The sequence below is a fragment of the Corynebacterium haematomassiliense genome (assembly GCF_013978595.1).
Classification (GTDB): Bacteria; Actinomycetota; Actinomycetes; order Mycobacteriales; family Mycobacteriaceae; genus Corynebacterium; species Corynebacterium lehmanniae.
Genome location: NZ_JACDTZ010000001.1, coordinates 54420 through 166902 on the forward strand (window position 1 = coordinate 54420; position 112483 = coordinate 166902).

General features: G+C 65.4%; 109 protein-coding genes, 1 tRNA gene and 2 pseudogenes (1 of these 112 running past the window's edge). 52 read left to right on the plus strand and 60 right to left on the minus strand.

What is annotated here, in order from left to right:
- Together H0193_RS00305 and H0193_RS00310 are read left to right on the plus strand one after the other, a co-directional pair.
- Positions 1 to 1263, plus strand: partial view of a glyceraldehyde-3-phosphate dehydrogenase gene (locus H0193_RS00305; protein ID WP_181889542.1) — the 3' portion only. 129 nt of this gene lie to the left of the window's left edge; only the last 1263 of its 1392 coding nucleotides appear in the window; its start codon lies beyond the left edge, outside the window; the stop codon is at positions 1261 to 1263.
- An 8-nt stretch (positions 1264 to 1271) separates the two neighbouring features.
- Positions 1272 to 1712, plus strand: coding sequence for a hypothetical protein (locus tag H0193_RS00310; protein WP_181888050.1), 441 nt, complete (start codon positions 1272 to 1274; stop codon positions 1710 to 1712).
- On the opposite strand, the gene H0193_RS00315 is transcribed toward H0193_RS00310, so the two are convergent.
- Together H0193_RS00315 and H0193_RS00320 are read right to left on the minus strand one after the other, a co-directional pair.
- Positions 1690 to 2820, minus strand: coding sequence for a glycosyltransferase family 4 protein (locus tag H0193_RS00315; protein ID WP_181888051.1), 1131 nt, complete (start codon positions 2818 to 2820; stop codon positions 1690 to 1692). The two genes, H0193_RS00310 and H0193_RS00315, sit on opposite strands and share 23 nt — an antisense overlap.
- The gene (locus H0193_RS00320) at positions 2821 to 4017 is read right to left on the minus strand and encodes an NAD-dependent epimerase/dehydratase family protein (protein WP_181888052.1); all 1197 of its coding nucleotides are present in this window, start codon (positions 4015 to 4017) and stop codon (positions 2821 to 2823) included.
- 761 nt (positions 4018 to 4778) lie between these two features.
- Here H0193_RS00320 and H0193_RS12540 point away from each other — a divergent pair.
- The 3 genes and pseudogenes from H0193_RS12540 to H0193_RS00330 all read left to right on the plus strand — a co-directional run.
- Positions 4779 to 6695, plus strand: a pseudogene (locus tag H0193_RS12540) (carboxypeptidase-like regulatory domain-containing protein); the annotation flags it as partial.
- A gap of 371 nt (positions 6696 to 7066) precedes the next feature.
- Positions 7067 to 7972, plus strand: coding sequence for a Rib/alpha-like domain-containing protein (locus H0193_RS12170; RefSeq protein ID WP_202032074.1), 906 nt, complete (start codon positions 7067 to 7069; stop codon positions 7970 to 7972).
- 14 nt (positions 7973 to 7986) lie between these two features.
- On the plus strand, positions 7987 to 10374 hold the full coding sequence (locus tag H0193_RS00330) for a zinc metalloprotease (RefSeq protein WP_181888054.1): 2388 nt from the start codon (positions 7987 to 7989) through the stop codon (positions 10372 to 10374).
- Here the strand turns inward: H0193_RS00330 and H0193_RS00335 are convergent.
- Positions 10371 to 11168, minus strand: a complete 798-nt coding sequence (locus H0193_RS00335) for a hypothetical protein (RefSeq protein ID WP_181888055.1) — start codon at positions 11166 to 11168, stop codon at positions 10371 to 10373. The two genes, H0193_RS00330 and H0193_RS00335, sit on opposite strands and share 4 nt — an antisense overlap.
- A gap of 144 nt (positions 11169 to 11312) precedes the next feature.
- Here H0193_RS00335 and H0193_RS00340 point away from each other — a divergent pair, with 144 nt between their 5' ends.
- A complete protein-coding gene (locus H0193_RS00340; protein ID WP_181888056.1) occupies positions 11313 to 11672 on the plus strand; it encodes a DUF2200 family protein in 360 nt (119 codons plus the stop codon).
- Here the strand turns inward: H0193_RS00340 and H0193_RS00345 are convergent.
- From H0193_RS00345 to H0193_RS00360, 4 genes are all read right to left on the minus strand, one after another.
- Entirely contained in the window at positions 11669 to 12256 is a 588-nt protein-coding gene (locus H0193_RS00345) for a TetR/AcrR family transcriptional regulator (RefSeq protein WP_181888057.1), read from the minus strand. The genes H0193_RS00340 and H0193_RS00345 overlap by 4 nt on opposite strands.
- Before the next feature lie 2 nt (positions 12257 to 12258).
- The gene (locus H0193_RS00350) at positions 12259 to 14616 is read right to left on the minus strand and encodes an MMPL family transporter (protein WP_181888058.1); all 2358 of its coding nucleotides are present in this window, start codon (positions 14614 to 14616) and stop codon (positions 12259 to 12261) included.
- A gap of 54 nt (positions 14617 to 14670) precedes the next feature.
- Positions 14671 to 15801 carry an ATP-binding protein gene (locus tag H0193_RS00355; protein WP_181888059.1) on the minus strand — a complete coding sequence of 377 codons (1131 nt, stop codon included), beginning with the start codon at positions 15799 to 15801 and terminating at the stop codon, positions 14671 to 14673.
- Positions 15802 to 15928: 127 nt separating this feature from the next.
- Positions 15929 to 16114: a hypothetical protein gene (locus H0193_RS00360; RefSeq protein WP_181888060.1), complete on the minus strand. Its 186-nt coding sequence runs from the start codon at positions 16112 to 16114 to the stop codon at positions 15929 to 15931.
- Positions 16115 to 16226: 112 nt separating this feature from the next.
- Here H0193_RS00360 and H0193_RS00365 point away from each other — a divergent pair, with 112 nt between their 5' ends.
- On the plus strand, positions 16227 to 17741 hold the full coding sequence (locus H0193_RS00365) for a DASS family sodium-coupled anion symporter (protein WP_181888061.1): 1515 nt from the start codon (positions 16227 to 16229) through the stop codon (positions 17739 to 17741).
- Here H0193_RS00365 and H0193_RS00370 read toward each other — a convergent pair whose 3' ends face one another.
- On the minus strand, positions 17742 to 18134 hold the full coding sequence (locus H0193_RS00370) for a hypothetical protein (RefSeq protein ID WP_181888062.1): 393 nt from the start codon (positions 18132 to 18134) through the stop codon (positions 17742 to 17744).
- A gap of 27 nt (positions 18135 to 18161) precedes the next feature.
- Here H0193_RS00370 and H0193_RS00375 point away from each other — a divergent pair, with 27 nt between their 5' ends.
- Positions 18162 to 19076, plus strand: coding sequence for an ADP-ribosylglycohydrolase family protein (locus H0193_RS00375; protein ID WP_181888063.1), 915 nt, complete (start codon positions 18162 to 18164; stop codon positions 19074 to 19076).
- Here H0193_RS00375 and H0193_RS00380 read toward each other — a convergent pair.
- The gene (locus H0193_RS00380; protein WP_181888064.1) at positions 19062 to 20123 is read right to left on the minus strand and encodes an HNH endonuclease signature motif containing protein; all 1062 of its coding nucleotides are present in this window, start codon (positions 20121 to 20123) and stop codon (positions 19062 to 19064) included. The two genes, H0193_RS00375 and H0193_RS00380, sit on opposite strands and share 15 nt — an antisense overlap.
- A 153-nt stretch (positions 20124 to 20276) precedes the next feature.
- Here H0193_RS00380 and H0193_RS00385 point away from each other — a divergent pair, with 153 nt between their 5' ends.
- From H0193_RS00385 to H0193_RS00405, 5 genes are read left to right on the plus strand one after another with little or no spacing between them, the layout of a single operon-like run.
- Complete coding sequence (locus H0193_RS00385; protein ID WP_181888065.1) at positions 20277 to 21386, plus strand: YihY/virulence factor BrkB family protein; 1110 nt, start codon at positions 20277 to 20279, stop codon at positions 21384 to 21386.
- Between the two features lie 27 nt (positions 21387 to 21413).
- Positions 21414 to 22298, plus strand: coding sequence for an SDR family oxidoreductase (locus H0193_RS00390; protein ID WP_181888066.1), 885 nt, complete (start codon positions 21414 to 21416; stop codon positions 22296 to 22298).
- Positions 22299 to 22346: 48 nt separating this feature from the next.
- On the plus strand, positions 22347 to 23612 hold the full coding sequence (locus H0193_RS00395) for an adenosylmethionine--8-amino-7-oxononanoate transaminase (protein ID WP_181888067.1): 1266 nt from the start codon (positions 22347 to 22349) through the stop codon (positions 23610 to 23612).
- Positions 23609 to 24286 carry a dethiobiotin synthase gene (gene bioD, locus H0193_RS00400; protein ID WP_181888068.1) on the plus strand — a complete coding sequence of 226 codons (678 nt, stop codon included), beginning with the start codon at positions 23609 to 23611 and terminating at the stop codon, positions 24284 to 24286. The genes H0193_RS00395 and bioD overlap by 4 nt, the downstream gene beginning before the upstream one ends.
- Complete coding sequence (locus H0193_RS00405; protein ID WP_181888069.1) at positions 24283 to 25155, plus strand: patatin-like phospholipase family protein; 873 nt, start codon at positions 24283 to 24285, stop codon at positions 25153 to 25155. The genes bioD and H0193_RS00405 overlap by 4 nt, the downstream gene beginning before the upstream one ends.
- On the opposite strand, the gene H0193_RS00410 is transcribed toward H0193_RS00405, so the two are convergent.
- Positions 25152 to 26783 (minus strand): peptide chain release factor 3, encoded by a 1632-nt coding sequence (locus H0193_RS00410; protein ID WP_181888070.1) that lies wholly within the window; start codon positions 26781 to 26783, stop codon positions 25152 to 25154. The genes H0193_RS00405 and H0193_RS00410 overlap by 4 nt on opposite strands.
- Before the next feature lie 47 nt (positions 26784 to 26830).
- On the opposite strand from H0193_RS00410, the gene H0193_RS00415 reads away from it, so the two are divergent.
- Positions 26831 to 27370, plus strand: coding sequence for an NADPH-dependent FMN reductase (locus H0193_RS00415; protein WP_181888071.1), 540 nt, complete (start codon positions 26831 to 26833; stop codon positions 27368 to 27370).
- Here the strand turns inward: H0193_RS00415 and H0193_RS00420 are convergent.
- Positions 27367 to 27936: a DUF6891 domain-containing protein gene (locus H0193_RS00420; protein ID WP_181888072.1), complete on the minus strand. Its 570-nt coding sequence runs from the start codon at positions 27934 to 27936 to the stop codon at positions 27367 to 27369. The genes H0193_RS00415 and H0193_RS00420 overlap by 4 nt on opposite strands.
- A 10-nt stretch (positions 27937 to 27946) precedes the next feature.
- The gene (pth, locus tag H0193_RS00425; RefSeq protein WP_181888073.1) at positions 27947 to 28525 is read right to left on the minus strand and encodes an aminoacyl-tRNA hydrolase; all 579 of its coding nucleotides are present in this window, start codon (positions 28523 to 28525) and stop codon (positions 27947 to 27949) included.
- On the opposite strand from pth (H0193_RS00425), the gene H0193_RS00430 reads away from it, so the two are divergent.
- A complete protein-coding gene (locus H0193_RS00430; protein WP_236883384.1) occupies positions 28524 to 29414 on the plus strand; it encodes an NAD(P)H-dependent flavin oxidoreductase in 891 nt (296 codons plus the stop codon). The genes pth (H0193_RS00425) and H0193_RS00430 overlap by 2 nt on opposite strands.
- 23 nt (positions 29415 to 29437) lie before the next feature.
- Positions 29438 to 29749, plus strand: coding sequence for a hypothetical protein (locus H0193_RS00435; RefSeq protein ID WP_181888074.1), 312 nt, complete (start codon positions 29438 to 29440; stop codon positions 29747 to 29749).
- On the opposite strand, the gene H0193_RS00440 is transcribed toward H0193_RS00435, so the two are convergent.
- Both H0193_RS00440 and pth (H0193_RS00445) read right to left on the minus strand, forming a co-directional pair.
- Complete coding sequence (locus H0193_RS00440) at positions 29746 to 30540, minus strand: fumarylacetoacetate hydrolase family protein (protein WP_181888075.1); 795 nt, start codon at positions 30538 to 30540, stop codon at positions 29746 to 29748. The two genes, H0193_RS00435 and H0193_RS00440, sit on opposite strands and share 4 nt — an antisense overlap.
- 5 nt (positions 30541 to 30545) lie before the next feature.
- Entirely contained in the window at positions 30546 to 31103 is a 558-nt protein-coding gene (gene pth / locus H0193_RS00445) for an aminoacyl-tRNA hydrolase (protein ID WP_392398475.1), read from the minus strand.
- A gap of 121 nt (positions 31104 to 31224) precedes the next feature.
- Here pth (H0193_RS00445) and H0193_RS00450 point away from each other — a divergent pair, with 121 nt between their 5' ends.
- From H0193_RS00450 to H0193_RS00460, 3 genes are all read left to right on the plus strand, one after another.
- Positions 31225 to 33573: a hypothetical protein gene (locus H0193_RS00450; RefSeq protein ID WP_181888077.1), complete on the plus strand. Its 2349-nt coding sequence runs from the start codon at positions 31225 to 31227 to the stop codon at positions 33571 to 33573.
- Positions 33574 to 33800: 227 nt separating this feature from the next.
- A complete protein-coding gene (locus H0193_RS00455) occupies positions 33801 to 35006 on the plus strand; it encodes a carboxypeptidase regulatory-like domain-containing protein (protein ID WP_181888078.1) in 1206 nt (401 codons plus the stop codon).
- Positions 35006 to 38701 carry a Rib/alpha-like domain-containing protein gene (locus H0193_RS00460; protein ID WP_181888079.1) on the plus strand — a complete coding sequence of 1232 codons (3696 nt, stop codon included), beginning with the start codon at positions 35006 to 35008 and terminating at the stop codon, positions 38699 to 38701. The genes H0193_RS00455 and H0193_RS00460 overlap by 1 nt, the downstream gene beginning before the upstream one ends.
- A 70-nt stretch (positions 38702 to 38771) precedes the next feature.
- Here the strand turns inward: H0193_RS00460 and H0193_RS00465 are convergent, their stop codons facing one another.
- From H0193_RS00465 to H0193_RS00500, 8 genes are all read right to left on the minus strand, one after another.
- Complete coding sequence (locus H0193_RS00465; RefSeq protein ID WP_181888080.1) at positions 38772 to 39422, minus strand: 50S ribosomal protein L25/general stress protein Ctc; 651 nt, start codon at positions 39420 to 39422, stop codon at positions 38772 to 38774.
- Between the two features lie 132 nt (positions 39423 to 39554).
- The gene (locus H0193_RS00470) at positions 39555 to 40889 is read right to left on the minus strand and encodes an MFS transporter (protein ID WP_181888081.1); all 1335 of its coding nucleotides are present in this window, start codon (positions 40887 to 40889) and stop codon (positions 39555 to 39557) included.
- A complete protein-coding gene (gene hisC / locus H0193_RS00475) occupies positions 40879 to 41895 on the minus strand; it encodes a histidinol-phosphate transaminase (protein WP_181888082.1) in 1017 nt (338 codons plus the stop codon). Before hisC ends, H0193_RS00470 begins: the two co-directional genes overlap by 11 nt.
- Positions 41892 to 43178 carry an amino acid permease gene (locus H0193_RS00480; protein ID WP_181888083.1) on the minus strand — a complete coding sequence of 429 codons (1287 nt, stop codon included), beginning with the start codon at positions 43176 to 43178 and terminating at the stop codon, positions 41892 to 41894. Before H0193_RS00480 ends, hisC begins: the two co-directional genes overlap by 4 nt.
- A 66-nt stretch (positions 43179 to 43244) precedes the next feature.
- Positions 43245 to 43691 (minus strand): hotdog fold thioesterase, encoded by a 447-nt coding sequence (locus H0193_RS00485; RefSeq protein WP_181888084.1) that lies wholly within the window; start codon positions 43689 to 43691, stop codon positions 43245 to 43247.
- A gap of 76 nt (positions 43692 to 43767) precedes the next feature.
- A complete protein-coding gene (locus H0193_RS00490; protein ID WP_181888085.1) occupies positions 43768 to 44745 on the minus strand; it encodes a ribose-phosphate diphosphokinase in 978 nt (325 codons plus the stop codon).
- A 4-nt stretch (positions 44746 to 44749) separates the two neighbouring features.
- Positions 44750 to 46198, minus strand: coding sequence for a bifunctional UDP-N-acetylglucosamine diphosphorylase/glucosamine-1-phosphate N-acetyltransferase GlmU (gene glmU, locus H0193_RS00495; protein ID WP_420838849.1), 1449 nt, complete (start codon positions 46196 to 46198; stop codon positions 44750 to 44752).
- A 53-nt stretch (positions 46199 to 46251) separates the two neighbouring features.
- Positions 46252 to 47478, minus strand: coding sequence for an MFS transporter (locus H0193_RS00500; RefSeq protein ID WP_181888087.1), 1227 nt, complete (start codon positions 47476 to 47478; stop codon positions 46252 to 46254).
- 20 nt (positions 47479 to 47498) lie between these two features.
- Between H0193_RS00500 and H0193_RS00505 the strand changes: the two genes are divergently transcribed.
- Positions 47499 to 49025: a multicopper oxidase family protein gene (locus H0193_RS00505; RefSeq protein WP_236883385.1), complete on the plus strand. Its 1527-nt coding sequence runs from the start codon at positions 47499 to 47501 to the stop codon at positions 49023 to 49025.
- A 27-nt stretch (positions 49026 to 49052) separates the two neighbouring features.
- Here the strand turns inward: H0193_RS00505 and H0193_RS00510 are convergent, their stop codons facing one another.
- Together H0193_RS00510 and H0193_RS00515 are read right to left on the minus strand one after the other, a co-directional pair.
- Positions 49053 to 50822, minus strand: coding sequence for a hypothetical protein (locus tag H0193_RS00510; protein WP_181888088.1), 1770 nt, complete (start codon positions 50820 to 50822; stop codon positions 49053 to 49055).
- A 158-nt stretch (positions 50823 to 50980) separates the two neighbouring features.
- Entirely contained in the window at positions 50981 to 51658 is a 678-nt protein-coding gene (locus H0193_RS00515; RefSeq protein ID WP_181888089.1) for a DUF3558 family protein, read from the minus strand.
- 184 nt (positions 51659 to 51842) lie between these two features.
- Here H0193_RS00515 and H0193_RS00520 point away from each other — a divergent pair, with 184 nt between their 5' ends.
- Both H0193_RS00520 and mfd read left to right on the plus strand, forming a co-directional pair.
- A complete protein-coding gene (locus H0193_RS00520; protein ID WP_236883386.1) occupies positions 51843 to 52493 on the plus strand; it encodes a TetR/AcrR family transcriptional regulator in 651 nt (216 codons plus the stop codon).
- Between the two features lie 5 nt (positions 52494 to 52498).
- The gene (gene mfd / locus H0193_RS00525) at positions 52499 to 56143 is read left to right on the plus strand and encodes a transcription-repair coupling factor (protein WP_181888091.1); all 3645 of its coding nucleotides are present in this window, start codon (positions 52499 to 52501) and stop codon (positions 56141 to 56143) included.
- Positions 56144 to 56163: 20 nt separating this feature from the next.
- Here mfd and H0193_RS00530 read toward each other — a convergent pair whose 3' ends face one another.
- Positions 56164 to 56817, minus strand: coding sequence for a CPBP family intramembrane glutamic endopeptidase (locus H0193_RS00530; protein ID WP_239306084.1), 654 nt, complete (start codon positions 56815 to 56817; stop codon positions 56164 to 56166).
- Between the two features lie 43 nt (positions 56818 to 56860).
- Entirely contained in the window at positions 56861 to 58183 is a 1323-nt protein-coding gene (locus H0193_RS00535; RefSeq protein ID WP_181888092.1) for an esterase-like activity of phytase family protein, read from the minus strand.
- Between the two features lie 157 nt (positions 58184 to 58340).
- Between H0193_RS00535 and H0193_RS00540 the strand changes: the two genes are divergently transcribed.
- Positions 58341 to 58417 (plus strand) — tRNA-Leu (locus tag H0193_RS00540).
- Here H0193_RS00540 and H0193_RS00545 read toward each other — a convergent pair.
- The 3 genes from H0193_RS00545 to H0193_RS00555 all read right to left on the minus strand — a co-directional run bounded on the left by H0193_RS00545 (position 58418) and on the right by H0193_RS00555 (position 60510).
- Complete coding sequence (locus H0193_RS00545) at positions 58418 to 59176, minus strand: SDR family NAD(P)-dependent oxidoreductase (RefSeq protein WP_181888093.1); 759 nt, start codon at positions 59174 to 59176, stop codon at positions 58418 to 58420.
- Positions 59177 to 59263: 87 nt separating this feature from the next.
- Positions 59264 to 59617 (minus strand): DoxX family protein, encoded by a 354-nt coding sequence (locus H0193_RS00550; protein ID WP_181888094.1) that lies wholly within the window; start codon positions 59615 to 59617, stop codon positions 59264 to 59266.
- A gap of 26 nt (positions 59618 to 59643) precedes the next feature.
- Entirely contained in the window at positions 59644 to 60510 is an 867-nt protein-coding gene (locus H0193_RS00555; protein WP_181888095.1) for a GDSL-type esterase/lipase family protein, read from the minus strand.
- Positions 60511 to 60600: 90 nt separating this feature from the next.
- Between H0193_RS00555 and H0193_RS00560 the strand changes: the two genes are divergently transcribed.
- Entirely contained in the window at positions 60601 to 61068 is a 468-nt protein-coding gene (locus tag H0193_RS00560; RefSeq protein ID WP_181888096.1) for an S-ribosylhomocysteine lyase, read from the plus strand.
- Here H0193_RS00560 and H0193_RS00565 read toward each other — a convergent pair.
- Entirely contained in the window at positions 61061 to 61987 is a 927-nt protein-coding gene (locus H0193_RS00565; protein WP_181888097.1) for a suppressor of fused domain protein, read from the minus strand. The two genes, H0193_RS00560 and H0193_RS00565, sit on opposite strands and share 8 nt — an antisense overlap.
- A gap of 181 nt (positions 61988 to 62168) precedes the next feature.
- Here H0193_RS00565 and H0193_RS00570 point away from each other — a divergent pair, with 181 nt between their 5' ends.
- Complete coding sequence (locus H0193_RS00570; protein ID WP_269952525.1) at positions 62169 to 62975, plus strand: Bax inhibitor-1/YccA family protein; 807 nt, start codon at positions 62169 to 62171, stop codon at positions 62973 to 62975.
- A gap of 73 nt (positions 62976 to 63048) precedes the next feature.
- Here the strand turns inward: H0193_RS00570 and H0193_RS00575 are convergent, their stop codons facing one another.
- The 3 genes from H0193_RS00575 to H0193_RS00585 form a co-directional block, all read right to left on the minus strand.
- The gene (locus tag H0193_RS00575; RefSeq protein ID WP_181888099.1) at positions 63049 to 63576 is read right to left on the minus strand and encodes a hypothetical protein; all 528 of its coding nucleotides are present in this window, start codon (positions 63574 to 63576) and stop codon (positions 63049 to 63051) included.
- Positions 63577 to 63615: 39 nt separating this feature from the next.
- The gene (greA, locus tag H0193_RS00580; RefSeq protein WP_181888100.1) at positions 63616 to 64137 is read right to left on the minus strand and encodes a transcription elongation factor GreA; all 522 of its coding nucleotides are present in this window, start codon (positions 64135 to 64137) and stop codon (positions 63616 to 63618) included.
- Between the two features lie 106 nt (positions 64138 to 64243).
- Positions 64244 to 64702, minus strand: coding sequence for a DUF4307 domain-containing protein (locus tag H0193_RS00585; protein WP_239306060.1), 459 nt, complete (start codon positions 64700 to 64702; stop codon positions 64244 to 64246).
- Positions 64703 to 64818: 116 nt separating this feature from the next.
- Here H0193_RS00585 and mca point away from each other — a divergent pair, with 116 nt between their 5' ends.
- The 3 genes from mca to H0193_RS00600 are packed head-to-tail and all read left to right on the plus strand — an operon-like array spanning position 64819 to position 66771.
- On the plus strand, positions 64819 to 65673 hold the full coding sequence (gene mca / locus H0193_RS00590; protein ID WP_236883387.1) for a mycothiol conjugate amidase Mca: 855 nt from the start codon (positions 64819 to 64821) through the stop codon (positions 65671 to 65673).
- Entirely contained in the window at positions 65674 to 65973 is a 300-nt protein-coding gene (locus H0193_RS00595) for a hypothetical protein (protein WP_181888102.1), read from the plus strand.
- An 18-nt stretch (positions 65974 to 65991) separates the two neighbouring features.
- The gene (locus H0193_RS00600; protein WP_181888103.1) at positions 65992 to 66771 is read left to right on the plus strand and encodes an isoprenyl transferase; all 780 of its coding nucleotides are present in this window, start codon (positions 65992 to 65994) and stop codon (positions 66769 to 66771) included.
- Here the strand turns inward: H0193_RS00600 and coaA are convergent, their stop codons facing one another.
- Entirely contained in the window at positions 66772 to 67695 is a 924-nt protein-coding gene (gene coaA / locus H0193_RS00605; RefSeq protein ID WP_181888104.1) for a type I pantothenate kinase, read from the minus strand.
- 113 nt (positions 67696 to 67808) lie between these two features.
- Between coaA and glyA the strand changes: the two genes are divergently transcribed.
- On the plus strand, positions 67809 to 69101 hold the full coding sequence (gene glyA / locus H0193_RS00610; protein ID WP_392399113.1) for a serine hydroxymethyltransferase: 1293 nt from the start codon (positions 67809 to 67811) through the stop codon (positions 69099 to 69101).
- Here the strand turns inward: glyA and H0193_RS00615 are convergent.
- The gene (locus H0193_RS00615; protein ID WP_181888106.1) at positions 69098 to 69499 is read right to left on the minus strand and encodes a DUF5997 family protein; all 402 of its coding nucleotides are present in this window, start codon (positions 69497 to 69499) and stop codon (positions 69098 to 69100) included. The genes glyA and H0193_RS00615 overlap by 4 nt on opposite strands.
- A 25-nt stretch (positions 69500 to 69524) precedes the next feature.
- On the opposite strand from H0193_RS00615, the gene H0193_RS00620 reads away from it, so the two are divergent.
- The 3 genes from H0193_RS00620 to H0193_RS00630 all read left to right on the plus strand — a co-directional run bounded on the left by H0193_RS00620 (position 69525) and on the right by H0193_RS00630 (position 71383).
- Positions 69525 to 70103 (plus strand): LysR family transcriptional regulator substrate-binding protein, encoded by a 579-nt coding sequence (locus H0193_RS00620; RefSeq protein WP_181888107.1) that lies wholly within the window; start codon positions 69525 to 69527, stop codon positions 70101 to 70103.
- Between the two features lie 53 nt (positions 70104 to 70156).
- Entirely contained in the window at positions 70157 to 70738 is a 582-nt protein-coding gene (locus H0193_RS00625; RefSeq protein ID WP_181888108.1) for a hypothetical protein, read from the plus strand.
- A gap of 114 nt (positions 70739 to 70852) precedes the next feature.
- A complete protein-coding gene (locus H0193_RS00630; protein ID WP_181888109.1) occupies positions 70853 to 71383 on the plus strand; it encodes a GNAT family N-acetyltransferase in 531 nt (176 codons plus the stop codon).
- A 4-nt stretch (positions 71384 to 71387) separates the two neighbouring features.
- Here H0193_RS00630 and H0193_RS00635 read toward each other — a convergent pair whose 3' ends face one another.
- The 4 genes from H0193_RS00635 to H0193_RS00650 all read right to left on the minus strand — a co-directional run bounded on the left by H0193_RS00635 (position 71388) and on the right by H0193_RS00650 (position 75558).
- Complete coding sequence (locus H0193_RS00635; RefSeq protein ID WP_181888110.1) at positions 71388 to 72947, minus strand: MDR family MFS transporter; 1560 nt, start codon at positions 72945 to 72947, stop codon at positions 71388 to 71390.
- Positions 72941 to 73549: a TetR/AcrR family transcriptional regulator gene (locus tag H0193_RS00640; protein ID WP_311389549.1), complete on the minus strand. Its 609-nt coding sequence runs from the start codon at positions 73547 to 73549 to the stop codon at positions 72941 to 72943. Before H0193_RS00640 ends, H0193_RS00635 begins: the two co-directional genes overlap by 7 nt.
- A 27-nt stretch (positions 73550 to 73576) precedes the next feature.
- Complete coding sequence (locus tag H0193_RS00645) at positions 73577 to 74080, minus strand: hypothetical protein (protein ID WP_181888111.1); 504 nt, start codon at positions 74078 to 74080, stop codon at positions 73577 to 73579.
- 77 nt (positions 74081 to 74157) lie between these two features.
- Positions 74158 to 75558 carry a class II fumarate hydratase gene (locus H0193_RS00650; RefSeq protein WP_181888112.1) on the minus strand — a complete coding sequence of 467 codons (1401 nt, stop codon included), beginning with the start codon at positions 75556 to 75558 and terminating at the stop codon, positions 74158 to 74160.
- Positions 75559 to 75661: 103 nt separating this feature from the next.
- Between H0193_RS00650 and H0193_RS00655 the strand changes: the two genes are divergently transcribed.
- Positions 75662 to 76354, plus strand: a complete 693-nt coding sequence (locus tag H0193_RS00655; protein ID WP_181888113.1) for a CPBP family intramembrane glutamic endopeptidase — start codon at positions 75662 to 75664, stop codon at positions 76352 to 76354.
- An 8-nt stretch (positions 76355 to 76362) separates the two neighbouring features.
- Here the strand turns inward: H0193_RS00655 and glpX are convergent, their stop codons facing one another.
- Positions 76363 to 77373: a class II fructose-bisphosphatase gene (glpX, locus tag H0193_RS00660; RefSeq protein ID WP_181888114.1), complete on the minus strand. Its 1011-nt coding sequence runs from the start codon at positions 77371 to 77373 to the stop codon at positions 76363 to 76365.
- Positions 77374 to 77495: 122 nt separating this feature from the next.
- On the opposite strand from glpX, the gene H0193_RS00665 reads away from it, so the two are divergent.
- Complete coding sequence (locus tag H0193_RS00665) at positions 77496 to 78077, plus strand: DUF4245 family protein (protein ID WP_181888115.1); 582 nt, start codon at positions 77496 to 77498, stop codon at positions 78075 to 78077.
- Here H0193_RS00665 and H0193_RS00670 read toward each other — a convergent pair.
- Together H0193_RS00670 and xseA are read right to left on the minus strand one after the other, a co-directional pair.
- Positions 78043 to 78306: an exodeoxyribonuclease VII small subunit gene (locus H0193_RS00670; RefSeq protein ID WP_181888116.1), complete on the minus strand. Its 264-nt coding sequence runs from the start codon at positions 78304 to 78306 to the stop codon at positions 78043 to 78045. The genes H0193_RS00665 and H0193_RS00670 overlap by 35 nt on opposite strands.
- Before the next feature lie 13 nt (positions 78307 to 78319).
- Positions 78320 to 79561 (minus strand): exodeoxyribonuclease VII large subunit, encoded by a 1242-nt coding sequence (xseA, locus tag H0193_RS00675; RefSeq protein ID WP_181888117.1) that lies wholly within the window; start codon positions 79559 to 79561, stop codon positions 78320 to 78322.
- Between the two features lie 95 nt (positions 79562 to 79656).
- Between xseA and H0193_RS00680 the strand changes: the two genes are divergently transcribed.
- A complete protein-coding gene (locus H0193_RS00680; RefSeq protein WP_181888118.1) occupies positions 79657 to 80634 on the plus strand; it encodes a 4-hydroxy-3-methylbut-2-enyl diphosphate reductase in 978 nt (325 codons plus the stop codon).
- Between the two features lie 18 nt (positions 80635 to 80652).
- Here the strand turns inward: H0193_RS00680 and H0193_RS00685 are convergent, their stop codons facing one another.
- The 3 genes from H0193_RS00685 to H0193_RS00695 are packed head-to-tail and all read right to left on the minus strand — an operon-like array spanning position 80653 to position 83817.
- On the minus strand, positions 80653 to 81339 hold the full coding sequence (locus tag H0193_RS00685; protein ID WP_181888119.1) for a DUF6542 domain-containing protein: 687 nt from the start codon (positions 81337 to 81339) through the stop codon (positions 80653 to 80655).
- 11 nt (positions 81340 to 81350) lie between these two features.
- The gene (locus H0193_RS00690; RefSeq protein ID WP_181888120.1) at positions 81351 to 82397 is read right to left on the minus strand and encodes a DNA recombination protein RmuC; all 1047 of its coding nucleotides are present in this window, start codon (positions 82395 to 82397) and stop codon (positions 81351 to 81353) included.
- A gap of 31 nt (positions 82398 to 82428) precedes the next feature.
- On the minus strand, positions 82429 to 83817 hold the full coding sequence (locus H0193_RS00695) for an AI-2E family transporter (RefSeq protein ID WP_338026557.1): 1389 nt from the start codon (positions 83815 to 83817) through the stop codon (positions 82429 to 82431).
- A 95-nt stretch (positions 83818 to 83912) separates the two neighbouring features.
- On the opposite strand from H0193_RS00695, the gene ychF reads away from it, so the two are divergent.
- From ychF to erm, 3 genes are all read left to right on the plus strand, one after another.
- Positions 83913 to 85001 (plus strand): redox-regulated ATPase YchF, encoded by a 1089-nt coding sequence (ychF, locus tag H0193_RS00700; protein WP_181888122.1) that lies wholly within the window; start codon positions 83913 to 83915, stop codon positions 84999 to 85001.
- Between the two features lie 70 nt (positions 85002 to 85071).
- The gene (locus tag H0193_RS12615) at positions 85072 to 85338 is read left to right on the plus strand and encodes a recombinase family protein (RefSeq protein WP_101687314.1); all 267 of its coding nucleotides are present in this window, start codon (positions 85072 to 85074) and stop codon (positions 85336 to 85338) included.
- Between the two features lie 351 nt (positions 85339 to 85689).
- Entirely contained in the window at positions 85690 to 86544 is an 855-nt protein-coding gene (erm, locus tag H0193_RS00705) for a 23S ribosomal RNA methyltransferase Erm (protein ID WP_065247467.1), read from the plus strand.
- A 55-nt stretch (positions 86545 to 86599) separates the two neighbouring features.
- Here the strand turns inward: erm and H0193_RS12240 are convergent, their stop codons facing one another.
- Positions 86600 to 87085, minus strand: coding sequence for a type IIL restriction-modification enzyme MmeI (locus H0193_RS12240; protein WP_437177626.1), 486 nt, complete (start codon positions 87083 to 87085; stop codon positions 86600 to 86602).
- 377 nt (positions 87086 to 87462) lie between these two features.
- Here H0193_RS12240 and H0193_RS00715 point away from each other — a divergent pair, with 377 nt between their 5' ends.
- The 4 genes and pseudogenes from H0193_RS00715 to H0193_RS00725 all read left to right on the plus strand — a co-directional run.
- Positions 87463 to 88437 carry an NAD-dependent epimerase/dehydratase family protein gene (locus H0193_RS00715; RefSeq protein WP_005291014.1) on the plus strand — a complete coding sequence of 325 codons (975 nt, stop codon included), beginning with the start codon at positions 87463 to 87465 and terminating at the stop codon, positions 88435 to 88437.
- A 507-nt stretch (positions 88438 to 88944) separates the two neighbouring features.
- Positions 88945 to 90588, plus strand: coding sequence for an IS21 family transposase (gene istA, locus H0193_RS00720; protein WP_181888123.1), 1644 nt, complete (start codon positions 88945 to 88947; stop codon positions 90586 to 90588).
- A complete protein-coding gene (locus tag H0193_RS12245; protein WP_236883389.1) occupies positions 90585 to 90734 on the plus strand; it encodes a hypothetical protein in 150 nt (49 codons plus the stop codon). Before istA ends, H0193_RS12245 begins: the two co-directional genes overlap by 4 nt.
- A 21-nt stretch (positions 90735 to 90755) precedes the next feature.
- Positions 90756 to 91352, plus strand: a pseudogene (locus tag H0193_RS00725) (ATP-binding protein); the annotation flags it as partial.
- 275 nt (positions 91353 to 91627) lie between these two features.
- On the opposite strand, the gene H0193_RS00730 reads toward H0193_RS00725, so the two are convergent.
- The 3 genes from H0193_RS00730 to H0193_RS00740 all read right to left on the minus strand — a co-directional run bounded on the left by H0193_RS00730 (position 91628) and on the right by H0193_RS00740 (position 94443).
- The gene (locus H0193_RS00730) at positions 91628 to 93520 is read right to left on the minus strand and encodes a heavy metal translocating P-type ATPase (RefSeq protein ID WP_005291011.1); all 1893 of its coding nucleotides are present in this window, start codon (positions 93518 to 93520) and stop codon (positions 91628 to 91630) included.
- Positions 93517 to 93876 carry a Cd(II)/Pb(II)-sensing metalloregulatory transcriptional regulator CmtR gene (gene cmtR / locus H0193_RS00735; protein ID WP_005291009.1) on the minus strand — a complete coding sequence of 120 codons (360 nt, stop codon included), beginning with the start codon at positions 93874 to 93876 and terminating at the stop codon, positions 93517 to 93519. The genes H0193_RS00730 and cmtR overlap by 4 nt, the downstream gene beginning before the upstream one ends.
- A 216-nt stretch (positions 93877 to 94092) precedes the next feature.
- Entirely contained in the window at positions 94093 to 94443 is a 351-nt protein-coding gene (locus H0193_RS00740; protein WP_181888124.1) for a VOC family protein, read from the minus strand.
- 332 nt (positions 94444 to 94775) lie between these two features.
- On the opposite strand from H0193_RS00740, the gene H0193_RS00745 reads away from it, so the two are divergent.
- Both H0193_RS00745 and H0193_RS00750 read left to right on the plus strand, forming a co-directional pair.
- Positions 94776 to 95057 (plus strand): type II toxin-antitoxin system RelE/ParE family toxin, encoded by a 282-nt coding sequence (locus H0193_RS00745; RefSeq protein WP_005290974.1) that lies wholly within the window; start codon positions 94776 to 94778, stop codon positions 95055 to 95057.
- Positions 95058 to 95091: 34 nt separating this feature from the next.
- A complete protein-coding gene (locus tag H0193_RS00750) occupies positions 95092 to 95352 on the plus strand; it encodes a HigA family addiction module antitoxin (RefSeq protein WP_236883458.1) in 261 nt (86 codons plus the stop codon).
- 13 nt (positions 95353 to 95365) lie between these two features.
- On the opposite strand, the gene H0193_RS00755 is transcribed toward H0193_RS00750, so the two are convergent.
- The 3 genes from H0193_RS00755 to relB are packed head-to-tail and all read right to left on the minus strand — an operon-like array spanning position 95366 to position 96736.
- Complete coding sequence (locus H0193_RS00755) at positions 95366 to 95956, minus strand: putative glycolipid-binding domain-containing protein (protein ID WP_181888126.1); 591 nt, start codon at positions 95954 to 95956, stop codon at positions 95366 to 95368.
- A 48-nt stretch (positions 95957 to 96004) separates the two neighbouring features.
- The gene (arfB, locus tag H0193_RS00760) at positions 96005 to 96448 is read right to left on the minus strand and encodes an alternative ribosome rescue aminoacyl-tRNA hydrolase ArfB (protein ID WP_181888127.1); all 444 of its coding nucleotides are present in this window, start codon (positions 96446 to 96448) and stop codon (positions 96005 to 96007) included.
- 48 nt (positions 96449 to 96496) lie between these two features.
- Positions 96497 to 96736: a type II toxin-antitoxin system RelB family antitoxin gene (gene relB, locus H0193_RS00765; RefSeq protein WP_338026558.1), complete on the minus strand. Its 240-nt coding sequence runs from the start codon at positions 96734 to 96736 to the stop codon at positions 96497 to 96499.
- On the opposite strand from relB, the gene H0193_RS00770 reads away from it, so the two are divergent.
- On the plus strand, positions 96639 to 97064 hold the full coding sequence (locus tag H0193_RS00770) for a VOC family protein (RefSeq protein ID WP_181889679.1): 426 nt from the start codon (positions 96639 to 96641) through the stop codon (positions 97062 to 97064). The genes relB and H0193_RS00770 overlap by 98 nt on opposite strands.
- Before the next feature lie 41 nt (positions 97065 to 97105).
- On the opposite strand, the gene H0193_RS00775 is transcribed toward H0193_RS00770, so the two are convergent.
- Positions 97106 to 98164, minus strand: coding sequence for an FUSC family protein (locus H0193_RS00775; RefSeq protein ID WP_181888128.1), 1059 nt, complete (start codon positions 98162 to 98164; stop codon positions 97106 to 97108).
- 165 nt (positions 98165 to 98329) lie between these two features.
- Here H0193_RS00775 and H0193_RS12485 point away from each other — a divergent pair, with 165 nt between their 5' ends.
- The 5 genes from H0193_RS12485 to H0193_RS00800 are packed head-to-tail and all read left to right on the plus strand — an operon-like array spanning position 98330 to position 102532.
- Positions 98330 to 99145 carry a CPBP family glutamic-type intramembrane protease gene (locus H0193_RS12485; protein ID WP_181888129.1) on the plus strand — a complete coding sequence of 272 codons (816 nt, stop codon included), beginning with the start codon at positions 98330 to 98332 and terminating at the stop codon, positions 99143 to 99145.
- A 24-nt stretch (positions 99146 to 99169) separates the two neighbouring features.
- Positions 99170 to 100327 (plus strand): chromate efflux transporter, encoded by a 1158-nt coding sequence (chrA, locus tag H0193_RS00785; protein ID WP_338026559.1) that lies wholly within the window; start codon positions 99170 to 99172, stop codon positions 100325 to 100327.
- Between the two features lie 17 nt (positions 100328 to 100344).
- Positions 100345 to 100767 (plus strand): GNAT family N-acetyltransferase, encoded by a 423-nt coding sequence (locus H0193_RS00790; RefSeq protein WP_181889550.1) that lies wholly within the window; start codon positions 100345 to 100347, stop codon positions 100765 to 100767.
- Positions 100768 to 100776: 9 nt separating this feature from the next.
- A complete protein-coding gene (locus H0193_RS00795) occupies positions 100777 to 101415 on the plus strand; it encodes a Fic family protein (protein WP_181888130.1) in 639 nt (212 codons plus the stop codon).
- Between the two features lie 16 nt (positions 101416 to 101431).
- Positions 101432 to 102532 carry a Dyp-type peroxidase gene (locus tag H0193_RS00800; RefSeq protein ID WP_181888131.1) on the plus strand — a complete coding sequence of 367 codons (1101 nt, stop codon included), beginning with the start codon at positions 101432 to 101434 and terminating at the stop codon, positions 102530 to 102532.
- Here H0193_RS00800 and H0193_RS00805 read toward each other — a convergent pair.
- Positions 102515 to 103549, minus strand: a complete 1035-nt coding sequence (locus H0193_RS00805; RefSeq protein WP_181888132.1) for a sensor histidine kinase — start codon at positions 103547 to 103549, stop codon at positions 102515 to 102517. The two genes, H0193_RS00800 and H0193_RS00805, sit on opposite strands and share 18 nt — an antisense overlap.
- Complete coding sequence (locus H0193_RS00810; protein WP_181888133.1) at positions 103546 to 104220, minus strand: response regulator transcription factor; 675 nt, start codon at positions 104218 to 104220, stop codon at positions 103546 to 103548. The genes H0193_RS00805 and H0193_RS00810 overlap by 4 nt, the downstream gene beginning before the upstream one ends.
- 89 nt (positions 104221 to 104309) lie before the next feature.
- Between H0193_RS00810 and H0193_RS00815 the strand changes: the two genes are divergently transcribed.
- Both H0193_RS00815 and H0193_RS00820 read left to right on the plus strand, forming a co-directional pair.
- Positions 104310 to 105149: a DUF418 domain-containing protein gene (locus tag H0193_RS00815; RefSeq protein WP_181888134.1), complete on the plus strand. Its 840-nt coding sequence runs from the start codon at positions 104310 to 104312 to the stop codon at positions 105147 to 105149.
- Positions 105130 to 105987 (plus strand): trypsin-like serine protease, encoded by an 858-nt coding sequence (locus H0193_RS00820; RefSeq protein WP_181888135.1) that lies wholly within the window; start codon positions 105130 to 105132, stop codon positions 105985 to 105987. Before H0193_RS00815 ends, H0193_RS00820 begins: the two co-directional genes overlap by 20 nt.
- Here the strand turns inward: H0193_RS00820 and H0193_RS00825 are convergent.
- From H0193_RS00825 to H0193_RS00845, 5 genes are all read right to left on the minus strand, one after another.
- Positions 105984 to 107087 (minus strand): hypothetical protein, encoded by a 1104-nt coding sequence (locus H0193_RS00825; RefSeq protein ID WP_181888136.1) that lies wholly within the window; start codon positions 107085 to 107087, stop codon positions 105984 to 105986. The genes H0193_RS00820 and H0193_RS00825 overlap by 4 nt on opposite strands.
- Positions 107088 to 107134: 47 nt before the next feature.
- Positions 107135 to 109111 (minus strand): bifunctional metallophosphatase/5'-nucleotidase, encoded by a 1977-nt coding sequence (locus H0193_RS00830; protein ID WP_338026560.1) that lies wholly within the window; start codon positions 109109 to 109111, stop codon positions 107135 to 107137.
- 70 nt (positions 109112 to 109181) lie between these two features.
- Positions 109182 to 109724, minus strand: coding sequence for a DUF488 domain-containing protein (locus H0193_RS00835; RefSeq protein WP_181888137.1), 543 nt, complete (start codon positions 109722 to 109724; stop codon positions 109182 to 109184).
- Between the two features lie 25 nt (positions 109725 to 109749).
- Positions 109750 to 111270, minus strand: a complete 1521-nt coding sequence (locus H0193_RS00840; RefSeq protein ID WP_181888138.1) for an HNH endonuclease signature motif containing protein — start codon at positions 111268 to 111270, stop codon at positions 109750 to 109752.
- A 107-nt stretch (positions 111271 to 111377) separates the two neighbouring features.
- Positions 111378 to 112481, minus strand: a complete 1104-nt coding sequence (locus H0193_RS00845; RefSeq protein WP_181888139.1) for a hypothetical protein — start codon at positions 112479 to 112481, stop codon at positions 111378 to 111380.
- Positions 112482 to 112483 lie beyond the last annotated feature (2 nt).

Here is a 112483-nt window from a genome sequence, read left to right on the forward strand (position 1 = left end):
AAGGAGCTCGCGCTCGACGAGACGCTGCCGATCCTGCGCGAGCTCGTGGAGATGGACCTCGGCACCGCCTCCATCGACCTGGGCCGCCTGGCCAAGGAGTACAAGCACTCCGACGAGAAGGACCTGCGCTCCTTCCTCGACCGTGAGCTCGCCGACGTCATCGGCACCTCCTCCGAGCTCGAGGCCCGCGACGTCGTGCTCTACGGCTTCGGCCGCATCGGCCGCCTGCTCGCCCGCATCCTCATTGCCCGCGAGGCGATGTACGGCGGCGTGCGCCTGCGCGCGGTGGTGGTGCGCAAGAAGGGCGACATCGACATCATCAAGCGCGCGTCGCTTCTGCGCCGCGACTCCGTGCACGGCCCGTTCAACGGCACCATCACCGTGGACGAGGAGAAGGAAATCATCTGGGCCAACGGCACCCCGATCCAAATGATCTACGCTAACGACCCGGCAGAGATCGACTACACCGCCTACGGCATCGACAACGCCATCGTGGTGGACAACACCGGCGCATGGCGCGACCGCGACGGCCTGTCCAAGCACCTCGAGTCTAAGGGCGTGGATCGCGTCTTGCTCACCGCGCCGGGCAAGGGCGACATCCCGAACATCGTCTACGGCATCAACGAGGACATGATCGGCGAGGAGCGCGTCCTGTCCGCCGCGTCCTGCACCACCAACGGCATCACCCCGGTGCTGAAGGTGATCAACGACCGCTACGGCGTCAAGCACGGCCACGTCGAGACCGTCCACTCCTACACCAACGACCAGAACCTCGCGGACAACTTCCACAAGGGCAACCGCCGCGGCCGCGCCGCCGGTTTGAACATGGTGCTCACCGAGACCGGTGCCGCCAAGGCCGTGTCCAAGGCGCTTCCGGAGTTCGAGGGCAAGCTCACCGGCAACGCCATCCGCGTGCCCACCCCGGACGTGTCCATGGCCGTGCTGAACCTGGACCTGGAAAAGGACGTGGAGAAGGACGAGGTGAACAACTTCCTGCGCCGCGTGTCCACCCACTCCAACCTGCGTCAGCAGATCGACTACATCAACTCCCCGGAGGTCGTCTCCACCGATCTGCTCGGCACCACCCACGCGTCTGTGGTGGACGGCCTGGCCACCATCGCCTCCGGCAACCACCTCGTGCTCTACGTCTGGTACGACAACGAGTACGGCTACTCCCACCAGGTGGTCCGCGTCGTCGAGGACATCGCGGGCGTGCGTCCGCGCGTGTTCCCGGAGCGCAAGGACCCGGCTGAGATCCAGTAACTAGCATCATGTACCGCAAAATCGCAGCCCTAGCCAGCTTGTTCGCGCTGGCCGGCTGCGGCGCGCATGGCACCGAGCTGGGGCTTGAAGACGCCGCGCTGGCTGGCGACTTCACCGTCGCGGACGTGGCAGGGCCGGACGTGGAGCGGGCCTACGTGTTCTGCCCGTACACGGACAAGGCCGAAGCGCAGCGCCTCGGCTTCGACTCGGACAGCGTGCCCGGCATCGACGACAGCTCCCAGGCCTGGGAGACCGCCTCCGGCATCGGCGTGATCGCCGGGGGCCGCGCGGAGATCGAGTGGTTTGACCCGCGCGCGGTCGACGCCTGCGGGCCGGGGGTGGAGCCGTACCAGGAGATCGACCCGGCGGCGCCGGTGCACACGGCGACGGAATCCCGCGAGTTCGCGGACGGCGAGACCGCCGAGGTCACCGTCCTGCGGTTCGAATAACCTCGTCGTAGTAGCCCAGCACCGTCTCGGTGGAGGCGCGCCACGTCCAGCGCTCGGCCTCGGTGCGCCCGGCGGCGGACATGCGCTCGCGCAGCTGCGGCTGCGCCAAAATACGCTCGATCGGGTCGGCCCACGCTGTGTCGGGAGCCTCCGGGTCAACCAGCACGCCGGTTTCACCGTCCGCCACCACAAACGGCAGCCCGCCAGCCTTCGCCGCCACCACCGGCACGCCCGATGCGAACGCCTCCAACGCGGCAAAACCCAACGTCTCCGTGGTGGAGGGAAACAGCAGCACATCGCCGGATGCGTAGGCTGCGCTCAGGTCCGCGCCGGACAAGTATCCGGTGAAGGTGGCCCAGGCGGGCGGGTTGGCGCGGAGCTCGTCGTAAAGCGGGCCCTCGCCCACAAACGCCAGGCGCGCGTTCGGGATGCGCTTGCGCACCTCTTCGACGATGGGGATACAGCGGTCCACGGATTTCTCCGCCGAGATGCGGCCGACGAAGATGACCAGGGGGTCGTCCGGATGGCCGTCGGAAAGCACACTGCGCATCTCGCGGGTGCGCGCGGCGGGGGTGAAGCTTGCCGTATCCACCGCCTTCGGCCACAGCCGCACGTTGGAAATGCCGTAGTCGGCCGCCTTGTCCATCATCGGGCCCGAGGTGACCAGGTTCAGCCCCGCGCGGCCGTGGAAGGTGCGCAGCCCCCACTCGGCGATCGGCTTCACCCACGGAATCCCCAGCTTGAGGCAGTACTCCGGCACGTCCGTGTGAAACGACGCGATGACCGGGAAGCGGCGCGCCACCACCAGCGTGGACCAGCCCGCAGTCCAAATTGGGTTCACCGCGTGCACGATGTCCGGGTTGAACTCGCGAAGCCGCCGGTAGGTTTTCGGACCCAGCATGCCGTGCTTGACCTCCGGGTACACTTTCAGGCTGTGCGAGCGGATCGGCACCACCTCGAAGCCCGCGTACTCGGCGGGCGGGTTGCCGGGCGCGAGGATGAGTACTTCGTGGCCCAGCTCGGCCAGTTGGTCCAGGTGTCGGGTGGTGCGGGTGACCACGCCGTCGATTTTGGGCAGGAAAACCTCGGTGAGTAGCGCGATGCGCATCTACTTCTCGCCCTGCGGCACGCCGGCGGACTGCGCGGCGGTCCACAGCGAGCGCGCCGGGATCTTCGAGCGGTCCGCGCGGTCAGCGTACTTCTTCGCCACCTCCTCGACCTCCACGAGCAGGCCTTCTTCCAGCTTCGTCGGCTCCAACCCCAGGTCTAGGAATGCGTCGTTGACCACGTGGAGTTCGTTTTCGGCGGATTCCTTGCGCGGGTTCGGCACCATCTGCACCTCCGCGTTCGCAATCTTTGCGACGAGCTCCGCCAAATCCCGCACCCTGTGCGTCTCCGTCATCTGGTTGAAAATCTTCACGCGCTCACCGCGCGCCGGCGGGTTCTCCACCGCCAGCTGAATGCAGCGCGCCATGTCGCGGATGTGGATGAACGCACGCGTCTGCCCGCCGGTGCCGTGCACGGTCAGCGGGTAGCCGATCGCTGCCTGCATGAGGAAGCGGTTGAGCACGGTGCCGTAGTCGCCGTCGTAGTCGAAGCGGTTGATCAGGCGCTCGTCGCGAAGCGTCTGCGGGGTGTGGGTGCCCCAGATGATGCCCTGGTGCAGGTCCGTGATCCGCAGCTCGTCGTTCTTGGCGTAGTAGGCGAACAGGTGCTGGTCCAGCACCTTGGTCATGTGGTAGACCGAGCCCGGGTTCGTCGGGTAGAGGATCTGCTGCTCCACAATGCCGTTGTCGCCCGTGTCCACCTGCACGTCCAGGTAGCCCTCCGGGATTTTCATGCCGGCGGTGCCGTAGCCGTACACACCCATGGTGCCCAAGTGCACGACGTGGATGTCCTGACCGGATTCCACGATCGCGGCGAGCAGGTTGTGGGTGGCGTTGACGTTGTTGTCCACGGTGTAACGCTTGTTGCGCGAGGACTTCATGGAGTACGGCGCGGCGCGCTGCTCGGCGAAGTGGATCACGGTGTCCGGCTGGAATTCCTTCAGGAACGCCAACAGTGCGTCGTAGTCGTGGGCGACGTCAATGTTTTCGAAGTCGATCTGCTTGCCGGAGGCTTCCAGCCACGCGGCCAGGCGCTCGTCGATAGTCGCGATCGGCGTCAGCGACTCCGCGCCGAGCTCGCCGTCGATGCGGCGGCGCGACAGGTTGTCCACGATCGTGACCTCGTGCCCGAGGTCTGAAAGGTGCAGGGACGCGGGCCAGCCACAGAATCCGTCGCCGCCCAGAACTGCAATTTTCACTAATTCTCGCCTTTCTTTACGCACATTTCCGCACACGTTACCGCTGTCCGGGAACCTTTGCTGGGCGAACCCGAGTGCCCGCACCCCCGGCGCATTTTAATTTGGGAAGGGCATACAAATAAGTGGTAGCGTTCCCTGTGTTTTAGCGGTGTCGAAGCATTGAAAAAGTTGGGAGCAGCATGTCCCGTCAGCTCAGTTCTGATCGTGCGCACGTCAAGCGCATTACCGCGGCGGCGACGGTGCTGGCGCTCGCCGGCGGGGCCGCCACGGTGCCGCTCGGCCCGGCGCTCCCGGTGGCGCACGCGCAGGTCGCCCCGGTTCCGCAGGAGGGCCTGAGCCACGGCGCGGTGCGCCAGACGTTCGGGGTGAACCCGGACTGGGAGGCCTCGGTCTTCTTCTCCGACGCGATGACGGTGGGCACCGTCGCGGTGGACTTCGTGCCGCAGAAAACAGGCCAGAGTGCCTTGGAGCGACCCGAGCAGGCACCGAAGGACGACCCGGTGTTCAACGTCATCCCGGAGACGGCGACGTACACGGTGAAGCACTACAAGCAGGTCAACCGTAGGACCGTCGAGGCCGCAACGTACGAAGTGACCGGCCGCAGGAGCCAGGCCGAAACACCGAGCGGCAACTGGGCCATCCGCATCGCGTACGACTTGCCGGACGTCGCCGTCGAAAAGAACGACCGCCTCGCCCTGTTCGCCACCGGCATGGGGGCGAAGTACCCGAAGCCGCTCGCTGGCGGCGACATCCGCTTCACCATGCCACGCATCAACTCCGGGTTCGGCGGCACAATCCGGGTGCACAACCCCGATGCCGAGAAGGTGGAGACGCCGAAGCTGCTGCTGCAGCAAGGCACGACGACCACCGACGTGCCGGTTGCCGAGGACGGCACCTACGAACTGACCATCAACGGCGCGTCGGGCACCTACACCGCCAAGGTGGTTCCGCCGGCAGGTTTCGCCTCGCCGGAGCCGAGGACGTGGGATGTAGCCAGCGGCGCGCCGGACCGCGACTTCGATGTCTACCCGATCACTGTGAGTGGCAGGCTTCTCGACGCCTCCGGTGACCCCGTGCAAGGCGCCACCGTGGCGATCGCCGGCCGCAACGCCATCACGGATCAGGACGGCAACTTCACCGTGACCAAGGTCCCGGTGGGCACGTACGACTTGGTGTTCGGCGGGACCACAACAACCGAGACGAAAACGGTCAAAGGTGTTGTGGTGAGCGACCAGCGCGACAACTGGATCGGCGAGCAGCGGGTCAATGAAAAGCCGCAGTTCGGCACCGTGTCCGGCAAGGTGGTGGACCCGTCAGGCAAAGGTGTCGCGAAGGTGACGGTGACGGCTGGTGGGAAGTCTGCGACGACCTCTGCCGACGGCACCTACTCGATCGCTGGGGTGCCGGCTGGTTCGGTGACGGTCGAGGTAGATGCCCGCACGGTTCCGAGCGGCTATTCCGTGTCTGCCGCGCAGCAGAAGGAGCTGACGACAGCTGGCCTGTCCGGCGTGGACTTCAAAACCACACGTGACACGGGCACCGTGTCCGGCAAGGTGGTCGACCCGTCAGGCAAAGGTGTCGCGAATGTGACGGTGCAGGCAGGAAGCGAGTCGGCTCAAACCTCTGCGGACGGCACCTACTCGATTCCTGGGGTGCCGACCGGTTTGACCACCATCAAGGTCACCGTGGTACCAACCAAGTACCTCATTCCCGCGGCGCGACAGGAAAACGTGGCGGTCGGCGGTGTTTCGGGCGTGAATTTCCCACTCGCGCTGAAGCCGACGCCGACGCCGAAACCGACGTCCACAACACCGAAACCGACCACGTCGAAACCGACCACGTCGAAACCAACCCCGTCGCCCACCACGCCGAAGCTGACGACCGCGAAGCCGAAGCCGACCACGCCCAAGCCGTCGCCGACGACATCAAAACCAACGCCGACGCCCACACCCACGACGACGGCCCCGAAACCGACGCCGAAACCAACCCCCACTCCAACCCCGAAACCGACGACGACTCAGCCGCCGGCGCCGACGGTCGGCTCCGTGTCCGGCAAGGTCACTGACGCTGCCGGCAAGGTGGTGCCGGGCGCGACTGTGACGGCTCGCGACGCAGATGGCAAGGAGTACACCGTCCAAGTCGCCAAGGACGGGACTTTCCAGCTCAACAACCTGCCGCCGGGAAACTACACCGTCACCGTCGGCGTGCCTAAAGGCCACGTTGCGCCGCCGCCCGCCAACGTGACGGTGAAGGCGGGGCAGACCGTCAGGCTGCCCGGGTTCGTGGTCAACCCTGAAAAGCCGAAGGCGCGGTTCGATTGGGACCGTGTGGTGGTCAAGCCCGGTGAAACCCAGGTCAGCGCGCCGAAGCGTTCCGGCGACACCACTTCCGCACCGAGTTTCCGCACGACCGGTGTCACAAAGGTCAGCCCCGACGGCAAGACCACACAGATCCCCGCCGAGGACCGCTGGATTTCGGTGGAGAAGGACGGGACGGTCGTCGCCCGCCCGCCGCGCAACGCCGCGCCGGGCGAGTACCGCGTGGAGGCCAAGGACGCCGCGGGTCAGACGCATACCATCACCGTCGAGGTGGCGCAGCCTGCGCCGATGGCGAAGCAGCACGAGGTGCGGTTCCCGCTGATCCCGGTGCCGGCGGGGTCGACCCGCCAGGCAGGCCGCCCGCGCGCGCGAGTCACTGACGGCCCATTCGTCTACCAAGACCGCCGCGTTCCTGAGGGCGCGCGTTTCGACGTCGACCCGGCGTTCGCCAGCTGGGTGCGCGCTGACGACAACGGCCGTCTCACGTTCACCCCGCCGCGAGACGCCAAGCCCGGCATCCGCACGATCCCGGTGAAGGTGACTTTCCCCGACAACTCCGCCCGCACCTACAACGCGGAGGTGGAGATCGGGGATCCGCTGCTCGCCCTGACCACCGAGCTCGGCTACGAGGAGGGCCTGTCCGTGCGCCCCGGCGAGGGCGTCACCGTGCTGCGCACCGGTGCCACCGCGCTGCCGGAGGGCACGACCTTCAAGGTAGCGAGGGCGTCACCGTGCTGCGCACCGGTGCCACCGCGCTGCCGGAGGGCACGACCTTCAAGGTCGACCGTTCCACGCCGCTGGACGGCTGGGTCGCGATGGTGGACGCGCACTCCGGGGATCTGCGCTTGTTCGCCCCGAAGCAGGGCAGTGACGTGGAGGTTCCGGTGATCGCGTACTTCGCGGACGGGTCGTCGACAGAGCTCACCGCGGGCGTTCGCTTATCGACGAGCTCCGCCCTATCCAACAAACATTCCCCCTCGTACGCCGACGTTTCCGCCGCCCCCGGCGGGACCGCGACGGTGGGGCTGACCGGTTCCGTGCCGTCTGGCACCACGTTCGTGGTCGTGGATGGTGGGGGACTGCGCAACGTGGACGTCGATAGGCAAACTGGCTCGCTGAAGATCCAGCTGGCCCCGGACGCGCAGCGCGACACCCCGTACACGGTGACGGTGCGCGTGCGCTACGCCGACGGCAGCACCGAGGAGATCGCCGCGAAGGTCACGGCCGTCTCGGACGCGGTGCGGTTTAGCCCGCAGGTCGCCGGCGGCGATGGCGCGTCGGTGCGCACCGGCCTGCCGCGCGGCGCGAAACTCGTCGACTTCGACCACACCGGGTGGGATGTCGCCTTCGACTCCGCCACCGGCGAGCTGACCGCAACGCCGAACAGCGACGTGCCCGCGGGCACCGTGCTGAAGGTGCCGGTCAAGGCGACATTCCCGGACGGCTCCACGAAGATTGTGGAGTACCCGGTCACGGCCACCGCCGCGCCGGAAACGAAGCCGCAGCAGGGCTCGTCGGCATCCGCCGGGTGGATCGCGGTGGTCCTCGGCGCGCTGGTGGCCATCGCGGGCGTCGGCTACGCGGCGTTTCTCAACCAAGACGCCATCAGGGCGCAACTGAAGCAGTTCGGATTCTAGAAAGGGACACCGGCATGAACGTAATGAAGAAAACGATGGCAGTGTCCCTCTGCGCTGCCCTGGCCGTCACCGCGGCACCTGTGGCGGACGCGAAAGTCACGCTCGGCGCCACCCAGCCGGACGCGACCGTGAACCACTCGAACGCCTCCACGCCGTTCATCAACGGCTACATCACCCCGCGCGGTGAGGGCCGGTTCGACTACTCGCACCCTGCGTCGCAGGCAGACAACCACCAGTTCGACACCTCCATGGCAGTCCGCGCAGGCGGAGCCCTGGTGGACCCCGGCCTGCACGCCAAGCCGGAGGTGACCACCGAGGGCTCCGCCGACGTGCTCACTTACACCCAGCAGCACAACAACTTCCTCATCACCCGCACCTACCGCATCGACGGCGGACGCGTCGACGCCACCGTGACCGTGAAAAACACCGGCCGAGCGAACGGCGAAGTGGGCATCGACCTGGCCAACGCCCTGCCGTCGTCCGCGGGTATCACGGCGAAGCGCAACGGCAGCCGCGTGACCGTCCAGCCGAAGTCCGGCGGCTACATCACCGACGTGCGCTTCACCGCGCCGGACGCGGTAGCGACGGGCGAAACCAAAGCGGCGGCACTCGCGGGAGCGAACAACGGTGCCCAGCACCAGGCCGCGAGGTGGGAGCGCACGGTGGCCCCGGGGGCGTCGATAAGCGCGGGCATGTCTGTGAGCATCACAACCCAAGATTCGGCGCTGGACAGCGACGGCGACGGGCTGCGCGACTCCTGGGAAGCCGAGGGGCTCAGGCTTGCCGACGGCACGTACCTGCCCATCCAACGCTGGGGCGCAGACCCCGACCGCAAAGACCTGTTCCTGCAGGTCAACTGGATGAAATCCGAGTGGGAGACCATCGGCTGCGACCGCACCGAACGCTTCGCCGCCACCCTGGAAGATTTCGCCGAATTCGCCGCCTGCGCCACCGCGAACACGAAGAGCTACGCACCGAACCCGTCGCTGCTCAAAGAACTGGAAGACCTCTTCGACGACCACGGCATCAACCTCCACATCGACGCGGGCAAGTCCTACGTCAGCGAATCCATGGCAAGCATGACCGCCGCCGAACGCAAAGGCGGCGACACGGAGCCGTACACCGCCGAATACTTCGGCGGGCTCGACGACGACGGACGCACCGCCAAGCTGGAAGAGCAGGCAGACAGACTCCTCGGCGCGCGCCGGTCGGTGTTCCGCTCGGCGCTCATCGGCACCCGCTTCGACGAGAGCGACAAGAAGAACGTCACCGGCCTCGGCCAGGTCAACGGATCCACCTTCTTCATCTCCGGGGACGTGACCAACAGCGACGAGCTGTTGCGCAACACCATCCTCCACGAGTTCGGCCACACGCTGGGCCTTATGCACTGGGGGCGTGAAACCCGCGGCAATACCGCCCAGCGCCCAGTGCGCTTCGTGGACACCAAAGACCCGTCGATGGAGTTCGACCGCCCCGGCTACGACTGGCTGGGCGCCTACAAGTCCACCATGAGCTACGCCCACCAGTTCTCCACGTTCGGATTCTCCGACCAGGAAGTGCGCACCACCGAGGCGATCCCCAACGCCGAGGACAAGTCCCGCTACAAGCCCAAGGACGACAACTTCAACTACGCCATCCCGTCGGATTGGGACAACCTGCTGTTCAAAACCGAGTTCATCGGCAAGGGCGTGCACGACTACGACCACACCGCCGACGCCCCCGAGGTCCTCGCGGACGAGGAACGCGCCGTGGTCGACGAGCTGATCTCCGCAGCCGCCGCCACCGGCAATAACGACGGCAAGGTCGGCTTCAGCCTCGCCCGCAACCTGAACAACGACAACGGCATCATCACCCAGGCCGACACCAACATCATCAAGGGCGAGCTGCGCAACCTCGGCTCCACCGACGACACGTTCACCGTCGTCGCGGACTACGGCGTCGGCGAGTTCAGAGGCAACTACTTCGCCAAAGGCGACTCGAACTACATCACGCCCGTGGACATCGAAGTCTCCCCGGCTGCGTTCATCGACAACCCGGTCGTGCCGCTGCACATCACCGTGTCCAACTCCGAGGGCGCCCGGGTCTTCGACGACACGTTCAACGTCTCCGCGCTCGAATACTCCCGCGCCGAGATGGACAAGGTGCTCAAGGAGGTCCTCGCCTCCAACGCGGACGAGAAACTGAAGGCGTTCGCCCGCAACCGCCTCAAGGCCGCTCCGTCCGAGACCCCGACTACCACCGCGAAGCCGGCGCAGGTGCCGGGGAAGGCGGAGCCGTCGCCAAGCGAGAAGCCCTCCGGCAGCTCCGAGTCGCCGCTGGGGATCATCATCGGTGTGCTGCTGGGCCTCGTCGGCCTGGGCGCGGCCGGGTTCGGTTGGGCGCACAGCCAAGGTCTGATCTAGGACGCGCGCTCGCCCCACCACTGCTCGAGGTACTCCAGCGCCTGGTCGATGGCGTGGTGGGTGTCCACCGCCTCCATCGACGGCAGGCCCTCGGAGCGGAACTGCGGTCCCAGGTCCTTGAACGGGCTGATCGTGCGCTCTTCGCGCATGGCCGTGTGGATGGACTCCAGGATGTCGTTGAGCCTGCGCGCCACGATTTTCTTCTGTGCGCGGTTGAAGGTGGGTGGGGCGAACGGGTTGTCGTCGATGAGCATGTGCCCTGAAAGCTTGCCCACGCGCGGGTCGAACGCGAATACCGCGACCGGGAACGTGAAATCGGCGTTCATGTTTGGGCGGAACTCGATGCAAAACGTGGTGTAGAGCGCGTTGTCCTGCGAGTCCTGCAGCATCGCCACCGTGGCGGTAGTCATGTCCTCCGCCTGGAACGACGCGCGGCGCTTCAGCGCGAACGCGGGGTCTTGCGGGTCCACGATTTTCACGGTCTTGTCGTCGAGCGCGACGAGGATGCGGCCGAGCTCGGCGACCACGTTCGCGGCGTCTTCGGGCGAGTACCACTCGGGCGCCTGCGGGCTGCCGGGCTGCAGCATCGCCAGTTCAACCTCGTGGGAGTCGATGTCGTGCACGATCACGGCGACGCGCAGGCCGGTGTCGATGACGTAGTCGGCGTCTAAGTGGCGGGCGATGTCTTCGTCGAAGTACGGGTCGTCCTGCTCGAGCCCGAGGCCGTCGGCGAGGTCCGCAGCCTCTTCGTCGTAGGTGTCCAGGTAGTACAGCTCGTAGGTATCAAATCGCATGGGTCCCCCCTAGGTTTCATGCGGCAGCCCCCTGCTGCCGCCTATCGATGACACTAAAGTCCGCCACCTGCCCGCGCAAGAGATCCCGTGCTCATGAAAATGCGCACTGGCGATGGAACCGGTGCGAGCAATATGGTTGCGCGTATGGATGAGCAAGCGAAGTTGGAGCGGGTCTATAGCTACCCGTTCGGCGACATTTACCGCAACTACCTGGCCAAAGTGGAGCGAAAGGGCCACAGCCGCGACGAGCTGGATGACGTGCTCTGCTGGTTCACCGGGCTTGCGCCAGGCGAGCTGAAGGCGGCGGCGGAGTCGGATAAGACGCTGCGTGACTTCTTCGACGCGACCACGCTCAACGCGAACGCCGAGTTGATCACCGGGAAGGTGTGTGGCGTGCGCGTCGAGGAGGTCGAGCAGGAGCTCATGCGCAAGATCCGCCAGATGGACCTGCTTGTCGACGAGCTGGCCCGCGGCAAGAAGGTCACCAGCATCAAGCGCGGCTAGCGCATGTCGCGCAGCACCTCGAATGCGCGTCGGACCAGCGCGCGGCCGTGGTCAGGTGTGCGCGGCTCCGGCTGCATCAGGTAGTGCTTCACCGCGGTGGCGCCGGCGATGCCGTAGGCGTTGAGGAGCACTTCGGCATCGAACTGCGTGGCGCCAGGGGTCCGGGCCCGGATACACGCGACGAGCGGCTCCGCCATCTCCCGCATGGTCTCCTCCGCGGGTGGGGTGCTGGACTCAGCCCGGGCACGGTCGCTGAGAAGGACCAGGGTGGAGGCGGAGTAGAGCTCAAATCCGTCCTCCTCGAGTGCGTCGGTGATGATCGCCTCGACGGCTTCGGCAGCTGAGAGTTGCTCCGGCAGAGCCACGATCTGCTCGGCGATGGTAGCGAATACTTTGCGCAGGAACTCCTCCAGCGCTTCGTCGATGTCTGCGAAATAATTGTGGAAGGTCCGCGGGGACACGCCCGCACGCTCGGAGACCCGCACGACCGTTGCGGCGGCCGTGCCTTCTTCCAGCACCAGCGCCGCGGTCGCCTCCGAGATGGCGCGCCGAGTCGCGGCCTTCTTCTCCTCGAGCAGACTCATAGCTACACCGTAACCGGCTCAGCGCTCGGAGTTTCCTTGTTGTGCAGCTTCTCGCCCTCGATATCCAGATTCGGCAGCGCCTTGTCCAGCCAGCCGGGGATCTTCCAGGCGCGATTGTCCAGAATGTACATCGTGGCCGGGATCAGGGTCATGCGGACCACGAAGGCGTCGATAAGCACACCCGCGGCGAGCGCGAAGCCCATGGCCTTGATGAACGGCTCGTCGATGAGCACGAACGCCGCGAACACCGAGATCATGATCAGCGCGGCTGCGGTGACCACGCGCGCGCCGTGCTTGTATCCGTTGGCCACCGCGTTGCCGGCGGTCTTGCCGCGGGAGACGTAACCCTCGCGCATGCGGGTGACCAGGAAGACTTGGTAGTCCATGGCCAAGCCGAAGGTCAGGCCGATGAGCATGATGGGCAGGAAGGACAGCAACGGCTGCGGGTCCTCGATGAGCCCGAACATGCCTTCCTGGAAGATGGCGACGGTCACGCCGAATGTTGCGGCCATGGACAGGCCGAAGCCGAGCGCGGCGATCAGCGGGACCCAGATAGAACGGAACACCAGCATCAGCACGATGAACGCAAGCCCCAGGACGATGGCGATGTAGGGCACCAGCACGTCGGAAAGCATCTGCGAGATGTCGTCGAAGATCGGAGTGATGCCGGTGATGCCGAACGTGGCGCCGGTTTCCTCCTCGAATGGCTGCTTGAACTTGCGCAGGCGCTCCAAGGTGTCGGTCGTGGCCTGGTCGGTCGCGCCCGAGTCCGGCGTGATCAGGATTTGGGCGGCGTCGAAGTTGTCCGTGGTTTGCACGATCTGCGCGTTGACTACGCCTTCGGTACCGGAGAAATCCTGTAGGAGCGTCTGGTAGGCGCCCATGCGGTCCTGCTCAGCGACGTCGGCGGTGTCCACGTACGCGATCATGGGGGCGTTGCGGCCGTGGCCGAAGGCGTCGTCGATAAGCTCGTACGCTTCGCGCTGCGGGGAGCCGAGCTTCGCGGTGCCGTCGGTCGGCATGGCCAGGCGCAGGTTGGCGGCGGGGATAGCGAGGATGCTCAGCAGCAGCACACCGGCGATGAGGTTCAGCCAGGGGCGCTTACGGATCTGGCGGGCCCAGAGCAGGCCCATGGTCGGTTTTTCGTCCTCCGGGTCCGGCACCTTCGGGCCGGGGATGCGGATTGCGAACGCGCGGGTGCCCAAAAGACCGAGCAGCGACGGCAGGAACGTCAGCGCCACAAGGACCGCGATGGCGACGGTGGCCGCGGCGGCCAGCGCCATCGTGGTGAGGAACGGGATGCGGATGATCGACAAGGCGGCCAACGCGATGAGCACCGTCGTGCCCGCGAAGACGACGGAACCGCCCGCGGTGCCCAGCGCCATACCCATGGCGTGAGCGCGCTGGTCCTTGGGCATTTTCTTCAGCTCTTGCGCCAACTCCTTTGGCGACAAGTCGTTGAGGCCAGAGGACGAGATCAGCTCGTTGCGAAAGCGCGCGACGATGAACAGGGAGTAGTCGATGCCCACGGCAAGTCCGATCATGGACGCCAGCGTCGGAGTCATGTCGGAGATCGAGTCGGTGAACAGGGTGCCCAGCTGCACGCCGAGGATGCCCACGCCCACGCCAATGACAGCGGCGATCAGCGGCAGGCCGGCGGCTACCAGGGAGCCGAAGGTGACGAGCAGCACGATCGCGGCGACCGCCATGCCGATCAGCTCGGAGGTGCCGTCCATCTCGCCGGCGCCGCTGAACGCGTTGCCGTTGTACTTGACGGTGAGAGCGGAGTCGTCGTAACGCTCGAGAATGCTTTTGACCTCATCGAGGGTCTCAGGCGGGATATCCATGATGTTGTCGTCGGTGAACGTGACGCTCACGGTGCCGGTGGTTTCGTCCGGGCTCAGTGGCGACAGCGCGGCGAGGTCCGCCTCAATTTGCTCCTGGGGCATACCCTGGGCCGCCTTAGCTTCGCTCATCTGCTTGGCCATGCCGCCGGCGGCGAGGACCGGGTTGACAATCGCGTCTGGCTCGCGGAAATAGCCGGTGGCCTTGAGCTCGTCGAGCATTGCGTCGACCTCGGCCATCACCTCCGGGTCCTTAAGCGTCTTGCCTTCCGGCGCCTTGACCACGACGGTGCCGGAGGGCACGCTCATCGCGTCCTCGTCGGTGCCGAAGCGCTCGTTCATCTCCTCTTGCGTGACGGTGGAGTCCATGTCAGGCATGGAAAATGTCGGGCTGGGGGATTTTGCAAAGTTCACGGCGCCGAAGCCGAGGGCGCCCAAAAGGATCAGCCAAACGGCCAAAAACGGCCAGGCTTTTTTGTACGACCAGCTGCCGAGCCGGTAGAGGAATTCAGACATGTTGCACACGGTACGCAAAGTTGCGCAGTGTGTGCAACATTTGCGGTAGGGGTGCTAATCCCAGCCGGTGTCGCGCGTGCTGCGCTGGTTGAGGTGGTGGCCCATGTGGGGGATGACAAAGTTGAGCAGACCCCGGCGAGGGGAGTAGATCAGCTCACGGTCGATGAGCTTCTGCCGTACCATGGACATTTGCTGTACGCGTTTTCCCAGGTGGTGCGCGATGGCAGCGCTTGGCACCGCCTGTTGGTCCTCCTGTACTTCGGCCATCGCTTCGAGGTATTCGAGCTCGGCGGCGGGCAGGTGCAGCAGCGCTGGTTCGTGGACCAAGTCGCCCAGTGTTTTCAACACGTCTGGGGTCACTGCCGCGAGGTCGTCGTGGGAGACGGGCTGGCCCCGGCGGCTCGCACGCTCGAACAGGTGGTAGCCGAGGAGCTGGATTAAAAAGGGGTAGCCGCGTGTCAGTGCCGCGGCGTCCGTGAGTACCCCGTCGGGGATCTCGACGTCACCTTGCGCCGCGGTATCCCTCAGCACCGAAAGCGTCTCTGATGGCGTCATTGGGGCGAGCACGGCGTGCTGGGCGCGGCGCAGAAACGTGGTGCCCGGGTGTTGTAGTAGCGACTCCACGCCGTCAGGTAATCCGGCGGCGGCGAAGGCGATGTCGCGCCCGTCCCGGCGCAGATCCTGCACCGCGGCCGTGAGTTGCCACAGCTCTTTCGCGTTGACACTTTGGACTTCGTCCAGGGTGATCAGTACGCCGGATTCGGGCGGCAGCTCGTCGCAAAGAGTGTTCAGTGAACCGATCAAGGAGGGGGCCGGCTTGTCACCCGGGGCGGCGGTGGTTGAAAACCCGCCGATGCCGGAGACCGTCACGCCCGTGATGCGTCGCCGCTCTGGGTCCTGCTGTCGCACCGTGGCGAGCGCCTGCGGGATCACGGTGGCAACCAGCGGTTCGACCAGCTCGTACGGCTGAGCGCGTAGCACGATCCAGCCATGGCCGGCGGCTTCGTCTTCGAGCTCGTTGAGCGCGACCGTCTTGCCGATGCCACGCGGCCCCGAGAGAAGCAGGGTTCGCCTCGGGTCGCCGGGTCCGCCGTCCAGGCCGGCGCCGAAGCTGCGTGTGAGGCTGTCGTCGCCTCCGAGCACGACGGGTGAAACGCCGAACGTGGGGATGAAGGGATTACGCATCCGTGCCTCCTTGAGTCTTTATACTCTTTATACACGGGGATGTCTTTATACTCTTTATACTCCCGGTTCGTCGGCGATTTTCAAGGCCACGGCACGGGCGGGAAACGCTCGGTGAGACGTTGCTGCGTCACAGCAGTACGGAAACGCCGCGCACGACCGAATCCCACAGGCCGACCACCGAAAAGCTGAGGTCGCGTAGCGAAGCCTGCCAGGACTGTGGAAGGAAGTTGTTGGTGATGTCGGTGGTCAGCATGATGCGCAGATCCTCCGCGCCGTGGTGCATGTTGTAGTTCAGCTGCGAGCTCAGATTCATGGCAGCGATGCTACGCCCGCCAACGGCTAACCGTACGAACATCACATTTTGCAGGATTTATAGGAGTGACTAGCGTCAGGTATATAACAACCGAATCAAGGAGGGGCACGCAGTGACTTCAGCGACCACAGCAGTCACACCAGCAGCAAGCACAGAGCAACAACCCGCGGAAAAAGAACGCAACACCGGCAAGATCATCGCGTTCATCTTGGCGTTTGTGGCGCTCGGGGTGGTGATGATGCTGCCGATTGCGGGCCTGGCCATGCCGGCGAAAATCGCGCTCGGCATGCTCGCCTTCGCCGTGATCATGTGGGTCACCGAGGCGGTGTCCTACTCAGTTTCCGCCGTGATCATCGTCGGCCTCATTGCGATCTTGCTCACCTTCGCGACCGACCCCGAGACCGGCGAAGCAGTCGGCGCCTCGAAGGGCTTGAGCATCGCGATGAGCGGCTTCTCGTCGTCTGCGGTGGCGCTCGTCGGCGCGGCGCTTGCGCTGGCGACGGCGATGCAGGCCACGGGGCTGCACCGCAGGCTGGCGCTCTATGTGCTCAAGACTGCGGGCGAGAAGGTCTCCAACATCGTCATCGGCGCGATTGTCATCTCCATCATCCTGGCGTTCTTCGTCCCGTCCGCAACGGCGCGAGCAGGCGCCGTCGTGCCGATCCTCATGGGCATGGTCGCCGCGTTCGGCCTGGCCAAGGAGTCGAAGCTGGCGGCGCTTCTCGTTATTACCGCGACGCAGGCGGTGTCCATTTGGAACGTCGGCATCAAAACCGCCGCGGCGCAGAACCTGGTGGCCGTCGGCTTCATCGAGGACCAGCTGGGCCAGACCGTGTCCTGGGGCCAGTGGTTCCTGTGGGCCGCACCATGGTCAGTGCTGATGTCGATCGCGCTGTACTTCATCATGCGCCGGGCGATCAAGCCGGAGGCTGAAGCGATTGAGGGCGGGCGGGAGCTCGTCGAGAAGCAGCTTGCAGAGATGGGCCCGATGACCGGCGCCGAGAAGCGCCTCACCGCGATCGCCGTCGCGCTGCTGCTGTTCTGGGCGACCGAAGGTGTGCTGCACCCCATCAGCTCCGCCACCATCACCATCGTCGCGGTGGGCATCATGCTCACGCCCCGCATCGGCGTGATGGACTGGAAGTACGCCCAGGAACACATCAATTGGGGCACGCTCGTGGTCTTCGCCGCCGGCATCTCCCTGGGCAAGTTCCTGCTGGACACGGGCGCGGCGACCTGGCTGTCGGAGTCCACGTTTGGTGCCATCGGCCTGGCGTCCATGCCGATTCTGGCCACGATCGCGCTGGTGAGCCTGTTTAACATCCTCATCCACCTGGGCTTCGCCTCGGCGACCTCGCTGGCGTCCGCGCTGATCCCGGTCTTCATCGCGCTGGCGGCCACCCTGGACGTGCCCAATGACGGCATCGGGTTTGTCATCATTCAGCAGTTCGTCATCTGCTTCGGCTTCCTGCTGCCGGTCTCTGCGCCGCAGAACATGCTGGCCTACGGCACCGGCGCGTTCACCTCCAAGCAGTTCCTGCGCACCGGTATCCCGCTGACGATCGTGGGCTACCTGCTCATCCTGCTGCTGTCGGCAACCTACTGGAACTGGATCGGTCTGCTCTAACTACTCCACAATCAGGCCCAGGTGCAGCGCGGAAAGTTCGTGCTCGCCTGGGCCTTTCGGCAATTCAGCCAGCTCTTTGGCGGTCGCGGGCGTAATGGGAATGATCCACCCGAGCTTCGGGTCCAGCACCGGCACGGCCTCGCGCTCCACCGGCACGAAAGTGACGTCGCGCTCGCCTTCGCGCCGCAGCTGTACCGCTCCACCTGCGGCGATGCGGTCGAGCGCGGCCGCCGAGGTGGTCACAATGACCATCTTCTCCTCGGTGTCGGGGGAGAGTTTCGCGGTGTGCACCTCAAGCTTGTCGACGTCCAAAGGTTCAAACCGGTCCGGAAAATCCACCAGTGGAGTGTGGCCGAGGCCGAGGAGTTGGCGCGCGCGACTGAGAAGTCCCATGTTGGCTGAGTGTATAAGGTGGCGGTCATGGACATGATTTCGCGCGCCCGAGGAGTGCTCTACGGCCAGTGCATCGGCGACAACCTTGGCGCGCAGGTGGAGTTCTACAAGCCCGAAGACATCGCCGCCGAGTACCCGGACGGGGTGCGCGACATGCGCGACGGCGGTCACTGGGGTCTGAAAGCCGGCCAGGCGACCGACGACACCGAAATGGCCATCGAGCTCATCGACGCCCTGCGCCGTGCCGGCGGGTTCGACGAGTCGGAGGCACTGGCCGGCTACCAGCGGTGGATGGCAACCGACCCGTTCGACGCCGGCAATACGTGCCGCAGCGCGCTGGAGCGCGGCGAGAAAGACCACGGGTCTCAGGCGAACGGGGCCTTGATGCGCATCAGCCCGCTCGCGGTTGCTTACGCAGGCAAACCCGAGGAAGCGGAACGCTTCGCCCGCGCCGACGCCGAGCTCACCCACCCGAACCCCATGACGGTGGCCGCTAACGCGGTGTACGCAGGGGCGCTCGCGGATGTGCTCGGGGGTGCGGACCCGCTGGAAGCACTGCGAAACCGCCTCGACCGCGAAAACCTCGACCAGTACCGCGACGACCGCGCGATCGCCCGCGGCGACACCACAGCGACGTGGGAAACGCAGCTTCCCAACAATGGCGGGGGCTGGGTGTGCACCGCGCTCAACGCAGTCGTCTACCACGTCGCACAGGGCACCGACTTCGAGGAGGCGCTGGTGCAAACCATCGCGCTCGGCGGGGACACGGACACCAATGCCGCCATCGTGGGCGCATTTCTCGGTGGCGTGGTAGGGCAGCACGCCATCCCGCAGCGGTGGCACGACGTCATCGACGCTATCGAGCCGCCGCTGGCCCACAACCGCCCGGAGCGCTACGTCCCGCGCCCGCGCGAGTGGGCTGCGGCGCTACTTGCCGAATAACAATTTCATCGCCCCGAACTGGTGGTACGGGTTCGGCACCGCATAGCCCCTGGGTGAGACCCACACCGGCATCCCTCCAATGAAGCGCACCCGGCCGCGCTTGTTGATGTGCGCGTCATCGTCGTTCGTGCGGTTGTGGTACGGGCACAGCATGGCCAGGTTTTTCATTTTGGTTTCCCCGCCGTGCTTCCACGCGATGATGTGGTGGACTTCGCAGTGGTCCGCGGCGTGGCGGCAGTCCGGCACCAAGCACACCGGGGAGGTCGCCTTGGCCAGGATGCGCTGCTTGTTGTTCGCGCGACGCTGCCCCTGGTACAGGTTCACCGCTCCTTCCTCCGGGTGGAACAGCGCAACCTGGAGGGTGTCACCCACGAGGTACTGCAGGTACTCGGCGCCGGTGATGGTGGTGCCGTCGGTCAACCCCAGGATCGTCTCGTCGCCCTCTCCGGCGAGGATGCGGACATGGTCCTCGAGCGGCACCAGAATTAGTGGGGTGGGGGAGGCGGTGGGGACGCTGTAGCCGTCGCGAAGCAATGCGACAAAGCGCTCGAGCATTTGCGGACCGGCGGGTTTGGAGGTGTCGATGCCGCGGCGCAGCGCCGCCTCCAGGTCGGCGAGGAAGCGCTCGTCGAAGACGATCTGGAGCACCCGTTTGCCGTCGATGGACTTGGAAAACGAGATTGAATCCTTCCGCGGCTTCTTTACCGCCGGGATCAGCTCTTTCGCGGCGCGTTCGAGCGACTTGTACCGCTTCGACGCCTTGAGCAGCGCCAAGCGCAGCCGCCAGCGCGTGCCTTCGCACGTGATGGGCTTGAGGCGGCGTTCGATCATGGCCAGCTGCTCCACGGAAAAATTCCCTTCGCGGGCCCTGTTCAAGGCTTTGCGTTGCTGTTTCACGTGTTTAGTGCGGCCGAAGTAGACCTTTTCCAGCTTCTGCCAGGCGGTGGCGGTGGTCGGGCTCATGCCGATGGAAAGTGCGGTGTCGCGGTCGAAGTTTTCAAGGTGGTCGACGGTCGGGCGGTTTTGGACGAAGTGTTGGAAACTCATGCGGGCAAACCTAAACGAAAAAAGCAACCCCACAAGGCCCTGCAAACGAAATCTGTGGATAACCCGCGACAGCCCACCGAGTTATCCACAGATTTGGAAACGCTGGGAACCCGCGTACAGTTTCGCGACCACTCGCCGGTTACAGTGTCTGACATGGCAGAAAAGGGCACCTCTTACCGCGCTGAGCTGGTCATGCCGTACGGCACCGGCGACGTGGTCGTCTCCCCGCACGACTACGAATCACCTCTCGGGCGCGGTAACCGGCTCACTCGCGCCGGGTGGAAATCGGTGCTGCGCCGCATCGTCACCGACTTCGCCAACGACGCCATGGTGGACCGCGCCGCCGCGATGACGTACTACACGCTGCTGTCGGTTGCGCCGATGCTGCTAGCCTCGTATTCCATCTTCAGCCTGCTCATGCCACGCGAAGAGGACGCCCCGGACTCGCTGCTCGCCGAGCTGATCCGCTCGTACGTGCCCGCGGAGTTGCAGGAAGATGCGCTGGCGTTGGTGCTGTCGATTGTCGGGACGCCGTCGCAAAGCACGATTGCCCTCGTGGTCTCGGTGTTGATCTCGCTGCTGTCCGCATCGGGGTATGTGCGGTCGTTTTCGCGCAACGCGAACCTCATGTACGGCCGCACCGAAGGCCGCCCGATCGTGGTGACGTGGGCGACGATGTGGCTGGTCACGCTCGTGCTTGTCGTCGGCGCGGTGGTGATCATTTTGGGCGCGTTGCTTACCGACGGCATCGTCAACGCCGTCCTCGGACCCATCGCACGGCCTCTGCAGCTGGAAGACGAGCTGGAGTACCTCACCTCGATCTTCCTGCCCGTGTGGGACTACCTGCGCGGACCCGTGATCGCGGTGGTGGCGGTCGCGCTGGTCAGCGTGCTCTACCACTTCACGCCAAACGTGCGGCCGGGGCGGTTCCGCGTGCTCACGCTCGGCTCGGCGCTGGCGCTCACGGTGGCCAGCGCGCTGTGGGTCGGTTTTGGCTGGTACCTGAAGCTGGTCGGCGTGCGCAGCACCTACGGCGCGTTCGGAACGGTGCTTGCGGTGCTGGTGCTGGTGTGGACGGTCAACGTGGTGCTGCTGATGGGCGTGAAGATCGACGCCGAGGTGCTGCGCGCCAAGGAGCTGCAGGCGGGGATGGATTCGCGGCGCTGCATCCAGGCGCCGCCGCGCTCCAGCAGGGGTGCTGCGGGAAGGCTGCAAATGCGGCGGTGGACCGACCGGGTCGCCGACGAAATTTTGGACAGTTGAACACCGGCGCGTCGGTAGCGTGGTGGCATGACGTTGATTGATCCGCGCACAAAGTACCCGTCCGAGTTTCCCTCCGAGCCGCGCCAGGACAACCCCGGCCTGGATGTGAAGATGGCCACCGAGCCCGACCTGGGCCAGGAATCCTACGTGGGATCCGGCAAGCTCGAGGGCCGTCGCGCACTCATCACCGGCGGCGACTCCGGCATCGGCGCCGCTACCGCCATCGCGTTTGCCCGCGAGGGTGCGGACGTGGCCATTTCCTACCTGCCGGAGGAGCAGGAGGACGCAGACCGCATTGTGAAGCTCATCGAGGACGCCGGGCGCACGGCAGTGGCGATCCCGGGCGACCTGCAGGAGCTGGACAACTGCGTGGCCGCGGTGGAAAAGGCCGTCGAGGGCCTGGGCGGCATTGACATCCTGGTCAACAACGCCTCGCGCCAGGTGTGGAATGACGGCATCCTCAACATCTCCGACGATGACTTCGACGCCACCATGAAGACCAACATCTACTCCGCCTTCCGTGTGACCAAAGAAGCGGTCAAGTACATGGAGCCGGGGTCATCCATCATCTTTTCCACGTCTATTCAGGCCTACAGCCCGTCGAAAGAACTGCTGGACTACGCCATGACCAAGGCCGCCTTCAACAACCTGGCCAAAGGCCTGTCCGGTGAGCTGCTGCCGTCGAAGGGCATTCGCGTCAACGCGGTCGCGCCGGGGCCGATCTGGACCGTGATCCAGCCTGCCGAAGGCCAGCCCAAGGAGGTCGTGGACAACTTCGCGCAAGACTCCGACATCGGCCGCCCGGGGCAGCCCGCGGAGCTCGCCGGCGCGTACGTCTTCCTCGCGTCCGAGGCCGCGTCCTACATCTCCGGCGAGACACTCGCGGTGACCGGCGGTGCGCTAACTCCGTAGCGCTGAACACCGTTCAAAACAGCCGGTGAGCTGCTAGGGTTCTAGCTCATGCACGCCCATGAAATCGCCGACATCGACGCCGCCCATATCTGGCACCCCTACGCGGAACCGGGGCAGTTCACTTACCCCGTCGACAGTGCCGCAGGCGCGCGCATCACGCTTCACGACGGCCGCGTGCTCATCGACGCCATGTCCTCCTGGTGGGCCGCGATCCACGGCCACTCCAACCCGCGCCTGGTCGCGGCGGCCGAGGCGCAGATTGCCAAGATGAGCCACGTCATGTTCGGCGGGCTCACCCACGAGCCGGCGGCGACGCTGACGAAACGCCTTCTCGACCTCACTGGCGGGGTGTTTTCCCAGGTGTTCTTCTCCGACTCCGGCTCCGTGTCGGTGGAAGTGGCGATGAAGATGGCCCTGCAATACGCCATCGGGCTGGGGCATCCGGAGCGCACCACCTTCCTCACCTGGCGCTCCGGCTACCACGGCGACACGTTCGCCACCATGAGCGTGTGCGACCCGGATGGCGGAATGCATTCGATGTGGGGCGACGCGCTGAAACCGCAGGTCTTCGCGCCGGCACCGCCGGTGCGCGGGGCGTCCGCCGCCGACCGCGATGCCTACCTCGAACAGTTCGCGCGCCTGATCACGCCGGAGATCGCCGGCGTGATCGTCGAGCCGGTGGTCCAGGGAGCAGGCGGCATGCGCTTCCACGACCCCGAACTGCTTTCAGGGCTACGCACACTTTGCGACGCCTCCGGCATCCCCCTCATCGCCGACGAAATCGCTACCGGGTTCGGCCGCACCGGCCAACTGTTCACCACCCTGGACAACGGCGTGGTGCCCGACATCATGTGCGTGGGCAAGGCGATGACCGGCGGGTTCATGACACTTGCGGCCACCCTCGCCACCGAGAAGATCGCATCCGGGATGCAGCCGCGCGCGCTCATGCACGGCCCGACGTTCATGGCGAACCCGCTCGCGTGCGCGGTCGCGGCCGAGTCCGTCGCAATGGTGGCGGAGGGGCAGTGGCGCGACCAGGTCGCCCGGATCGAAGCCGGCCTCGAGCGCGGCCTGCGCCCGCTGGCGGATCTCCCGGGCGTGGCGGACGTGCGCGTGCTCGGGGCTATCGGCGTGGTCGAGCTCGAGCACGACGCGCCCATGCGCGAGACCACCGAGGCCGCGATGGCCGAGGGAGTGTGGATCCGGCCGTTCGGCCGGCTGATCTACACCATGCCGCCCTACATCTGCACAGACGAAGACATCGCCCAGATCTGCCGGGGTATCACGGCAGCAGTCAAGGAGGCCACCAAATGATCATCGCCATCACCGGCACCAACACCGACGTAGGCAAGACGGTGGCCACCGCCGCCATCGCCGCCGTGCTCAAGCGCCGCGGCGTCGACGTCGTGGCCGCCAAACCCATCCAGACGGGGGAGGCACCGGGGCAGGGGGATGCGGCAGCCGTCGAGAAGCTTGCTGGCGTTGCGACGTTTGAGCGGTGGCGCTACCCGGAGCCACTCGCGCCGAACCTCGCCGCGCGGCGGGCGGGGATCCAAACCCCGAGCCTGGACGAGGTCGCCGAATGGGTCCGCAGCCTCGATGCCCCGGGGCGCGTGGTTCTGGTGGAAGGCGCAGGCGGGCTGTTGGTGCGGCTCGCGGACGACTACACGCTCGCCGACATCGCCAAAACCGCAGGGGCCCCGCTGGGGGTGGTGACCTCGCTGGGCCTGGGCAGCCTGAACCTCGCCGAGCTGACCTGCGTCCAAGCCCGCGCCATGGGCCTGGAGGTGCTGGGGCTGATCGGCGGCAGCATGCCGGACAACCCGGACCTGCCCACGCGCCTGAACGTCGAAGAGCTGCCGGAAGTCACCGGCGCCGAGTACTGGGGCCACCTGCCGGAAGGCTGCGGGCGCCTCAGCACGGACGAATTTGCGGAGATCGCCTGGGACGCGATCGGGGAGGCCGTGCGCGTAGGCTCGCGTGCATGATTGACGCCCGCGACACCGCCCTCATCTTCGAGGGCGGAGGCACCCGCAACTCGTACACCGCCCCTGTGGTGGAAAAGCTCATCGCGGAGGAGGTCCAGGTCGGTTGGGTCGGCGGCATTTCCGCCGGTTCGGTGCACGCGTTGAACTTCGCCTCCCGCGACACGTGGCGCTCTGAGAACGCGTTCACGGAGTTCGTGGGCAACCCCAAATTCGGCGGCTGGCGCTCTGTGGTGCGGGGCAAGGGCCTGATCAACGGCGAGTGGGCGTACGAGCAATCCGAGGACGTCCTGCCGTTCGACTTCGACGCGTTTGCCCGGACCACCGAGGAGATCCACGTTGAGGCGGTGCGCGCCGACACGGGGGAGACGGTGGCGTTCAACCGCGAGGACCTGCGCACCTTGGAGGACGTCGCCCTTGCCGCGCGGACCTCGTCGACGCTGCCGATCCTGATGAAGATGCGCGAGATCGACGGCGTGCCCTACGTCGACGGCGCGCTCGGCACGTCGGGCGGTTTGCTCATCGACGCCGCCCGCGCCGCCGGCTTCACCCGTTTTCTCGCGGTGCTCACCCGCCCGCGCGATTACGTCAAGGGGCCGCAGAAACGTGAGCGCGCCGTGCGCCGCATCCTGCGCAACACGCCGAAAGTCGCCGACGCGATGGTGGCTCGGCCGGGCATCTACAACGCCGCGAAGCAATCGCTTATCGACGAAGCTGCCGCCGGCAACGCCTACCTCTTCTTCCCCGACGAGATGGGGGTCGAATCCACCGAGCTCGACGCGGAGAAACTGCGGGCGAACTACGCGGCCGGCCAGGCCCAGGTTGAGCGCGATTGGCCTGCGATGCGCGAGTTCCTCACCGCGAAGCGCTAGTCCGCGATGAGCGGCTCGATGGTCAGCTCCGGGTGCTCCTTCTCGACGAACGCGAGCTTCCACTTGTCGCCGAACAGGGCGATGAGCTCGCCGTCGGTGCGGGTGAAGATCTCCACGCCGCGCTGACGCCCCAGCTCCGGCGCGGAGTCGGCGTCGGTGCGGCGCGCTACGGAGTAGGGGATCGGCTCGGTGACGGTATCGACGTTGTACTCGTTTTCCATGCGCGCCTGCATGACCTCGAACTGCATCGGGCCGACGGCGGCCATGACGGGGGCGGCGTCGCCGCGGGCGTCGTTGCGCAGGATCTGCACCACGCCCTCGGCGTCGAGCTGGTCCAGCGCTTTACGGAACTGCTTGTACTTGCCCAGCGACTTCGCGCGCAGCGTGCGGAAGTGCTCCGGCGCGAACTGCGGCATCGGCGGGAACTGGACCTTCTTGCCAGCGTAGATCGTGTCGCCGGGCGCCAGCGCGCCGGCGTTGACTAGGCCGATGATGTCGCCGGGGTACGCCGTCTCCACGGTGTCGCGGTTGCGGCCGAACACGGTCAGCGCGTACTTCGTGGAGAAGCTGCGCCCGGACTGCGCGTGCGTGACCTGCATGCCGCGGTCGAACTCGCCGGAGACCACGCGCATGAACGCCAGGGTGTCGCGGTGGTTTTTGTCCATGCCGGCCTGGACTTTGAACACCACGCCGGAGAAGTCGTCGCCGACCTCGCGCTGCTCGTCCATCGCGGCGGTGGAGGCCTCGACGGCCTTCGGGTCGGATGCGCGGCCCTCGGGTGCCGGGGCGATGGCGCACAGCGTGTCCAGGATCTGGTGCACGCCGAAGTTCAGCATCGCGGAGGCGAAGATGATCGGCGAGGTGATGCACTGCTCGAAGAGCTGCTGGTCGTGCACGGCGCCGTCCTCAAGCAGAAGCGACGCCTCCTCGAGGGCGGTCTCCCACACGTCGCCCTCTTTCGCCAAGGCTTCGTCGGGGGAGTAGTGCTCCTCCGGGGCGATGGTGGAGCCGCCGGCGGTGCGCGTGAAATGAATGTACTCGTCGATGGAGCCTGCGACATCGACGTGCGCGAGCCCGCGGAAATCGCCCGCCTCGCCCACCGGCCAGTACAGCGGAGTCGGCTGCAGGTCGATCTCGGAGACGATCTCGTCGACAAGCTCAAGCGGCTCGCGGCCCACGCGGTCCCACTTGTTGATCACGGTGACAATCGGCAGCCCGCGGGCCTTGCACACGCGGAAGAGTTTCAGGGTTTGCGGCTCGAGGCCCTTGGCTGCGTCGATAAGCATCACTGCGGCATCGACGGCGGAAAGCACGCGGTAGGTGTCCTCGGAAAAGTCCGCGTGGCCCGGGGTGTCCACCAGGTTGACCACGTACGGCTCGCCCTCGTGGCCGTCGGGTGCGTACTCGAACTGCAGCGCCGAGGACGCGACCGAGATGCCGCGGTCTTTTTCCATCTCCATCCAGTCCGACACGGTGGACTTGCGGTTGCCCTTGCCGTGCACCGCTCCGGCCTCCGAAATCACGTGCGCGTGCAGCGCCAGCGCCTCCGTGATCGTCGACTTACCGGCGTCCGGGTGGGCGATGACGGCGAACGTGCGGCGGCGCGCGGCCTCGGAAACGGTACTCATAAGCAGCTAGCTTATCGACGCACCTCCGGCCAAGTACAGTCGTGCCCATGACAACAATCGGAGTGTTTCTTGGATCTGTACGCTCTGGCCGCATCGGCGAGCACATCGGTGCCTGGGTGATGGACGCCGCCGCCGAGCGCGACGCGGACTACCGCCTGCTCGACCTGGCCGATTTCGACGTGCCGCACCTGGTTGCGGAGGTCGTGCCTGGTGCGGCGAACAAGCAGTACGACGACCCTGCCGTCACCGCCTGGTCCGAGGCGGTGGACGCCTGCGACGGGTTCGTCTTTGTCACCCCGGAGTACAACCACTCCATCCCGGGCACGATGAAAAACGCCTTTGACTCACTGTTCGGAGAGTGGGCGGGCAAGCCGGTGGCGTTTGTGAGCTACGGCGGCGACGGCGGCGTGCGCGCGGTGGAGCACTGGCGCCAGATTGTGGCGAACCTGTCCATGCGCGGCATCCGCAACCAGGTCGCGCTGGACATTTTTGGCGAGGACGTTGAAGACGGCGAGCTCGCCCCGCGCGAGGACAAGCAGGCGGCGCTGACGCGCGCGCTGGATGACCTGGAGGCCGAGCTGGGCTAGTCCGTGAGCGGGAGCTCGAACTTCAGGCCGCTGCACTCGATGCGCGCGGTGTGCGAGCCGTTCCACTCGGGGGACAACCCGACCTCTTCGAGCGCGTCGACGACAGCCTGGCCGATCTCCGCGTCGGATTCGTCGCCGGGGTTGTCCATGGAGCTGAAGCCGAAGTAGAGCTCGCCGGTATGGATGACGTTGTCCACGTCCTGCATGGTGCAGTAGGCGTAGCCTTTATGCCCGTCTTCGCGGGCGACGTCGGCGCCGTCTTCAGCGGCCTCGCCCATGTCGTAGCCCTCGTCGAAGGAGAAGGCGAGGTCGCGCTTGGCCAGGGCGTCGCGCAGCGCTTCGATGCGCTTGGCGTCCTCGGAGGCTTCGGGGACTACGCGGGCGTATTCGTCCCGGACCTCTTCGAAGACGGACACGGGGACCCCGTCGTCTTCGAGTCCGGCGGTGATCATGTCTGCGCTCCAGCCGTGGCAGAGCTGGAGGCAGATTTCGCTGGTGGTTTCGTCGGGTTCGTAAAGGCCTTCTGCGGGTGGGTATTTGCTGTCGAACATGGCATGGCGTGTCATGCCCCACAACCTACCGTGTTGCGTGGATCACGTTCTGTGCTTTGGCTAGGCCTTCGCTGACAATCAACTGCACGGCCTTTGCGGCGAGCGCGACCTGGCCGGAGATGTCGCCGTCGATGGGGGAGAGCACCCAGTCCGGTACCGCCATGCCCTGCGGCGGGCGCCCGATGCCCATGCGCACGCGCAGGTAGTCGCGGGTGCCCAGGTGCTCAGTGATGGATTTCAGCCCGTTGTGGCCGTTTTCGTTACCGCCGAGCTTTACGCGCACTTTCCCGGCGGGCAGGTCCAGCTCGTCGTGCACCACGATGATGCGCTCCGGCGTAACCCCCAGCTCCTTCGCCAGCGGGCCGACGGCCTCGCCGGTGGTGTTCATGTACGTCGTCGAACGCGCGTAGGCCACCCCATCGCGCACCTGTACCAGCGCCTTGATCCCCGGCACCGGCGCGAGTTCGCCGGCCAACTCGTCGACCGCCATATACCCCACGTTGTGCCTGGTGGCGGTGTATTTCGCGCCCGGGTTGCCCAGTCCCACCACGAGCCACTGCGCCTCCAACTGGGGGGTGCGTCTGCGCCTGAAGAATCCGAACATGACGCATACTCTAGCCATGGAGTTTCCACGCGTGATCGCAGCACCCATGGCCGGCGGGCCGTCCACGCCCGCGCTCGTCAACGCGGTGAGCTTCGGCTTCATCGCGCTCGGCACTTGCACCGTCGCCCAGGCCCGCGAGTGGCTCGCCACGTGCGAGCCGCCGTTCGGCGCCAACCTTTTCGTGCCGCAGCGAGAGCCAAAGCTTGACGACGTCCTCACGGTCGCCCGCCGCCTCCACAAAGAAGTCCCGGAAGTTTCGTCCGACTACGCGGAGAAGTTCGCGCTCGTACTCGATGCTGCGCCGGCGGTGGTCTCGTCCACGTTCGGCTGCTTCACCGAAGACGAGATCGCCAAGCTGCACGCCGCGGGCTCGGAGGCGTGGGCGACGGTGACCAACCCCGCCGAGATCGCCGAGGCTAAGCGCCGCGGCGTCGACGGCGTGATCGTCCAGGGCCCGCGCGCCGGCGGCCACCGTGCAACCTGGGACCAGCACGAGGACCCGGACCAGCGGACGTTGGAGGAACTGCTCGCGCTGGCGGACGGTCCTTTGATCGCGGCGGGAGGGGTGCGGGGACCGGAGGACGTCGCAAAGCTTGGCGTCCCTGTCGCCTGCGGCACCGCATTTCTGCTCGCGGACGAGGCCGGCACCAGCGTGCGCAACCGCGAACTGCTGCGCACGGACGCGCCCGCGGTGGTCTCGCGCGCGTTTTCCGGGCGGTGGGCGAGCGGGGTGGAAACCGCGTTCACCCGCGAGCACCCGGACCTGCCGCCGACCTACCCGTACCTGCGCCCCATGACGAAGGGCAACGACTACTGCCTCGTCGGCGCGGACCGCGGCGAGCTCATTACCGCGCCGGCGCGTGAAATCGAGCGGATGCTAACGCCCTAGCTGGCCGGGGCGATGTTAGGGGCATGAAACTTTCCAAGATTGCCATCGCCACCGCAACCACCGGCGCCCTCGCGATGGGCGCGCTCGCCCCAGCCGCCCCCGCAACTCCTGTTTCACACGATGTCGCGTACAGCGGCAGCGCTTGGGGGCTCTACAGCTTCCTCATGACCAACATCATGAACGGGCTCGATCAGATCAACGGCGGCGCGGACAAGCACCCGACCGAGAAGTTCGGTGGGGTCATGCTCAGCGCGTTGCCGCTGGCTATCCTGCTGCTCCCGCTGCAAATGATCGCCGAGGCAGAGGTCCGCCTGCTGGACCAGCTCGGCCGCTAATACACCCGCGTGGTGTTCTCGATCGCGCCCAGGCCTTCGATCTCCACGCGCACCGTGTCGCCGTTAGCGAGGTAGCGCTTCGGGTTGCGGGCGTGTCCCACGCCGGCGGGGGTGCCGGTGGCGATGACGTCGCCCGGCTCGAGCGGGTAGAGGTGCGAGATGAACTCCACCAGCTTCGCCGGCGTGAACACGAGGTCGTCGGTGGGGGCGTGCTGCATCACTTCGCCGTTGACGGTGGTGGTAATCGCAGGCCCCGGCTGCCACTCGGTGTCTAGCCACGGGCCGAAGCCCGCGGTCTTCTCCAGCGACTTGCCCTGGTGCCACTGCTGCGTGCGCTTTTGAAAGTGACGCTGGGTGTAGTCGTTGATCACCGAGTATCCCGCGATGTGCTCGGCGCCGTTGGTTGCGTGGCGGGCGCGGGTGCCGACGATCACCGCGAGCTCGCCCTCAAAATCCAGGGTGTCGGCGTTGAAGCTGGGCACCTCGGCGTCGTCGTGGGCGCCGATGAGCGCCTCCGGGTACTTGATAAACAAAGTCGGCACGTCCGGCTGCTCGTGTCCCATCTCCGCGATGTGCTTGGCGTAGTTCAGTCCCACGCAGATGATCTTGCCGGGGCGCGGGATCACCGGCGCGAGGTCGCCCGGGGTGAAGGTGATCTCCTTGCCTTCCTCGAAGGTGTCGTCGCGCAAAAGCTTTCCGACGTCCTCCGCGCCCAACGTCACCGCCCTTCCCTCGCCGATAACGCGGGCGGCGGTGGTGGTGTCTCCGGTCCTGATCGTGGCAAGCTTCATGCGCGCTAGCCTATCGCGCGCAGGATTGCGTCCGCCGCGTCCGCCGACGCGATAGCCAAGTCCACCTGCTCCTTCGCGCTGAATGGTTTGAGCACGTAATCCGCCGGGGCCATCCGTCCGGGCGGGCGGCCGATGCCCACCGCCACCTTGTTGTATGGCTTGCCGCCGAGGGATTTCGTGATGGATTTCAGCCCGTTGTGCCCGTGGTCGCCGCCGCCGAGGCGCAGCTTCACCTCGCCGAGCTCCAGATCCAGCTCGTCGTGCACCACGTACAGGTCCTCCGGCTGCACGCTGAAGTAATCCATCAGCGCTTTGATTGGCCCGCCGGAGACGTTCATGAAGGCGCGGGTGCGTGCGAGGACCGCATGGTCGTCGTCAAGCAAACGCCCCTTCGCAAGCTCGGCGATCTCCGTGTTCGTGCGCTTGTGCACCGCAAGCTGCGCCGGCATGGGCGTGGCGCGGCCGAGCAGCTCCTCCACGACGAAGATGCCCGCGTTGTGCCGCGTGGCCGCGTACTGCGGGCCAGGGTTGCCGAGGCCGACGATCAAGATAGTCACGGCCACGAGGGTACAGATGCATATAACTTGGGAATTGAGTTGTGGGAAGCTGTGAGTGGTCGTATTTTTGTCTTGACGTTTTATCTCGGCCACCACGAAGGGCGCAACCATGCGTACACCCAGAAAAATGCTCACAATCGCGCTGTGCGCGGGACTTATCTCGGCGGGAGCGCCCGTCGCCAACGCGGCGATTGAACAACGTCCCAACGGCTTCAGCGTGACCAACCCGGTATCGGACACGGGCGGCATCGTCTCCGCATTTTTCGAACCGGGAGCCTGGTCCAACTACACATACCTTCACCCGGCCTCCGGCGTGCAGCGGCTGAGCCCGGACCTGTACTTCCTGGCCAGCATGAATAGGCAGGTCAGCTTCGACTCAGGCACCACCACCAAGTCCAAGCGCGGCGACACGATGGTGTTTGTTACCCGAGACAACCAGGCCGGCGCGGAGGTCACGCGCGAGATCACGGTCCGCGGCAACGCCGTCGACGTCGCGGTAGCCATGAAGAACACCGGCAGCTCTCCGGCGTGGGCGAACCTGGACATCATCCACCAGATCCGGAACTGGCCGGAAGAGCTTGGCGCGCGAACGGATGGCTCCGGTGCCATCACCGTCGCCCCAGCTAGCGGTCAGGGCTACGAGGTCACCGCCGAATTCCACGGTGCGCAACGCACCTCAGCCGCAGCAACGGTCGGCGATTTCGTCGCCGGTACGGATGCCACCACGAATGCCCCTGTTCAGGGCGGCGAATGGAACAACACCCGGCTCGCCCCAGGAGATACCCTCCGCGCCGCAGCCACATTCACCACCCGCATGCTCCCCGGAGCGCTGGACCGCGACGGTGACGGCTTGCTCGACGAATGGGAGACGCGCGGCTACCCGCTCCGCGACGGCACCGTGCTGCCGTTGAACCGCTGGGGCGCGGACCCGGACCGCAAAGACGTATTCCTGCAGCTGAACTGGATGAAGTCCGAGTGGGAAGACAAAGGATGCGACCGGGCGAACCGGTATGCGGCGTCAGGTCCCGAGCTGGAGAAGTTCCTCCACTGCTCTGAGCTGAACACCAACTCGTACCGTCCTACCATCGCGACGCTGACGAAACTGGAGGACCTGTTCGCCGACCACGACATCGCCCTGCACATTGACGCAGGTGAGCTGTACAAAAGCGCGGACATGATCGGCTACAGCGAAACTCACGGCGGCAAGACCGAGTCTTACAGGGAAGGGTTCTTCAACGATGGAGAGAACCGTGGCCTAGCGTTGCAGGATCTCCGCGATGAGCTGCTTGGGGACCGCGCAGGTGTGTTCTACGCCGGCCTCATCGGCGACAAGAAGGCGGAAGGAGAGCGGTCCTCCGGCGAAGGTCTGGTCAAGGACGGCGCGTTCTTCGTAGCGAAGGGCGCCGGGCTGAACTCCCAGGACCTGTTGGGTAAGACCATCCTGCACGAGTTCGGCCACAATCTGGGATTGAGCCACTACGGCATCAACGGTCGCCCGGCCGGTGTGGCGGACAATCAGTTCCTGCCGAACTACAGGTCCTCGATGAATTACCTCTACCAGTTCCGCGAGTTCAACTTCTCTGAAGGTGAGTCCCGCAACGCAGATTCGATTACTGACATCTGCCGCCCGTTCTTCTGTTTCCTGGGTGACTACTCTGTTCCCGCCGACTGGGAGAGCTTGGATTTCCGCGGCGCCAACAAGGGCGTCAACGTCGCGCGCCGTTACGTGGAGGATTCCGAGGTGCAAGCGCCGGAGCCGAAGGTCCACAACCACGACGAGACGGTGCGGGAGCTGGCAATCGCCGCAGCTGACAAAAACGAAGGCAAGGCGGGATTCGAGCTATCTACCACCGATGACAGCGGCATTGTGACTCTGCGAAATGACAACGTGCTGCACGGCAAGCTGACCAACCTCGGCCTGGACGCCGCCAAGTTCACCGTGACAACGCGATTTGAAAACGGCGGCAGCGACACGCAGACCATCGTTGCACCGGGCGTGCTCAAGGAAGGCTCGGCCACGGATGTGCGGATCCCCGTGCCCAACGCCGCCGCGCTTCGCGGCCCGAAGACCCGCGTCGCGGTGGAGATCCGGAACGACAAACGTGAGTTGGTCTACTCCGAGTACTTCGATGTGTCGGTGCTCGACTACACCAAGGCCGAGGCTGATAAGGCGTTGAAGGAACTGGAGAAGTCCAACGCTTCCAAGAAGACGAAAGACAAGGCTCGCGCTCGCTTGAGCGTCGCAGCAACCCCGAAGCCAAGCGTGACGACGAGCTCCGCCCAGCCCGCCCCAACCCAAAAACCGACCCCCTCCGCCGTGCCTGCACCGCAGAAGCAGAACGGCAATGCGAAGAGCGAGTCCGGCAGTTCCACCGGCGGCATCCTCGCGATCATCTTGGCGGTGCTCGGCCTGCTCGGCGCCGGCGCCTACGCCGTGACCCAGGGCTACGTCCAGATCCCGGGCCTGAACTTCTAGCGAGAAAAGAGAAGACTGTGATGAAGAAAAGGTATCGACGCCTCGGAGCTTCCCTCGCTGCTGTGACGTTTTCAACGGCCCTCGTTGTCGCCCCAGTGGCGGATGGCGAGGTGCCATCTGACTGTGCGACCGAACGGGAGGGAGAAGCGCCCGCCACGACTTGGGGAGGTAGCAACCTATGGGCAGTAAATGTCTACGGAGATCAATCCACCTTCGGTTCTGCGTCAGTGCCGATTAACACGGTGAAACTCACGGTACGGGGAGCGACGCAAGGCGAGTTTCCGGCTCACGCCACATACGGAGTGCGAACTAACGTCAATGCGGAGTACGTCGACGCCCCTGGTTACGGCGGTGTGGACGCAGACGGCAACCCGACACTGTACGTCTTTATCCCGGAGACCTACACCACGGATATCCAGACACTGCAGATACAGTTCGACGATCCAGGGCAAGAGCTGCCCAAGGGACGTACTGGCACCTCCGCAACCCTGTACACAGCTCCTGCATCCCAGGTGTCGTTGAAAACGTTTGATGAATTCGGTGAGCCCGCCCAGCTGATCCCAGCTTCGATCGCTTTCGAGGAGTTTACGTTTCCAGCGTCGCGCCACGACAACGCCGGCACCATCTATTTCGATCACCTACCTGCGTGCAAGCCCGTAACGGTGAAGTTTGATACGCCGAAGTTTTCCAAGTACCTCGCTCCCGTGTCCGTCTCCTCTGACGGCCTTTCCCCTGCGAATACGACAGATCTTGGTACGCACACTATTCGCTTCGAACGGGGCGAGTTCACTGCGTCCATACTGGGCACGGACGGTCAGCCGATCGCCGGACAGTCGGTGCGAGTGGAAGGACCCGGCGGGATTCAGACGCTCACCACAAACGATGCGGGGCGGTTCGACTTGACCGAGGCACAGCCTGGCGCATACACGCTCAGTGCCGAATCCAACGGCTCCACGCTGCAAAAAACTCTATTTGTGAAACCGGGTGAAAGCCGGTCGGTGTCAGCAAGATTTGCAGCAGCACCTGTCTCCGGCACTCAAGCGATAACCACCGTTACTTCGACCGTCGCAGCTGAAACGACCGTAACGCCGGCGCCCGTGACGGTGCAGAGCATGGCGACCGTGACTGAGACCGTGCTTTCTACCACCACGACGAGTCGAACTGTCCCAGCGACGGTCCACACCGGAGAGCCAGTAACTGTCACGTCGACCGCGCATGTGGCGATCACTTCAACAGCACCACGCCCGGTGGTCACACGCACCGCAAGCGCCACAACGACGACTGAAAAAGTCGTGGTCGATCCCAACGGTCGAGTGGTGCTTACTGCGCTTGCAGTGGTGGCAACTCTGGGTGGGGCAGTGGCAGCGGTGTTAGGCAGCATTCCGGGACTTGATGTCCAGCAGCTCGCAGCACGAATCGAAGGCGGAAAGTAATGACAAACCGGAATCATGTTCGCGCGCTTGCTGTAGCGCTGGCTGTGGGATTGGTTGGTTCGTCGACGAGCGTGATTGCAGCGGAAGCAGACGCGCAGGAGTACGTGAACCGGAGCGCAGACGCGGTCAAGCACATCCAACGAGGATCGACGCAGGCAGAGTCGGTCAGTGACGTAGACGATTTCTTTTCAGTCGATGCAATCGATTCGGGGGAAGTCAGCCGCATCGCAGAACTCGCCGAGTTGGACCACATAGTGCATGGGCGAATCTCCGACGTCGACGGATACTCCAGCGGAGAGTTCATCTACTTCCAATGGGTGGACCGTGACGGCCAGCTTTCACCGCTGTACACCGCGAGATCCCATGCGCTTGAAGGAATCGAAGGCTATTTCGCCATTGCAGTTCCGGATTGGGTGGATGCCACAGGTAGGATCCACCGGTTCAACGCAACCCGTGACCAGCAGGTCCAACTGGATGCGTACGTTCCGTATCGCCACCAGCAGCGCGTGCTTGCAGGTAGTCAAACAACCCCTTACGCGTTTTTCACACCGGGTTCCCGTGAAGTGAACCTCCAGATTGTGGACGGAGGGGCGTTTCATAACCGCACTGACGCTTTGATCGCGGAGTTCGACTCAACGCAGTTGCCTGCGAAAGCGGGACAAACAGCTCATGGTTTGCGATGGTGGCAAGGCAACGCACAGTCGGTTAAAGATCAAGCAGTCAACGGGGAGACCATCGGCTACCGCTGGCGCAACGAAACCACCGGCCGCACGATTTCCAGGTGCGACGAGGAGCGCACCGTCACCAACGCAGACGGGACCGAGTCCGTAGTTCAGTTGACCGACGCGGAGCGCAACAACTGCGCCACGATCCAGATCCCGAATACGGCTAAGCGCGGTGATGTGTACTCGTTCGAGTTGCTCGCCAACGGCACGGTGGTCTCCCACGAAAGCTTTATCGTCACTGGCGAGCTGAACGAACGGGACGACTTTCTGTTTGGCAGCGAACGGCTGCTTGGCAAGCAGCAACGGGTGGTCGAGTTTGGCCGGTTCCGTGACGGATTCAATCGCGCTGAGACTGTGTTTGCGCCGCGGGCTGTACCTGGCATTGACGTGTCGGTGGACAACGGAACGATCTATGTCTCCCCGAATAACGATCTCGGCAACGCCACTCCGGACGTTTTTGACGCGACCGTCGACGTTTCCTTCTACAACTCCGGTGGTTCGAGGCCAGCGAAGCAACCGATCTTGCTCGACACCGACCGCGACGGCAACGCCGACATTTACGACCCGGATGATGACGGAGATGGTGTACTCGACACCATCGAAATCGCTGATAACTCGAACAAGAAGGATGCGCTGTCCGCAAACATCGTGATCAGCGCCGATCTTCCGGAGGCGCTTCAGGGGCAGCGCTACGTCGCGCGGGTCGAAGCTGACAACGTGCCACGAGATGCTCAGCTCGAATTAGTTTCCACCATCCCCGGGGTGTCCTACAACGCCAACGCTGGCGTGCTCGAGGGCACACCGACGCAAACAGGCACTTTCCCGGTAACCTTCCGTGCGTCGTCCTACACTCAGGCGGTCACTAACGGGAGCGGCGAGCCATTCGAACAGACTGTTGGACGGCTCGTTGTCCGGCCGGCAACCACTACGGTGGCGCTGACGACCACCTCGCAGGTGACAACCACTGCGCCAACTCCGACGGAAACTGCCAGCGTAACGACCACTCGGACCACGACACACCCAGCCACGGTAACCCAGGAGGTTTCCAGCCCTGCGCTGACGTTGCGGCCAACGATGGCGCAAATTGTGACGTCGACGAGCACTACGACGGTCACTCCGGCGCCGACGATCAGCGAAGTAACGCCGGCGCCGTCGACTACTACCGTCACCTCCACCCAGACCGAGTTCGACCGCCCGGTTGTCCGCGCGGGGGAGCAGACGTCCATCGAGGTTCCGGGGACGCAGGTTGCGCCGAGCGCGAACACTCCAGACTGGGTGTCGGCGCAGCCTGACGGCCGCATTGACCTCGCTCCGCCGCGCGACACACCGGCGGGCGATTACAACGTCGAGGTCGTCACGCCTGACGGCCGCCCCGCCGTCGTGCCGGTTCGTGTGGCGCCGGCACCCACCTCGTCTGAGCGGGCGGTGGTCAGGGCAGGCGAGCAGACGTCAGTCAAGAGCGCACAAACCGCCCCAACCCAGGGCGAGGCGTTCACACCAGGCAAGAACACCCCGGAGTGGGTGACCGTGAACCCCAGCGGGCAAATCGATTTCAAGCCGCCGCGCGACGTTGAGCCGGGCGAGTACAAAGTCGAGGTCGTCGACCCCGCCGGCGAAACGTCCACCGTCACAGTCGAGGTCACCGCGGCTGTGTCCGACGCGGAGCGCTACACCGTCCGCTACGACTTCGCACTTGGACGCCGCGGGCATGAGGCGACGAGCTTCGCCCCGCTTTTCGACGTCACCGAAGGTGGTTACCGCTACCTCAACCAAATTGCGCCGGCCGGCACTACCTATGAGGTGGTGGGCGGTGACGCGACCGTCGATAGGCATGGGCGCGTGACCTTTGCAATCCCGGGCGACGCCGCTGTCGGGGACGTGATCGAGACACGGATCCGCGTCATCTTCCCGGACGGCTCCTCCGTCGAGGTCCCCGCGAAGTTCGAAGTGGCGGAGCAGACGCTTGCCGATGCCGCCTCGCCCCGCTACCTCGACGGAGTGAAGGCTGGGCCGGGCGAGCGAGTCTCGGTCCCGCAGGTGGGTGAGGCCGACGCCGCCGAGTTCTACCTCAAACCCGGGCAGGACCTCAAGGGGTGGGAGGTCATAGTCGATCCGCTGACTGGCGAGGTTCACACCACCGCGCCTGCGACGGATGCGCAGGCGTTGGATGTCGAGGTCATGGCGGTGTTCTCCGATGGCAGCCGCAAGCCCGTGAAGCTCCGCGTCGATGTCGGCGAAGCTGCGGCCGCGGAAACCGAGCCCGCGTTTGCCGAGCAAGTTGCCGGACCGGGCGAGACAGTCCGGATTCCGCAGACGAAGACCATGCCGGAGGGCACGTTCTTCGACATCGCTGACGATGGCGGCCTCGAAGCAGCGATCGATCCTGTCACCGGCGAACTCACGGTGCGCCTGCCTGACGACGCACCCGCCGACGCCACCTACGTCATCGGCGTGAAGACCACATACCCGGACGGAACGGTCGAGATAGTGCCGGTGAAAATCGGCACCGATTCCATCGGTCGCGCCGCTGCGGTGAAGTACCCGTCTGCGTCGTCGGACCAGACGAGTGGAACCGTCACCGCGACGCCGACGGGTGTGCCGGACGGAAGCACGTTCGCGCTGGATCCTGCTTTTAAGGACGCTGACTGGGTGGTGTCCGTTAATAAGAACACCGGTGAGATCACTGCGACGCTGCGAACCGGAATCGTGGGGGAGCGCTCCACCGTGGTGCCGGTGCGGGTGACATTCCCTGACGGTTCCGTTCGCGCGGTACCGGTCGAAATCACAGCGAAGCGCGTTGCGGAGCAGCCGGCGGAAGATGCGCGGTCGGCGCGGTCGTCCGAGGGACCCTGGTGGATAATCGTCCTCGTTGCTTTGCTCGGAGTGCTCGGTATCGGCTGGGCCGCGACCGAGTACCAGGACCAGATCCGTCACTACATTCCGCAGTTCCCAGTGCTGCCTCGCCTGTAACGCCAAGCGGAAAGCCCGCCACCGCGGGGAAGCGGTGGCGGGCTTAGCTGTGTGCGGAAGCGGGGAGGAGTTACTCCTCGTCGCCCTTCTCCTCGGCCGGAGCCTCGGACTCGGCGCCAGCCTCAGCGCCACCTTCCTCAGCGGCCTCGGCCTCAGCCTCGAGGTCCTCGTCAACCTGCTCGAAGGTGACGTTGACCAGCAGGGTCTCCGGGTCGGAGATGAGCTCTGCGCCCTCCGGCAGCTTCACGTCGGAAGCGTGGAGCGTGTCGCCGATCTCCTTGCCCTCGATGGAGACGGTCAGCTCGTCCGGGATGGACAGCGCGTCGATCTCGATCTCCACGTAGTCGGTCTCCTGCAGCACAACTGCGCCCGGAGCGGCCTCGCCCTCGGTGACGACCGGGACCTCGACGGTGACCTTCTCGCCGCGCTTAATGCCGAGCAGGTCGATGTGGTCGATGTCCAGGGTGATCACGTTCTGGTCGATGTGCTTGACCATGGCCAGCAGCTTCTCGCCGTCGAGCTCGAGCTCGACGATGGCGTTGGTGCCGTCGTTACGCACGACTGCGGTCATCTCGATACGGTCGACCGCGAAGTGGATGTTGTCGATGCCCTTTTCGTACAGGACGCCCGGGATCTTGCCGTCGCGGCGCAGACGGCGTGCGGAGCCCTTGCCGAACTCCTCGCGACGCTCACCCTTGATAACGGTGGGGGTAATAGCCATGTTGTACTCCTTCGTTGGGAAGGGCCACAGGCCTTGCCTGCGACCACTGAACGGATGTGTGCTCGTCGAGTGATCGCAAAAGGATCTCAAAATCGCGTCGATAACGGCCCTTGAAGGCCCTCGCCGAGACTGCTACAGGGTAGCAGCCGGTTTCTGCCACACAAAATGCCCGCTCGCCTGGGCCTCCTCGTGCTCGTGTCCGAGGGGGATGCCGCGGCGCTCGCGCATCAGCAGCGTGACGACGAATCCCGTGACCGTCGCCGCCATCAAGTACACGGTGATCGCGGCGGTGCCGCCGGTTGCCTCGCGCAGGGCGGCGGCGATGGTGGGGGCGAACGCGCCGCCCAAAATCGCGCCGAGCGCGTACGAGATGGAGGCGCCGGACGCGCGGATGGAGGCGGGGAACAGCTCAGCGTAGAACGCGCCGATCTCGCCGTAGGTCAGCCCCAACCCGACGGTGAGGAAAATCAGCGCCGCGGTGATCTTCGGCAGCGACCCGGTGTTCACCAGCGGAAACAAGGCCAGCACGCCGGCCGCCTGCACCACAAAGCCGATCGCGAGGGTGCGGCGGCGGCCGATGATGTCGGACACCCAGCCCGCGAACGCCGTGGTGCACAGCCAGGTGGCGGCGGAGGCGGTGACGGCCCACAGGATGTCGCCGCGCTCTACGGCGAGCCCTGCCGGGTCGGTGACGTAGTTCTGGATGTAGCCGCCGGTGGTCATGTAGCCCACCGTGCCGTTGGCGGCGAAGATCAACGCCGCGGCGATAACGAGCCCCGCGTGGTGCTTGAACAGGGAGCCGACCGGGTTGTGCGCGCCGACCTCGCGCATTTCCTCCACCACCGGCGATTCGTCGACGCCCGTGCGGATCCACCAGCCCAACACCGTCAACCCGACGGAAAGCAAAAACGGCACGCGCCAGCCCCACTGCATGAACGCCTCGCCGGGGGCGATGATGGTCATCAGCGCCAGCACGCCAGAGGACAGCAAGAGCCCTGCCGGCACGCCCACCTGGGGCCCGGCGCCGTAGAGTCCGCGCTTGTTGTCCGGCGCGTGCTCCACGGCCAAAAGCACTGCCGAGCCCCATTCGCCGCCGGCGGACGTGCCTTGCAGGATGCGCAGGACCACCAGCGCGGCCGGCGCGAGCCAGCCGGCGGTTGCATACGTGGGCAAAAGCCCGATCAGCGCGGTGGCGGTGCCCATGGTGAACAGCGTGACCATGAGCACGCCGCGCCTGCCCAGCCGGTCGCCGAAGTGGCCCGCCAGCACCGCCCCCAATGGGCGGAACAGAAAGGACAGGCCGACGGTGAGGAAGCTGGCGATCGTCGCCGCCGCAGGCCCGAGCGGGCCGAACATCACCTTGTTAAACACCAGCCCTGCCACGGCGGCGTAGAGGAAGTAGTCGTACCACTCGATGGCGGTGCCGATGGTCGTGGCCGCGATGACGCGGCGGCGCTCACTGCGCACGGGAAAACGCCTCCAATAGCGCGTCGGTTTCTTCCGCGTTGGTCACGGTCACACGGATGCCCTCGGGGAAGACGCGCACCAGCACGCCCTCTGCGGCGAGCCGGTCCGCCAGCTCCTGGCCAGCGCCGGGCAACCACACAAAGTTCGCTTGGCTTTCTGCGAGCCCAAGCTTTGCGACGACACGGCTCCGCTCGGCCACGGTGCCGTCGATACGCGCACGCAACTCGTCTGAAGCCGCAAGTGACGCGAGTGCCGCGACCTGCGCGACGGAGCTGACGGAAAACGGCACCGCCACCTTGTTCAGCGCCTCGATAACGACCTGCGGGCCGAAGGCGTAGCCGATGCGCGCGCCCGCCAGCCCGTACGCCTTGGAGAAGGTGCGCAGCCCCACGACGTTGGGGTAGCGGTTGATGACTTCGGTGGCGACGGGGGTGTCGGCGGCCTGGTTGTACTCGAAGTAGGCCTCATCGAGCGTGACCAGCACGTCTGCGGGGACCGCGTCCATGAACGCGGCGAACTCGGCGTCCGTGACGGTGGTGCCGGTGGGGTTGTTCGGGTTGCACACGAAGATGAGCTTCGTGCGCTCGGTGACGGCCGCGGCGAGGGCGGGCAGGTCCACCCGGTGGTCGGCGGTCAGCGGCACCGGCACAGGGGTCGCGCCGGCGATCTGGGCGAAGATGGGGTAGGCCTCGAAGCTGCGCCACGGGAAGGCCACCTCGTCGCCCGGGCCCGCGGCGGCGGTGACCAGCTGCTGGCACAGGGCGGACGAGCCGGTGCCCACCGCAACCTGCTCGGGCGCCACGCCGAGGTGCTCAGCCAGCGCCGCGCGAAGCTGCACCGCGCCCATGTCCGGGTAGCGGTTCACCTGGAACAGCGAATCCTGCATCGCTTCAAGCACGCTGGGCAGCGGACTCTCGGCGCATTCGTTGGAGGACAGCTTGATGGCGCGTTCGTCGCGCACGCCCGGAACATACGCGGGCAGCGAGTCAAGGTCGGGGCGGATCATGCGTGGCTCCTCTGCGTGGTCAGTGAGATCAGGCCCAGCACGATGATCCAGCCGGTCAGCGTGGCAAGGCCCATGCGGTATTCCGGAAGAATACCCATCAGCACGAGCACGAGGACGAAAAACACGATGCACACCCAGTTGGCCACCGGGTAGAGCGGGGCGGGGAAGGTCGCGCTCTTGGATGTCTTGCGGAAGTTCAGGGGCGAGATGCAGATGCCCACCCAGGTGATCAGCTCGGTGCCGACGATGATGGCCAGCAGCACCGCGAAGATCTTGCCTTCGAAGAAGAAGTTCAGGATGACCACGGTGCCCATCAGGGCGGCGTCGAAAAGCAGGGCTTTGGTGGGCAGCCCCTTCGCGCTGGTGGCGGCGAACGCGCGGGGCGCCTGGCCGTTGCGGGCGAGGTCGCGCAGCATGCGCGCGCCCGAGTACGTCATGGTGTTGAGCACCGAGAACACCGCCACCACAATGACCACGTTGAGCGCCGTGGCGGCGGGGCCGAAGCCGACGCCGGACAGCACGCGGATGAACGGGCTCTCGTTGGATCCCTGCTCGTTCCACGGCGCGAGCAGCAAGATGGTGCCGATGCCGCCGAGGTAGAACACCAGAATGCGCCACACCACGGAGTTCACGGCGCGCGGGATGGCCTTTTCCGGATTGTCCGCCTCGCCGGCGGCGGTGCCGATGGACATGATGCCGCCGAACGTGAACGTCACCGCCACCAGCGCGAACAGCACGCCGGAGACGCCGTTGGGCATGAACCCGCCGTGGTCGGTGATGTTGGACAATCCGATCGCCTCGTCCGGGCCGAGACCCACCACGAGCGCGAACCCGAGCACGATCATGAGCACGAGCGCCGCGACCTTGATCAAGGACAGCCAATACTCCGTCGCGGCGAACACGCGCACGTTGAACAGGTTCAGCGCCACCACCACCAGCAGCGTCACCAGCGCGGTGACCCAGTGGGGCAGTCCGGGGAACCAGTAGTCCAGGAACGTGCCCATGGCGGTCAGCTCCAGCATGCCCACCACGACGGTGGTGAACCACCAGTTCCAGCCGGTGATGAAGCCGGCCACCGGCCCGATGAACGCGCGCGAGTACGCCGCGAACGACCCGGAGACCGGGTGCTCGACCGCCATCTCGCCGAGCATGCGCATGAGGAAGTACACGATCACGCCGACAAGCGCGAACGAGATCAGCACCGCGGGCCCGGCGTACTGGATCGATCCGGCGGAGCCCAAAAACAGGCCCGTGCCTATCGACGAACCAAAGGCAATCATCATCAATTGCCTACTCTTGACGCTCCTGTTCAGCCCCTGTTCTTGCAGGCTGTCGTTCTGGCTCACGGTTTAGTTTCCTGTCGGTGGTCGGGTGGTGGTGCGGGACATGCCGCGGAATTCGGCGATGGCGGTGTCGCCGTCGTAAAGCGTGACGTCCGAAAGCCCGTTTCTGCCCCACGTGTGGCGCTCGCGCGCGACGCCGCGGATGGTGCGGCCCATCTTCGCGGGCGCGAGGTAGATCATCTCGGACTGCGCGCTGACGGTCGGGTCGGTTCGCCGCGAGTTGCACGCGCCGCCGAACAGCGCGTCGGCGAAGGTGAACAGCACGCCGCCCTGGCACACGCCGAAGCCGTTGGCGTGGCGTGCCTCCACCGTGAACTCGCCCTCGGCCACACCCGGCTCAAGCCGCGTGATGGTGGCGCCGAGGTACTCCAGGGTGGCGTCGTTGTCGAACATGGATTTCGCGTGCTCGAGGTCGGGGGTGAAATCCACCGACGGGGCGTAGCGCTCGTACATCCTTATTCCTTCCCGTATGCGTGAAGCCGGGGCAGCGCAAGTGCTGCCCCGGCTGAGTCCCGGCGAACCGCGGCGTTTACGCCTGACCCTCGAACAGGGTGGTCACGGAGCCGTTTTCAAAAATCTCGTGGATCGTCTTGGCCAGAAGCGGCGCAATGGAGAGCACCGTGAGGTTGCTCCAGCCTTCGGTGTCCTGCGGCAGGGTGTCGGTGGTGATGACTTCCTCGGCGCCGCAGTCGCTGAGGCGCTCGCGTGCCGGGTCGGAGAACACGCCGTGGGTGCAGGCGATGACCACGGACTTCGCGCCGGCCTCCTTGAGCACGCCGACGGCGCCGGCGATGGTGCCGCCGGTGTCGATCATGTCGTCCATGAGGACGCAGTCCTTGCCGTCGACGTCGCCGACGACGCGGTTGGACACGACCTTGTTCGCGGCGTCGATGTCGCGGGTCTTGTGCACGAACGCCATGGGGGCGTCGCCGAGCATGTTGGCCCACTTCTCCGCCGACTTCACGCGGCCGGCGTCGGGGGAGACCACCACGAGGTTGTCCAGCGGGTACTTGGACTTGATGTAGTCCACCAGGATCGGCTGGGCGTGCATGTGGTCCACCGGGCCGTCGAAGAAGCCCTGAATCTGGTCGGTGTGCAGGTCCACGGACACGATGCGGTCCGCGCCGGCGGCGGTGAGCAGGTCCGCGATCAGGCGGGCGGAGATCGGCTCGCGGCCGCGGTGCTTCTTGTCCTGGCGGGCGTACGGGTAGAACGGCAGGATCGCGGTGATGCGCTTAGCGGAGCCGCGCTTGAGCGCGTCGATCATGATCAGCTGCTCCATCAGCCACTTGTTCAGAGGCTGGGCGTGGGACTGCATGACAAAGCAGTCGGCCCCGCGGACGGACTCTTCGAAGCGGATGAAGATCTCGCCGTTGGCGAAGTCGCGCGCGGTGGTGGGCACCAGCTCGATGCCGAGCTCTTTGGCCACGGCTTCTGCGAGGTCCGGGTGGGCGCGTCCGGTGAAGACCTTGAGGTCCTTGTGGTTTTCGGTGGAGTAACCAGTCATGAAATTAACCCTCTCGCTTCGCGTTTTTCGCAGCCTCTGCCGCTTCGGTGCCCGGGCGGCGGTCTTCCACCCAGCCTTCGATGTTGCGCTGGCGGCCTTCCTTGATGGCGAGCGCGCCGGCGGGCACATCTTCCGTGACCACTGTACCCGCGCCGGTGTAGGCACCATCACCGATGTTCACCGGTGCGACGAACATGGTGTCGGAGCCGGTGCGGCAGTAGTCGCCGATGGTGGTGTGGTGCTTGTTCACGCCGTCGTAGTTGGCAAACACGGAGCTTGCGCCGATGTTGGAGTGCTTGCCCACGGTGGCGTCGCCGATGTAGGTCAGGTGCGGCACCTTGGAGCCTTCGCCGATCTTGGCGTTCTTGGATTCGACGAAGCCGCCGAGCTTGCCGCGGGCGCCGAGTTCGGTGCCGGGGCGGATGTAGGTGAACGGGCCGACGGTGGCTTCCTCGCCGATGACGCCGAGTTCGCCCTGGGTGCGCACGACGGTTGCGCGGGCGCCGACTTCCATGTCGGTCAGGGTGGTGTCGGGGCCGACTTCGGCGCCGTCGCCGATGACGGTGGAGCCCCACAGCTGGGTATTCGGGTGGATGACCACGTCGCGGCCGATTTCCACCTCGACGCCGATCCAGGTGGTGTCCGGGTCGATCACGGTCGCACCGTTTCGCATTGCGTTCTCGACGAGCCTGCGGTTGAGCTCCTTGCCGGCCTCCGCCAGCTGCACCCGGTCGTTCACGCCGGCGAGCTCGCGGGCGTCGGGGGCGGTAAACGCGGTGACCCGGAGGCCGTCGTTACGCGCGATGCTCAAAACATCGGTGATGTAGAACTCGCCCTGGGCGTTGTCCGGGGTGACGCGCGTGAGGGCGTCGCGAAGCACCTTGCCGTCGAAGGCGAACACGCCGGAGTTGACCTCGCGGACTTTGCGCTGCTCGTCGGTGGCGTCCTTTTCCTCCACGATCTCGAGGACGTCGCCGGCCTCGCCGCGGATGATGCGGCCGTAGCCGGTGGGGTTGTCGAACTCGAGCGAGAGCACGGTAACCGCCGCGTGCTCGGACTCATGCTTGTCGACGAGCGCCTGCAGGGTCTCCGGGGTCAGAAGCGGCACGTCGCCGTTGGTGACCACCACGGTGCCGTCGAAGTCCGGGATTGCGGAAAGGCCCACCTGCACCGCGTGGCCGGTGCCGTTTTGCTCCTCCTGGACGGCCTGGCGGATCTCCACGTGCATCTGCTCGGCGATCTGCTCCACGGCCGGGGCGACCTGGTCGCGCTGGTGGCCGACAACCGCAACCAGGTAGTTGGGGTGCACACCGGCGGCCGCGTGCAGGGAGTGAGACAGCAGGCTGCGCCCGCCGATCTCGTGCAGCGTCTTCTGGCGGTCGGACTTCATGCGGGTTCCGGCGCCGGCCGCAAGCACGACAACGGCACGTTCGAAGTGGGTAGGCACTCGAATGCTCCTTGATTTATAGGGTGTTGAGCGGTTTTTGTCGGCCCCAAGCATAACGCCTAGGCGGCGGCCGCCGAGACTTCTTTCAGGTTCCGCGCGCCGAAAACGCCGGCGTAGCCCACGACGGCCAGGAAGATGAGCGCCGCCTGCGGCCCGAGCACCGCAATCGCCGACGACATCGCGCCGACAACCAGCAGCACAATGCCCATCACGGTGTTGGAGGCGCCGGTGATCATGGTGCGCTTGTCGCCGTCGGCCATGTCCACCAGGTACGTCTTGCGGCTCACACGCACCGCGGTGTGCGCGAGGTTGACCAGGAAGAAGCCCAGCGGCATGACCCAGGCGTTCACCCCGGCCGGCGCGAGGCGGGCGCTGAGAACGAGGGCCACGATCACGGTCGAAGCGATACCCGCGGCCCAGGCCATCGTGCTTTTCGACGACCTGTCGGACAACCTGCCCGACACCCTGCCGCCCAGAAGCGACGCGCCGCCGGAGGCGATGATGAACGCGCCGAGGCCGGTCAGGTCCGCGCCCTCGTTGCCGGCCATGACCACGATGAACGGGGTGGACAGGGCGGTGACCAGCATCAGCGAGCGCACCACCAGGAACTTCTGCAGGTCCCGGTCGCTTTTGACCAGCGCCCACATCTGCCTCATGCTCTGGCCGTCCTTGGCCTCGGGTTCGGCTTCCGGCTCCTCGATCCCGCTAAAGACCAGCGACGCCAGCGCCCACGTGGAAGCGCCCACGGCGAGCAGCGCAGCGAGTGCCCACTGCGGCAGGTTGTTCGGCAAAAACGTGAGAATCAGGCCGATGGCGAGCGTGAACGCGCCGGCCAGGGCGGTGGCGCGGCCGGTGATGCCGCCGCGGCGGCCCTTGGAAATCGTGCGGCCCTGCACGTCCTTGCCCGCCAGCGAGCACAGGGAGCGGAACAGCGCATGGGCGGCAAGCAAGATCAGGATGGCGGCGCCGAGCGGAGTGCCGTCGAGAAGCAATGCACTCAACGCAATGAGCCCCGCGGCGATGGCTTGGCCCCACGAACCGATGAGCCACACGCGTTTGCGGGAGCGCTTCGAGGTGACCCACGGGCTCAAAAACGCCTGCGGCAGCATCGAGCCGGATTCGCGGATGGGCACGAGGAACGAGGTCATCACCGCCGGCACGCCCGCGGCGCCGAAGAGCCACGGCAGCACCGTCTTCGGCGCGACAACCTGATCGCCGATGTTTTGCAGGCCGTTAGACCAGATGAACCGGCGTGCGTTGCGTTCCTCGCGTTGATCGTTATGCATACAGCGGATAGTAGGGTCGAATGAGAGTATCAGCGAACCGGGAGGCGGACATGGCAATGAGCAGACGCACGTTTTTCAGGGGCACACTTTTCGCGACGGCGGCGCTGGCCGCGGCAGCGACGGGCACGGCGTGCTCGGAGTCCTCGCAAACCAAGCCGCTGGGCGCGGACGACGAGGCGCGCCCGCTGCGCATCCCGCCGCTGTACGAGGGCGAGCTCGACGGCAACGTTCGCCGCTTCGAGCTGACCGCGCAGGAAGGCGAGTTCGAGATCGTGCCCGGCACCATGACCAAAACCTGGGGCTTCAACGGCCCGTACCAGGGCCCGACGCTGTACATGCGCCGCGGCGAGGAAATCGACATGACGGTGCACAACGAACTGCCGGAGCCGACCGTCGTGCACTGGCACGGCCTGCACCTCCCGGCGACCGCCGACGGCGGGCCGGCGCTCATGTTCGATCCGGGGAAGTCCTGGTCGCCGTCGTGGACCGTGGACCAGCCGGCCGCGACCTGCTGGTACCACCCACACCCGCACGAGAAGTCCGCCGTCCATGCCTACCGTGGCCTTGCCGGGGGCCTCGTGCTTGACGACGATGACTCCGCCTTCCCCGGCCTCCCCAACGAATACGGGGTAGACGACATCCCCGTGATCATCACCGACGCCAACTTCACCGAAGACGGCCAGCTGGACGAGGACAACGGCTGGGTCGGCTCCACCGTCATGGTCAACGGCATGACCAAGCCGCGCTTCGAGGCGACCACCCGACGCGTGCGCCTGCGCGTGCTCAACGGCGCGACGATGCGTTTCCACCACCTGTCCTTGGGCAAGCCGTTCCACGTGGTGGCCACGGACCAGGGATTCCTGGACGCGCCGGTCGAGGTCGACGGCGTGCTGCTCAGCGCCGGCGAGCGCGTGGAGATCGTGGTGGACCTTGAGCCGGGCAAGGACCTGAAGCTGCGCAGCGACGGTGTCCCGGACCTGGGCGGCATGCCGGATAAAGAAACCGCGGAGATGTTCGGCTTCACCGACAAGTTCGACCTGCTGGAGATCGCTGCGCCGTCGGACGACGCACCCGAGGTGTCTGAGCTTGCGGATTCGCTGGCGCCGTTCGAGGTGCCTGACGCGGATTCTGTCGAGGTGGAGCGCGATTTCCGCATGAACGGCACCGAGATCAACGGCAAGACCATGGACATGACCCGCGTGGACTTCACTGTGGACCACAAGGGCCCAGAGATCTGGCACGTGACCAACGAGAACGACGACATGGCTCACAATTTCCACATCCACGACGCGCGCTTTGCCGTCATCGGCGTGGAAAACGGCGAGCTGGAGTTCACCACCGGCTGGCACGACACCATCACCGTCCCGCCGCTGGCCACGGTGAGCCTGCTCGTGGAGATGGGCTACTACCCGGACCCGAGCCTGGCGTACATGTACCACTGCCACATGCTCAACCATGAAGACAGCGGCATGATGGGCCAGTTCGTCATCGTCGAGCCTGGCCAGGAGGCGGACCTGGATCTGCCCGCCGGCCACGGCGGGAACTAGCGGGCAGCGGGGTTGCACGTGGCGGGGTTAGCCGCGCACGTTGTGGCCGATGACTGTTGGCAGGAGCAGGGGAGCGTCGCCAAGCAGCGCCTTGAGGTTGCCGTCGCGCTCCACCGCACTGGTGACGGTGCGGACCTTCGAACCTGACTTGTCGCGCCCGCGACCCCGGTTGGCGCCGGCCGCCATAGGCCCTGCAGCGAAGGCGCCGCCGCGTGCGCCCTGACCGTTTTGGCTCGCCGCACCGTGCGCCCCGGCGGCGTAGGACGAGCCCGCGCCGTACGCGCCGGTGCCGCCAGCGCCAGTACCACCAGCACCAGCGCCGCCGATACCGGGGCGCATGCCGTTTGCGCCTTGGCCCGCTCCGGCTCCGGCGTTCGATCCAGCTCCGGCGCCTACTCCGGCGCCAGTACCGGAGCCGGGCCCAAGTGACGCGCCGCCGCGCTGGCTACCGGCGATCCCGTTGGCGCCAGCGCCGAGACCACGACCGTTGGCGAAGCCTCCACCGACACCGGTGCCCGCGCCTGCGCCAGGGCGGGCGCTGTTGGCAAGCCCTGTGCTGGTGCTGTGGCCAGAAGCTGCGCCGCGGCCTCCCGCGACGGCGTTGCCCGGCGCGAGGCCGAATCCCGCGCGCCCGTACCGGCGCTTGCGGTGCTCGCACTGGCGTTGGTCTGAGGCGTGCCGTTGAATCCACCGATGGTGGGGGTGAGGGGATTGGTGGGGGAGCGGGGCAGCCGTCGCAGCTTCCGCTGCTGAAGGGGCAGGCGGGGCGAGAACAGCAGAGGCGGACTGGGTGGGAGCCGCGCCCGCGGCGATGCGCTCGAAGGTCTCGGGGGTGGGGCGGCCGTACTGCTGGATGACCTCTGCTGGCGACTTCGCGTGCGCGAGGTCGCCGTAGCCACGGTTGGTCAGCACCTCCCGAAGGCCCGGTGGAAGCTCAGTCGGCGTGTACGACGTTGTGGCCGGGGCGGGCACGTCGGTGCTGGCGTAGGGCGTCGACGGAAGCTTTCCCGCGTCCGGCAGCAGCCGGTTAAACGCTGGAATTGCCGGCTGGAGCCCGGAAGTGACGCGCATGGAATACGAGCTGAGGTAATCCGATTCGATCTGCGACTTAATCTTCGGATCTTCCGCCGCGGCGTAGGCGGCCGCGGCTGCGGAAGCGTACATACTCTCCGAGTCAGCGGCCATGCCAAGCGCCTCGGTGTGATTGGCGAGCGAACGCGAGTTAGCGACGTACTCCAAACCCGCATTTTGGATCTGGGTGACCTTCTTCATCGCCTCTTGGATCCAGACCGTGTCCGCGGACGAGCTCAGCGCGTGGTGGACGCCGTTGAGTTCCTCCATGGCGTTCTCGATGAGCTGGGCGTTGGAAGTCCAAAAGTCCGACGCGGAGTACGCCAGAGATGTATTGGTGAGGTTCAGATTCTTTTCCGCGCCGAGCAGCGACGACTCCGACGCGGAGGACACCGCTGCGTTATCGAACGTGTTGGTCTTCGGGTCTGCGGCCTTGAGCTGCTGGAAGCCCTGTGCATACATCGGCGTGAGTGCAGCAGCTGGGCCGCCAAGCGGTGCCAGCAGTGAGCCCATCATCCCGGAGAACGACTCATCCGTCTGCTGCGTGTTGGTCAACGCCAGCCACAGGTTGTCCGCAGTGTGCTTCAGGTACAGCGCGATGGCCTGATTCGCCTCCGGCGCGCGCTCGTCCCCGATCGGGCTGAGCCGCTCGCCCGCCTCGTCCAAGCCGCCCGCGGTGGAGAACCCGGAGAGGGATTGCGAGGTGCTTAAACTCCGACGAGCCACAATTGTCTGCGAAACCTCTCGCAAAATGTTTATCGCATCTTCAACCTGATCAACGTTCAGCTCTATTTTCATTGCTCCCCCAAAATCGATGTGTTTTCTCAAACCATAAAATTCTGGGTTTGGCAGTGGAAGAGATTGTCCACTGAAATGAGCAAAAACTATGAAAAGGTCTCTTGAGTTGCCGAGAAGATCTCTTCCAAGGCCTGAAAAGCCTTGACACAGTTCTGCTCTTGGAGGTTCTGATCCAAAGAACCAGGCGCTATCACGACAATGCCACCGCGGTGAGTGTCGAGTTGGACGTAGCAATCGTCGCCCACGCCGCCTCGGGGCCCATAGGCAAAAGCTTCCGGTAACGATTTTGAATTCGCAATCTCGATTAAGCCTGTTGAATCTTCTATGTACTGCCGATCTGCGTTGTTATTCATGAGGCTGAGTTCGATTCGACCTCGTTCATCCTTGATTTCGCACGCACTCAAACCGCGCGTAAGCCCCGCGTACTCCTCCGGGATCGGCTCGACATTGTGGAAGCCGGCGGCGGCGAATTCTTCGGGCGAGATCTCGGTGCAGGGGTCGAAGATGTCGTCGCCCAGGGTGTAGGGGTCGAAGTCGCCGATTTCGAGGGTGCCGCTTTTGAAGTGGAACGCGGCGGGAGCATCAGCAGAACTTTCGACAGAACTGTCACCAGAGTCGCCGACTTCACTACCAGCGACTTCGGCGCTGTGCTCGTTTGCCTGGTTGCTGGCGGTGGGGGCCGGAGGGGCGTCGATAGGCGAGGGCTCCGAAGCGCACCCCGCAAGTACCCCGCATGCCATGAGCCAAGCGATGTGGCGTTTCATGTACCCCTCCAATAAAAAAGCTTCCCCACCAGGACTCGAACCTAGAATGACGGTACCAAAAACCGTAGTGTTGCCGATTACACCATGGGGAATAGCACCGCTGATTGTAGACCAGACCCGCCAACTGCCAAAGACGGGGTTAACTTTACGACGCTCTAAGCTAGGGCGCATGGCTCGAAGGCGAATGACAGCACCCCAGCGCAGAGATCAGTTGATCGGAGTGGGCAGGCAAGCATTCGCTGAGCGCGGGCTCGACGGCATTTCCATGGAGGAGATCGCGGCGCGCGCCGGGGTGTCCAAGCCGGTGGTGTACGAGCATTTCGGCAGCAAGGAAGGCCTGTACCAGGAGGTTGTCCGGCTGGAAATGGCCCGGCTGGAGCACACGATTACGTCGAACATTCAGGCCGGCCCGTGGCGCGACCGCATCGAGCGCGGCGTGCTGGCACTTTTGACGTACGTGGAGGGGGAAACTGACGGGTTTGTCATCCTCGCGCACGGGCAGCTGCCGGGGGAGGGGCGGACGTATTCGACGATCCTCAACCGCGTCACCGCGGAGGTGAGCTACCTGCTGGGGGAGGCGTTTAAGCACCGCGGGCTCGACGAGTCGATGGCGGGGCTGTACGGTCAGGCGCTTGTCGGCACCGTCTCCAATTCTGCGCTGTGGTGGCTGGACGAGCGCACGCCCGACAAGCACACCGTGGCGGCGCATATTTCCAACCTGTGCTGGAACGGGTTGCGGGGGATGGAGGCGCAGCCGCGCGTGTACGGAAGCGGCGAGGCGAGCGAAAGCGCGAGCGACGAGACAAGCGGCGAAACCGCAGAGAGGGATGCGTAAGACACATGACTGACACCACCCCGCCCGTGTTGGGCGGTTTGCTCACCGCGGCGCTGACGGACCCGAAACTGAAAGGCCTGGTCACGCACGTGGGCGAGGATTTGCTGCACGTCACAGGCATTGACCAGGTGCGTTCCTGGGTGGCCGGTGCGATTGCGCGCGAGACGCCTTTGCTGCTGGTCACGGCCACCGGCCACGAGGCGGAGGATCTCGCCGCGGAGTTGAAGGCCATTTTGGGCGAGGAGAAGGTGGCGCAGTTCCCGGCGTACGAGACGCTGCCGCACGAGCGTCTCTCGCCGGCGCCGGACATTGTGGGGCGCCGTTCGAAGGTGCTGTGGGACATGCCGCGTGTGATCGTCGCGGCGGCGCGCGCGGTGTGCCAGCCGGTGCTGCCGCCGGCGGAGCCGATCAGCATCGCGGTGGACCAGGAGCGCGACTTCGAGGAGCTGACCGCGCAGCTGGTGCACTTCGCGTACAACCATGTGGACATGGTGGCCTCGCGCGGCGAGTTCGCCACCCGCGGCGGCATCATCGACGTCTTCCCGACCACCGCGCAAAACCCCGTGCGTATCGAATTCTGGGGCGACGAGGTCACGGACATCCGCTCGTTCGCAGTCGCGGACCAGCGCACCATCGAGGAGGTGCGCTCCGTCGAGCTGCACCCCGCGAGGCAATTGCTTATCGACGACACCGTGGCCGCCAAAGCCGACGACCTCGCGCGAAAATTCCCCTCGAACCCGACGCTGTCGTCGCTGCTCGCCCGCATCTCGGAGAAGCAGCCCGCGGACGGCATGGAGGCGCTCATCCCGGCGCTGACGGACAAGCAGTATTCGGTGCTGCCGGAGCTCATGCCCGCCGGTTCCGTGGTGCTGGTGACCAACCCGGAGAAGGTGCGCGCCCGCATCGCCGACTTGGAGGCGACGGACCGCGAGTTCCTCGAGGCCGGCTGGGAGGCCGCCGCCATGGGCGCCGAGGGGCCTGTGGTGGTGGAGGGCCTGGACGTGTCCGCCTCGTCGTACCGCTCCTACGAGTCGCTGGAGGTCTCCGCCTCCAAGGCCGGCAACGCCTGGTGGACGTTCGCCCCGCCCGGCATGTTCGCCGCCGACGACGCGGAGACGCTGCCTTTGGAGTTCGAGGCCGCGCCTGCACCGAAGGGCGACCCGAAGGCGATCGAGCAGCTCTACGCCACGCTCAAGCTCCACATCGGCCAAAACCACGGCAAGGTCGCGTTCGTGGCGCCGGCGAAGGGCACGATCGACCGCATGGCGGAGCGCCTGCGCGAGCACGGCGTATCCGCCCGCGTGGCCACGCCGGGCCTTGAGCCGGTCGAGGGGGCGGTGACCCTGTACCAGGCGCTGTCCCACGCTGGCCTGGTCTTCGGCGGGCCGAACCTCGTCGTGGTCACCGAAACGGACGTGACCGGCAACCGCGTCGGCGACATCGCAGGTGCTAAACGACGCGCCCCGCGCCGCCGCAACCGCGTCGACCCGCTCGCGCTGCAGCCTGGCGACTTCGTGGTGCACGATACCCACGGCATCGGCAAGTTCGTGAAGATGGCGGAGCGCACCGTCAAAGCCGGCGACGAGGACTCGCGCCGTGAATACATCGTGCTGGAGTACCAGCCCGCCAAACGCGGACAGCCCGGCGACCAGCTGTGGGTGCCAATGGAGTCTTTGGACCTGCTGAGTAAGTACACCGGGGGCGAGAAACCCAGCTTAAGCAAAATGGGCGGCTCCGACTGGAAATCCACCAAGCGCAAGGCGCGCGCCGCGGTCCGCGAGATCGCAGGCGAGCTGGTGGAGCTCTACGCCAAGCGCCAAGCCGCACCGGGCCACGCGTTCGCGCCGGACACCCCGTGGCAGCACGAGATGGAAGACGCCTTCCCGTTCGTGGAGACCGAAGACCAGCTCACCGCCATCGAGGCCGTGAAGTCGGACATGGAAAAGCCCACGCCGATGGACCGCGTCATCGTGGGCGACGTGGGCTTCGGCAAAACCGAGGTCGCCGTGCGCGCCGCGTTCAAGGCGGTGCAGGACGGCAAACAGGTCGCGGTGCTCGTGCCCACGACCCTTCTGGCCCAGCAGCACTTCTCCACGTTCAACCAGCGCATGGACGGCTTCGGTGTGACCGTGCGCGAACTGTCGCGCTTTACCACCGCTGCCGATTCGAAGAAGATCATCTCCGGGCTTGCGGACGGCTCCGTGGACATCGTCATCGGCACCCACCGACTGCTGCAAACGGGCGTGCAGTGGAAGAACCTCGGGCTGATCATCGTGGACGAGGAGCAGCGCTTCGGCGTGGAGCACAAGGAGCACATCAAGGCGCTGAAGTCGCACGTGGACGTGCTGACCATGACCGCAACGCCGATCCCGCGCACCCTGGAGATGTCGCTGACCGGCATCCGCGAGATGACCTCCATTACCACCGCGCCGGAGGACCGCCACCCGGTGCTGACCTACGTGGGCCCGCAGGAGGACAAGCAGGTCGCCGCCGCAATCCGCCGCGAGCTGCTCCGCGACGGCCAGGTCTTCTACATCCACAACAAAGTCTCCGACATTGAAAAGACCGCCCGCCAGCTGCGCGAGCTGGTCCCAGAGGCACGCATCGTGGTCGCCCACGGCCAGATGAGCGAGCAGGTGCTCGAGCAGACCGTGCAGGGTTTTTGGAACCGCGACTACGACGTCATGGTCTGCACCACCATCGTGGAAACCGGCCTGGACATCGCCAACGCCAACACCCTGATCGTGGAAAACGCCCAGAACATGGGCCTGTCCCAGCTGCACCAGCTGCGCGGGCGCGTGGGCCGTTCCCGCGAGCGCGCGTACGCCTACTTTTTGTACCCGAAGGACAAAACGCTCACGGAGACCTCCTACGACCGCCTGGCCACCATCGCCCAGAACAACGATTTGGGTTCCGGCATCGCCGTGGCGCAAAAGGACCTGGAGATGCGCGGCGCCGGCAACGTGCTGGGCGCCGAGCAGTCCGGCCACATCGCCGGCGTGGGCTTTGACATGTACGTCCGCCTAGTCAGCGAGGCCGTGGAAACCTTCAAGGGGCTCATGAGCGGCGAGCCCATCGACGCCACTGACAAGGGCCCGAAAGAGATCCGCGTGGACCTGCCCGTCGACGCCCACATCCCGGAGAGCTACATCAACTCCGAACGACTGCGCCTGGAGGTCTACCGCAACCTCGCGGAAGCGCGTGACGACGACGCCCTGACCGCCGCCGCCGACGACATGATCGACCGCTTCGGCGCCCTGCCGCCAGAGGTCGAACACCTCATGGCCGTGGCGCGGCTGCGCAACCAGGCCCGCCAGGTCGGCGTCGCGGACATCCTCACCCAGGGCAGCCGCATCAAGCTGCACCCGGTGGAGTTGCCGGACTCCAAGCAGGTGCGCCTCAAGCGCCTCTACCCGGGCGCGAACTTCCGCGCCGCGGCGAAGGCGCTGCAGGTGCCGATGCCGCGCGAAGGCGGGGCGAAGCGGGCGCTGAACGCGCCGAACCTGCGCGACCTGGAGCTTTTGCAGTGGGTCGCCGACTTCATGACGGAGATGCTCGACGCCCCGAAGATCTCCGTCGCGGGTGCTGCGGCGGATTCTGCGGCCGCAGACAAGGCGCCGAAGAAGAAGGTGTTTTCCGTCAGCGAGTAGCAGGGCTGCTGAGAGCCTGCCTAGAAAAAGTGCGGCAGGATCAGCAGCATGCCAATACTCCACGTCAGGTGCGCCGCGATAGGGGAGTAGAGCCTGCCGGTTTTCACGGACTCGTAGTAGGTCACCGCCCCCAGCACGCTGGCGGCGAAGACCAGAAGCGGCACGCCCATCACGCAGGTGACCAGGCAGTAGGCCAGCGTGGACCACACACCTGCCTGCACCACCGACTGGCCCATGCCGCGCAGCTGGCGCGGCACTGCGTCGCGGAAGACCATCTCCTCGCCGGCGCCGTTGACCACCAGCACCAGCAGGGTGAGAAAGTACCCGCCCTTGTTCGGGGTCTGCAGCAGCTCCGCCGCCGGGCCGGCCAGCAACGGGATATGCTGCACCACCAGCGCGCCGAAGACGAACACAACCGCGAGGGTGGCGCCGATGAGGGTGCCCCGGAGGACGTCGAGAAGCTTGCGGGGCCCCGCGAACGTCTGGCGGCTGCCCCACAGCCACCACGCGGCCGCGTAGACCACCGCCGTAAACGCGGTGGCCCAGTAGAAGCCGGCGGTGCCGTCGCCGGCGCGGCGCGCGAGAAACAGGCCGAGTGCGCCGAGCGCGCACGGCACCAAGAACAGCCATTGCCTGGTCACGCGGGGCCTTTGTCCGTCAACTTCCGCAAACACGGAAGCTAAGGTTACCGGCCCGCAGGCCAAGCATCCCCGGTTGCTACTTCACGGAGAAGATGATCATCTCGGTGTCGTCGGGCTTGCCGCGGTAGCGGCCGTCGTCGCCCGGGAAGTTGTTGTCCAGCGCGGTGAGGTAGCGGCCGTCCTCCAGCTGGACAATGGTTTCGACGCTGAGCAGCGCGAATTGGAACGGGTCGCCGACGCCGTAGGCGCGGGCGTCGGAAACCATGCCGATCTTGGACGGGTTGGCGATGTCGAGCAGGTCCGCCATGAGTTCCTTCTTCACCGTGGAGCCGGGCTTCGCGTCCGCGAAGTCCTTGACCTCGAAGACCTTCTTCAGCTGCGCGTCCGAGCCGCGGAAATCGTCGCGTTCGAGCATGAGCAGGCGGCCGTCCTTGGTCAAAAACGCGTCGCCGATCAGCGCGTCGTCGCCCTCGGCCAGGTAGTTCCAGGTCTTGCCGGTGTACTTGCCGGTTTCGGTGTCGAACTGGGAGATCACGCGCTCGCGCTTGTCGGTGGCGCTGTCCAGGTAGCCCTCGAAGATGGGGTACAAGTAGCGGCCGTCGGTGGCCATCGCTTCGAAGCCCTTGGAGTTGCGCAGGTTCGGCTGCTCATCAGTGCCCAGGGTCGGGTTCGACGGGCTTTTTACGCCGGGATAGGGGTACGGGGCGTCGAGAAGCGTGCCGTCCTTGTCCACGTGCAGGATGTAGGGGCCGAACTCCTCGCCGACCCAGAAGGTGCCGTCTGCCGCGCGAACGAAGGACTCCGGGTCGAAGTCGGCGCCGGTGAGCAGGCGGTCTTTGGTGTCGTTGTTGACGATCTCCCACGGGATTGTGTTGTTCGGGTCCTTCAGCGCGACGTAGTCCAGCACGTCGATTCCGCCGACGTCCTTCGGGTCCTTCGCGGTCTCTGCGGTCTCCCAGTTCGGCTTCACCGTGTAGATGCGCAGCAGGAAGTCCGACGAGTTCTGCTTCGAGCCGAAGCCGTTGTCCGGCAGGGCGTAGAACTCGCCGTCGCCCTTTTCGATCATGCCGGAAAAGCCCGGGATGACCTGGCCTTTAAACGGGTGGGTCTGGCCGTTGCCGTCGAAGGCGTCCTTGCCGGAATCCGGGCCCGGGGCCTGGTAGAGCGCCGACAGCTTCGCGCGGCCCTCAAGCACCGGCCCGTCGACCTCAGGGGCGGGCGCGGACGGGGCAGCACCGTTGCTCGAGCCGGTTGCCTCCGAGCTGCCGCCGGCGGCGGCGCCGATCGCGCCGCCGACGAGGCCGCCGACAACGAACGCGCCTGCGACAGCCGCGATGAGCTGCTCGAGATTGAGGTTCTTGATGATCTGGTCGAGCGGGGGAGGGAGCTGAATAGTCATGTGCCACTGCCTTTACTGTCGTTCAGAAGCTGAGCGCAAACTCAGGCGAAACTTAGTTTTCGCACAATGAGTGTAGGGCGGGGAGGCCGGCTCCGCTCGGTGAAAAAGCCGACCGATTCCCGCCCGGAGGCGCGGGGGAAGTACGATGTTTCCCGTCGCCCCTATAGCCCAATTGGCAGAGGCAGCGGACTTAAAATCCGCCCAGTGTCGGTTCGAGCCCGACTGGGGGCACCACTACACGGCGGTGTATCCGCCGTCGGCGAGGTGGTAGGAGCCGTTGACGAACGACGCGTCGTCGGAAAGCAAGAAGCTCACCACAGCCGCAATCTCTTCGGGTTCGCCCAGGCGGCCAGCAGGATGCTTATCGACGAGCGCTTGGCGGGCCTCGCCCTGCGCCCGCTGAATCAGCGGCGTGTCAATGTACGCCGGACCCACGCAGTTGACCCGGATGCCGGCGGCGGCGTAATCCGCTGCCAGAGACTTGGTCAGCCCCACCACACCGTGCTTCGCGGCGGTGTAGGCCTCGATGCCGCCGGCGCGGCCCACGGAGCCGTGGATGGAAGACATGTTCACAATCGCGCACTGCTCCGTGTTGCCCTGCGCGAAGAATTGCTTGAGCTGGTAGTGGCAGCCGTAGGCCACGCCGGACAGGTTGATGGAGATGACCTTGTCCCAATCGGCCAGATCCTTGTCCGCAAGCGGGGTGTGGTCGCCCACACCCGCGTTGTTCACTGCGAGGTGGAGCGCGCCGAACGTGTCCACGGCGAACTGCACGGCCGCCTCGTTGTCCTCCTTGCTGGCCACGTCCTGGTGGAACGCGGCCGCGGCGCCGCCGTCCGCCTCGATCGCGGCGGCGACGTCCTTGGCGGCGTCGTCGTTGATGTCGGCGACCACCACCTTGGCGCCCTCGCTGGCGAGACGCTTCGCAATGGCCTCACCGATGCCGGAGGCGCCGCCGGTGACCAGCGCAACTTTGTTTTCAAACTTGCTCATGACTGTTCCTTGACCTTCCGTGGGGATAAGATGCAGCCAAAGTGTAAGCAGCCGCCGACCCTCCTGGGGCCGGTTTGAGGCAGCTACTTATTTCGCCGCGCCGAGCGCAGCCTTGATCAGCGGGATCTGCAGCGGCAGGCGCCCGATGGAGATGATCTGCTTCTGCCACGGCTCGTTGCGCCACTGCCACGCCATCTGGAAGTTCGCCGGCCACACCGCCGCCAAAAGGGCGGCGGCGAACTTGCCGCCGGCCGCGCGGGTTTTTGGATTCGCCAGTAGGGCTGCAGCGGCGAGCTCGGCCACGCCGGAGACGTACGTGTAGGTGCGTGCGGAGCCGGGGAGGGCATCGGGCACGATGTCGTCGAAAGGCTGCGGCTTTGCAAAGTGCAGCACGCCCGCGCCAGTGAACAGGGGAATGAGGAACTTCTGCAACGGTGTCATTGGCCCGAGCTTACGCCTGGGCTGCGTTACAGCGCGCGGGCGACCTGGTCGGCCACGAAGGCGGACCCGGCGCGGGAGGGGTGGAAGACCATGTTGTATCCCGCCGTAGTGGTGTCGACAAGTCCTGCGACCCAGCGGTCGGCGTCGCGGGCGCAGGTGCTGTGGCCGGTGGACTGGGCGTTGATGTCCAAAAACGCCGCGCCTACTTGGCGCGCGGCTTCGCGCTGGTTGTTGCGGTGGTGCTGCTCCCAGCCGTGCACCGTCGGAGTGGGCACGCCGAGCGGGAGGTTGGGTACTACGTTGAAGGCGCAAATCGCGCCGTTTTCTCCGGTCACCGAAAGCATGCCGGGAATGATGATCTTCGCGTTCGGCGCCACGGCGCGGATTTTCGCCGCGGCGGCGCGCATGTTGGCCAAGTACTGCTCGCGGGTGCGTGCGGCGTCGTAAGTAGTGCCGGGCTTGTCCAGCAAGGGACGCCAGTGGTCGTTGAAGCCGGCGCCCAACGTCACCGCCCGGGTGCCCGCGTTCAGCGCGCCGGTGTGCACCGCATGGTCGATGCGGCCGAGCATCTGCCCGGAGGTGATGCCGGCGCACGACCAGTCTGTAACCTTCGCGCCGGTGCGCTCCCCGAGCTGGCTGGGCCAATTGCCCGGGCCGTGGAGGCAGCCTGACTCGCTCGGGTTGTTTCGGAGCACGCGCTCGGAGGAGGTGGAGGAAAGGCCTGTGCCGTCAGCGAAACGCAGCACAGTGTTGAGGTACTGGTCCGGGTTAGCGGCGAACGAGTCGTCGAAGACCACCACGTTGCCCGCGGGCTGCGCGGTAGCGGGGGAGGCGGTCGTGGCGGCAAGCAGCGCAGAGGCGGCCACTGCTGCGTGACGGATCAGGTTTCTCACGCGCCTGAGCCTACCTGCCGTGACTGTTGCCGTCGCGGAACCAAACAAGGGTGGTGGGCACGTGAGCCTCCGTTCAGTAGAGTCGAGGCCATGACTGATCGTATGAATGTGGAATCTTTCAACCTCGACCACACCAAGGTAGCCGCCCCGTTCATCCGGCTCGCGGACCGCAAGGAGCTGCCCAAAGGCGACACCTTGGTGAAGTGGGACATCCGCTTCAAGCAGCCCAACGAAGAGCACCTGGAGATGCCGGCGGTGCACTCGCTGGAGCACATGTTCGCCGAGCACGCCCGCAACCACGCGGACAACGTCATCGACTTCGGCCCGATGGGCTGCCAGACCGGCTTCTACCTCATGCTTTCCGGCGACGTCGCTGAGGAGGAGGAGGTCGCCGAGCTGGTGGAAAAGACGCTCACCGACATCACCAACGCCAACGAGGTGCCGGCCGCCAACGAGAAGCAGTGCGGCTGGGGTGCAAGCCACGACTTGGAGGCCGCCAAGCGCGAGGCGCAGGCGTTTTTGGACAAGCGCGACGAGTGGGGCACCGTCTTTAAGTAGTCGGGTCCACCACCCGAATCTCCAGCGGCGCGGTGCGCAGGCGGTAGAGGCCTGGCACCGCGTCGAACACTGCGAGCAGCTCGTGGGCGAGCGCCGTGGTGGCCGGGACTGCGATGTGGTCGTCGGTGAGCTCCGCCGCCGACAATTGCGGGTCCAGCAGGAACCAAATGTCGCCGTTGAGCAGCGCAAACGTTCGCCCATGCAGGATCCGGTGGCGTGCCGCCCGGATGATTGCGTGCGCAGCCGCCGGGTCCAGGTCCACGCGTCCCCCGGCGTCGACCTCGAGGTAGCGGGCGTGCATCGCGCCTATCGACGACCCTTCGGCCCCCACCGCCTCCTCCAACAACGCACGGACCTGCGGATCGGCGGCGATTGGATCGCGGTCCGTGGAGCTCAGCCCCAGCGGCACGCGGTCGCCGACAAAGGCCGCGAACTTCAATGGGTCCCAGGACAACATGTACTCCACGTCGTCGCCGTTGAGGCCGACGGCGTAGGTGAAGCGGATCCGGCCAGTGGGCCCGTCGAGCGTGCCGAGGACAGGGTCGGTGACAAACGCGAAACCGGCCAACGTGCCGCGCGGGTGGTCCAGCACGAGGTAGTGGCCCGGCTCGATGTCGTCGCGGGCGGCGCGGGCGAGCAGGCGGGCCGGCCACTCGTCGGGAAGCGCAGGCGTGCCCGGCATCCGCAAGGTGAGCTCCGTCTGTGTGCCCGCGGACGGCTGGGAAGACTCCACGCGGGACTTGCCGTAGGTGCAGTACAACACGTGGGGGACAGGCTCGGCTAGCACGTACGCGTGGACCTCTAAGTGGCGGTAGGAAAACACGTACGCGTCCGTGCCACCGGCAGCTTGAGCGATGTGGCTGCGCACCACCTCGCCGCCGGTTCTAGGGCCGCGGCGGGCGCTGTCGAAAACTCCCATGGAATTCCACCATAACCCCGCCCCGGCGAGGTGGGCTTCAGCCGTGGTTTCAGCGAACACTGCGCTCGCGGGAACCTTTTTGGTAAGTGTGGCGTTATACCCGGTGAACTCTTTGGACTCTGGTTCAAGATCGGGTCCGGGACAAACGGTACGAAAACCCATTGGAAAGGATTTGTACGACGTGAGAAGCACTAACCCCGTTCTGCGCAACATTCCGGGGGCGGACGCGGACAACGGCTACCAGGATGGCCAGACCGCGACGCTGCCGGGGAGCGCGCGAGAGATAGATCAGCAGCGTCCGATGACGGTGGATGATGTGGTGACCAAGACGGGCATCACCCTCGCCGTGATCATCGCGTTCGCCGCGGTGAACTTCTGCATCTTCCTTACTGGCAACGTCAACCTCGGTGTCATCCTGACCATCGTCGGCGCCATCGGCGGCTTCATCACCACCTTGGTCAACGCGTTCCGCCGCGAGTTCGGCTCTAAGACGCTGACGTTGATCTACGCCGCGTTTGAGGGCCTGTTCCTCGGCGGATTCTCGCTGACCGTTTCTGGTTGGTTCACCGTCGGCGGCGCCGATGCCGGCCAGTTGATCTTCCAGGCCATCCTGGGCACGGTCGGCGTGTTCATCGGCATGCTCGTGGTCTACCGCCGCGGCGCGATCCGCGTGACCCCGCGTTTTAACCGCATCGTCACCGGCATGATCTTCGGCGTGGCCATCATGGCGCTGGGCAACTTCCTGCTGGCAATCTTCACCGGCATCTCTCCGCTTCGCGACGGTGGCACGTTGTCCATCATCTTCGGCGTCGTCTGCGTCGTGCTGGCGGCCCTGTCCTTCCTGCAGGACTTCGACCTCGCCGACAAGCTGGTCCGAACTGGTGCGCCGGAGCGCGCCTCCTGGGGCGTCGCGCTCGGCCTGGCCGTGACCCTGGTGTGGCTCTACACCGAGATCCTGCGCCTGCTGTCCTACGTCAACGACCGCTAGGGCCTTTGCAGAAACACAAAGCGCCTCGCTTCCGGATCATCTCCGGGGCGAGGCGCTTTGTCGTGCGCGCGGTTTAGTAGTTGTTATCCGGCACGACGGGCTGGCCGTCGACAGTCACGGTAGTGAACACCGGCTTGCCGTCGACGATCTCCGGGTTGCCCAGCACAACCTTCACGCCCTCTTCGCGGTTGTCCGGGGAGGTGACAACGCGGGTTGCGGTGCCCTCGGCGAGGTCCTCGCCCCACTGGTCCCAGACGATGTTCTCGAGGAAGTCGTCCTGGTTCTCGCAGTCCACCGTCAGGCGGTCCGGGCGCACCAGGTCGGTGGCGCCGCAGTTATTGAACACCGGTGCAGCGGCGACAGCGGCCTCGGAGGTTTCCTGCTCCTTCACGGCATTCGCCGCGGTGACGTTTGTCGCCGTAGCGGTGCCGGCCGTGGTGGCGGAGGTGCCTGCACCCTTCAGGGAGTTCGGGTCCTGGGTCGTGGCCGTGTCGACCTTCTCGGAGGAGGGGTTCTGGTGCGGCGGGGTGCAGCCTGCCAGGGCGAGAGCTGCCAGGGCGGCGACGCCGGCTACTGCTTTGCGGGAAGAGGTGGCAATCACAGGAATGGTCCTTCTGTATTGAAAAGAGAAACGTACTGGCTACTTCGCGCGGGGCGTGGAGGCCTTGACTGAATCATACGGCTCGGCCGAGACCACGGTGACGGAAATCTCGCGGCCGTTCGGTGCGGTGTACTTGCGGGTTTCGCCCTCGGCGGCACCGACGACGGCGGCGCCGAGAGGGGACTGCTCCGAGTAGGTCTCCAAATCCGCGTTGTCGGTGGAGGCGGCGCGGGTGCCGATGAGGAAGGTCTCGCGGTCGTCCTCGTCGCCGTCATAGTAGACGTGCACGACGGAGCCGACGTGGGCAACACCCTCGACAATGCCAGCGCGCTCCGTGGTGGAGTTGGACAGGATCTCGGAGATCTGCTTGATGCGCGCCTCCTCCTGGTCCTGCTGCTCGCGGGCCGCGTCGTAGCCGGCGTTCTCCTTGAGGTCGCCCTCCTCGCGGCGCTCGTTGATCTCGGCCGCGATGGCGGGGCGGTTATCAATGAGCTGCTGCAGTTCGGCCTCGAGCTTGGCCTTCATTTCAGGAGTGATGTACTGCTGCTGGGATTCAGCCATAGGGGTCTAAACCTTCCCTGATACGTGAAATCGGCCCGCCGCTAGCGGGCCAATGTGTGCAGATATACAGCCGGAAGATTACCACACGCTTTCCGGCTAGTTTCCGCTAGCGCGCTGCGTAGAAGCTGCTCTCCGGGTCCATGTAGAAGGGGAGATTCTCGGAGCAACCGTAGATGCGGCCAGACACCAGCGGCTCGCGCACCGGCAGGTCCACCGCGATGCGGGAGTGTTGCTCGCCGCCGGCCGGCAGCACCACCTCGCGACGGCCCACCTCCGAATGCGAGTAGTCCACCGCAGTGACGATGCAGTACGCAGGCACGTCCGGGTTCTTGCGGTTGACGTCGATCCAGAGCCGGCCCGTGTTGTCGTCGATACGCTCCTGTGAAATGAACTCCGCGCGAACGGGCTCGCTGAACCGCTGCATGATGGTGCGGGCGCCGACAAAGAGCAGGGCAATCATGAGCAGTGCGGCGACAACCGCGACCACTTTGCCGCCGATGGAGCCGCCGGCGCGGTTGGAACGGCCGTAGCGGTTGGCGGGGCGGGGAGTGGTTGCGGTGCTCACGGAAACGGCTCCTTGCAGGTGGTAAGGACTTTCGAGTTGATGGTACTAAGATGACGCGGAGGTACAGAACTGACCCCTACGAAAGTTGGATTGATCGAGTGACCGGGTTGCGTCTCATGGCGATTCACGCCCACCCCGACGACGAGTCCTCCAAGGGTGCCGCCACCATGGCCAAGTACGCCGCAGAAGGCAACCGCGTCAAGGTCGTCACTTGCACTGACGGCCGGCGCGGCGACGTGCTCAACCCGGCGATGGACCGCCCGGGCGTGCTGGACAACATCCTCGAGGTGCGCCGCGAGGAAATGGCGCGCGCCGCGGCAGCCCTCGGCGTGGAGCACGTCTGGCTGGGCTACGAGGATTCCGGGCTGCCCGAAGGCGACCCGCTGCCGCCGCTGCCGGAAGGCTCGTTCGCGGTGCAGGACCCGGAAGAGGTGGCGGTGAAGATCGTGGAGCAGATCCGCGAGTTCCGCCCGCACGTGATCATCACCTACGACGAAAACGGCGGCTACCCGCACCCGGACCACCTGATGGTGCACGCGATTTCCATGATCGCCTGGGAGCGCGCGGGCGACCCGGACTTCGCGCCCGGCACCGGCGAGCCGTGGACGCCGCTGAAGCTGTACTACTCGCACGGATTCATCCTGCAGCGCATGAAACTGCTGCAGGAGCGCCTGATCCAGCGTGGGAAGCAGAGCCCGTACGAGCTGATGATCAAGCGTTGGGAGGAAAACGAAGGCGACGTATTCGGCCGCGTGACCACCCAGGTCGAGTGCGCCGGCTACTTCCAGCAGCGCGCCGAGGCGCTCACTGCGCACGCCACGCAGATCGACCCCGCCGGCGCGTTTCTAGCTAGCCCGGTGGAGGACCAGCAGGACGTCTGGCCCACCGAGGAGTTTGAGCTCGCCGCGTCCAGGGTGGAGACCACCCTGCCGGAAACCGACCTGTTCGCCGGCATCGAGGAGGAAAGCTAAATGACAACCTTTACTGTCGCCGCCGCCAACGCCGCGAGCTTCGTGCTGGCCCAGAATCCGGGCGAGACCCCGGTGGGCCCGGACTTTGGCAAGGCCTCGCCGATCGGTCTGCTTCTGTTGGTGGTCTTGGCCATCGTGGTGCTGTTCATCGGCTGGTCGTTCCACCGCCGTTTCTCCCGCTTCAAGCGCCGCCAGGCGTTCGCGGAGGCGCGCGGCATCGACCCATTCGACGAGAAGGCGATCGACGAGGCCATGGAAAAGGCTGGTCTGAAGGACCAGCGGAAGAAAAACGCGTTCTAGCTGGCTAGAATTTATCCCGTGTCTGTCCTTTCGAAGCTGCGATACCCGCTGTACCCGCTGTACGAGGCGCGCCTAAAGCGCGAGCTGCGCGGCAAAAAGCGTCCGAAGCACATCGCCGTGATGGCCGACGGCAACCGTCGTTGGGCGCGTGAGGCGGGCTTCGAGGACATCTCCCACGGCCACCGCGTCGGCGGCGCGAAGATCGGCGAGCTCGTGCGCTGGTCCGCGGAGATGGACGTGGACGTGCTCACCATTTACCTGCTTTCCACGGAGAATCTGCAGCGCACCACCGAAGAGGTGGAGCTGCTCTTCGACATCATCTCCGGGGTCATCGAGGATCTGGCCACGGAGGATTACACCTGCCGCGTGCGGTTGGTGGGGCATTTGGATCTGCTGCCGGAGGACGTCGCTAGGCGCATGCGCGAGGGTGCGGCCGCAACCGACACCAAGCACGGTCTCACCGTCAACATCGCGGTCGGTTACGGCGGGCGCCAGGAGATCGTGGATGCGGTGCAATCGCTTATCGACGACAAAGCGCACGCCGGAGTGCCAGCCACGGAGATGGCCGCCGAGATCACGGTGGAATCCATCTCGGAGCACCTGTATACCTCCGGCCAGCCGGACCCGGACCTGGTCATCCGCACCTCCGGCGAGCAGCGCCTGTCCGGTTTTCTGCTGTGGCAGGCGGCGTACTCGGAGATTTGGTTCACCGACATTTACTGGCCGGCGTTTCGCAAGATCGACTTTTTGCGCGCGCTGCGCGACTACTCGCAGCGCTCCCGCCGCTTTGGCAAGTAGCTAGATCTTGCGCATGCGCACGCGTTGGACGGTGTGGTCGTAGTCCTTGCGCAGCACCAGCGAGGCGCGCACGCGGGTGGGCAGGATGTTTTCCACCAGGTTGGGCAGGTTGATGGTCTGCCACAGTTCGCGCGCGGCGTAGGCGGCTTCGGCGTCGTCCATGCCGGCGAAGCTCTCGAAGTGGTTGCCGGGCTGCTGGAACGAAGTGTCGCGGAGTTTGAGGAAGCGCTCGATGTACCAACGCTCGATGTCTTCGGTCTTTGCGTCGACGTAGATGGAGAAGTCGAACAGGTCGGAGACCATCAGCGTTGGGCCGGTCTGCAGCACGTTGAGGCCTTCGAGGATGAGGATGTCGGGCTGGCGGACCTCCACGAATTCGTCGGGGAGGATGTCGTAGGCCTCGTGCGAGTAGATCGGGGCCCTGACCACCGGCTGGCCGGACTTGACCTCGGTGACAAAACGCATCAGGTTTCTGCGGTTGTAGGACTCTGGGAAGCCCTTGCGTTTCATGATCCCGCGCTCTTCCAGCACCGCCTTCGGGTGGAGGAAGCCGTCGGTGGTGACCAGGTCCACCCGCGGGTGGGAGTCCCAGCGCTGCAGCAGCACCTGCAGCACGCGCGCGGTGGTGGATTTGCCCACGGCCACCGAGCCGGCCAGGCCGATGATGAACGGCACGTGCCCCGGGTCGCCGCCGATGAATGTTTCGGTGGCGTTGGTGAGCTTTTGCCGGGCGCGCACTTGCAGGTGGATCAGGCGCGACAGGGGCAGGTAGATGTCCTCGACCTCCTGCAGGTCGAGGTTCTCGCCGATGCCGGAGAGCTTCTGCAGCTCTTCCTCGGTGAGCACCTGGGGCATCTTGGCGCGGCGCTTGCGCCAGTCCTCGCGGTGGAAGTCGAGGTACGGCGACGAATCGGCTCGTGACATAGCCACCATTGTTGCACCCGCGTAAAAGGGGAATGAATCCGCCTTCTGGGCGTGCCGATTTTCCTATACTGCGAGAAGCCGTTGTCAACGCGAAAAGAAAGGACCCGGTCGACGTGTCTGAAGACCTCCGCTACCAGGATCTGGCCACCTACGACCCAGAGGTGCACGCCGCAATTGTGGACGAGCTGGCGCGCCAGCGCGACACGCTGGAGATGATCGCCTCCGAGAACTTCGTGCCGCGCTCCGTGCTGCAGGCGCAGGGCTCGGTGCTGACCAACAAGTACGCGGAGGGCTACCCGGGCCGCCGCTACTACGGCGGCTGCGAGCACGTGGACGTCATTGAGGACTTGGCGCGCGACCGCGCGAAGGAGGTCTTCGGCGCCCAGTACGCGAACGTGCAGCCGCACTCCGGCGCGCAGGCGAACGCCGCGGTGCTCATGGCGCTGGCGGAGCCGGGCGACACCATCTTGGGCCTGGACCTGGCGCATGGCGGCCACCTCACCCACGGCATGAAGATCAACTTCTCTGGCCGCCTGTACAACGTTGCGGCGTACCAGGTGGAGGAGGACACCCACCAGATCGACATGGCGAAGCTGCGCGAGCAGGCCCGCGAGGTCAAGCCGAAGGTGATCATCGCCGGCTGGTCCGCGTACCCGCGCCACGAGGACTTCGCGGAGTTCCGTTCCATCGCCGACGAGGTCGGCGCCTACCTGTGGGTGGACATGGCGCACTTCGCCGGCCTGGTCGCCGCCGGCCTGCACCCGAACCCGGTCCCGCACGCGCACGTGGTCTCCTCCACGGTGCACAAGACCCTGGGTGGCCCGCGCTCCGGTTTCATCCTCACCAACGACCTGGAGCTGCACAAGAAGCTCAACTCCGCGGTCTTCCCGGGCCAGCAGGGCGGCCCGCTGATGCACGTCGTTGCCGCGAAGGCGACCGCGTTCAAGATCGCGGGCACGGACGAATTCAAGGATCGTCAGAGCCGCACCCTCGCCGGCGCGAAGGTGTTGGCGGAGCGTTTGCTTGCCGACGACGCACGCGAGGCCGGTGTGTCCGTCGTCTCCGGCGGCACCGAGGTGCACCTCGTGCTGGTGGACCTGCGCAATTCGCCGATGGACGGCCAGCAGGCCGAGGACCTGCTGCACTCGGTGGGTATTACCGTCAACCGCAACGCCGTGCCTTTCGACCCGCGCCCGCCGAAGGTGACCTCGGGCCTGCGCATCGGCACCTCCGCGCTGGCCACCCGCGGCTTCGGCGAGGAGGACTTCCGCGAGGTCGCAGAGATTATCGCGGAGACCCTGATCAAGGGCGAAGCAGCCGACATCGACGCGCTGCGCGGCCGCGTTGAGGCCCTGGCGCGGAAGTACCCGCTCTACCCGGACCTCGAGGATTGGAAGATGCTCTAGTCCTTTTCGGCTTCTCCGGCGTCGGCGCTTGCGCCGTCGCCGCCGGCAACATCATGCCCGCGCTGCTCCGCGAGAGTGGCGCGGGCTTTTTGCAGCCACTCGGGCTGGTCGTCCAGCAGCGCGCGGATCTCGTCGGTGGTCATCGCCTGGTCCACGCCGGCGCTTTTCAGCGCGGTCACGGAAATGCCCAGCTTGCGGGCGACCTCGGGGCGCGGGTGTGGGCCGGAAAGGCGCAGCTCCTGCAGCCACTGCGGCGGGTTGTCCTGCAGGTCGCGCAGCTCGGCGTGGGTCACGGCGCCGTCCTGGAACTCCTGCGGGGTGGCGGGAAGGTAGATGCCCAGCTTCTTTGCGGCGGTTACCGGCTTCATGGCGATGCCGGAGGGGGTCTGATCAGTCATGGTCAAAACGGTAGCATTGACGGCCATGCTCACCATTGCCTTCGCCACCGGCACTGAGCCGGGGAAGTGGTTCCGCCGCTTCGAGGAACTCACCGGAAGCCGACTTGAGACGATGCCGGCGGATGATCCGTTCGTGCTCGTCGGCAAGCAAGCAACTGCAGCGCTCGTGCGGCTTCCGGACGAGCGCGTCACCGACGAGTACCACGTGGTGCGCCTCTACGAGGAGGCGGCCGGCGTCGCGGTGCCGAAGGATTCCGTCTACGCGGAGGTAGGGGAGGTTTCCCGCGCGGATCTCGCGGACGAGATTGTGAACTTTGACGGGCAATCGCCTATCGACGACCTCCGGTCCGCCCTGCAAGTCGTCGCCGCGAACGTCGGCGTGGCCTACGGGCCACTGCCGCTGTTGAAGAACCTCGCGCGCAAACAGATCAAAGCATTACCCCTTCTGGGGGAGGAACCGGCGACGCAGATCGCGCTCGTGTGGCGCAGGGCGGACGATTCGGACGCTGTGCAGGACTTTGTCGGTGTGACGAAGGGGCGCACGGTGCGTTCTTCGCGTGGAAATGCGCACCCCCGATCGGGTGCAAAGCGGACTCGACGTTAACGCAAAGTTCATAATGGACGGCGCACTTATTTCAAGAATGAAAGGTATTGATTATGTTTTCCCGTAAGATCGTCGCTTCCGCAGCTGCTCTGACCCTTGGCGCAACCGGCCTGGTTGCTTGCTCCAACGACGGCGAGGGTGAGCCGACCTCCACCGAGATCGTCTCGGAGACCGCTACCGAGACCGAGGTTGCCACCGAGACCGCTGGCGAGGCCGCGGATAACACCGACGCCGCTGCTGCTGGCGACGCTGAGGCTACCGAGGAGATCACCACCGCCGACGGCGCAACCGCGATGGTTCCGGCAGGCGTGAAGGCCGCTATGGACGAGTACGCTCAGCCGGAGTGGGGCGAGCCGATGGCAGTTGAGGAGACTGACGGCGGCTGGATCGTCACCTACGACAACGAGCACTACATCACCTGGAACGAGAACACCGGTGGTGCTCCGACCTGGGGCCAGATCGCTAACGAGTGGATCACCGACGTGCGTCTGGACCAGAAGTTGGGCTTCCCGGTCGCACCGGAGACCGAGAACGCCGACCAGTCGGGCTGGACCCAGGAGTTTGAGAACGGCACCATCGAGTGGACCCGCGGCGGCACCGAGGATGCCTTCACCGCAATCGTGACCGAGAAGTAAATCGGCGGCCTACCTCGCCTGATTCCAAGCGCCACTCCGCTGCGGCGGGGTGGCGCTTTTGCGTTGCTGGGCGAGTGTTTGCGCGCCCTCGCGGGGATCTGGACAATGGAGCGCATGCAAAAATCGGACTTTGCCATCCGGCCCATCCGACCGGAAGACTATCCGCAGGTACGCGCCATCTATGAGATGGGGCTGCAAACCGGAAACGCCTCCTGGGAAACCCAGGGGCAGACCTGGGAGCAGTTCTCCCGCAAGAAGATCATGGAGACCGTCTTCGTGGCGGTCGACGCCGCCGACGACACCAAAGTGCTCGGCTGGGTTGGCGCGGCGAAGGCGTCCACCCGCAGCGTGTTCCACGGCGTGGTAGAGGATTCGATCTACACCCATCCCGACGCCCGCGGACGCGGGATCGCCGGCGCGCTTTTGGACCACCTGATCCAGACCTGCATCAACTTGCACAAGTGGTCCATCCACTCCTGGATCTTCCCCGAAAACGAAGGATCCGCGGGACTGCACAAGTCCCGCGGATTTGAAAAGGTGGGCACGTTCCACAACATGGCGCAGATGGCCTACGGCGAGCGCCAGGGTGAGTGGCGCGACTGCGACATCTGGGAGCTGATTTTGCCGATGTCGCGCGAGCAGTGAGCTGCTAGCTCAAGTCCTCCTTGAGCGCTTCCTCGCGCACCGGCAGCAGGAGGACGAAGGCGACGATCGCCAGCGGCACCATGAGCAGGAACACGGGGGTAAGCCCGTCGTTGTAGCTGCTCAGCACCGCGTCCTTGATGGGATCCGGCAGCTGGGCGACAACGCCGGGGGTGAGGCTGTTCGCCCCGCCTTCCTGGAACTTCGCCGCGTACGCCTGGCACTCCGGGCCCAGCTTGGCTAGCGCCTCCGGGAGGCGCTGCTCCAGGTGGTCGCGCATGTTGTGGATGAACAGCGAGCCTGCCAGGGACGCGCCGATGGACGAGCCGATCTGGCGGAAGAAGTTGTTCGTCGACGTCGCCGTTCCCACATGCTTGAGCGGGAACGAGTTCTGCACGATCAGCACCAGCACCTGCATGACCAGGCCCAGGCCGAAGCCGAAGATGAACATGTAGACGCCCAGCGTGGTCAGCGACGTGGTCACCTCGAGGCGAGAGAACAGGAACAGCCCCAGCGTGGTCACGAGCATGCCGACCAGCGGGTAGATCTTGTAGCGGCCGGTCCTGGAGATGATGAAGCCGACCGCCATGCCGGTGACGAGCATGCCGATGACCATCGGCAGCATCATCAGGCCCGCCTCGGTGGGGGTGAGCTGGTGGACCATCTGCAGGTAGGTGGGCAGGTACGCCAGGCCACTGGTCATGGCCAGGCCTAGCACCGTGCCGGCAAGCGTGGTCAGCACCATGTTGCGGTTTTTGAACAGGTCCATCGGGATCAGCGGGTTGGTGGCGCGCAGCTCCACAAACACGAATGCCACGGCGGCAACCAACGCGATAAGCGAGGTGGTGATGATCGTCGGGGAGGTCCACTCGTACTGGGTGCCGCCCCAGGTGGTGGTGAGGATCAGCGAGGCCGTGGCCACCACCATCAGTGTGGTGCCCAGGTAGTCGTAGTGCATGCCCTTTGCCGAGCCGCGGCGCAGGCGCAGCACGGCGGTGCACACGCACATGGCCAAAATACCCAGCGGGATGTTCATCCACAGTGCCCAGCGCCAGCCGGGCCCGTCGGTGAACCAGCCGCCGAGCACCGGGCCGAGCACCGAGGAGACGCCGAAGACGGCACCCATGACACCCATGTACTTGCCGCGCTCACGGGCGGGGACCACCTCGGCGATGATGGACTGCGAGTTCACCATCATTCCGCCTGCGCCCAGGCCCTGGATGGCGCGGCCGATGATCAAAAGCTCCATGGTGTGGGCGAAGCCGCCGAGGGCGGAGCCGACCACGAACAGGCCGATGCCGGTGATGTAGAGCCATTTGCGGCCCAGAATGTCGCCGAGTTTGCCGTTGATCGGCATGGCGATGGTCATAGTGACCAAAAACGCCGAGATGACCCAGCTCATGTGGTCCACGCCGCCGAGCTCGCCGACGATGGTGGGCAGGGCGGTGGCGAAAATCATCTGGCCCAGCGAGCTCATCAGCATGGTCAGCAGCAGGGCCGAGAACACCAGCCCCACGTTTGGCGGGGTGGCCTGAAGCGGATCGCGGTCCGCGCGGGTTTCTACCATTTCATCTCCTTTGCGTAGACGGTGAGATCGTGTGCGTTTGCCAGCAGTTGCTCGACGGGGTCGGCGCCCTCCGGAGGGTGCCACAGGTAGCGGCTGACCGCTCCCTGGAACAGCACGACGATGAAGTGCGTCTCGTCCTCCAGCGTCCCGGTGTGCCTGCGGTCTTCAGGGAAGCGTTCGAAGTGCGCGTAGACGGCGCGGCCGACCTCGGTGAGGAACCCGCGTTTGCGGGCGGCCTCGGCGTGCATCAGGCCGGGGTTGTTTTCCAGCAGCTCGCGGCGGCATTTCGCGGCCGGCCCGTCAAAGCGCCCCGGCTCCACTTTGATGGAGCGGATGACGAGCTCGAGCACATTGTCGCTTCGCGTCTGACGAATTGCGTCGAGCGCATCCTCGCTGAAGGCGAAGGGGAACGAGCCCAGGATCGCCTCGTCTTTGGAGTCGACGTAGTTGAAAAACGTGCGCCGGGAGATGCCTGCAGCCAGGCAGATGTCGTCGACGGTGACGTTGTCGTAGCCGTGAGCGCCCACAAGCCGGGCCGCCTCGTCGCGGATGCGTTGCAGCGTTTCGCGCCGCTTCTGCTCCCTGATTCCCTCATTTTGCACGGGGTGCAATATTACACCCGGTGCACATTATGGCAAGCCCGCTGAAAGTTCGCCTTCTACCAGCGCTTTTCCGTCCTCTAAGTAGGTCAGCTTCACAATGCCGGGCGTATGCTTCTCGACGTCCCAACGGCCCTGCCCGTCATTACAGCCCTTCGTCAACGGGATCGATTCGCCGCCTACACCGATCAGCGCCGTGCAGCCGGTGAGGGGGTAGGTCACCGAGGCGGTGCCGCCGCCGAAGGTCGCCACCGCGGGCCACGCCTTGACCTTTGCGTCATCTTCCAAGCTGTTCAGCGTTCCGGTGTAGGTGCCGGTGGGGGCCGAAGGGTCGTCGATAGGCGATTGCTGCTGCGCGGTGACCGTGACCGTTTCGGGGACGGTGCTTTCGGGCTCGGGGCGCGGGTTGGCGTACCAGTAGGCCGCCGCGAGCGCGACGCCGATGATAGCGACGATGAGCGCGAGCACCCCGCCGACGACCCACGGCTTGTTCGGGCCGCCCGCGGTGCGCAGCTCGGAGAAAGAATCAGGCATGGAAAAAGCCCCCAGCGAGTTAGTTGATGTGCTGGGGGCTGATTCTAGCTACGCGTTAGTTGCGGCCTAGTTGCGGCCTAGTTTCGGTCAGTGTTGGCCATGGACAGCACGTCGAGGCGCTTGTCCAGCTCCTCCTCGGTGAGCTTCTCGCCGTCCACGAAGCCGAGGTCGATGGTGGCCTGGTGGATGGTGATGCCCTCCTTGATCGCGTGCTTGGCAATCTTCGCGGCGTTTTCGTAGCCGATCGCGGAGTTGAGCGGGGTCACGATCGACGGGGAAGACTCGGCCAGGGTGCGCATGCGCTCTTCGTTGGGCTCGATGCCGTCGACAAGCTTGGTGGCGAACTGGCGGGCCGTGTTCGCCAGCAGGCGGGAGGACTCGAGGACGTTGCGCGCCATCATCGGGATGAACACGTTGAGCTCGAACTGGCCCTGGGTGCCGCCGAAGGCGACAGCAGCGTCGTTGCCGATGACCTGCGCGGAGACCTGGGTTGCGGTCTCGCACAGCACCGGGTTGACCTTGCCCGGCATGATGGAGGAACCCGGCTGCAGATCCGGCAGGTGGATCTCGCCGAAGCCGGCCAGCGGGCCGGAGCCCATCAGGCGGATGTCGTTGGCGATCTTGTACAGGGACACGGCCACGGTGCGCATCGCGCCGGAGAACTCGACCAGGCCGTCGCGGTTGGCCTGCGCCTCGAAGTGGTTCTCCGCCTCGGACAGCTGCTCGATGCCGGTGAGTTTCTTCAACTCCTCGGTGACCTTGCCGCCGAACTCCGCCGGGGTGTTGATGCCGGTGCCCACGGCGGTGCCGCCGATCGCGAGCTCGCCCAGGCGCTCCAGGGTGGCCTCGACGCGCGCGACGCCGAGCTCGATCTGGCGGGCGTAGCCGGAGAACTCCTGGCCCAGGGTCACCGGGGTGGCGTCCATGAGGTGGGTGCGGCCGGACTTGACCACCTCGTGCCACTCTTTCGCCTTCTTCTCCAGGGACTCCTGCAGCACCTTCAGCGCCGGGATCAGGTCGCTGGCCGCGGCCTCGGTGGCGGCGACGTGGGTGGCGGTGGGGAAGGTGTCGTTGGAGGACTGGCCCATGTTCACGTGGTCGTTCGGGTGGACCTCAACGCCGTTGGCCTTCGCGATGGAGGCGATGACCTCGTTGGTGTTCATGTTGGACGAGGTGCCGGAGCCGGTCTGGAACACATCGATGGGGAACTGCTCGTCGTGCTTGCCGTCCGCGATCTCCTTCGCGGCGGCGATGATGGCGTCGGCCTTCTCGGCGTCCAGGTTGCCCAGGTCCTTGTTCACCTGCGCGCACGCAGCCTTGAGCAGGCCGAGCGCGCGGATCTGCTGGGCTTCCAGGCCGCGGCCGGAGATGGGGAAGTTCTCCACAGCGCGCTGCGTCTGGGCGCGCCAGAGAGCGTCGACGGGCACCTTGACCTCGCCCATCGTGTCATGTTCGATGCGGTATTCCTGATCAGCCATCATTGTCCTTTACTTCTGTCGCGTGCACGCCGCGCGCGGTAGAGTGCGCGCGTGCCTTTCCACAGCACGATTATGCACCAACCGGACATGACGAGGAGACGAAATGCCCGAACCGCAGGCCATGGAGACCCCCACTTTGAGGGACGCGGGAGTTGCGGCCGCCGCGATGGGGGCGATGTACGTTCTGCTCCTCGGCCAGGGGCTGGTTTTGGTGCGCGCCGGTGTGTCCCGGACTGTGGCGCTGACGGTGCTGCCGGTTGCCGTGTTGGTCGCGTTGGCGGTGCCGACGGTGCTGCTCGTGCGCTACATGCGGCACCGCGGGCTCGAGCTCGCCTTCTCCCGGCTCGGGCGCCGGGGCTGGCACCTGCTGTGGCAGGCTCCGGCGGTGGTGCTCGGCTCTGCGGCAGCGACGTCGGTTGTCGCGCCGCTGTTCGGACTTGAGCCCCGCGGCGACTCCGCCAGCGAGACCCTCGCCCGGGACTTGGACAGCGCCGCGCCAGTGCTGCTTTTGCTGGTGGGCTACCTGCTCATCGGGCCGTTCATTGAGGAGATCGTGTTCCGCCGCGTCCTCATGAACTACTTCGACACGCTGATGCCCGCGGCGGCGAGCGTGCTGGCCACCGCGGCGATTTTCGGGGCGGCCCACATCGCGCCGCCGGCGATCGTGTTCACCTTCTTCGCCGGCATTGGCCTAGCGCTGGTGGCACGCTTCCACGGCACCATCACCGCCAGCTACATCGTGCACGTGGTGAACAACCTGCTGGCCAGCGCGGCGCTGATCGGCGCGTTGCTTTAGGCTGCGGCCTAGTTCTCCGGCTCGGTGTAGTCCACCACGGAGTAGTCCTGCAGCTTGGTCAGCTGGTGCTGGGACTCAATGAAGCGCACGGTGCCGGACTTCGAGCGCATCACCAGCGAGCGGGTGGTGGCACCGGACTTGCGGTAGGTCACGCCACGCAACATGTCGCCGTTGGTCACGCCGGTGGCGGCGAAGTAGCAGTTGTCGGAGGTGACCAGGTCGTTGATACCCAACACGCGGTCCAGGTCGTGACCGGCGGCGAGGACCTTCTCGCGCTCCTCGTCGCCTTGCGGGGCGAGCATGCCCTGGATCTCGCCGCCCAGGCACTTCAGAGCGCACGCCGTGACGACGCCCTCCGGGGTGCCGCCGATACCCATCGCAATGTCGATGGAGCTGGTGGCCTGTGCAGCGGCGATGGCGCCGGCGACGTCGCCGTCCATGATGAAGCGGACTTTGGCGCCGGCGGCGCGAATGTCGTCGACAAGCTGCTTGTGGCGCGGACGATCGAGCACGACCACCGTGATGTCGGCGGGGCGCACGCCCTTCGCCTCGGCGACCGACTTGATGTTCTCGGCGGTCGACTTCGTGATGTCGATCGCGCCGACCGCCTCTGGGCCGACGGCGATCTTGTTCATGTAGAACGCGTCCTGCGGGTTGAACATCGAGCCACGGTCCGCGGCGGCGATCACGGAGATCGCGTTCGGGCGGCCCTCGGCCATCAGGCGGGTGCCGTCGACTGGGTCGACGGCGATGTCCACGGCGGCGCCGCGGCCGGTGCCGACCTGCTCGCCGTTGAACAGCATCGGGGCCTCATCCTTTTCGCCCTCGCCGATGACGATCACGCCGTCCATCTCCACGGAGTTGATCATCTTGCGCATCGCGTTGACGGCGGCACCGTCGCCTTCGTTCTTCTGGCCGCGGCCGACCCAGCGGCCGGAGGCGAGCGCGGCGGCCTCGGTGACGCGCACCAGCTCCATCGCGAGATTGCGGTCGGGGTAAAGATCGGACTGTTCGGTCATGGGGAGGCCTTCCTAAACATGAATCACAAAAAGACCCCTCTATTGTGGCACTACCAATCGCACAATTGCCCGTTCTTCCCACCTTTAAGGGGGAAGCGGGGGCGCATGCCATACTGTTCGGCGTGGCTAGCAACAAAAAACCCCGCATTTTCCAGGACGGACGAGACATTGCGATCAATGCCGTCCTCATCGTCGTGCTGATGGTTGTCGCCGTCGGCGCGACCGGGCTGTGCTCGTTTAACCCCGGCGCACCCGAGCAGGGGCCGGTCCAGGAGGTCGACGCGAAGACCTTCCTCGACCTAGAGGCGCGCGGCGTGGACTTCCCGGTGCGCTACCCGGAGATGCCGGAAGGTTGGGTCACCAACTCCGCGCGCCGCTCCATGCTCGGCGGCCAGCCGGCGCCGACCGTCGGCTGGATCACCCCGGACCGCGGCTTCATCCAGCTCACGCAGACCGGCGTCGACGCGGAGGAAGCTGCAAAGGGCGCGGACGAGAAGCCGCGCACCCTGGACCGCTCCGAGGAGATCGACGGCCGCAGCGTTGAGATCTACACCTCCGAGGAGAAGGACGTGCGCGACCTCTGGGTCGTCGACGCGGGTGACGCCCGCCTCGTGCTCACCGGCGCAGGGGAGGCCAGCGAGTTCGAGGAGCTGATCTCGACCGCGCTGGCTACTGCTCCGATTCAGGCTGCTGACGGGAACTGATCGCTTCCTCGACGCGCTTTGAGGCGCCGTCGAGAAGCACCTCGCACCGCTTCGCCAGTGCCTCGCCGCGCTCCCAGTACTTCAGTGACTCGTCCAGGCTCATCTGGCCCAGCTCGAGGATCTTCACGGTTTCGACCAGCTCGTCGCGGGCCTGCTCGTAGCTTAAGGTGGCGGGGTCCGGAAGGGCGTTGTCGTTGGCCTGGCCGGTGCCGAAAGCGTTCTCAGTCATGTTTTTCGTGTTCCTAATCTGCTTGCGTGGTGGACATGGAGGCGGCGCTAATGGAGCCGTCGCCGACGCGGATGCGCAGCTGCGATCCGGGAGGGGACTGGTCGATGGAGGTGACAACTTCGGCGTCGGAGCCGTCACGGGGCAGCACCTGCACCACGGCGTAGCCGCGGGCGAGCGTCGCCGACGGCCCCAACGCCGAGACCTGGGCGCGCAAGCCCCGCACCTGCTGCGTTTCGCGCTGCAGCAGGTGGGACACGTCGCGGCGGATCAGGGCGGTGGCGCGCTCGATCTCCTCGCGGCGGCGGGTAATGGCCATCATCGGGTCGGCGAGCGCCGGGCGCGAGCGCACCGAAGCCAGGCCGTCGCGTTCGCGTTGGACCCATCCGCGCAGGGCGGCGGCCATGCGGGCACGTGCTTCGTCGATAAGCAATCGCTCCTGGGCGACATCGGGGACCGCGCGCTTGGCAGCATCGGTGGGGGTGGCGGCGCGCACGTCCGCGACGTTGTCCAGCACCGGGTTGTCTGGCTCGTGGCCGATCGCGGAGATCACAGGGGTGCCAAGCTTGACGACGGCACGCTGCAGCGCCTCCTCCGAAAACGGGAGAAGGTCCTCCACGGACCCGCCGCCGCGGGCGACGATGATCACGTCCACCTCAGGGTCCGCATCGAGTACCCCGAGCGCCTCGATCACCGCGGGCACGGTGGTGGGGCCCTGGACCGGGGTGTTGATGATCTCGAAGCGCACTTCCGGCCAACGGCCCTGCGCCACGGTGACCACGTCGCGCTCGGCCGCGGAGCCGCGGCCGGTGATCAAACCGACCTTTGCGGGCAGGTAGGGCAGCGGCTTTTTGCGCGCGGGGTCGAACAGGCCCTCGGAGGCGAGCTGCTTGCGCAACGCCTCGATGCGGGCCAGCAGCTCGCCGGCACCGACGTGCCTGATCTCGGTCACGCGCATGGAAAACGTGCCGCGGCCCGGGTAGAAGGACGGTTTGCCCAGCACGACGACGCGGTCGCCGTCGTTAAGTGGCACCTGCATACCCGTGAGCAGCGAGGTTTCCGCGGTGAGCTGGACGCTGGCCTGCTCCTGGGTGTCGCGCAGCGTGAGGTAGGAATACCGCCACGTCGGCTTGGTGTTGACCTGGGTGAGCTGGCCTTCGATCCACAGCCAGCCGAGGCGCTCAATCCAGCCCTTCACCGAGGTGTTGAGCTTGGACACCGACCACGGCTGCTCCGGCGAGCTCTTCGAATCTGCCACCGCATGCTCCTTTCCATTTGACTTCTGCCACGTTACCCGGCGAGCCGACACGGCCCGCCTATTGTTTTTGACGCTGATTAGTTAGGGTTGGTTCCATGACAGAACAGGGTAAAAAAGTCCTCCTCGCATCCCCCCGCGGCTACTGCGCCGGCGTCGACCGCGCCGTGGAGACCGTAGAGAAGGCCCTGGAGAAGTACGGTGCACCCGTCTACGTGCGCAAAGAGATCGTCCACAACAAGTACGTCGTGGAAACGCTGCAGGAACGCGGCGTGATCTTCGTCGACGAGACCGACGAGGTCCCCGAAGGCGCGCACCTGGTCTTCTCCGCCCACGGTGTTTCCCCGGCGGTGCGCGACTCCGCTAAGAGCCGCAACCTGCTCACCCTCGACGCGTCCTGCCCGCTGGTGACCAAGGTGCACAACGAGGCCAAGCGCTTCGCCCGCGACGGCTACCACATCCTGCTCGTCGGCCACGAGGGCCACGAGGAAGTCGAGGGCACCGCCGGTGAGGCCCCGGAGATCACGCACCTTGTCGACGGTGTGGACGGCGTGGACCGCCTGCCCGACTTCCCGGACGACCAGAAGCTGGTGTGGCTGTCCCAGACCACGCTTTCGGTGGACGAGACGATGGTGATCGTGGACAAGCTGCACGAGCGCTACCCGAACCTGGAGAACCCGCCGAGCGACGACATCTGCTACGCCACCCAGAACCGCCAGGCCGCGGTCAAGGAGATCGCCCCGCGCTGCGAGCTGGTCATCGTGGTGGGCTCCCAGAACTCGTCGAACTCCCGCCGCCTGGTCGAGGTGGCGCTGGAAGCCGGCGCTCAGGCCTCCTACCTGGTGGACTACGCCTCCCAGATTAAGGACGAATGGTTCGACGGAGTGAACACCGTCGGCGTGACCTCGGGCGCGTCCGTGCCGGAGATCCTGGTCAAGGAGCTGGTGGAGGAGCTCGGCCGCCGCGGCTACGCGGACGCGGAGGAAGTGACCACCACCGTGGAGACCATCACGTTCTCCCTGCCGCGCGACCTGCGCCTGCCGCGCCGCGAAACCCCGGCGGTGGCGCAGGGGTAAGGCGCTCGGGGCTCGCTGTTAGCCCTTGTAGAGGTCCTCGCCGAGCCGGTCCGCAATCGAAGTGGAGCCGGACCGCGGGGACTTTTTCTGTGCCCGCTCGGTGCGCCCGGCGCGCTCGGCCCGCTTCAGGCTGCGCTCAGAATCGGCGCGGCGCAGAAGCTCGTCCACAGACACCGCCTTGGCGCGCTCGCGGGCGCGGCGCCCCTCGGAATTCGTGCGGCGGTTGCTGCGGTTGATCCGGGTGCGCTCGGCGGTCTCGCGGCGCAGCAGCTGCGCGTTGTGGCGCTTGATCAAGCGGATGCGCACAAACGCGATGACGATCGAGCCCAGCGTGACGGCGAACAGCACCGGAAACAGCTCCGTGACCGGGTAGAACACCAGCAGCAGCGCGGCCTTGCCGGAGGAGCCGCCGGCCGCGATCTCGGTGCGCGACATCACCCAGCCAGCGACCACCACCGCGATCACGAACAGGATCGGCGCGCTGGCCACGTTGAGGAACAGCCCCCGCGGGTTGACCAGTGTGGCCACCACAATCACCGCGACGGCGTACAGGGCCAGAAACGGCCAGCCGATCACCCCGGTGGAAAGCGACAGCAGCACGCCGGTGAACAGCGCGGCGAAGATGATGCCAATGCCGGACCCCGTGGGCAACCCGTGAAACGTTGCGGACGGGGAGGTTGAGTTCCGGTGAGAGACATGCGACACGCCAGACGAGTCTACTCGCCGGTGTGCTCGGCAGCGTGCCGGGCACGCGAAGAGACCGGTTTCAGTGCCGGGGCCTCGCCGCGCCGCGACGGCACTTGGGCTTCTTCCAGCTTGCGGGCGGTGACCATCACGCGCGAATCCATCGACGCCAGCGTGGCGTTGTACGCCTCCACCGCCTTGTCCAACGACGAGCCGACCCGGTTGTAGTGCTCCGCCATGGTGGCCAAGCGCTGGTGCAGCTGCCCGCCTAAGCGCTGGATTTCCTTCGCGGCGTCGTTGAGCGATTCCTGCCGCCACCCCAGCGCCACGGTGCGCAGTAGCGCAAACAGGGTGGTGGGGGTGGCGATGACCACGTCGCGGGCGAAGGCGTAGTCCAACAGTTCGGGGTCGATGGAAAGTGCCGCGTCCAGGAACGGGTCCGCCGGCACGAACAGCACAACGAAGTCCGGGGTGGGCTGGAACGCTTCGATGTAGGACTTCGCAGACAACGTGTCCACGTGCGCGCGCACCAGGTGGGCGTGGCGGCGCATGAACGCCTGGCGCTCCTCCGGGTCCTCGGTGCCCAGCGCGTCCAGGTATGCCTGGAACGGCACCTTCGCGTCGACGACGATGTTTCTGCCCTGTGTGAGGCGGATGATCATGTCGGGGCGGACGCGTGAGCCGTCGATAAGCATGTGCTCCTGGGTGTCAAAATCGACGTGCTCGAGCATGCCGCCGAGCTCAACTACCCGCTCGAGCTGGATTTCGCCCCAGCGGCCGCGGGTCTGCGGGGAGCGCAGGGCGGTGATGAGCTGGTCGGTGCGGTCGCCCAGGCGTGCCGACGTGCGCCCGATCGCCTGCACCTGGCCCGCCAGCGAGGATGCGGAGACGGCCTGCTGCTTGTCCATCTCGTCGAGCTGCTCGCGCATGTCTTTCAGCGCGCGGGCGACTGGGCGCAGGTCCTGCGGCGGCTGTTGCGGGGTGGAGCGGCGCATCCAGGCTGCGCCGGTGAACACGCCGGCGATGAAGCCCGCGAGCAGGCCGGTGGCGAGGATCAAAAGCACGGTGGCGGTCGACATAGCTGGCAGTCAACCACACCCGCCCGACACGCTAACGCTCGGGTTCGCTCATATGTTCGCTTGGGGTGTCTCTGCTGCTATCGCCCGACTGCCACCCGCGCAACCGCTCGAGGCCGCTGTCGCGCAGTTTGCGCAGGCTGGAGGTGCCGAAGCGCTCGGTGTGCTCGGTGTGGTCGTCTGCCTCCTCGTCCGCCACAGGTGCGCTGACCCATTCGCGCTCGCCGCGCCACTCCTGGCGCTTGTGCACCGAGTCCTTCTCCGCGATCTCCGCGATGACGCGGCCTTCGTCGGTGGTGAATTCGATGTCATCTGCGCCCAGCTCGCCGGCGTTGATGCGCAGCACCTCCAGCAGGTAGCGGTACACCACCGCGACCATCGCGGCGGCCGGTACCGCGAGGAAGGCGCCGACCAGGCCGAACAGCGCGCCGCCGACGGTCACGGAGACCAGCACGATCACCGGGTGCAGGTTCATCGCCCGCGACTGCAGCATGGGGGAGAGCACGTTGCCCTCCAGCTGCTGGGTGGCCAGCACGATCGCCAGCACGATCAACGCCTTGGTGAACCCGAGGGTGACCAGCGCGATCAGCACCGCCAACACGCCTGCCACAACGGCACCGACGATCGGGATGAAACCCAACACAAAGGTGATCACCGCCAAGGTAAACGCCATGGGCACGCCCACGATGGCGATGCCGGTGCCGATCACGATGGCATCAACGAGCGAGCACACCGCCTGCGCGCGGATAAAGCCGGACAGGGTGTTCCATGCGCGGGTGAGCAGCTCGGTGAGGTAGAGGCCCGTGCGCCCGCCGGTTGCGCCACGCAGCCACGGGAGGAACCGGTGGCCGTCCTTGAGAAAGAAGAAGGTCAGCACGAACAGCACCATGAGGGTCACCGACAGACCCGCTGCGGTGTTGATGCCGGAGAACACCCCGCCGGCGATCGCGCCCGCCTGGTTCTGGATCCACCGCTGGATCTCGTTGACGCCCTCGTTGAGGTTTTCTGGGTCCATGTTCAGCGGAGGGCCCTGCGCCCATAGCTGAAGGCGCTGAATGCCCTCGAACGCCTGGATGTACAGCAGGCGAGACTGGCCCACGATGTCCGGGGCGATCAACATGCCGATAAATGCCAGCACCCCGAAGAACAACAGCATCGTCAACAGGGCGGCGAGGCCGGAGGGGACCCTTTGGCGTCGTAAAGCAGCTGCGATTGGGGCGAGCACGGTGCACACGATGAGCGCGATGACGACCGGTAAAACACCGGCCCAAAACGTGCCGATAAGCTGGCCCACCGCGTACAAAAACACCGCGATGACCAGGATGCGCAGCGTAAACTTCGCCGTCGACGCGAGCCAGTCGTTGAACACGACGTTGCGGTCCACGCGGTCGTCGCGCACGGCGGTCTGGATCGGTTCACTCACGCGCACCATTATGCCCCATTGCATTTTGCTTTGCGACGGCCCACCTCACGGCCCCCCTCCGAACCCCGCGCAAGCCTCCGCTAGGATGTTGCGACGTGAGCCTTACTCTTGGAATTGTCGGTCTGCCCAACGTTGGCAAGTCCACCCTGTTTAACGCCCTGACTCGCAACGAGGTGTTGGCCGCGAACTACCCGTTCGCCACCATCGAGCCCAACGTGGGCCTGGTGGAGCTGCCGGATCCGCGCCTGGACCGGCTGGCGGAGATCTTCGACTCGGAGCGCGTGCTGCCCGCTACCGTGTCCTTCGTGGACATCGCCGGCATTGTCAAGGGCGCCTCCGAAGGCGAAGGCATGGGCAACGCGTTTCTGGCCAACATCCGCGAGGCGGACGCGATCTGCCAGGTCGTGCGCGCGTTTTCCGACGACAACGTCATCCACGTCGACGGCAAAGTCGACCCGTCCTCGGACATCGAGGTCATCAACACCGAGCTGATTCTCGCCGACCTGCAGACCATTGAAAAGGCCCTGCCGCGCCTGGAAAAGGACGGCCGCAAGGACAAGGACGTCGCCGCCCAGGCCGAGGAAGCCAAGAAGGCGCAGGCCGTGCTCGAGGACGGCCGCACCCTCTTCGCCGCCTCCAAGGGTGGGGAAGTGGACCTGGCGCTGCTGCACCACCTGCACCTGATGACCGCGAAGCCGTTCCTCTACGTGTTCAACTCCGACGAGGACGTGCTCACCGACGACGCGCGCAAGCAGGAGCTGCGCGACCTGGTCGCCCCCGCCGAGGCCGTCTTCCTGGACGCCCAGACCGAGACCGAGCTTTTGGAGCTTGACGACGAAGACGCCGCCGAGCTCCTCGCCGCCGTCGGCCAAGACGAACCGGGCCTGCAGACCCTGGCGAAGGCCGGCTTCGACACCCTCGGCCTGCAGACCTACCTCACCGCCGGCCCGAAGGAGGCCCGCGCCTGGACGATCCGCAAGGGCGACACCGCCCCGAAGGCCGCCGGCGTGATCCACTCCGACTTTGAAAAGGGCTTCATCAAGGCCGAGATCGTCGGCTTCGACGACCTGGACGCGGCAGGCTCGATGGCCGACGCCCGCGCCGCCGGCAAGGTCCGCCAGGAAGGCAAGGATTACGTCATGGTCGACGGTGACGTCGTCGAGTTTAAGTTCAATGTTAGCTAAGGGCCTTATTAAAAGCGTTTGGCAACACGCGCTCCTATTTACGATCGTATCTCGCGAGACGCTGACGTGGATGGCCTCACCATCGACCGGCAGCGTCAGGACTGTGAAGCCATTGCAAAGCAGCGTGGCTTGGACGTTGGACATAGGACATAACTACGTCGATCAGTCCATTTCCGCGTCAAAGAAGAATGTGGCTCGCCCCGACTACGACGCCATGGTGGCATCCTTTGAACGCGGCGAAATCGACGCGATCATCTGCTGGGACCTCGAACTACCCGCCCCACGTCGGTGGGTAGTCCGATCAGTCGGACAAAACTACTCCCGCACCACAGCGTAATAAGGGGTGCACCTTAAAAAACATCCGGAGGTGGGGGTAACTCCCCCTCGTTGCCCAGAGACAAAAATACGCCAGTGGCGTCTGTACGACGAGCCGAAGGTAGGACAAATTCCAATCCAGAGAGGTCTTGCACTGTTGCGGTGCGGTTGTCTTCTTTCTCACCGTATTGGACCCTGCGAAATTAATTGGATACGATAGGCCCATGTTGATTTCAGGTTCCGTTTTCATGCGGCCGCTCACCAGCCGCTAAGGCGGTTTTCTCCCTCCCGCAGGTTAGAAACCGCTCCGGTCCTTTAGCCGGGCGGCCATTTGCCATGCCCGGCTCCGTTTCAACTCCACGGAGCACACCTGATGTCTACATACGGATACGGCCGTCACGAACATGGCCAAAATTTTCTCACAGACCACAAGATCATCAACTCCATCGTCGATCTTGTAAAACAAACCTCCGGCCCCATCATTGAGATCGGGCCAGGAAGCGGTGCCCTCACTCACCCGATATCCCACTTGGGGAGGGCAATAACGGCAGTTGAGGTAGACGCAAAACTAGCTGCCAAACTCACAAAAAAGACCGCCTCGGCGTCGGTCGAAGTGGTCCATGATGATTTCCTCAACTTCCCGTTACCCGCCACTCCCTGCGTCATTGTGGGAAACATTCCCTTTCACCTCACCACTGCCATTCTTCGAAAGTTGTTGCATGCGCCGGCATGGACTGACGCTGTACTCCTCATGCAGTGGGAAGTCGCTCGCCGCCGGGCCGGGGTAGGTGCAAGCACGATGATGACGGCTCAGTGGTCCCCATGGTTCACGTTTCACCTTGGTTCCCGAGTACCAAGGTCTGCTTTCCGGCCACAGCCAAACGTTGACGGGGGGATCTTAGTGATCCGCCGGGTGGGTGACCCGAAGATCCCGATAGAGCAACGCAAAGCCTTTCAGGCGATGGTGCACACCGTTTTCACCGCCCGGGGACGCGGGATAGGGGAAATTCTCCGAAGGGCAGGGTTGTTTTCATCACGTTCAGAGACACAATCATGGTTGCGCTCGCGAGGAATCGACCCCGCAACCCTACCTCCCAGATTGCACACCAGCGACTGGATCGATCTCTTCCAGGTGACTGGTTCCTCTCCACCGCGCCATCGGCCCATTTCACAATCGGGAAGTAGTCAACGCCCTCCTCAACGGAAAAATCGAGGCCGGCGGCGGTAATCCCCCCACCATCAAAACCGAAATCCACCAGTAGTAGTGAACGACCCATGTTCGTCTACCGTGAGCCGCGTTTTGGCAGTGACGTGTTCTCGTCGGGCACAGTCATAGTTCCCGGCGTTGCCAGCGACAGGGTTCTACACCCAGCAGCGGGACCGATCAAAATCACCCGCACGGGGAACGACCCTGCTGGTGGTTTCGATTTTGATGAAAGCGAGGAGACATAGCCCCTCGCCAACTCCCCGTAGCTGGCGAACAGTAGCTCCTGGCGCTGGCGCTCGTTGGTGAGTTTGCGTGCCACATCGAAAGCCTTATCGACTTCCCGGTCCAAGTTGTTGTGAGCCTTGAGCAGAATTGGGTCCATCGATAACGGGTTGTAGTGCTCCGCGAGTGACCGCTGGGGGTGCCGCTCGCGTGCCCGCAGCACCAACTGTCCAGCGTCGATGATTCGTTGCTGCGCCTTCTCATCTAGTTCACACAGAGCTGGTCCGCAGTTGTAGCTCCCGATGTACTCCGAAAAACGGAAAAAATAAATAGTGGGGATACATCAACCTTCCACTTTCCATTCTTCCGGCTCAGAGTATTGAGGGGTCTGGGACCGGGTCCGTAAACCCTTTATGTTTTTCGCGCACAGCGGTTTTTAGCGACGCACCCTATAGGTTTTCCGCAGAACTTATATGTGTTTCTGTGCACCCCATATGTTGTCTGTTTTAGCGGTATTTCGTTGTTAATTCCGCACGCGCGCATCAAATGGTTATTTATCGACGACACTCCGTGGAATTTAAGTTCAATGTGTAGGTTAGCCGAATAAGAAGCTCTGGCAGATGGTGGGGTAATCCTGCTCTGACATCTTATTCCAGCTTGGATGCGCTGGGATTAGGACTGGTCACGTGTGAGAAGGTTTCGTGTACAACTAGGGACATGAACTTTTTGTTGCTCGGTGGTACCGGTTTCCTTGGAGGGCACATTGCGTTTGCAGCAGTCGAGCGAGGACATCAAGTTACTTGCCTCGCGCGGGGTAACGGGAAGGTTCCCAACGGAACCGAATTTGTGAGTTCAGACCGTGACCGTGACGGTGCGTACGATGAGGTTGCGGGGAAAACTTGGGACACCATTGTGGATCTGACGAGTCAGCCGAAGCATGCGCGGGATGCGGCGGCGAAACTCCAGGCCAAGCATCGTATATTTGTGTCTTCGAGCAGCGTATATGAGGATCAGGGAAGTATTTCTTCCGAGTCTGATTCTGTAGTCGCTCCGCTTGAAATTGACTACATGGAGAACATGGGGCAGTACCCAGCCGCAAAGTCTGCTTGCGAAACGACTTATCGAAGCACAAATCGGTCGGTAATGGTAGTTCGACCCGGTCTGATCGCCGGCTACGGCGACGAAACAGGGCGCAGTGGTTACTATCCGTGGCGCTTCGCGCATCCCACGGGTGAGAACGTGATCGTCCCAGACCCGGCGTTTCCCGTCGCTATGATCGATGTGAAAGACCTTGCAGGCTGGATAGTTGAGTCCGCAGAAGTCGGGACTTTCGGAACCTTTAATGCTACGGGGTTTGCTACTTCCTTGTCCGATGTGTTCAAGATTTCGCGGGAGTTAACCGCATCGGAGTCTACGGAGCGACCTTGCTCTGATGAACTGCTTCTCGCTAATGATGTAACCCCGTGGATGGGCCCAAAATCGTTGCCGTTGTGGGTACCAGGTGAACAGTTTCGCAACATCGCGCTACTCGATTGCACCGCAGCCTACGAAGCGGGCCTGCGGATTCGCCCGTTGAAAGAAACATTGGCGGATGCGCTGCGATTCGAAGAGGAACAACACGGTGAAAGACTTGCCGGGCTCAGCGATGAAGAAGAAGTCGTGCTTCGCCAGCGGTTAGAAGATGGTATTTAGTTTCGGCACCAACAGTTCTAGCTGCAGCCAGGACCGTGCTCAGTTGGTTTTCGTTCCGCGACTGACTGTGAGAATGAGTCCGAATCTGGCGTGAGGGCAACTTCGGCGGTGCCAGCTCTTCGTGACGGGGAGCGATCTAGCCTGCGGAGGTTGCCTTTCCGAGCAGAAAACGCCTTGCGGCACACTTTTCAGGTTTCTCGAATCGCTTACAACTGAGTGAGGTAGCCTTCTTTCGCCACTCCGTTGAATTCAAATTTAATGTGTAACGCGGAGCGTTAATGACGTTTCGCGTTATTGGGGGGGAGGTTGAAGAGCGCTGTCTCTAACTCCGGTTTTCGTTCGGCCTCGGTCCATTCCGCTACTGTTGCGACCGGCTAGTTGGTAGCGGTGTGGTGACTTTCGGGTAGCGGTTCAGTGGGTTTCCGGTAGCGGGGTTGGCGGTGGCGGGTGATGCTTTCGGGTGGTTGCACCACAGGGGTGTAGCCGGTTACCGGAAGGAGTCCGCTGATGACGGATTACCGGGCGGTGATGAAGCTGCTTGTGCAGCAGCGTTCGTACCGCCAGATTGAACAACAGCTCGGGTGCTCGCACCGCACGATTTCCCGGTCGAATCAGGTGCTTCGATCCCTTGGGATTCGCACCGTCGACCAGGTTTTGGCGTTGACGGATGATGAGCTCGACGAGTTATTCGTAGATGGGCGCAGTACCGGCCAGGGCGAATTCGTCCCTATCGATTTTGATGCGGTGGTCAAAGCCCGCACGGGGCGTAACAAGCAGACACTGCAAGTGCTGTGGGCGCGCTACACCACCACACCTGCTTTACCCGGCCAGCTCCATTACAGCTACGACCGGTTTCGCCAGTTGGTGGCGTCTCATGTCGATGCGGCCGGTTTGACCGCACGCATCACCCACACACCGGGGCACACCATGCAGGTGGATTGGGCAGGCACCAAGATGCGCCTGTTAGACCCTTATGGCGCACCGGGGGTGAAGGTCAGCGTGTTTGTCGCCTCAATGCCGTATTCAGGGATGATTTTTGCCCTCGCATGTCCGGATGAGCGCCAGCATTCCTGGCTTGATGCCCACCACCACGCGTTCGCCTACTTCGGGGGCGTGCCTGAGGTTGTGGTGCCGGATAATGCCTCGACTGCGTCGAACGCGATCAGCGCGGCGGATCGAAACCGCAAGGTCAACGACACCTACGAGCAGTTTTTGGAGCATTACAACACCGCAGCACTGCCCACGAGGGCGAAACGGCCGAAAGACAAAGCGAATGTCGAAGCCGCAGTCAAGATCGTCACCCACAAGGTCATCCACGCACTCGATGGCCACCAGTGCGTCGACCTTGACGAACTCAACTCGCGAATTCAGCAGCTGGTTGACCAGATCAACCAGGCGGTACCGTTTCGTCACCAGCAGTCAAGCCGCAAAGACATTTTCGATGCGCATGAAAGGCACCTGTTGACAGCGCTTCCCGATACCCCGTGGCAGCGCACCGAGTGGAAACGCGCCAAGGTCGCCCCAGATTTCCACATCACCGTAGCTAGCGTGCGGTACTCCGTGCCGCACCAGCTCGTTGGCCGCACTGTCGATGTGCGCATCACCGGGCAAGTGCTCACGGTCTTCGATGGTGGCCGTGCCGTTACAACCCACACGCTTGCCCACACCCGCGGGGCGTATGTCACCGATGCCGACCACATCCCGGCGAATATGGATCACACCCAGGGACTGTGGACGAGCGATTACTTCCTGCGCGAAGCCCAAAAGATCGGGCCGGCGACACGCACCGTCATCGAGGAAATGATCACGGCGAAAGCAATCCCGGCCCAGGCGTACCAATCGTGCAGGAACGTGCTGTCAATGGGCAAACACGCCAACAAGCTCGTGTTGGAAGAAGCATGTAAGCGCTTGGTCTCCTCCGACGGGACCCGCCGGGCGGTGTCCTACACCGCGGTCAAAAACATGATGGCCGCCGTACGCAAAGAAGCCGCAACCCGACCACACGGCTTCGACCAACCGGCACCGGCCACACCTGGGCATCGGGCCCACGCACCCGCCGCTGCCACACGCGACACCAGCGGCGCCTACCTCGGTGGCGCAGCACAGTTCAGTCTGGACAACCTCATCAAGAAAGGAACCACAACGCCATGACCCCACCGACCCCGCCTCAAGAGCGTTTCCTCGACGAATCCGTCCTCGCGGACTTCACAGCGATGCGCATGACAGCCTTCGGCAAAAGCGTCATCGACATCGCCAACGACCCAGCCTTCGACACGTGGACCTTCTCCCAAAAGTAGCTCTACGCACTCGACAAAGAAGTCGCGGCCAGACGCGAACGCCGCATCAACAAACTGCTCAAGGCATCACGATCGCCAAACCCCGATGCCTGCCTCGAAGACGTCGTCTACGCACCTGACCGCAACATCAACCCAGAACAAGTCAGCCGACTCGCTCACGGACAATGGTGCCACCTGGGCCAAAACATTGTCATCTTGGGCAAATCCTCAGTCGGCAAGACCTACCTCGCCCAAGCTCTGATCACCGCAGCATGCCGCAACGACTACTCCGCCAGGTTCTACCGCACCGACATGCTCGCCGCGCACTTCGCAGTAATGCCACTCGACGACCCAGCCCGGCTCAAACTCACCCGCGAGTTGATCAGCGTCGACGTGTTAGTCCTCGACGACTTCCTCACCACCCCAGTCGACGCCGCCACCGCGCACCTGCTCTTCAACATTCTCTCCGAACGAGAAGGCAACCGATCAACAATCGTGACCTCACAGTTCACCCCGCAAGACTGGTACAGATCCATCCCGGACGCCGTCATCGCCGAGTCCATCCTCAACCGACTCATCGCCGGCGCCGAAATCATCACCCTCGAAGGACCAAACATGAGACTGGAAGCTAACCAGTAACACACAAAGCGCCTGAGCAGGGACCCGCTACCGGATCCCCACTCAAGCGCTACCACAAACTCACCACACCGCTTCCATTTCGATCTTCTAAACACGCTACCTCGTGTGTAGAATCTGCAAGCGGTATCGGGCCGTTGAACTATTAGGTTCACCCACAGTTCCCGTGCCTGCACGCATCGAGAAGGACCAGGTGGTGAACTCGAATGACTCGCCTGGTCCAACGTGTGTGCGCTCGGCGCGTGGTTTAACTCTTATAAGACTTGCCGGTCACAGCCTCAGCGTTTCGCTCGTGCAGCCCGCAGGCCGTTCAAGATCACGATGACTTCAGCGACTTCGTGAACCAACACGACGGCGGCCAGGCCCAGCACACCGCTGATCGCCAGTGGCATCAACACGATGATGATGGCCAGAGACAGCACGATGTTCTGGTTGATGATCCTGCTGCCTCGGCGGGCGTGCTGCAGCGCCTGCGGGATCAGCCGGAGGTCGTGGCCAGTGAAGGCGACGTCAGCGGACTCGATCGCGGCGTCAGAGCCGGTTGCTCCCATCGCAATGCCCACCGTCGCGCCCGCCAGTGCCGGCGCGTCGTTGATGCCGTCGCCGATCATCGCCGTCGGCGTCTTGGAGGAAAATTCGGCGACGATGCTTGCCTTGTCCTCAGGGCGCAGCTCGGCGCGCACGTCGTCGATTCCGGCGATTTCAGCCAGCGCCCGGGCGGTGCGAGTGTTGTCGCCGGTGAGCATGCTCACTTCCACATCGTTGGCGCGCAGGGTCTGCACGGCTTCGGGAACCTCGGGACGCAGCTCGTCGCGGACACCGATCGCTCCGGCGAGAGCGTCATCGACGGTGACTAGGACGCAGGTCTGGCCTTCGGACTCCATGCGCTCAACGTCTGCCTTCAGTGGCCCGGCGTCGATCCACCGGGGGCTGCCCACCAGCACCCGTCGGCCTTCGACGGTGCCGCTGATGCCGTGCCCGGCTTCCTCGCTGATGTCCTGGGCGGCGGGCGCTTCGGGCCCCGCTGCCGCGATCGCCGCGGCGAGGGGGTGCGTCGATTGCTGCTCAACTGCCGCCGCGAAAGTAAGCACCTGCGCCCGATCAAACCTGTCTGCCGGGACCACGCCGGTAACCTCGGGCTGGTTGCGGGTGAGGGTTCCGGTCTTGTCCACCGCCAGGTGACGGATGCCGCCGAGCCGCTCGAACGCCGCGCCAGACTTGATGACCACGCCGAACTGGCTGGCCGCGCCGATCGCGGCCACGACCGTCAGCGGCACGGAGATTGCCAGCGCGCACGGCGACGCTGCGACCAGAACCACCAACGCACGGGTGATCCACGTCTCGGGGTCGCCCAGCAGCGAGCCGATCACGCCGACTAGCACCGCCAGGATCATCACCCCGGGCACTAGGGGTTGGGCAATCCGGTCGGCGATCCGGGCGCGGTCGCCCTTTTCCGCCTGCGCCTGCTCGACCAGGTCCACGAGTGTGGTCAGCGAGTTGTCCGTTCCAGCTGCGGTCGTCTGGACTTCCAGCACACCGGCGGAGTTGATCGCTCCCGCGGGCACCTCGTCGCCGGGCGCAACCTCCTCCGGAATGGATTCTCCGGTGATCGCTGAGGTGTCAAGGCTGGAGCGCCCAGACCGAATGATGCCGTCCGTGGCGATCCGCTCTCCGGGGCGCACGAGCATAAGCTCGCCAGCCGCGAGGTCCTTCGCTGCGACCTCGACCGACGTGCCGTCGCGCAGCACCGTCGCGGTCTGCGGTACCAACTTCAACAGTGCCCGCAGTCCGCCCTGCGCCCGGTCCATCGCCTTGTCTTCCAGCGCCTCGGCGATCGAGTACAGGAACGCTAGCGCCGCGGCCTCTCCGACGTAACCGAGGATTACCGCGCCGACCGCGCTGATGGTCATCAGCAAACCAATGCCGAGCTTGCGCTTCGTGACAAGGTTTCGGATCGCGTCGGGCGCGAACGTATACGCCCCTAGCAGCAGGCCGACCCAGAACAGTACTGTCGCGGGTGTCGCTAGCCCGGACCAGCCCAGCGCCAGGCCTACGCAGAGGGCTACGCCGGAGAAGATCGGCAGTAGCAACTCGGGGTCCTTCCACCATGGCCGATCGAGTTCTTCGATCTCCGTGGCGGGTTCGTGTTCGCATCCACACGCCGAGCTCATGCGTCCTCTCCCTTCTCGCCGCAGCCGGGCACCGAGCACTCAGGGTCGATGCACGGGGCGTTTTCGTCGACAGCCAACGTCGCGTTCACCAGCGCGTTGAGCGCTGCCGCGAGGTGCGGATCGGCGATTTCGTAGCGTGTCTTGCGGCCCTCCGGCTCGGCAACGACGATGCCGCAGTCACGCAGGCAGGTCAGGTGGTTCGAGACGTTTGAGCGGGTCAGGCCCAGGTCGCGCGAAAGTACGGCCGGGTAGCTCGGGCCGTCGAGTAGTGTCATCAGGATTCTGGAACGCGTCGGATCCGCCATGGCCCGGCCGAGCCGGTTCATGACGTCGAGGCGTGAAGCAATAGTCAGCATGTGCTGAACAATACATCGTGTGCTGAACTATTCAAAGTGTGCTGAACTGACAGTTACGCGAAGGTCCTGCGACCTGCAAGAATTAGTCGATGGGATAGCAGATGACTGATCCTTTGTGGTTCGGCTGCCACCCAACGCGGGAGCGACGTGGGTGGCGAGGTTCTCGAGAAAGTTACTTTGCAACTACATACCGTGGAGTTCAAGTTCAATGTGTAACTAGGCCTCGGGGCTGCCCACGCAGAACTCGTTGCCTTCCGGATCCTGCATCACGGTCCATACGAGTCCTGGCGCCTCGTGGGTGGTGAGTTCGGTAGCGCCCAAGTCTGTGAGGCGCTCCACTAAGGTTTCGCGTTCCGCCCCGCCAACGTCGATATGCATGCGGTTCTTGCCAGGCGTGGGATCCTCGACGCGCTGAAACCCTAGCGCTGGAGTCGAATCAACCATCACGAAATCGCCGTAATCCGCGGCGATTTCGCAGCCGGCTGCGGCTGACCAGAACTCGGCGAGCCTAGACGGATCGTGACAGTCGAAGGTAATTTGCCGGATAGTGAGGTTCGGGTCGCTCATGAGCATCATTATGGGGGCGGGGCTTAGAAAGTGCAGCCTGGTCTCCAGGCGGGGACTCAGCCTTCCGGCGTAGTGGAGCGTTTTGAATCGCGAGGGTCACTCCCGCGAGAGCGTAAGAACTCGATGTCGTAGCCTGTTTCGGCTTCGGCGACCCAAGCATCAACCTGATCTTCACTGATCGGCTTCCCGTTTATTGTCTTCACGGTAGCCACCGTAATGCGGAGCTTGCGACGGTGTGGTTGCGTAAAGTGGGTGTGCATTTGCATTCGGGTGAGCACAAACTTAACGTTGTGCGTTATTGACGCTTCGCGTTATGGGGGATAGGGTGAGGCATGATCCAGTCATTCGCTGACAAGGACACTGAGCGTCTGTGGAATCGAGAGCGGGTTCGCTCGATCGATTCCCGCATTCACTCAGTAGCGCTGCGCAAGCTTCGCCAGCTTGGGTACGCGCAGACGCTCGATGAGTTACGGATTCCTCCGGGAAACCGGCTCGAGGCCTTGAAAGGTGACCGGCGGGGTCAGTTCAGCATTCGAATCAACGACCAGTGGCGGATCTGTTTTCGGTGGTCCGCCGCGGGGCCAGAGGAGGTTGAGATCGTTGACTACCACTGACAAGCTCCCTCCGGTTCACCCGGGTGAGATCCTTATGGAGGACTTTCTCAAGGAAATGGAGATCACCCAGCACAAGCTGGCCGTCTCCATCGGCGTTCCGCCCCGCCGGATCAACGAAATTGTTCATGGTAAGCGCGCTGTAACGGCTGACACGGCCCTTCGTCTAGCGAAGTTTTTCGAGATGAGCCCCCAATTCTGGCTCGGGTTACAGGCCCAGTACGACCTGGATGTGGCAGAAGACAAAACCCTGGCGGAAATCGAACGGATTCAGCCGCTCCAGGCTGCCTCGGCGTAGCAGGTCAGCGACTTTAAATGCGTCGCGCCATGTCGGGGTAGTAGACGACAACCCCATCTTCGTCGACTTCGAGCTCTACATCGACTCCTCGTGTTCCGCTTGCGTAGCGAACTTTGTGTGAGTCGATTGAACTGTAGTACTGATCCGAGGCGATCACCTGGAGGGAAGGCATATCAATCCAGGCCATGATGAGCGGAGTCTTGGAGACATCTTCTTCGAGCAACCCGAGGCGCCGGATGGGCATCGTGTTTGTCAATGGGCATAGTCCGAGATCACAGTCCAGCGCAGTTTCAAGATCAGCTGGTTGCACAATGCCAGGGGATGGGAGACCGTTCGGCTGGGTACCCGATTCTTTAGTAGTCGATGTCCACTCGCCATCTTCGGTCCGTGTGAGCTCAAGGTGGCGCTCCCAACCGTCGCCCACGACGTTGACCTCCACGTTTTGGGTTACCCAGTTCTCTACAGCACTCAGTTCCCAGGTGGCTTCGTACCCTTCCCCGACCTGGGTACCGCTAGCCGTCAAGCCAGTTCGGTGAAACTGCACTCGGGCCTCGTTCTGGATTGAGGGGTTGTCTACGTGGTGCCATGTGTAAGTCTGTTCCATGCGCCGAAGCCTACTGGCCCAGGGCGCTTGTGGTCGATGGCGACAGCTCTAGGGAATCTGAGGACGCTTCCTCGTGGACTTCAACTCCGAGCGACGCATCTTCGCTTCTCGACGGCGCCGCACCGAGCCCCTGGTCGGCTTCGTCTTGCGCCGCGGGGGAGGCGGCGGGGCGAGCGCCTCGCGCAGCAGGGCGGCCAAACGCTCGCGCGCCTCGGCGCGGTTGCGGATCTGCGACCGTTGGTTCGACGCGGCCACGGTGAGGACGGTGCCGTCCAGGCGGTGTCCGAGGTTGCGCAAGATGCGGCGGCGTTGGGCGTCGGAAAGCGATGCGCACGCCGCGACATCGAGGGAGAGCTGCACCTTGCTGTCGGTGGTGTTGACGCCCTGGCCGCCCGGGCCCGACGACTTGGCGAACCGCTCCGTCAGGTCGACGGCGGCGATGACCACGCCGCCGGGGATCCCCGGGCCGGGAGCGATGGTCAGGTCCTTCATGCCGCCCACCCTACGTTTTCGCCTCCTGTGTCAACAGCTTCCGATTCTTTAGCACCCCAACTCGCGACAAATCTCGTCCGTAGTGAACCTCTCACCGGAGTCGAACTCGAGAGCAGCACGAAGTTCGTCAACATCTTGGAGGTCTTCGACCTTTTCCATGATGGCGGATCGAGCGAATTCGGAAACAGTCATGCCTTCGGAATGCGCAAATTCGGCTAGGAGCGGTGCTTCCTCGCTACTCAATCGGATCTTTAGGAACACTTTATTCGGCGGCGAGCTCGACATCATCACCTACGGCGAGCAGCTCGACCGCGGCGCGCAGTTCCCGTTCGACCCGCCTCGCGACGCCGTCGCGCACGGCACCCTGACCGGACCGTTCACGTTCGGCGGCGGCGACGACCTGCAGAACAACTCCAGCACGCTGGACCGTGGGGTCTTCGGCTTCACCGCTGAGGTGGAGTCGCCGGAGGAGGGCGAGCAGCTCATCGAGAAGCTCACCCGCGGCGGCGGCAAGGTCACCATGCCGTTCGCACAGGCGCCGTGGGGCGCGCACTTCGGTGTCGTCGAGGACAAGTTCGGGCTCGCCTGGAACATCACTACTGGCGACGGAAGGTAGGGCCGCGGGGTGGGGCGGAGCGCCGTCGTGAAGCAAGTGCGCTACCGTCCCGGCAAAACCACGGTGGGGTACTTGCGCACGTAGCCCACCGCGATGATGACAAGCGCCGCGATCGCACCGATGACAGTTTCCGCGGTACGGGCGAGCAGCATCGGCGCGACGGGGGCGGCGTCGACGACCTGAATCATGAGCAGCGCCGTCGGGGTGATAAACGTCGCCGCGATGGTGTAGTTGCGGGTCACGTACATCTCGGTGAGGTACTGCAAAATTACAATCCACACGACGATCTGCCAGCCCTGCATCGGGTGTGACAGCAGGAAACCGGCGGCCGCGATGCCGGTCAGGGTGCCCAGCACGCGCTCGATCGCCCGGTAGTACTGCACCTTGAACCGGGAGTTCACCAGCGGCGCAACCGCGGCGACCATCGCCCAGTAGGAATGCGATAGCGGGTCGAAGATCGTCACGGAAATCAGGCCCAGCACGCCGGCGAGCAGCGGGGCGAAAAAGAAACGGCGCGCCTCGACGCGCAGGCGCCGCCAAGGCACACGGCCCGCGTCGGGGGCGCGGGAGGGGTGCTCGGTTTCCTTCGCGTCGCCGCCGGGGCCCTCGCCGATGAGGTGGGAGAGCTGCCCCAGCGCAACGCACAACAACGCTGCGCTACCGGCGATGGCGAAGGCGAGCGCCGGGTGGACCGGGTTGTTGAGGGAGCCGACCGCGGCGACAGAAAACACCACGAACACGGAACCGGTCGGCTTCATGTCGTTCGCCAGCGCCACCGTCGCCCACGCCGAGGACACCAGGGCGGTGGCGGCGATGAGCAGCCAGGGACTCAAATCCAACCACGCAATCGTCGCGCCGAGAGTAACCGACAGCGTTAAGGCGGAACCCGCGAGGATGTGATGCTTCAGTCGCACCTGGCGTGTGGCGTGGCGCCCGTAGACCCCGGTGAACGCGCCGAAATTCGCGTAGATGGCAAGGTCCAGCCGGCCGAGCGCAAGCAGGGTAAACATCGCGGCCGCAACGCCGAGCGCGACGCGGAACGCCGGGATGTGGTCGCGGCGGGCCGGGCCCATCTCAAACAGCGGGCTGAAGTGGTGCAACCGTGGACCTCCCAAACGCGTTCGTGAATTTTCCGGCGGAGAGTCTAGCGCGGCGGGCGCGGCGACGCGGACTCGTGCCTCTGCACATATCAACCGCGAGGCATACCATGGCCGGGTTAGCCCACACAGAACGACAATGACGGATCAGACAAGGAGCACGCCGCAGTGTCCCGCACCGGGAATTTCTTTTTCGCCGCCCGCAATCAGCCCAACTACGCGTGGTGGAGGCCGCTCGCCGAAATCCTCGCGGTGGCCGTCCTCGCTGTGCTGTTTACGGGAGTGCTCGACCTGTCGTTGGAAGCTGCGGGCGTGGATACTTCCAGCGGCGCGGCCGACAAGTACTTCGGCTACGGGTCGGTGATCGTGGAGATCCTCGCGGTGCTTGTTGCCGTTTGGCTGATCGGGCGCCGGCCGGTGTCGTCGGTGTTCACCGGGCAGCCCGGGACGAAACCGTGGCTGCCGTTCGCGGCTTTCGCAGTGGCCCTGGTGGTTATCTCGGTGATTATGTCGCTGGTTGGCGTGTACGGCTACGGCGCCTCTTGGGGCCAGGTGGTCGGCAACATGGGCGCCGATTTCCCGGTTGAGCTCGTCGCGCTGCTGTTCGCCGCGCTCGCTGAGGAGATGACGTTCCGCGGCGTGTTCCTCCAGGCGTTCACCGCGTGGACCCGGAACCCACTGATCGGCGCGCTGCTCGCTGCGGTCCCGTTCGTCCTCGTGCACCCGCAGGCGTACAGCTCGCCGGTCGGTATCGCGCACTACTTCGCCGACGCGCTGCTGTTTACCCTGCTGGTGTGGGTGTTCAACGGGATCTGGGTCGCGGTGGCCGTGCACCTGGCCTGGAACACGTTCGGCACGGTGCAGGACCTTGGATTGCCCACGTCGGCCGCGGCCACCGCAGAGAGCTTCGTCGCCATGGCGGCCGCGACCGCGCTGGTCATAGCGCTCTTCCGGCGAAAGGCGTCGGCGCAGCCCGCCGCGTAGCTGCCTTCGCTACCATCTCGTCTTGTGTTGGAAGTACTGCGCATATTCCCCCGCCTCGGCCTGACATCCTTCGGCGGGCCGACGGCGCATTTGGGGTACTTCCGGGACGAGTTCGTCGATAAGCGCAAGTGGCTCAGCGACGACGAATACGCCGACCTCGTCGCCCTGTGCCAGTTCATGCCGGGCCCCGCATCGAGCCAGGTCGGCATGGCAATCGGCCTCAAGCGCGCCGGCTACGGAGGCATGATCGCGGCGTTTTTAGGCTTCACGCTGCCGAGTGTGGTCCTCATGGTCGCGTTCGCGCTCGGGGTGGCGCGCCTCGGCGACATTTCGGACGCCGGCTGGCTCGCGGGGCTCAAGGCGGCGGCGGTCGCGGTCGTCGCGCAGGCGGTGATGGGCATGGCGAAAAGCATCGTCACGGACCGGTTGCGCGCGGCCGTCGCACTCGCCGCATTCCTCATCGTCCTGCTGGTCCCGCACCCCGCGGCCCAGGTCGGCGCGATCGTTGCGGGCATGTTCGTGGCCACCTTTGCGCTTTCGCCTATCGACGCCCCTCCGGCCCCCAGCCGCACCTCCACCGCCAGCCGCACCGTAGGGCTGGTAGCGCTGGGAGTGTTCGCGGCGCTGCTCGCGCTGCTGCCACTGGCCGGGCGCATGGGCACGAGCTGGGGCATTCTCGACAGCTTCTACCGCTCGGGTGCCCTGGTCTTCGGCGGCGGGCACGTGGTGCTGCCGCTGTTGGAGCAGGCCACGGTGCCCACCGGCCTGGTGGACCACGACACCTTCCTCGCCGGCTACGGCGCCGCCCAGGCGGTGCCCGGCCCGCTGTTCACCTTCGCGTCCTTCCTCGGCGCCTCGGCCGAGGGTGTTCACTGGTTGTGGGGTGCGGCCCTGGCCACGGTGGCGATCTTCCTGCCGGCGGCACTCCTGGTCGTCGGGATCATGCCGTTTTGGGACCGGCTGCGCGCCAACCCGCACGCCGCCAGCGCCCTTGCCGGCGCGAACGCGGCCGTGGTGGGCATCCTCGCCGCGGCGCTGTACACCCCGGTGTTCACTTCCGGCATCCACGGGCCGGCGACGATGGCGGTCGCGGCCATGGCGTTCGTGGCGCTGAAAAACTTCAAGGCCCCGGCCTGGGCGGTGGTCATCGGCACCGCAGCGGTCGGGTGGGCAGTGTTGTGACTGCGCCCGTGATTCGGATGGCGACGGTGGGGGAGGCGGAGCTCGTCGCAAAGCTAATGCACGACTTCAACACCGAGTTCGACACCCCGGTGCCCGACAACCTGGAGCGCAGGTTCGCGCAGCTCATCGCCCGCGACGACGTGCTCGTGGTGCTCGCAGGCGAGGTCGGGTTCGCGTACCTGACGCTGCGGCCGAGCCCGTACTACGACGGCCCGGTGGCGATGCTGGAGGAGCTCTACGTCGCCCCGTCGCACCGCGGCCGCGGGCTGGGCACGCAGATGATGGCGCGGGTGCTGTCTGAGCTCGAAGCGCGAGGGGCGGGCGAGATGCAGATCAACGTCGACGAGGTGGACGCGGGCGCGCGGCGGTTCTACGAGCGGCACGGTTTCACCAACATTGAGGCCGGATCAAGGATGCTGCTGTATATCCGGGAGCTGTAGCGTAAAGGCATGCACGCGACCGATCTGCTCGACGTCATCTACACCGCCGGTGTCGTCTTCGACGGGCTGTCCACCAGCCGTCCTGCCACCGACCGCTACCTGCGCTCGGGCGATACGGACGGGGTGCGTGGCCGCGGTGATCTGGCGTTGCTGCAGGACCTGGAGGCGGCGGCGGAGTTCGTCATCGCCACCGCCGGCGAGCCAATTACCGCGGCCTATCTTGGGCGCATCAATGCGCAGCTCACCCGCAGCGCCGCGCTCAACCCTGGAAAGCTGCGCCGGGCGGAACAGGGCATCGGCGTGCACACCGCCCACGGCCGGCACGAACCCGCGGCGCTCACGGCTGAAGAACTCGACGCGCTCATGCAACAGCAGCTCAAGCTTGACGACTCCCTTCGGTCCGCCGCACACCTCTTCGTCGAAGTCGCTCGAGCCCAGCCTTTCGAAGACGGCAACAAACGCACCGCGATCTTCGCCGCGAACAGTTACTTAATCGGCCAGGGAGCAGGTGTGCTGATGGCGGTGCCGCACGACGACGCGGACCCGTCGGTGAGCCGCGAGTTTCACGATCTACTCGCTCGGGCCTACGTCTTCGGCGAGACAGGACCGGTTGTGGAAGCCCTGGTCCGGCACAACTCGGGCCAATAGGGAATACTTAACCCCCATGACGAGTAGAAACCAGGCAGAAGTTACCCAAACTGTGATCCTCCCGCAGTCGCGGGACGCGCTGTTTATCACCCTCGGCTTCAAAGACGGCGGCGAGGCGGCGGCGCTGGAGGTGCTGTCCAGCCTGTCCAGCCTGACCAATGGCGTGGGCTTCCGCTACCCCAAGGCGCACCTGACGGCGGTGGCCGGCGTCGGCGCGAAGATGTGGGACCGCCTCTTCGCGCTGGACAAGCCGGAGCACCTCCACGAGTTCGTGGAGCTTCAGGGCGCTAAGCACCACGCGCCGTCCACCCCGGGCGATGTGTTCTTCCACATCCGCTCCGACGAGTTCGACGTCGCCTTCGAGCTGGCGCGCCGCATCAACGCGATCGTGGAAGACCACATCGACTACCACGACGAGGTCCACGCCTTCCAGTACCAGGACTTCCGCGACCCGCTCGGCTTCGTCGACGGCACTGAGAGCCCCCGCGGCCAGGAGGGCGTCGAGGTGGCGATCATCCGCGACGGCATCTGGAAGGGCGGCAGCTACATCGTCGAGCAGAAGTACGTGCACAACCTGAAGGACTGGAACGACCTGCCGGTGGAGGAGCAAGAACAGGTCATCGGCCGCACGAAGCACTCCGACATCGAACTGGACGAGAAAGCGCCGAACAGCCACGTCGCCGTCAACCAGGTCGAAGACGAGGACGGCAACGGCCTCGAGATCGTGCGCAACAACCTCTCCTTCGGCGACGCGCTGGGCAAGCAGGGCACCTTCTTCATGAGCTACGCCCGCGACCCCCGCGTTACCGAGGTGATGCTGCGGCGGATGTTCATCGGCGAGCCGGAGGGCAACTACGACCGCATCCTGGACTTCTCCGAGGCGCTGACCGGCTGCAACTTCTTCGCCCCGCCGCGCGTGTTCCTGGACCACTGCGCCGACTACGCGCACCCGCACCTGCGCGGTGAGGGCGGCCAGGAGCCGAACCAGCCGGCGATCAACCTGCCGCAGGGCAAGACGGTCTTCCCGGACCGCGCGGACGTGCCCACCTCCCACAACGCCGAGGACATCGAGGCGGCGAAGGCCCGCTTCGAGGGCGCGCTACGCGGGGAGCAGTAGCTTTACGACGAGCCCGCCCCCGGCCCGCGCCGCCAACTCAACCGAGCCGCCGTGGGCCTTTGCGATCGCCTTGACCAGGGCCAAACCCAGCCCGTGGCCGGAACCTGAGGTGCGGCGGGCGCGGGCAAACGGCTCGGTCCAGGTGGCGACCTCCGCCGGGTCGAGCTGATCGCCGCCGGATTCGACGGTGATCTCGGCGCAGGCCCCGGCGCGCCGGAGCGCGATCGACCCGCCGGTGCCGTGGATGGCGGCGTTGCGCGCGAGGTTGTCCACGGCCTGGCGGATCAGGGTGGGGGAGGCCTCGACCGTCAACGGCTCGGCGGTGTCCACGGGCATGCCGTGGGCGGCGCCGACCTCGCGGCACACCGCGGCCAGATCGACGGGTGCGCGGTCGCGGACCTGCACGTTGGCCAGCTGCAGCAGCGCAGACACGGTCGCGGCGTTGCGGGCATTGACCTCGCGGACCCGGCCGAGCGCCGGGCGCAGGTCAGCGTCGTCGCCGGAAAGCGCAACGTCGGCGACGGTCTGAATGGTCGCGATCGGGGTCTTCAGCTCATGCGAGGCGTTGGCGGCGAAGCGGCGCTGGCGCTCGACGGCGTCTGCGAGCTCGTCCAGCATGGCGTTTAAGGCCTCGGCCAGCTCGCCGACCTCGTCGCGGGGGCCGTCGTAGTCGATGCGGGCGGAAAGGTCGCCGCGGGTGACGGTGCGGGCGTCGTCGGCGATCGAGCGCAGCGGGGTGATCACCAGCCCCGCCACGAACCAGCCCACCACGCCCGCCAGCGCCGTGAGCAGCGCGAGCGCCCCGAGGGAGGCGAGGAGGATGCGGCGCAGGATCTCGTCGGTCACCGGCACGGCGCCGTCGATGACCACGCCGTCGTCAGCGCCCGGAAACGAGGCCATCACCGGCACCGGGGTGAGCTTCAGGTACGCGTACACCAACCCGATCAACGCCAGGCCGACACCGAGGACGGTGGCCACGAACATCACCGTGATGCGGGCCCGCAGGCTCAGCCTCATCGCTCCGCCTCCGCCACGTAGTACCCGGCGCCGGTGACGGTGTGCACGATGCGCGGCTCGCCGAGCTTCTTGCGCAGGTGCGACACCGTCACGCGCGGGGAGTTGGTGAACGGGTCGGCGTTTTCGTCCCAGGCCTCCGCCAGCAGGTCCTCAGCGGAGATCACCCCGCCGCCGGCCTCCATGAGCACCCTGAGCACCGCGAACTCCTTCGGGCTCAGACTCACCGGTTCCTCGCCGCGGGTCACCTCGCGGCGGAAGGTGTCCAGGCGCACGTCCCCGCAGCGGTACACCTCGCCGCGCGACGGCGCGTTGCGCTTCGCCAGGGCTTTCACCCGCGCCACCAGCTCCGGCAGCTCGAACGGCTTGGCCAAGTAGTCGTCGGCGCCGAGGTCGAAGCCCTCCAGCCGGTCGTCCAGCGTCCCGGACGCGGTCAGCATGATCACCCGCGTGGCGGGCTGGGACTCCACGACGTGCCTGCACACCGCGTCGCCGTGCACCCCGGGCAGGTCCCGGTCCAATACGACGACGTCGGGCGGCAGCTCGTCGATAAGCTTCAGCGCCTCAAACCCGTCGTAGGCGACGCGTGTGTGCATCCCGGCGCGCGAAAGGCCGGTGGCGATGGCGTCGGCGAGGAAGGCCTCGTCGTCCACGATAAGCACCCGAATTGTCATGGCTGCGATCGTATGCGCCGCGATGTTGCGCCCGTGTAAACGTCCGGGTTAACGCGGGCGCAACACGCGGGTTCGTAGCTTCAAGCGGCATGCAGACCAGAATCGTTGGAATCGACGCGGCCCGGGCGGTGGCGCTCATCGCGATGATCGTCGCGCACCTCACCGCGCCGGGCGGCATCGCAGCGCAGCTGCTGTTCGGCTTCCCCGCGGGGCTCTTCGCGTTCCTCGCCGGGGTGTCCATGGGGCTGATGCGCGCCCGGCCGGCGCAGTTCGTGGTGCGCGGGGCGTGCCTGATTGCGCTGCACTTCGCGCTGGTGCCGTTCTCCGGAACCATCGAGGTGGTCCTGGGCACGATCGGGGTCTGCATGATCGTCCTCGCGTGGGCGCCGAAGCTGGATTCGGCGTGGCTTGCCTGGCTCGCCTTCGCCGGCACGTTGGGCTCCGCGGCACTCGCGCCGTCGAGCTCGCCGTACCCGCCGCTGATGTGGGCAGTGCTCATGGTCGCCGGGATCCTGTTTGCGCGCCACATGCCGCTGCGCGCCGGGGCACTTGTTGGGTGCGCGCTGTTCGCGGCCGATGTCGCGCTGCGGTGGTGGGTGCCGTTGCCCCCGCTTCTCGACGCCACCGGCCACGCCGGCGGGCTCGTCGATGTGGTGGGGACCGCCGGGGCGTCGATAGGCATCTGCTCCCTGTGCTGCATGGCGGGGCGCTGGCTGGGATGGCTCGCGCCGCTGGGGCGGATGACGCTGACTCTGTATTGCCTGCACGTGCTGAGCGCGCAGTGGGTCGGGGTGTGGGCGAGCGTGATCGGCTCGGCCGTGATCGCGTACGGCTGGCTCGCCGTGTTTAAGCGCGGGCCGATGGAAAGTACTGTTCGCCGCCTTACGGCGGTGGTTGGAAAGGAAAATAATGAAAAAGTTGGCGTTTAGTGTTGCAGTCGGTGTTGCGGTTGGTGTCGCTGTGGCGGCGCAGCCCGCGTGGGCGATGGAATCCGAGCAGTTCGCCGGCGACGCGGCGGAAGCCGAACCGGTGGTCTCAGTGCGCGTGGACGACTCCGACCCCGACGACGGCGTCTGCACCGGCACCGCCATCGACCCGCACTGGGTGATCACGGCCCGCCACTGCGTCGAGGCGGCCGCCAAGCCCGGCGGCTCGGTGCGCACCGGCCAGGGCGAGGACCAGAAGGTGTTCCAGGTGGACCGCCACGAGGTCGCGCCCCGCGGCGACATCGCGCTGCTGCACACCACCGAAGACCTGGGGCTTTCCACCTACGCAACGGTTGCGGACACGGTGCCGTCGGGTGATGTGAATATCTACGGCTGGTCCTCCGACGGCTCCGGCGGCTCGACCAAGCTGCCCGCCGCGGAGGCGACGGTGCGCGGAGAATCGCCGCTCGCGCTTTTCGACGCTCCGTCCGCCCTCGACGTCGCTCTAAAGCACGGGGCGCGGATCCAGCCTGGCGACTCCGGCGGCGCCATCTTCTCCGGCGGCAAGGTCGCCGGCGTGATGTCGGCGGGCCTGTTCGAGGACCCGGAAAACCCGACCGAGGAGGAGATGAACTCCAACGGCGCGGTGGCGGTGGCACCGGTGGCGGAGCAAGCCGAATGGATCCGCGGCGTGGTCGCGGGTTCGGCGGATGCTGGAGTTGCTTCAGGGGGCGAATCCTCTGAGCCCGCCGCCTTCCTGCGCTACGTGGTGCTCGGCCTCGGCGCGCTCGCGCTGGTGGCGGCCGGGTTCGTCATGGCGACGCGCCGCAAGGCTCGTTAGAGAATCTCCGCGCTCTTGTATTGGCTCACGCGCAGCGCACCTGTCGGCATGGAGGTGTCGGTGGGGAAGTGCACGTGCTCCGGGGCGACGGTGAGCCGGACGCGCTCGCCTTGGAGCTGCTCCCACTCGAGGCCGTCGAGGCGCTCGTTACCGCGCGCGCTGATCTCGCGCCGGCCCAGGGAGACGTACTCGGCATCGCGCGAGTACACCGAGCCGGCGTGGTGGTGGTCGGTGAACTCGCGGGGCGCATCCAGCTGGAGCAGGAGGTACTCGCTGGCGGGGTCTTCACCGTTCGGCATGCTGTCGATGAGCTCGGCGCCCGTCTTCGCCACCACGGTGCCTTCGACGACAACATCAGGCTCATCGACGGGCGCCGGACCGCGCACCTCCGGCATGGAAACCGTCAGCTCGCCGGCATCGAGGGCGGCGCGGTCCTGTGTCGGCTGCCAATCAATGGCCAAGTGGCCCGGGTGGGGATACTGCACGTTCATCTCCTCCGGCTCGGTCGGGGAGGAAAGGGTGGCGCCGTCCACGTCGTGCCAGACCGTGGAGCCGTCACCGGTGCCGCTGACCCAGTGTGCCTGGAACAGACCCCGGCCCAGCTGGGACGCCTCGACGCCGGCGCGGCTGCCGCCCGCGCCGGCAGCACCGTAGATGAGGGAATTGCTGGAGGTTTCCAGAGAGCCGCCGTCGGTGGAAAACACGAGCACGCGGGCGAAATGGTTCGAGTGCTCGTCGGAGCTCATGGAGCTCAGCAGCAACTCGGGCGCGCCGCCGCCGTTGGCCTCTACGAGCGCATAGAAGTACTCGCCGTCGGGCACGTGGTCGACCTCGTCGCGGCCCGGGCTGGGCACGTTGAAGTTGTAGGAAGCCGGGTCGTCGAGGACCTTGGCGTACTCCGCGGGCCAATCGGCGGCGCCGTCGTTTTCTGCGGTGTCGCCCTCCGGGGCCGACGGTGCCCCGATCTCGGTGGTCACCACCTCTCCCGAGTCGGGATCAACCCACTCGGTTGCGGTGACGACGACCGTCTCGCCAGCTGTGGAACAGGAAGCCAGGAAGAGGGCGCAAGCGAGTGGGGCCAGGGCGCGGGAAACCTTCATGCAGCTAACGATAAGCCAGTCGCCGCGCACCCGCGCCGGCAGGCTCGCTAACGCTTCGCGATCGGCCCCAGCACCCCATCCACCGCAAACGGGAACAGCAGGGCCACCAGGTTGGCGAGCCCGAAGGCGCCCGCGAGCGCCACCGGGATGATCCAGCCGAGGTTGCCGGAGCTCGAGCCGTTGTCGGCAGCGGGCTCTGGCGTGCTCGGGGCGGGCTTGCTCGGCTCGGCCTGCCCCGCGGCGGGCGCGACCTCGACGGGGACGGTCACCTCGGTGCCGGCGTCAGTGGTGATGCGCAGTTCCTGGGCGCCAGACATCCCCGCCGGGACGGTGAGCTTCACGGTGGCGGTGCCGTACTCGTTGGCGGTCTGGTCGCCGTTGTTGGGGGAGATGGAGGCGGAACCGGAGGCGTCGCCAAGCGTTGCGGTGGCGGTGGTGGCGGCCTCGCCCTTGTCGAAGAGCAGGGAGCTGAGCTCGATGGTTGCCTCCTTGCCCGCGGTGAGCGGGGCGGGGAGGTGGACGCCCACGTTGGACTGGCCGGTGCGCTGCTTCTGGCCGGAGCTGAGCGCCTCCACCAGCGCGTTGAGGTCCACGTAGCCCAAGTTCGCGGGCTCGGAGCCCTTGGTGAAGGCCTTGAAGTTGTCGCCGCCGGCGAGCAGGAAGGTCGAGCCGGCCACCACGTAGGTCTTCTCCGGGTCGATCGGGGCGCCGTCGACGGTGACGGAGGTGATCTTGGAGCCGACCGGCGCGGCCGGGTCGTAGGTGTAGGAGACGTTGTCGGAAATGCCCAGCGGAAACATGGGGCGGTCCGGGTCGTCGCGCCACTGCTCCTCCAGCGCCTGTACCACGTCGGAGCCCTTCAGTTCGACGTAGGTGTTCTCGCCGCCGAACGGCTGGACGGAAAACGCCTGCTCGTAGGTGACGTCGCCGGCCTCGAGCTCGGCGCGGACGCCGCCCGCGTTCATCACGCCGATGTCGGCGGTGACCGACGAGTTCTGGGTCACGCCCTGGCGGGTCGCTTCCGCGATGTAGTTGTTGAGCTGGGACTCCTTGTCGCCCGCCTTGTACAGGTCCTCGTCCGTGTGCCCGATGACCTTCTTGCCCTCGGTGCCGGCCTTCGCCAGCGCGTCCTTGACCACGGCGTCGATTTCGGGCTGCGGGGTGTCGCAGGCGCGGATCGTGTCGGCGTCGAGAAGCTCGGCGTTTCTCACGGTCAGCTTCTTGGTGGCGCGGTCGAAGCTCAGGTCCACGTTGGCAAGGTTGGCGCCGTAGGAGCCGGCCTGGATCAAAAGCGGCTTCTCGCCGGTGGGCTCGATCGACTGGTGCGAGTGGCCGAGGAACGCCACGTCGACGGCGTCCGAGAACTCGTCGGCCTTGATGCCGCCCTCGTGCACGAGTGCGATGACCACGTCGGCCTCGCCGCTGTCTTTTAGCTGCTCGGCGAGTTTGTTCGTGGTTGCGACCGGGTCGTTCCAGGCGATGCCCTCGATGGACTTCGGGTTGACCAGGTTCGGCATGTCGTCGGTGATGGTGCCCACGAAGGCGACCTTCGCGCCGTCGAGGTCCTTGACCACGTAGTCCTTCGTGTTCTTCACGGTCTTGGCGTTGGCGGCGAGGTAGTCGAAGTCCGCGGCCTTGGTGACGCGGTTTGAGAAGTCCTCGGCGCCCTCGTCGAGCTCGTGGTTGCCCAGTGCGGAGACTTGGAGGTTCATCCGGTTGAGGATCTCCAGGGTGGGGGCGTCGTTGAGCAGCTTCGATGCGAAGGGGGAGGCGCCGATGTTGTCGCCGGCGGAGGTGAAGACGTGGGTCTTGCCCGCGGCGGCCTCGTCTACGGCGCACTTGAGGTGGGCTGCGCCCGGGACGTACTTCGTTTCCTCCCAGTAGCCGTGGAAGTCAGTGACGTTGGAGATGGTGAACTCGGAGGTCTCGGCCGCCAGCGCCGCCGGGGTGAACGGGGTGAAGGCGGCGGCGAGGGCGGCGGTGGTGGTCGCGGTGACCAGCTGGATGCGGAAGCGGGCGGACACGAGGGGCCTTTCTCTTGGTCGGGTTGTGTGAGAGCAACCTTAGAAAGCCCGTTTTGCGGCGAGGTTTCTATCAGGTGAATTCTGGGTAGCGGACAAGGAGGTCGTCGCCGACGACGGCGCCGTCGTTCAAGGTTGCATTGCTTATCGACGCCCCCTCCGCCGTCGTCCCCATAATGTGGCGAACCTCGTCCCCGTGGGCGATGAGGTGGTCGGCGATGATGCGGCGGTGGCAGCGCCCCCACACCGCCTCGGAGCACATCACGGCGGGGGGGGTTTCGGCGGCGTGGTTGCGCAGTTCGGCGAGGGCGTCAGTGAATTCGTTCCCGAGGGCGTGGTCGGCGTAATTGTGGAAGCTGCGGTTGCGCCAGTTGCCGTTGACCTCGAAGGGGACGGTGCGCGAGACGTTGCGGCGGCCGGTGAGGCCCTCGCTACGGCTGTAGGCGATGCCATGGGTGGGCAGGTGCGCGGCCAGGTGGTCGTCGTTGAACCACGGGTACTTGCGGGACCCGGGGAGTTTGCGCACGTCAACGATGGACTTCACCCCGGCGGCGGAAAGCATCGCGGTGAAGTCGTCGAAGTCGAGGTTGGAGTGGCCCACGGTGTAAACGCGCATGCCGACCACGCTACGCCCGACGCAATCACACTCGCATCGGTGTCCAAGTGTCTTTCATCGGTGGGTGGTCGGGCGGGTAGAACGCGGGGTCGCGGCCAGTGTGTTTGGCGCATTCGCATCTGCCTTTCGCGGCATAGATCCTGCTCACCGCCGAATGTTTCGCCGGGACCGATTGGTTGAACCTTAAGGGGTCGCTCGGGCGCCGTCGGAACCCTGACCTGCCCGTATTGGGGTCGAAATCCATGTACCCCTTGTTAAAGGAGCCGTCTCTGTGGTCGTTGTTGCACCTGTGGTGCTCGCGACATAGCCCGGTGAGGTTTTCGATGTCGGTGTTTCCGCCTTTGATCCACGCGAGGATGTGGTGGGCCTCGCACTCCGACATGGCCGCGGTGCACCCGAGCCAGGAGCAGACCCCTTGCACCGCAAACATTGCGATGCGCTGGGCCACCGACGCCAGCCGGCTGGTGCGTCCCATCCACAGCGGCACGGAGCTGACCCCGTCGACCTGCAGCAGGAAATCTGTTGTGCCGTCCATGCCCAAGCGCACGAGGTCGAAGCAATCCACTTCGATGCCGGTGTTGGTGTCGAAAAGCATCGCGGCGTCGCCGTCCGCGAGGTCGTCGAGAGTCAGCGCAAGCACCACGGACGCGGCGCCGTCGTTTGACTTCTGGCACTTCTCCTCGTACTGCTCAAAGATGGCGAAGAACTGATCGAATCGGCGTTGCTCCGGTGTGCGCGAATCCGCCTCGCCCTGCAGTTCCTCCGGCAGGTTCGAGTTCGGTGCCAGCCCCTTGTCCATGTGCGCCTTCATTAGCGCGGCGTGGCCGGCGGTGGCGTTGATGTGGATGTCGACCATGCCGTCTGCCTTGCGACGGCCAAAGGTGGCACTCCTCTTTTCAAACCCGGCGTTCGGGTTGGAGTGGGGCGCGTGCTTCCGGTTCGCCGCGTTCACCGCCTTGCGCACGAACAGGCGCAGGTCCTCGGGGCTGCGGTGCAGTGCTTCCTCCATAGCCTCAGAATGAATGCGGGTTCGCTCGCAGGACGCGGCCTTGAGCAGTTTGTCCAGCTCGCGGCGGATAATGTCCTGCTTTTCCGCGCTGACCTTCGACGAGTTCTCGCGCGCTTTCTTCTGGCGGGCGCGCTCTTCTTCAGCGGCGGCCTGGGCTTCGGCCTCGGCATCCTCGCCGGCCAAGTCGAACAGGTCCTCCTCGTCTTCGGGTAGGGGAGGGGTGGGCTCCGGCGGTGCGCCGTAGAGCAGCCGGCCGCGCTCGAGACGGTTGTAGGCCTCGCTCTTGGACAGGTCCAGGCACTGCTGCAGGTACGCGTTTGGGTAGTTGGCCCCGACGACGCGCCCGGCATCGTCCCGGTCGGCGATGAAGGCGAATGCTGCGTCGATAGATGCCTTCTTTTTGAACTGCTCCTCCAAGCGCTCCATGTCGTGCCGGACGTCCTCAAATGCGAGGGCGGAGGGGTCCTCGAACAGTGTGCTAAGCGTGCGCAGCGCTGAGGAAATCTCGTCGACGCACTGGGTGATCTCGCTGGTCATGGCCCCTCCTTCCTGCCGGGATTGCGGTTGTTTGAAAGTGATGAACTCAATCTAACAACGCGTCCGACACGGCCATCCCGGAATTAGCACACCCGTTCGAAAGTGGGCTAATTTAACACTTCAAACGTGTCTTCGGGCGAGATCCACAGGGCGCCGAGAGGCATCGAAGTATCGGAAGGGAAGCCGATGGCGTCCTTGTCTTTCAGAATGCTGACCCTTTCTCCAACGCGGCCTTCCCACTCAATGTTTTTCTCCACTGGGCCGTGCGGCCACAGCTCGCGGCTGCCCAACGCGACATACTGAATTTCCTTTGTATCGGTGCCGCCGCCGACAAACCCTGTCACAGTCATGGGCTGATCCAGCCAGAGTAAGAAGTACTCGCTCTGCGGATCCTGGCCGTTGGGCATGTCCAGGCCACGCGGTGCCATAAGCTCTTCACCGGTTTTGCGCACCACGTTGCCCACGAACTCGATCTCATTTGAAGAAGCAGTTTGTGGTTCACCCCTGCTCGCACTCTCGCCTGATGGTGGAAGCACCGTGAGGTTGCCGTCGTGAAGCGGCTGCGGGTTGCTCACCGGAATCCAGTCGATGAGCAGGTGATCCGGCAGGTGGCTATCGCTAGGGAAGGTCTCCTTTGCGCCTCCGCTTAGCGACGTGCCGTGCAACGTAAACAGCTCAGAAACGGATTCCTTGCCCAGCGACGAACCACTGATCTGGTACACGCCCCTGCCACCCGCGGACGCCAACACCGTCAACCGGCCACCACCGTTACCGGGCGCACCCATCATGAGTACGTCTGTGGACGCGCGCGCCTTGCCATCCTCGCCGATGGTGAACACGATCACCGGTGTGGTGTCGCTGCCACCGACCGCGAGCAGGAGTTCGGGCGTGCCGCCGCCGGTGGCCTCCACAAGCGCGTACTCGTAGGTGCCGTCGGGGGTGTACTGCGCCGCGGCGTTCACGGGGTAGTCGCCGGGATGGGAGAGGACCCATTCGTACTCGGTGCGCCAATCGGTGGCGTCCTCAGCCTCAGCCGCAGCCTCCCCGCCAGTCTCCGCAAGCTCCGCAGACTCCACCACCGAACCCGAATCCGGATCCACCCACTGCGTGGACGTGACCACCACGGTTTCGCGCTCGCCACCTCCAGCGCAACCCGAAACCACCCCGACAGAACCGACTACAACAAGCGCGAGCGCGCGACGAAAACGCATGC

Excerpts from the sequence above, each read along its gene's own strand:
- H0193_RS12245 (WP_236883389.1), top strand. The coding sequence starts at position 90,585 with ATGACCCCACCGACCCCGCCTCAAGAGCGTTTCCTCGACGAATCCGTC.
- H0193_RS00810 (WP_181888133.1), bottom strand. The coding sequence starts at position 104,220 with ATGACAATTCGGGTGCTTATCGTGGACGACGAGGCCTTCCTCGCCGAC.
- H0193_RS00845 (WP_181888139.1), bottom strand. The coding sequence starts at position 112,481 with ATGCGTTTTCGTCGCGCGCTCGCGCTTGTTGTAGTCGGTTCTGTCGGG.
- H0193_RS00460 (WP_181888079.1), top strand. The coding sequence starts at position 35,006 with ATGACAAACCGGAATCATGTTCGCGCGCTTGCTGTAGCGCTGGCTGTG.
- H0193_RS00820 (WP_181888135.1), top strand. The coding sequence starts at position 105,130 with ATGAAAAAGTTGGCGTTTAGTGTTGCAGTCGGTGTTGCGGTTGGTGTC.
- H0193_RS00490 (WP_181888085.1), bottom strand. The coding sequence starts at position 44,745 with ATGACTGGTTACTCCACCGAAAACCACAAGGACCTCAAGGTCTTCACC.
- H0193_RS12615 (WP_101687314.1), top strand. The coding sequence starts at position 85,072 with ATGGCCTCACCATCGACCGGCAGCGTCAGGACTGTGAAGCCATTGCAA.
- hisC (WP_181888082.1), bottom strand. The coding sequence starts at position 41,895 with ATGATCCGCCCCGACCTTGACTCGCTGCCCGCGTATGTTCCGGGCGTG.
- relB (WP_338026558.1), bottom strand. The coding sequence starts at position 96,736 with ATGATGTCGAGCTCGCCGCCGAATAAAGTGTTCCTAAAGATCCGATTG.
- H0193_RS00670 (WP_181888116.1), bottom strand. The coding sequence starts at position 78,306 with ATGACTGAGAACGCTTTCGGCACCGGCCAGGCCAACGACAACGCCCTT.
- H0193_RS00340 (WP_181888056.1), top strand. The coding sequence starts at position 11,313 with ATGGATGAGCAAGCGAAGTTGGAGCGGGTCTATAGCTACCCGTTCGGC.
- H0193_RS00410 (WP_181888070.1), bottom strand. The coding sequence starts at position 26,783 with ATGAGTACCGTTTCCGAGGCCGCGCGCCGCCGCACGTTCGCCGTCATC.
- H0193_RS00355 (WP_181888059.1), bottom strand. The coding sequence starts at position 15,801 with ATGCGTAATCCCTTCATCCCCACGTTCGGCGTTTCACCCGTCGTGCTC.
- H0193_RS00550 (WP_181888094.1), bottom strand. The coding sequence starts at position 59,617 with ATGACACCGTTGCAGAAGTTCCTCATTCCCCTGTTCACTGGCGCGGGC.
- H0193_RS00800 (WP_181888131.1), top strand. The coding sequence starts at position 101,432 with ATGACGAGTAGAAACCAGGCAGAAGTTACCCAAACTGTGATCCTCCCG.
- H0193_RS00500 (WP_181888087.1), bottom strand. The coding sequence starts at position 47,478 with ATGCATAACGATCAACGCGAGGAACGCAACGCACGCCGGTTCATCTGG.
- H0193_RS00330 (WP_181888054.1), top strand. The coding sequence starts at position 7,987 with ATGAACGTAATGAAGAAAACGATGGCAGTGTCCCTCTGCGCTGCCCTG.
- H0193_RS00680 (WP_181888118.1), top strand. The coding sequence starts at position 79,657 with ATGACAGAACAGGGTAAAAAAGTCCTCCTCGCATCCCCCCGCGGCTAC.
- H0193_RS00535 (WP_181888092.1), bottom strand. The coding sequence starts at position 58,183 with ATGACTATTCAGCTCCCTCCCCCGCTCGACCAGATCATCAAGAACCTC.
- H0193_RS00390 (WP_181888066.1), top strand. The coding sequence starts at position 21,414 with ATGACGTTGATTGATCCGCGCACAAAGTACCCGTCCGAGTTTCCCTCC.
- erm (WP_065247467.1), top strand. The coding sequence starts at position 85,690 with ATGTCTACATACGGATACGGCCGTCACGAACATGGCCAAAATTTTCTC.
- H0193_RS00740 (WP_181888124.1), bottom strand. The coding sequence starts at position 94,443 with ATGAGCGACCCGAACCTCACTATCCGGCAAATTACCTTCGACTGTCAC.
- H0193_RS00650 (WP_181888112.1), bottom strand. The coding sequence starts at position 75,558 with ATGGCTGATCAGGAATACCGCATCGAACATGACACGATGGGCGAGGTC.
- H0193_RS00745 (WP_005290974.1), top strand. The coding sequence starts at position 94,776 with ATGATCCAGTCATTCGCTGACAAGGACACTGAGCGTCTGTGGAATCGA.
- H0193_RS00385 (WP_181888065.1), top strand. The coding sequence starts at position 20,277 with ATGGCAGAAAAGGGCACCTCTTACCGCGCTGAGCTGGTCATGCCGTAC.
- H0193_RS00620 (WP_181888107.1), top strand. The coding sequence starts at position 69,525 with ATGCTCACCATTGCCTTCGCCACCGGCACTGAGCCGGGGAAGTGGTTC.
- istA (WP_181888123.1), top strand. The coding sequence starts at position 88,945 with ATGACGGATTACCGGGCGGTGATGAAGCTGCTTGTGCAGCAGCGTTCG.
- glpX (WP_181888114.1), bottom strand. The coding sequence starts at position 77,373 with ATGACCGAACAGTCCGATCTTTACCCCGACCGCAATCTCGCGATGGAG.
- H0193_RS00825 (WP_181888136.1), bottom strand. The coding sequence starts at position 107,087 with ATGAAGGTTTCCCGCGCCCTGGCCCCACTCGCTTGCGCCCTCTTCCTG.
- H0193_RS00450 (WP_181888077.1), top strand. The coding sequence starts at position 31,225 with ATGCTCACAATCGCGCTGTGCGCGGGACTTATCTCGGCGGGAGCGCCC.
- H0193_RS00715 (WP_005291014.1), top strand. The coding sequence starts at position 87,463 with ATGAACTTTTTGTTGCTCGGTGGTACCGGTTTCCTTGGAGGGCACATT.
- H0193_RS00430 (WP_236883384.1), top strand. The coding sequence starts at position 28,524 with ATGACGCATACTCTAGCCATGGAGTTTCCACGCGTGATCGCAGCACCC.
- H0193_RS00380 (WP_181888064.1), bottom strand. The coding sequence starts at position 20,123 with ATGAGTTTCCAACACTTCGTCCAAAACCGCCCGACCGTCGACCACCTT.
- H0193_RS00465 (WP_181888080.1), bottom strand. The coding sequence starts at position 39,422 with ATGGCTATTACCCCCACCGTTATCAAGGGTGAGCGTCGCGAGGAGTTC.
- H0193_RS00505 (WP_236883385.1), top strand. The coding sequence starts at position 47,499 with ATGAGAGTATCAGCGAACCGGGAGGCGGACATGGCAATGAGCAGACGC.
- H0193_RS00310 (WP_181888050.1), top strand. The coding sequence starts at position 1,272 with ATGTACCGCAAAATCGCAGCCCTAGCCAGCTTGTTCGCGCTGGCCGGC.
- coaA (WP_181888104.1), bottom strand. The coding sequence starts at position 67,695 with ATGTCACGAGCCGATTCGTCGCCGTACCTCGACTTCCACCGCGAGGAC.
- H0193_RS00690 (WP_181888120.1), bottom strand. The coding sequence starts at position 82,397 with ATGTCGACCGCCACCGTGCTTTTGATCCTCGCCACCGGCCTGCTCGCG.
- H0193_RS00335 (WP_181888055.1), bottom strand. The coding sequence starts at position 11,168 with ATGCGATTTGATACCTACGAGCTGTACTACCTGGACACCTACGACGAA.
- H0193_RS00750 (WP_236883458.1), top strand. The coding sequence starts at position 95,092 with ATGGAGGACTTTCTCAAGGAAATGGAGATCACCCAGCACAAGCTGGCC.
- H0193_RS00395 (WP_181888067.1), top strand. The coding sequence starts at position 22,347 with ATGCACGCCCATGAAATCGCCGACATCGACGCCGCCCATATCTGGCAC.
- H0193_RS00420 (WP_181888072.1), bottom strand. The coding sequence starts at position 27,936 with ATGACACGCCATGCCATGTTCGACAGCAAATACCCACCCGCAGAAGGC.
- H0193_RS00480 (WP_181888083.1), bottom strand. The coding sequence starts at position 43,178 with ATGATGATTGCCTTTGGTTCGTCGATAGGCACGGGCCTGTTTTTGGGC.
- H0193_RS00370 (WP_181888062.1), bottom strand. The coding sequence starts at position 18,134 with ATGGGACTTCTCAGTCGCGCGCGCCAACTCCTCGGCCTCGGCCACACT.
- H0193_RS00770 (WP_181889679.1), top strand. The coding sequence starts at position 96,639 with ATGCCTTCGGAATGCGCAAATTCGGCTAGGAGCGGTGCTTCCTCGCTA.
- H0193_RS00835 (WP_181888137.1), bottom strand. The coding sequence starts at position 109,724 with ATGCGCGTTTACACCGTGGGCCACTCCAACCTCGACTTCGACGACTTC.
- H0193_RS00515 (WP_181888089.1), bottom strand. The coding sequence starts at position 51,658 with ATGAAACGCCACATCGCTTGGCTCATGGCATGCGGGGTACTTGCGGGG.
- H0193_RS00545 (WP_181888093.1), bottom strand. The coding sequence starts at position 59,176 with ATGAGCAAGTTTGAAAACAAAGTTGCGCTGGTCACCGGCGGCGCCTCC.
- H0193_RS00345 (WP_181888057.1), bottom strand. The coding sequence starts at position 12,256 with ATGAGTCTGCTCGAGGAGAAGAAGGCCGCGACTCGGCGCGCCATCTCG.
- H0193_RS00520 (WP_236883386.1), top strand. The coding sequence starts at position 51,843 with ATGACAGCACCCCAGCGCAGAGATCAGTTGATCGGAGTGGGCAGGCAA.
- cmtR (WP_005291009.1), bottom strand. The coding sequence starts at position 93,876 with ATGCTGACTATTGCTTCACGCCTCGACGTCATGAACCGGCTCGGCCGG.
- pth (WP_181888073.1), bottom strand. The coding sequence starts at position 28,525 with ATGTTCGGATTCTTCAGGCGCAGACGCACCCCCCAGTTGGAGGCGCAG.
- H0193_RS00840 (WP_181888138.1), bottom strand. The coding sequence starts at position 111,270 with ATGACCAGCGAGATCACCCAGTGCGTCGACGAGATTTCCTCAGCGCTG.
- H0193_RS00435 (WP_181888074.1), top strand. The coding sequence starts at position 29,438 with ATGAAACTTTCCAAGATTGCCATCGCCACCGCAACCACCGGCGCCCTC.
- H0193_RS00560 (WP_181888096.1), top strand. The coding sequence starts at position 60,601 with ATGACTGATCGTATGAATGTGGAATCTTTCAACCTCGACCACACCAAG.
- H0193_RS00315 (WP_181888051.1), bottom strand. The coding sequence starts at position 2,820 with ATGCGCATCGCGCTACTCACCGAGGTTTTCCTGCCCAAAATCGACGGC.
- greA (WP_181888100.1), bottom strand. The coding sequence starts at position 64,137 with ATGGCTGAATCCCAGCAGCAGTACATCACTCCTGAAATGAAGGCCAAG.
- mca (WP_236883387.1), top strand. The coding sequence starts at position 64,819 with ATGGCGATTCACGCCCACCCCGACGACGAGTCCTCCAAGGGTGCCGCC.
- H0193_RS00795 (WP_181888130.1), top strand. The coding sequence starts at position 100,777 with ATGCACGCGACCGATCTGCTCGACGTCATCTACACCGCCGGTGTCGTC.
- H0193_RS00645 (WP_181888111.1), bottom strand. The coding sequence starts at position 74,080 with ATGCCTGATTCTTTCTCCGAGCTGCGCACCGCGGGCGGCCCGAACAAG.
- H0193_RS00595 (WP_181888102.1), top strand. The coding sequence starts at position 65,674 with ATGACAACCTTTACTGTCGCCGCCGCCAACGCCGCGAGCTTCGTGCTG.
- H0193_RS00615 (WP_181888106.1), bottom strand. The coding sequence starts at position 69,499 with ATGACTGATCAGACCCCCTCCGGCATCGCCATGAAGCCGGTAACCGCC.
- H0193_RS00755 (WP_181888126.1), bottom strand. The coding sequence starts at position 95,956 with ATGGAACAGACTTACACATGGCACCACGTAGACAACCCCTCAATCCAG.
- H0193_RS00415 (WP_181888071.1), top strand. The coding sequence starts at position 26,831 with ATGACAACAATCGGAGTGTTTCTTGGATCTGTACGCTCTGGCCGCATC.
- H0193_RS00730 (WP_005291011.1), bottom strand. The coding sequence starts at position 93,520 with ATGAGCTCGGCGTGTGGATGCGAACACGAACCCGCCACGGAGATCGAA.
- mfd (WP_181888091.1), top strand. The coding sequence starts at position 52,499 with ATGACTGACACCACCCCGCCCGTGTTGGGCGGTTTGCTCACCGCGGCG.
- H0193_RS00635 (WP_181888110.1), bottom strand. The coding sequence starts at position 72,947 with ATGGTAGAAACCCGCGCGGACCGCGATCCGCTTCAGGCCACCCCGCCA.
- H0193_RS00440 (WP_181888075.1), bottom strand. The coding sequence starts at position 30,540 with ATGAAGCTTGCCACGATCAGGACCGGAGACACCACCACCGCCGCCCGC.
- H0193_RS00405 (WP_181888069.1), top strand. The coding sequence starts at position 24,283 with ATGATTGACGCCCGCGACACCGCCCTCATCTTCGAGGGCGGAGGCACC.
- H0193_RS00350 (WP_181888058.1), bottom strand. The coding sequence starts at position 14,616 with ATGTCTGAATTCCTCTACCGGCTCGGCAGCTGGTCGTACAAAAAAGCC.
- arfB (WP_181888127.1), bottom strand. The coding sequence starts at position 96,448 with ATGAAGGACCTGACCATCGCTCCCGGCCCGGGGATCCCCGGCGGCGTG.
- H0193_RS00655 (WP_181888113.1), top strand. The coding sequence starts at position 75,662 with ATGCCCGAACCGCAGGCCATGGAGACCCCCACTTTGAGGGACGCGGGA.
- H0193_RS00485 (WP_181888084.1), bottom strand. The coding sequence starts at position 43,691 with ATGTACGAGCGCTACGCCCCGTCGGTGGATTTCACCCCCGACCTCGAG.
- H0193_RS00790 (WP_181889550.1), top strand. The coding sequence starts at position 100,345 with ATGGCGACGGTGGGGGAGGCGGAGCTCGTCGCAAAGCTAATGCACGAC.
- H0193_RS00630 (WP_181888109.1), top strand. The coding sequence starts at position 70,853 with ATGCAAAAATCGGACTTTGCCATCCGGCCCATCCGACCGGAAGACTAT.
- H0193_RS00565 (WP_181888097.1), bottom strand. The coding sequence starts at position 61,987 with ATGGGAGTTTTCGACAGCGCCCGCCGCGGCCCTAGAACCGGCGGCGAG.
- H0193_RS00625 (WP_181888108.1), top strand. The coding sequence starts at position 70,157 with ATGTTTTCCCGTAAGATCGTCGCTTCCGCAGCTGCTCTGACCCTTGGC.
- bioD (WP_181888068.1), top strand. The coding sequence starts at position 23,609 with ATGATCATCGCCATCACCGGCACCAACACCGACGTAGGCAAGACGGTG.
- H0193_RS00805 (WP_181888132.1), bottom strand. The coding sequence starts at position 103,549 with ATGAGGCTGAGCCTGCGGGCCCGCATCACGGTGATGTTCGTGGCCACC.
- H0193_RS00375 (WP_181888063.1), top strand. The coding sequence starts at position 18,162 with ATGGACATGATTTCGCGCGCCCGAGGAGTGCTCTACGGCCAGTGCATC.
- H0193_RS00815 (WP_181888134.1), top strand. The coding sequence starts at position 104,310 with ATGCAGACCAGAATCGTTGGAATCGACGCGGCCCGGGCGGTGGCGCTC.
- H0193_RS00360 (WP_181888060.1), bottom strand. The coding sequence starts at position 16,114 with ATGAATCTGAGCTCGCAGCTGAACTACAACATGCACCACGGCGCGGAG.